Source organism: Streptomyces sp. NPDC055815 (genome assembly GCF_053616475.1).
The window spans coordinates 111,714-216,119 of the sequence record NZ_JBSHDU010000004.1; the positions used below are offsets into that span (position 1 = coordinate 111,714).

Annotated in this window: 93 protein-coding genes, 1 tRNA gene and 1 pseudogene; 62 read left to right on the forward strand and 33 right to left on the reverse strand. The window is 72.3% G+C overall.

The features are described 5' to 3' along the window. Window positions 1-123: 123 nt before the first annotated feature. Genes ACWGN5_RS04780 through rfbH form a run of 4 tightly spaced genes read left to right on the forward strand, consistent with a single transcriptional unit; the run spans window position 124 to window position 4,550 of the window. Entirely contained in the window at window positions 124-1,233 is a 1,110-nt protein-coding gene (locus tag ACWGN5_RS04780) for an acyltransferase family protein (RefSeq protein ID WP_453511474.1), read from the forward strand. Continuing rightward, window positions 1,230-2,213, forward strand: coding sequence for a dTDP-glucose 4,6-dehydratase (gene rfbB, locus ACWGN5_RS04785; RefSeq protein WP_453511303.1), 984 nt, complete (start codon window positions 1,230-1,232; stop codon window positions 2,211-2,213). The genes ACWGN5_RS04780 and rfbB overlap by 4 nt, the downstream gene beginning before the upstream one ends. After that, window positions 2,203-3,249, forward strand: a complete 1,047-nt coding sequence (locus tag ACWGN5_RS04790) for an NAD-dependent epimerase/dehydratase family protein (protein ID WP_453511305.1) — start codon at window positions 2,203-2,205, stop codon at window positions 3,247-3,249. Before rfbB ends, ACWGN5_RS04790 begins: the two co-directional genes overlap by 11 nt. Continuing rightward, window positions 3,246-4,550 (forward strand): lipopolysaccharide biosynthesis protein RfbH, encoded by a 1,305-nt coding sequence (rfbH, locus tag ACWGN5_RS04795; protein WP_453511306.1) that lies wholly within the window; start codon window positions 3,246-3,248, stop codon window positions 4,548-4,550. Before ACWGN5_RS04790 ends, rfbH begins: the two co-directional genes overlap by 4 nt. 45 nt (window positions 4,551-4,595) lie before the next feature. Here rfbH and ACWGN5_RS04800 read toward each other — a convergent pair whose 3' ends face one another. Beyond that, window positions 4,596-5,351: a response regulator transcription factor gene (locus ACWGN5_RS04800; protein WP_453511308.1), complete on the reverse strand. Its 756-nt coding sequence runs from the start codon at window positions 5,349-5,351 to the stop codon at window positions 4,596-4,598. A 273-nt stretch (window positions 5,352-5,624) separates the two neighbouring features. On the opposite strand from ACWGN5_RS04800, the gene ACWGN5_RS04805 reads away from it, so the two are divergent. The 3 genes from ACWGN5_RS04805 (at window position 5,625) to ACWGN5_RS04815 (ending at window position 9,791) form a co-directional block, all read left to right on the forward strand. Beyond that, window positions 5,625-8,270, forward strand: coding sequence for a BTAD domain-containing putative transcriptional regulator (locus ACWGN5_RS04805; protein ID WP_453511309.1), 2,646 nt, complete (start codon window positions 5,625-5,627; stop codon window positions 8,268-8,270). A gap of 118 nt (window positions 8,271-8,388) precedes the next feature. Beyond that, the gene (locus ACWGN5_RS04810; RefSeq protein WP_453511310.1) at window positions 8,389-9,141 is read left to right on the forward strand and encodes a DUF4232 domain-containing protein; all 753 of its coding nucleotides are present in this window, start codon (window positions 8,389-8,391) and stop codon (window positions 9,139-9,141) included. Between the two features lie 167 nt (window positions 9,142-9,308). Continuing rightward, window positions 9,309-9,791, forward strand: coding sequence for a cupin domain-containing protein (locus tag ACWGN5_RS04815; protein ID WP_453511311.1), 483 nt, complete (start codon window positions 9,309-9,311; stop codon window positions 9,789-9,791). A 10-nt stretch (window positions 9,792-9,801) separates the two neighbouring features. On the opposite strand, the gene ACWGN5_RS04820 is transcribed toward ACWGN5_RS04815, so the two are convergent. Next, on the reverse strand, window positions 9,802-10,953 hold the full coding sequence (locus tag ACWGN5_RS04820) for a threonine synthase (RefSeq protein ID WP_453511312.1): 1,152 nt from the start codon (window positions 10,951-10,953) through the stop codon (window positions 9,802-9,804). A gap of 195 nt (window positions 10,954-11,148) precedes the next feature. Here ACWGN5_RS04820 and ACWGN5_RS04825 point away from each other — a divergent pair, with 195 nt between their 5' ends. Together ACWGN5_RS04825 and ACWGN5_RS04830 are read left to right on the forward strand one after the other, a co-directional pair. Continuing rightward, complete coding sequence (locus tag ACWGN5_RS04825) at window positions 11,149-12,717, forward strand: S8 family serine peptidase (RefSeq protein WP_453511313.1); 1,569 nt, start codon at window positions 11,149-11,151, stop codon at window positions 12,715-12,717. Window positions 12,718-12,977: 260 nt separating this feature from the next. Then, complete coding sequence (locus ACWGN5_RS04830) at window positions 12,978-14,054, forward strand: DUF4190 domain-containing protein (protein WP_453511314.1); 1,077 nt, start codon at window positions 12,978-12,980, stop codon at window positions 14,052-14,054. Between the two features lie 170 nt (window positions 14,055-14,224). On the opposite strand, the gene ACWGN5_RS04835 is transcribed toward ACWGN5_RS04830, so the two are convergent. Then, window positions 14,225-15,556, reverse strand: coding sequence for a glycoside hydrolase family 18 protein (locus ACWGN5_RS04835; protein WP_453511316.1), 1,332 nt, complete (start codon window positions 15,554-15,556; stop codon window positions 14,225-14,227). A 212-nt stretch (window positions 15,557-15,768) separates the two neighbouring features. Between ACWGN5_RS04835 and ACWGN5_RS04840 the strand changes: the two genes are divergently transcribed. The 6 genes from ACWGN5_RS04840 (at window position 15,769) to ACWGN5_RS04865 (ending at window position 22,619) form a co-directional block, all read left to right on the forward strand. Further along, window positions 15,769-16,521 (forward strand): GntR family transcriptional regulator, encoded by a 753-nt coding sequence (locus tag ACWGN5_RS04840; protein WP_453511318.1) that lies wholly within the window; start codon window positions 15,769-15,771, stop codon window positions 16,519-16,521. Window positions 16,522-16,698: 177 nt separating this feature from the next. Further along, complete coding sequence (locus tag ACWGN5_RS04845; RefSeq protein WP_453511319.1) at window positions 16,699-18,477, forward strand: purine-cytosine permease family protein; 1,779 nt, start codon at window positions 16,699-16,701, stop codon at window positions 18,475-18,477. Window positions 18,478-18,632: 155 nt separating this feature from the next. Then, window positions 18,633-18,812 (forward strand): SPOR domain-containing protein, encoded by a 180-nt coding sequence (locus ACWGN5_RS04850; protein ID WP_093874257.1) that lies wholly within the window; start codon window positions 18,633-18,635, stop codon window positions 18,810-18,812. Between the two features lie 40 nt (window positions 18,813-18,852). Continuing rightward, entirely contained in the window at window positions 18,853-19,338 is a 486-nt protein-coding gene (locus ACWGN5_RS04855; RefSeq protein WP_453511321.1) for a (deoxy)nucleoside triphosphate pyrophosphohydrolase, read from the forward strand. Between the two features lie 143 nt (window positions 19,339-19,481). Continuing rightward, the gene (locus ACWGN5_RS04860) at window positions 19,482-19,904 is read left to right on the forward strand and encodes an ATP-binding protein (RefSeq protein WP_453511323.1); all 423 of its coding nucleotides are present in this window, start codon (window positions 19,482-19,484) and stop codon (window positions 19,902-19,904) included. Between the two features lie 144 nt (window positions 19,905-20,048). Then, complete coding sequence (locus ACWGN5_RS04865) at window positions 20,049-22,619, forward strand: SpoIIE family protein phosphatase (RefSeq protein WP_453511324.1); 2,571 nt, start codon at window positions 20,049-20,051, stop codon at window positions 22,617-22,619. A gap of 23 nt (window positions 22,620-22,642) precedes the next feature. Here the strand turns inward: ACWGN5_RS04865 and ACWGN5_RS04870 are convergent, their stop codons facing one another. Next, a complete protein-coding gene (locus tag ACWGN5_RS04870; protein WP_453511326.1) occupies window positions 22,643-23,353 on the reverse strand; it encodes a PspA/IM30 family protein in 711 nt (236 codons plus the stop codon). 29 nt (window positions 23,354-23,382) lie between these two features. Then, entirely contained in the window at window positions 23,383-25,494 is a 2,112-nt protein-coding gene (locus tag ACWGN5_RS04875; protein WP_453511328.1) for a TPM domain-containing protein, read from the reverse strand. 161 nt (window positions 25,495-25,655) lie between these two features. Between ACWGN5_RS04875 and ACWGN5_RS04880 the strand changes: the two genes are divergently transcribed. Both ACWGN5_RS04880 and ACWGN5_RS04885 read left to right on the forward strand, forming a co-directional pair. Beyond that, a complete protein-coding gene (locus ACWGN5_RS04880; protein ID WP_453511329.1) occupies window positions 25,656-26,681 on the forward strand; it encodes a hypothetical protein in 1,026 nt (341 codons plus the stop codon). Between the two features lie 59 nt (window positions 26,682-26,740). Further along, window positions 26,741-27,517, forward strand: a complete 777-nt coding sequence (locus ACWGN5_RS04885; protein ID WP_453511331.1) for a transglutaminase domain-containing protein — start codon at window positions 26,741-26,743, stop codon at window positions 27,515-27,517. Between the two features lie 90 nt (window positions 27,518-27,607). Here ACWGN5_RS04885 and ACWGN5_RS04890 read toward each other — a convergent pair whose 3' ends face one another. Genes ACWGN5_RS04890 through ACWGN5_RS04905 form a run of 4 tightly spaced genes read right to left on the reverse strand, consistent with a single transcriptional unit; the run spans window position 27,608 to window position 31,348 of the window. After that, the gene (locus ACWGN5_RS04890) at window positions 27,608-28,378 is read right to left on the reverse strand and encodes a succinate dehydrogenase/fumarate reductase iron-sulfur subunit (protein ID WP_453511333.1); all 771 of its coding nucleotides are present in this window, start codon (window positions 28,376-28,378) and stop codon (window positions 27,608-27,610) included. Next, window positions 28,375-30,264, reverse strand: coding sequence for a fumarate reductase/succinate dehydrogenase flavoprotein subunit (locus tag ACWGN5_RS04895; RefSeq protein WP_453511476.1), 1,890 nt, complete (start codon window positions 30,262-30,264; stop codon window positions 28,375-28,377). Before ACWGN5_RS04895 ends, ACWGN5_RS04890 begins: the two co-directional genes overlap by 4 nt. A 10-nt stretch (window positions 30,265-30,274) precedes the next feature. Next, entirely contained in the window at window positions 30,275-31,096 is an 822-nt protein-coding gene (locus tag ACWGN5_RS04900) for a hypothetical protein (protein WP_453511334.1), read from the reverse strand. A gap of 24 nt (window positions 31,097-31,120) precedes the next feature. Next, complete coding sequence (locus tag ACWGN5_RS04905; protein ID WP_453511336.1) at window positions 31,121-31,348, reverse strand: hypothetical protein; 228 nt, start codon at window positions 31,346-31,348, stop codon at window positions 31,121-31,123. Window positions 31,349-31,548: 200 nt separating this feature from the next. Here ACWGN5_RS04905 and ACWGN5_RS04910 point away from each other — a divergent pair, with 200 nt between their 5' ends. From ACWGN5_RS04910 to ACWGN5_RS04975, 14 genes are all read left to right on the forward strand, one after another. Then, the gene (locus tag ACWGN5_RS04910; protein ID WP_453511337.1) at window positions 31,549-33,948 is read left to right on the forward strand and encodes an ABC transporter family substrate-binding protein; all 2,400 of its coding nucleotides are present in this window, start codon (window positions 31,549-31,551) and stop codon (window positions 33,946-33,948) included. Window positions 33,949-34,210: 262 nt separating this feature from the next. Then, complete coding sequence (gene typA, locus ACWGN5_RS04915; RefSeq protein ID WP_392150734.1) at window positions 34,211-36,112, forward strand: translational GTPase TypA; 1,902 nt, start codon at window positions 34,211-34,213, stop codon at window positions 36,110-36,112. Window positions 36,113-36,591: 479 nt separating this feature from the next. After that, window positions 36,592-38,235, forward strand: a complete 1,644-nt coding sequence (locus ACWGN5_RS04920) for a peptide ABC transporter substrate-binding protein (RefSeq protein WP_453511339.1) — start codon at window positions 36,592-36,594, stop codon at window positions 38,233-38,235. Window positions 38,236-38,405: 170 nt separating this feature from the next. Beyond that, window positions 38,406-39,338, forward strand: coding sequence for an ABC transporter permease (locus ACWGN5_RS04925; RefSeq protein ID WP_453511478.1), 933 nt, complete (start codon window positions 38,406-38,408; stop codon window positions 39,336-39,338). Then, complete coding sequence (locus ACWGN5_RS04930; protein WP_453511340.1) at window positions 39,331-40,284, forward strand: ABC transporter permease; 954 nt, start codon at window positions 39,331-39,333, stop codon at window positions 40,282-40,284. The genes ACWGN5_RS04925 and ACWGN5_RS04930 overlap by 8 nt, the downstream gene beginning before the upstream one ends. A gap of 14 nt (window positions 40,285-40,298) precedes the next feature. Continuing rightward, window positions 40,299-41,354, forward strand: coding sequence for an ABC transporter ATP-binding protein (locus ACWGN5_RS04935; RefSeq protein WP_453511341.1), 1,056 nt, complete (start codon window positions 40,299-40,301; stop codon window positions 41,352-41,354). Further along, window positions 41,347-42,432, forward strand: coding sequence for an ABC transporter ATP-binding protein (locus ACWGN5_RS04940; RefSeq protein ID WP_453511342.1), 1,086 nt, complete (start codon window positions 41,347-41,349; stop codon window positions 42,430-42,432). The genes ACWGN5_RS04935 and ACWGN5_RS04940 overlap by 8 nt, the downstream gene beginning before the upstream one ends. Before the next feature lie 277 nt (window positions 42,433-42,709). Next, the gene (locus tag ACWGN5_RS04945; protein ID WP_453511343.1) at window positions 42,710-43,783 is read left to right on the forward strand and encodes a peptidoglycan recognition protein family protein; all 1,074 of its coding nucleotides are present in this window, start codon (window positions 42,710-42,712) and stop codon (window positions 43,781-43,783) included. A 252-nt stretch (window positions 43,784-44,035) separates the two neighbouring features. Next, window positions 44,036-45,667, forward strand: coding sequence for a peptide ABC transporter substrate-binding protein (locus tag ACWGN5_RS04950; protein ID WP_453511344.1), 1,632 nt, complete (start codon window positions 44,036-44,038; stop codon window positions 45,665-45,667). A 92-nt stretch (window positions 45,668-45,759) separates the two neighbouring features. Then, a complete protein-coding gene (locus ACWGN5_RS04955; protein ID WP_369146326.1) occupies window positions 45,760-46,683 on the forward strand; it encodes an ABC transporter permease in 924 nt (307 codons plus the stop codon). Then, window positions 46,676-47,674: an ABC transporter permease gene (locus ACWGN5_RS04960; RefSeq protein ID WP_453511347.1), complete on the forward strand. Its 999-nt coding sequence runs from the start codon at window positions 46,676-46,678 to the stop codon at window positions 47,672-47,674. The genes ACWGN5_RS04955 and ACWGN5_RS04960 overlap by 8 nt, the downstream gene beginning before the upstream one ends. A gap of 6 nt (window positions 47,675-47,680) precedes the next feature. Further along, window positions 47,681-48,664, forward strand: coding sequence for an ABC transporter ATP-binding protein (locus ACWGN5_RS04965; RefSeq protein ID WP_453511349.1), 984 nt, complete (start codon window positions 47,681-47,683; stop codon window positions 48,662-48,664). Continuing rightward, window positions 48,657-49,712: an ABC transporter ATP-binding protein gene (locus ACWGN5_RS04970; RefSeq protein ID WP_453511351.1), complete on the forward strand. Its 1,056-nt coding sequence runs from the start codon at window positions 48,657-48,659 to the stop codon at window positions 49,710-49,712. The genes ACWGN5_RS04965 and ACWGN5_RS04970 overlap by 8 nt, the downstream gene beginning before the upstream one ends. Window positions 49,713-49,889: 177 nt before the next feature. Beyond that, the gene (locus ACWGN5_RS04975; RefSeq protein WP_453511352.1) at window positions 49,890-50,828 is read left to right on the forward strand and encodes a hypothetical protein; all 939 of its coding nucleotides are present in this window, start codon (window positions 49,890-49,892) and stop codon (window positions 50,826-50,828) included. A gap of 1 nt (window position 50,829) precedes the next feature. Here ACWGN5_RS04975 and ACWGN5_RS04980 read toward each other — a convergent pair whose 3' ends face one another. Further along, the gene (locus ACWGN5_RS04980; protein ID WP_453511354.1) at window positions 50,830-52,989 is read right to left on the reverse strand and encodes a prolyl oligopeptidase family serine peptidase; all 2,160 of its coding nucleotides are present in this window, start codon (window positions 52,987-52,989) and stop codon (window positions 50,830-50,832) included. 177 nt (window positions 52,990-53,166) lie between these two features. Between ACWGN5_RS04980 and ACWGN5_RS04985 the strand changes: the two genes are divergently transcribed. The 4 genes from ACWGN5_RS04985 to ACWGN5_RS05000 all read left to right on the forward strand — a co-directional run bounded on the left by ACWGN5_RS04985 (window position 53,167) and on the right by ACWGN5_RS05000 (window position 57,000). Continuing rightward, entirely contained in the window at window positions 53,167-53,361 is a 195-nt protein-coding gene (locus ACWGN5_RS04985; RefSeq protein WP_015035959.1) for a hypothetical protein, read from the forward strand. A gap of 26 nt (window positions 53,362-53,387) precedes the next feature. Next, window positions 53,388-54,278 (forward strand): N-acetyl-1-D-myo-inositol-2-amino-2-deoxy-alpha-D-glucopyranoside deacetylase, encoded by an 891-nt coding sequence (gene mshB / locus ACWGN5_RS04990; protein WP_453511356.1) that lies wholly within the window; start codon window positions 53,388-53,390, stop codon window positions 54,276-54,278. After that, window positions 54,275-54,640, forward strand: a complete 366-nt coding sequence (locus ACWGN5_RS04995) for a DUF6113 family protein (RefSeq protein WP_453511358.1) — start codon at window positions 54,275-54,277, stop codon at window positions 54,638-54,640. Before mshB ends, ACWGN5_RS04995 begins: the two co-directional genes overlap by 4 nt. Before the next feature lie 176 nt (window positions 54,641-54,816). After that, on the forward strand, window positions 54,817-57,000 hold the full coding sequence (locus ACWGN5_RS05000; protein WP_453511359.1) for a hypothetical protein: 2,184 nt from the start codon (window positions 54,817-54,819) through the stop codon (window positions 56,998-57,000). Window positions 57,001-57,065: 65 nt separating this feature from the next. On the opposite strand, the gene ACWGN5_RS05005 is transcribed toward ACWGN5_RS05000, so the two are convergent. Continuing rightward, window positions 57,066-57,428, reverse strand: coding sequence for a DUF1304 domain-containing protein (locus ACWGN5_RS05005; RefSeq protein ID WP_453511361.1), 363 nt, complete (start codon window positions 57,426-57,428; stop codon window positions 57,066-57,068). 96 nt (window positions 57,429-57,524) lie between these two features. Between ACWGN5_RS05005 and ACWGN5_RS05010 the strand changes: the two genes are divergently transcribed. Then, complete coding sequence (locus ACWGN5_RS05010; RefSeq protein WP_453511362.1) at window positions 57,525-58,391, forward strand: hypothetical protein; 867 nt, start codon at window positions 57,525-57,527, stop codon at window positions 58,389-58,391. A gap of 28 nt (window positions 58,392-58,419) precedes the next feature. Further along, window positions 58,420-58,494 (forward strand) — tRNA-Leu (locus tag ACWGN5_RS05015). A gap of 51 nt (window positions 58,495-58,545) precedes the next feature. Here the strand turns inward: ACWGN5_RS05015 and ACWGN5_RS05020 are convergent. Both ACWGN5_RS05020 and ACWGN5_RS05025 read right to left on the reverse strand, forming a co-directional pair. Then, window positions 58,546-59,403, reverse strand: coding sequence for a transglutaminase family protein (locus ACWGN5_RS05020; RefSeq protein WP_453511364.1), 858 nt, complete (start codon window positions 59,401-59,403; stop codon window positions 58,546-58,548). Then, entirely contained in the window at window positions 59,388-60,398 is a 1,011-nt protein-coding gene (locus tag ACWGN5_RS05025; RefSeq protein WP_453511366.1) for a GNAT family N-acetyltransferase, read from the reverse strand. Before ACWGN5_RS05025 ends, ACWGN5_RS05020 begins: the two co-directional genes overlap by 16 nt. Before the next feature lie 112 nt (window positions 60,399-60,510). Here ACWGN5_RS05025 and fdxA point away from each other — a divergent pair, with 112 nt between their 5' ends. Continuing rightward, complete coding sequence (gene fdxA / locus ACWGN5_RS05030) at window positions 60,511-60,831, forward strand: ferredoxin (RefSeq protein ID WP_015035968.1); 321 nt, start codon at window positions 60,511-60,513, stop codon at window positions 60,829-60,831. An 83-nt stretch (window positions 60,832-60,914) separates the two neighbouring features. Next, complete coding sequence (gene dapC, locus ACWGN5_RS05035; protein WP_453511368.1) at window positions 60,915-62,012, forward strand: succinyldiaminopimelate transaminase; 1,098 nt, start codon at window positions 60,915-60,917, stop codon at window positions 62,010-62,012. 107 nt (window positions 62,013-62,119) lie between these two features. Here dapC and ACWGN5_RS05040 read toward each other — a convergent pair whose 3' ends face one another. Next, on the reverse strand, window positions 62,120-62,581 hold the full coding sequence (locus ACWGN5_RS05040; protein WP_453511370.1) for an ATP-binding protein: 462 nt from the start codon (window positions 62,579-62,581) through the stop codon (window positions 62,120-62,122). A gap of 373 nt (window positions 62,582-62,954) precedes the next feature. Further along, window positions 62,955-63,893 carry a hypothetical protein gene (locus tag ACWGN5_RS05045; RefSeq protein WP_453511372.1) on the reverse strand — a complete coding sequence of 313 codons (939 nt, stop codon included), beginning with the start codon at window positions 63,891-63,893 and terminating at the stop codon, window positions 62,955-62,957. 29 nt (window positions 63,894-63,922) lie between these two features. Here ACWGN5_RS05045 and dapE point away from each other — a divergent pair, with 29 nt between their 5' ends. Together dapE and ACWGN5_RS05055 are read left to right on the forward strand one after the other, a co-directional pair. Further along, window positions 63,923-65,026 carry a succinyl-diaminopimelate desuccinylase gene (dapE, locus tag ACWGN5_RS05050; protein ID WP_453511374.1) on the forward strand — a complete coding sequence of 368 codons (1,104 nt, stop codon included), beginning with the start codon at window positions 63,923-63,925 and terminating at the stop codon, window positions 65,024-65,026. 75 nt (window positions 65,027-65,101) lie between these two features. Next, window positions 65,102-65,851: an LOG family protein gene (locus ACWGN5_RS05055; protein WP_453511375.1), complete on the forward strand. Its 750-nt coding sequence runs from the start codon at window positions 65,102-65,104 to the stop codon at window positions 65,849-65,851. Between the two features lie 24 nt (window positions 65,852-65,875). On the opposite strand, the gene folP is transcribed toward ACWGN5_RS05055, so the two are convergent. Then, entirely contained in the window at window positions 65,876-66,736 is an 861-nt protein-coding gene (gene folP / locus ACWGN5_RS05060) for a dihydropteroate synthase (RefSeq protein WP_453511377.1), read from the reverse strand. A gap of 102 nt (window positions 66,737-66,838) precedes the next feature. Between folP and ACWGN5_RS05065 the strand changes: the two genes are divergently transcribed. Together ACWGN5_RS05065 and ACWGN5_RS05070 are read left to right on the forward strand one after the other, a co-directional pair. Continuing rightward, on the forward strand, window positions 66,839-67,171 hold the full coding sequence (locus ACWGN5_RS05065) for a hypothetical protein (RefSeq protein ID WP_453511379.1): 333 nt from the start codon (window positions 66,839-66,841) through the stop codon (window positions 67,169-67,171). Further along, on the forward strand, window positions 67,168-67,749 hold the full coding sequence (locus ACWGN5_RS05070; protein ID WP_453511381.1) for a DNA-3-methyladenine glycosylase I: 582 nt from the start codon (window positions 67,168-67,170) through the stop codon (window positions 67,747-67,749). Before ACWGN5_RS05065 ends, ACWGN5_RS05070 begins: the two co-directional genes overlap by 4 nt. A gap of 19 nt (window positions 67,750-67,768) precedes the next feature. Here ACWGN5_RS05070 and ACWGN5_RS05075 read toward each other — a convergent pair whose 3' ends face one another. The 3 genes from ACWGN5_RS05075 to chcB form a co-directional block, all read right to left on the reverse strand. Further along, complete coding sequence (locus ACWGN5_RS05075) at window positions 67,769-68,989, reverse strand: FG-GAP-like repeat-containing protein (protein ID WP_453511383.1); 1,221 nt, start codon at window positions 68,987-68,989, stop codon at window positions 67,769-67,771. Window positions 68,990-69,015: 26 nt separating this feature from the next. Next, the gene (locus ACWGN5_RS05080) at window positions 69,016-70,254 is read right to left on the reverse strand and encodes an FG-GAP-like repeat-containing protein (protein ID WP_453511385.1); all 1,239 of its coding nucleotides are present in this window, start codon (window positions 70,252-70,254) and stop codon (window positions 69,016-69,018) included. An 84-nt stretch (window positions 70,255-70,338) separates the two neighbouring features. Then, the gene (gene chcB / locus ACWGN5_RS05085; protein ID WP_369146350.1) at window positions 70,339-71,142 is read right to left on the reverse strand and encodes a 2-cyclohexenylcarbonyl CoA isomerase; all 804 of its coding nucleotides are present in this window, start codon (window positions 71,140-71,142) and stop codon (window positions 70,339-70,341) included. A 313-nt stretch (window positions 71,143-71,455) separates the two neighbouring features. Between chcB and ACWGN5_RS05090 the strand changes: the two genes are divergently transcribed. Beyond that, the gene (locus ACWGN5_RS05090; protein WP_009997451.1) at window positions 71,456-71,623 is read left to right on the forward strand and encodes a DUF3117 domain-containing protein; all 168 of its coding nucleotides are present in this window, start codon (window positions 71,456-71,458) and stop codon (window positions 71,621-71,623) included. A 128-nt stretch (window positions 71,624-71,751) separates the two neighbouring features. Here ACWGN5_RS05090 and ACWGN5_RS05095 read toward each other — a convergent pair whose 3' ends face one another. Continuing rightward, window positions 71,752-72,417 carry an O-methyltransferase gene (locus ACWGN5_RS05095; RefSeq protein ID WP_352016704.1) on the reverse strand — a complete coding sequence of 222 codons (666 nt, stop codon included), beginning with the start codon at window positions 72,415-72,417 and terminating at the stop codon, window positions 71,752-71,754. 141 nt (window positions 72,418-72,558) lie between these two features. Here ACWGN5_RS05095 and sigE point away from each other — a divergent pair, with 141 nt between their 5' ends. From sigE to ACWGN5_RS05120, 5 genes are all read left to right on the forward strand, one after another. Next, window positions 72,559-73,317, forward strand: coding sequence for an RNA polymerase sigma factor SigE (gene sigE / locus ACWGN5_RS05100; RefSeq protein WP_078908486.1), 759 nt, complete (start codon window positions 72,559-72,561; stop codon window positions 73,315-73,317). Next, window positions 73,314-74,246: an anti-sigma factor family protein gene (locus ACWGN5_RS05105; RefSeq protein ID WP_453511388.1), complete on the forward strand. Its 933-nt coding sequence runs from the start codon at window positions 73,314-73,316 to the stop codon at window positions 74,244-74,246. The genes sigE and ACWGN5_RS05105 overlap by 4 nt, the downstream gene beginning before the upstream one ends. Window positions 74,247-74,322: 76 nt before the next feature. After that, window positions 74,323-76,062 carry a S1C family serine protease gene (locus ACWGN5_RS05110; protein WP_453511390.1) on the forward strand — a complete coding sequence of 580 codons (1,740 nt, stop codon included), beginning with the start codon at window positions 74,323-74,325 and terminating at the stop codon, window positions 76,060-76,062. Window positions 76,063-76,153: 91 nt separating this feature from the next. Then, window positions 76,154-76,594 (forward strand): sec-independent translocase, encoded by a 441-nt coding sequence (locus ACWGN5_RS05115; RefSeq protein WP_453511392.1) that lies wholly within the window; start codon window positions 76,154-76,156, stop codon window positions 76,592-76,594. A 74-nt stretch (window positions 76,595-76,668) separates the two neighbouring features. Beyond that, window positions 76,669-77,271, forward strand: coding sequence for a hypothetical protein (locus tag ACWGN5_RS05120; protein ID WP_453511394.1), 603 nt, complete (start codon window positions 76,669-76,671; stop codon window positions 77,269-77,271). Between the two features lie 119 nt (window positions 77,272-77,390). Here the strand turns inward: ACWGN5_RS05120 and ACWGN5_RS05125 are convergent, their stop codons facing one another. Genes ACWGN5_RS05125 through ACWGN5_RS05135 form a run of 3 tightly spaced genes read right to left on the reverse strand, consistent with a single transcriptional unit; the run spans window position 77,391 to window position 80,387 of the window. Beyond that, complete coding sequence (locus ACWGN5_RS05125) at window positions 77,391-78,524, reverse strand: Mrp/NBP35 family ATP-binding protein (protein ID WP_369146358.1); 1,134 nt, start codon at window positions 78,522-78,524, stop codon at window positions 77,391-77,393. Between the two features lie 44 nt (window positions 78,525-78,568). Continuing rightward, window positions 78,569-79,126: a DUF1003 domain-containing protein gene (locus ACWGN5_RS05130; RefSeq protein WP_453511396.1), complete on the reverse strand. Its 558-nt coding sequence runs from the start codon at window positions 79,124-79,126 to the stop codon at window positions 78,569-78,571. After that, the gene (locus ACWGN5_RS05135; protein ID WP_453511398.1) at window positions 79,116-80,387 is read right to left on the reverse strand and encodes a magnesium transporter MgtE N-terminal domain-containing protein; all 1,272 of its coding nucleotides are present in this window, start codon (window positions 80,385-80,387) and stop codon (window positions 79,116-79,118) included. The genes ACWGN5_RS05130 and ACWGN5_RS05135 overlap by 11 nt, the downstream gene beginning before the upstream one ends. A 304-nt stretch (window positions 80,388-80,691) precedes the next feature. Between ACWGN5_RS05135 and ACWGN5_RS05140 the strand changes: the two genes are divergently transcribed. Continuing rightward, window positions 80,692-81,450, forward strand: a complete 759-nt coding sequence (locus ACWGN5_RS05140; RefSeq protein ID WP_453511399.1) for a hypothetical protein — start codon at window positions 80,692-80,694, stop codon at window positions 81,448-81,450. Window positions 81,451-81,606: 156 nt separating this feature from the next. Here ACWGN5_RS05140 and ACWGN5_RS05145 read toward each other — a convergent pair whose 3' ends face one another. Beyond that, the gene (locus tag ACWGN5_RS05145; RefSeq protein WP_453511401.1) at window positions 81,607-82,113 is read right to left on the reverse strand and encodes a hypothetical protein; all 507 of its coding nucleotides are present in this window, start codon (window positions 82,111-82,113) and stop codon (window positions 81,607-81,609) included. 14 nt (window positions 82,114-82,127) lie between these two features. Beyond that, window positions 82,128-83,255, reverse strand: coding sequence for a magnesium and cobalt transport protein CorA (locus ACWGN5_RS05150; RefSeq protein WP_453511403.1), 1,128 nt, complete (start codon window positions 83,253-83,255; stop codon window positions 82,128-82,130). A gap of 420 nt (window positions 83,256-83,675) precedes the next feature. On the opposite strand from ACWGN5_RS05150, the gene ACWGN5_RS05155 reads away from it, so the two are divergent. Further along, window positions 83,676-84,260: a suppressor of fused domain protein gene (locus tag ACWGN5_RS05155; RefSeq protein WP_453511405.1), complete on the forward strand. Its 585-nt coding sequence runs from the start codon at window positions 83,676-83,678 to the stop codon at window positions 84,258-84,260. Between the two features lie 12 nt (window positions 84,261-84,272). Here ACWGN5_RS05155 and ACWGN5_RS05160 read toward each other — a convergent pair. Further along, window positions 84,273-84,846, reverse strand: a pseudogene (locus ACWGN5_RS05160) (MFS transporter); the annotation flags it as partial. Window positions 84,847-84,941: 95 nt separating this feature from the next. On the opposite strand from ACWGN5_RS05160, the gene ACWGN5_RS05165 reads away from it, so the two are divergent. The 3 genes from ACWGN5_RS05165 (at window position 84,942) to ACWGN5_RS05175 (ending at window position 87,555) form a co-directional block, all read left to right on the forward strand. Then, entirely contained in the window at window positions 84,942-85,580 is a 639-nt protein-coding gene (locus ACWGN5_RS05165) for a DUF6758 family protein (RefSeq protein WP_453511406.1), read from the forward strand. A gap of 96 nt (window positions 85,581-85,676) precedes the next feature. Further along, window positions 85,677-86,540 carry a PHP domain-containing protein gene (locus ACWGN5_RS05170; protein WP_453511408.1) on the forward strand — a complete coding sequence of 288 codons (864 nt, stop codon included), beginning with the start codon at window positions 85,677-85,679 and terminating at the stop codon, window positions 86,538-86,540. A 409-nt stretch (window positions 86,541-86,949) separates the two neighbouring features. After that, entirely contained in the window at window positions 86,950-87,555 is a 606-nt protein-coding gene (locus tag ACWGN5_RS05175) for a MarC family protein (protein WP_351192827.1), read from the forward strand. 88 nt (window positions 87,556-87,643) lie between these two features. Here ACWGN5_RS05175 and ACWGN5_RS05180 read toward each other — a convergent pair whose 3' ends face one another. Continuing rightward, window positions 87,644-87,796, reverse strand: coding sequence for a hypothetical protein (locus tag ACWGN5_RS05180; RefSeq protein WP_099054331.1), 153 nt, complete (start codon window positions 87,794-87,796; stop codon window positions 87,644-87,646). 175 nt (window positions 87,797-87,971) lie between these two features. On the opposite strand from ACWGN5_RS05180, the gene ACWGN5_RS05185 reads away from it, so the two are divergent. Then, entirely contained in the window at window positions 87,972-88,910 is a 939-nt protein-coding gene (locus tag ACWGN5_RS05185) for an NYN domain-containing protein (protein ID WP_453511410.1), read from the forward strand. Here the strand turns inward: ACWGN5_RS05185 and ACWGN5_RS05190 are convergent. Both ACWGN5_RS05190 and ACWGN5_RS05195 read right to left on the reverse strand, forming a co-directional pair. Further along, a complete protein-coding gene (locus ACWGN5_RS05190) occupies window positions 88,894-89,775 on the reverse strand; it encodes an alpha/beta fold hydrolase (protein WP_453511412.1) in 882 nt (293 codons plus the stop codon). The two genes, ACWGN5_RS05185 and ACWGN5_RS05190, sit on opposite strands and share 17 nt — an antisense overlap. 123 nt (window positions 89,776-89,898) lie before the next feature. Beyond that, window positions 89,899-92,484: a DEAD/DEAH box helicase gene (locus ACWGN5_RS05195; RefSeq protein ID WP_453511414.1), complete on the reverse strand. Its 2,586-nt coding sequence runs from the start codon at window positions 92,482-92,484 to the stop codon at window positions 89,899-89,901. Between the two features lie 486 nt (window positions 92,485-92,970). Here ACWGN5_RS05195 and ACWGN5_RS05200 point away from each other — a divergent pair, with 486 nt between their 5' ends. Continuing rightward, the gene (locus ACWGN5_RS05200; RefSeq protein WP_453511416.1) at window positions 92,971-93,693 is read left to right on the forward strand and encodes a ferritin-like fold-containing protein; all 723 of its coding nucleotides are present in this window, start codon (window positions 92,971-92,973) and stop codon (window positions 93,691-93,693) included. 23 nt (window positions 93,694-93,716) lie between these two features. Here ACWGN5_RS05200 and ACWGN5_RS05205 read toward each other — a convergent pair whose 3' ends face one another. The 4 genes from ACWGN5_RS05205 to ACWGN5_RS05220 all read right to left on the reverse strand — a co-directional run bounded on the left by ACWGN5_RS05205 (window position 93,717) and on the right by ACWGN5_RS05220 (window position 95,751). Beyond that, window positions 93,717-93,986 carry a hypothetical protein gene (locus ACWGN5_RS05205; RefSeq protein ID WP_453511417.1) on the reverse strand — a complete coding sequence of 90 codons (270 nt, stop codon included), beginning with the start codon at window positions 93,984-93,986 and terminating at the stop codon, window positions 93,717-93,719. Between the two features lie 369 nt (window positions 93,987-94,355). Next, window positions 94,356-94,583 (reverse strand): DUF3107 domain-containing protein, encoded by a 228-nt coding sequence (locus ACWGN5_RS05210; RefSeq protein ID WP_041131116.1) that lies wholly within the window; start codon window positions 94,581-94,583, stop codon window positions 94,356-94,358. A gap of 127 nt (window positions 94,584-94,710) precedes the next feature. Further along, window positions 94,711-95,370, reverse strand: coding sequence for a TetR/AcrR family transcriptional regulator (locus ACWGN5_RS05215; protein ID WP_041131117.1), 660 nt, complete (start codon window positions 95,368-95,370; stop codon window positions 94,711-94,713). A 165-nt stretch (window positions 95,371-95,535) separates the two neighbouring features. Next, window positions 95,536-95,751, reverse strand: coding sequence for a hypothetical protein (locus tag ACWGN5_RS05220; protein ID WP_351192590.1), 216 nt, complete (start codon window positions 95,749-95,751; stop codon window positions 95,536-95,538). Between the two features lie 140 nt (window positions 95,752-95,891). Between ACWGN5_RS05220 and ACWGN5_RS05225 the strand changes: the two genes are divergently transcribed. The 6 genes from ACWGN5_RS05225 (at window position 95,892) to ACWGN5_RS05250 (ending at window position 104,236) form a co-directional block, all read left to right on the forward strand. After that, window positions 95,892-96,857: an alpha/beta fold hydrolase gene (locus tag ACWGN5_RS05225; RefSeq protein ID WP_453511419.1), complete on the forward strand. Its 966-nt coding sequence runs from the start codon at window positions 95,892-95,894 to the stop codon at window positions 96,855-96,857. An 8-nt stretch (window positions 96,858-96,865) separates the two neighbouring features. Next, on the forward strand, window positions 96,866-98,563 hold the full coding sequence (locus tag ACWGN5_RS05230) for a DUF3152 domain-containing protein (protein ID WP_453511421.1): 1,698 nt from the start codon (window positions 96,866-96,868) through the stop codon (window positions 98,561-98,563). Window positions 98,564-98,914: 351 nt separating this feature from the next. Then, on the forward strand, window positions 98,915-100,642 hold the full coding sequence (locus ACWGN5_RS05235) for an ABC transporter substrate-binding protein (RefSeq protein ID WP_453511423.1): 1,728 nt from the start codon (window positions 98,915-98,917) through the stop codon (window positions 100,640-100,642). Further along, on the forward strand, window positions 100,639-101,616 hold the full coding sequence (locus tag ACWGN5_RS05240) for an ABC transporter permease (RefSeq protein WP_453511424.1): 978 nt from the start codon (window positions 100,639-100,641) through the stop codon (window positions 101,614-101,616). Before ACWGN5_RS05235 ends, ACWGN5_RS05240 begins: the two co-directional genes overlap by 4 nt. After that, window positions 101,613-102,602: an ABC transporter permease gene (locus ACWGN5_RS05245; RefSeq protein WP_453511426.1), complete on the forward strand. Its 990-nt coding sequence runs from the start codon at window positions 101,613-101,615 to the stop codon at window positions 102,600-102,602. The genes ACWGN5_RS05240 and ACWGN5_RS05245 overlap by 4 nt, the downstream gene beginning before the upstream one ends. Continuing rightward, the gene (locus tag ACWGN5_RS05250) at window positions 102,599-104,236 is read left to right on the forward strand and encodes an ABC transporter ATP-binding protein (RefSeq protein ID WP_453511428.1); all 1,638 of its coding nucleotides are present in this window, start codon (window positions 102,599-102,601) and stop codon (window positions 104,234-104,236) included. Before ACWGN5_RS05245 ends, ACWGN5_RS05250 begins: the two co-directional genes overlap by 4 nt. Window positions 104,237-104,406 lie beyond the last annotated feature (170 nt).

Below are 104,406 nucleotides of genomic sequence, written 5' to 3' on the forward strand. Positions count from 1 at the left end.
CGCGCCTTTTTCCGCTGTTTTGTTTAATCTACATTCACACCGCAAACAAGCGACCCCGGGGGGGGGGGGGGGGCCCCCGGGGGGGGGGCGCCGCCCGCCGCCGGCCGTGCCCGGCTCGACTCGCTGACCGGACTGCGCTTCTTCGCGGCCCTCGCGGTCTTCGTCACCCACTCCTCCTTCCTCCTCATCGGCTCGGCGAGCCTGATCTTCCCCACCTTCGCCGACCCGGAGACCGGCGCCGCCTTCCAGGCCTGGGTCGGGCAGGCCGGCAGCCTCGGAGTGGCGTTCTTCTTCGTCCTCAGCGGCTTCGTCCTCACCTGGTCCGCCCGTCCCGGCGACCGCGCGGGCAGCTTCTACCGCCGCCGCTTCGTCAAGATCCTTCCGCTGTACTACGTGGCCGGGGCCGCGGCGACGCTCCTCCTGTGGGACCTCGGCGTCCGCTGGCAGGACCTGCTCGCCTACGCGACCTTCCTCCAGGTGTGGGCGCCGAACCCCGAGGTGAACTTCAGCGTCCTCACGCCCGGCTGGTCCCTCGCCGTCGAGGCCGTGTTCTACCTGGTCTTCCCACTCGTCATCGGCAGGTTCCGCCGCCTGGGCCGCGGCGCCGCCTGGACGGGCCTCGCCCTCAGCGTCGCCCTCGCCTTCCTCGTACCGGTCCTCGCCTACGTCCTGCCCGCCGGCGCCGGCGAGCTCGTGGGCGCCCCGAACCAGGCCGGATTCCAGACGTGGTTCGCGTACGTGCTGCCGCTCGGCCGCCTCTGCGACTTCTTCGCCGGCATGTTCGCCGCGCTCCTGGTGACCTCCGGCCACTTCCCCCGCACGAGCCTGCCGTGGGTCCTCGTCTCCTTCGTGCCCTGCTACGTCTGGGCGGCCGAGAGCCCGTGGCTGTTCGGCCAGCGGGCACCCCTGCTGGTCTCCTGCGTCCTGCTCATCGTCGCCGCCGCGCAGCGGGACGTCGCCGGGCGCCCCTCGTTCCTGTCGTCGAGCACCATGGTCCTGCTCGGCAACGTGTCGTTCGCGTTCTACCTCGTCCACCACCTGGTGCTCTACGCCCTCAACACCAAGGTGCTGCACGGCCCCTTCGGCTCGGTGCCGATGGTCGCCGCCTACATGGCGTCGGCCCTCGTCGTCTCCCTCGGCGTGGCATGGCTGCTCCACCGGTACGTGGAGATGCCCCTCGTCCGACGTTTCAGCACACCCCAGAGGCACACCCGCACGGAGGTCGCGGCATGAGGATCCTGGTCACCGGAGCGGCCGGATTCATCGGCTCCCACTTCGTCCGCCGGCTGCTCGCCGACGCGTACAGCGGCTGGGAGGGCGCCCACGTCACCGCCCTGGACAAGCTGACGTACGCCGGCAACCGGGACAACCTGCCCGCCGCGCACGAGCGCCTGGAGTTCGTCCGCGGCGACATCTGCGACCGCGAGCTGATGCGGGCCCTCGTGCCGGGCCACGACGCCGTGGTCCACTTCGCGGCCGAGTCCCACGTCGACCGCTCCCTGGACGGCGCCGGCGAGTTCTTCCGTACGAACGTCCTCGGCACCCAGACCCTCCTCGACGCGGTACGGGACAGCGGCGTGGAGCGGGTCGTGCACGTCTCCACGGACGAGGTGTACGGCTCCATCGACGAGGGCTCCTGGACCGAGGAGTGGCCGCTCGCGCCCAACTCCCCTTACGCCGCCTCGAAGGCCTCGTCCGACCTGGTCGCGCGCGCGTACTGGCGCACCCACGGCGTCGACGTGTCCGTCACGCGCTGCTCCAACAACTACGGACCCCACCAGCACCCCGAGAAGCTCATCCCGCTGTTCGTCACGAACCTCCTGGAGGGCCGGCAGGTCCCGCTGTACGGCGACGGGCGCAACGTCCGCGAGTGGCTGCACGTGGACGACCACTGCCGGGGCATCCACCTGGTGCTCGACCGGGGGAGGGCGGGCGAGATCTACAACATCGGCGGCGGCAACGAGTACACGAACCTCGCCCTCACCGAGAAGCTGCTCGAACTCACCGGCGCGGGCGCGGAGATGATCCGCCGGGTCCCGGACCGCAAGGGCCACGACCTGCGCTACTCGCTCGACGAGTCCAAGATCCGCGAACAGCTCGGCTACGTCCCGCTGACCGGTTTCGAGGAGGGCCTGGCCGCGACGGTCGCCTGGTACCGGGACAACCCGGACTGGTGGAAGGCCGTCAAGGAGGGTCCCGACCGTGCGCACTGACGCCCGTCCCGCGGCCGTGCGTTCCGACGCCCGGCCCGTCGCCGGGCTGTCCGTCGTCGTCCTCGGCGGCACCGGGTTCCTCGGCCGGCACCTCGCCGAGGGCTTCGCCGCGCGCGGCGCACGGGTCCACGCCGTCTCCCGTACGGGCGGGCCCGCCGCCCTGCGCCTCGATCTGCTCGCGGCGGCGCCGGACGAGATCGCCCGGCTCCTCGCCTCGACCGGCGCCGACGTGGTCGTCAACGCGGCCGGCCGGGCCTGGCGGGCCGACGAGCGGCAGATGGCCGAGGGCAACGCCGAACTGGTCGAGCGGCTCGTCACGGCGCTCGCCGGACACCCCGGCCCGCCGGTCCGGCTCGTCCAGCTCGGCAGCGTCCACGAGTACGGGGCCGGTGCGGCGGGCGCCGCGACAGGCGAGGACCACGAGCCGGCCCCGGTCACCCCGTACGGACGCACCAAGCTCCAGGGCACACGGGCCGTGCTGCGCGCCGCGTCCGGGCGCGGTGTCGACGGCGTGGTGCTCCGGCTCGCGAACGTGCTCGGCGCCGGGGTGCCGGAGGGCAGCCTCTTCGGCCGGGTCGCGGCCGAGCTCGGCGAGGCGGCGCGCGCCGTCGCACGCGGCGACGAGCCCGCCGAGCTGCGCCTCCCGCCGCTGCGCGCGGCCCGCGACCTGGTGGACGCCGGCGACACGGTCGCCGCGGTCCTCGCCGCGGCCACGGCACCGGCCGCCGCGGTCTCCGGCCGCGTCCTCAACATCGGCCGCGGCGAGGCGGTTCCGATGCGGGAGCTGATCCACCGCATGGTGGCGCTCAGCGGGGTCGACGTGCCGGTCGTCGAGGACGCCGAAGGGCCGGCCTCGCGCACCGATGTCGCCTCGCAGTGCCTGGACGTCGGCCGTGCGGAGCGGCTCCTCGGCTGGCGTCCGCGCCGGCCCCTCGACGACTCACTGCGCGATCTCCTCGCGCCCGTACTTCAGCAGGGACGTCCGCCGCTCGGCGTCACTCCCCACGCATCCGACATGGAAGAGGAATCACCGTGAGCGACCGCAAGGAACTCGTGCTGGAAGAGGTCCGCAAGTACCACCAGGAGGTGTCCCCGGTCCGGGAGTTCGTCCCCGGCACCACGGAGATCTGGCCGTCCGGCGCGGTGCTGGACGAGTCGGACCGGGCGGCCCTGGTGGAGGCCGCGCTGGAGATGCGCATCGCGGCCGGGCGCAGCTCCCGCAGGTTCGAGTCGGCCTTCGCCCGGCGCCTGAAGCGCCGCAAGGCCCATCTGACCAACTCCGGCTCGTCGGCGAACCTGCTGGCGGTGTCGGCGCTCACCTCGCACGTCCTGGAGGACCGGCGGCTGAAGCCGGGCGACGAGGTGATCACCGTCGCGGCGGGTTTCCCGACCACGGTCAACCCGATCCTGCAGAACGGTCTCGTCCCCGTCTTCGTGGACGTCGACCTCACCACCTGCAACGCGACGGCCGACCGGGTGGCGGCCGCGATCGGCCCGAAGACCCGGGCGATCATCATCGCGCACGCCCTCGGCAACCCGTTCCCCGTCACGGAGATCGCCCAGCTCGCCGAGGAGCACGACCTGTTCCTCATCGAGGACAACTGCGACGCGGTCGGCTCGCTCTACGACGGGAAGCTCACCGGCACCTTCGGCGACATGACCACCGTCAGCTTCTATCCGGCGCACCACCTCACCATGGGCGAGGGCGGCTGCGTCCTGACCTCGAACCTGGGCCTGGCCCGGATCGTGGAGTCGCTGCGGGACTGGGGCCGGGACTGCTGGTGCGAGCCCGGCGAGAACGACAAGTGCCTCAAGCGCTTCCAGTACCAGATGGGCACCCTGCCGGCCGGGTACGACCACAAGTACATCTTCTCGCACGTCGGTTACAACCTGAAGGCGACCGACATCCAGGCGGCCCTGGGGCTGACCCAGCTGGCCAAGCTGGACGACTTCATCGACGCCCGGAAGCGGAACTGGCGGCGGCTGCGGGACGGCCTGGACGGCGTGCCGGGGCTGCTGCTGCCGGAGGCGACGCCCCGCTCCGACCCGAGCTGGTTCGGCTTCGTGCTCACGGTGGACCCGGAGGCGGCCTACAGCAGGGCCGAGCTCGTGGCCTTCCTGGAGGACCGGAAGATCGGCACGCGCCGGCTCTTCGCGGGGAATCTGACCCGGCACCCGGCCTACATCGACCAGCCGCACCGGATCGTGGGCGAGCTCACGAACAGCGACATCATCACCGAGCACACCTTCTGGATCGGGGTGTACCCGGGGCTGACCGACGAGATGCTGGACTACGTCGTCGCCTCGATCAAGGAGTTCGTGGCCGCGCGCGGCTGATGACGCGTTCCCGGGGCGTCGGCAGGGCGGCGCCCCGACGGGAAATCAGGAGCTTCCGAAACGGAAACCGACACCGCGTACGGTGGTGATCCACCGGCTGGAGCCGAGTTTGCCGCGCAGACTGCTCACATGCGTGTCTATGGTCCGGCCGGGTTTCGCCCGGGGATCGCTCCACACCTGGGCCATGATCTGCCGCCGGGAGAAAACACTGCCCGGCCGCGAGGCGAGCAGATAGAGGAGATCGAATTCCTTCCGGGTCACCTCTATGTACCGTCCGTCGAGGCGGACTTCCCGGGAGCGGTGGTCGATGTGCAGCGAGCCGACCGCGATGACGTCGTCCGGGGCGGAGGACTGGAGCCGCACCCGGCGCAGCACGGCCTCCATTCGGGCCGTCAATTCGGTCAGGCTGCACGGTTTCACGATGAAATCGTCCGCTCCGGCGCGCAGGCTGAGGACCCGGTCGAGTTCCGTGTCGCGCGAGGTGACGACGATCAGGGCGACGTCGCAGAGGGCGCGGATGCTCCGGCAGAGTTCCATGCCGTCCAGGTCCGGAAGGTCGAGGTCGACGAGGAGGACGTCCGCGCCGCGGTAGGCCTGGAGCGCCTCGGCTCCGGTCCGGGCGTGCTCCGCCTCGTAACCGTGCCGGCGCAGTCCCTGGATGAGCAGATCGGCGTCGTGGGACGCGCTCTCCACGGAGAGTACGCGGGTGGCTTTGTGTTCGGCCTGTGCCTGCGGTCGAATGGGCTCGGTATTGACGGATAATTGATACGGAATGCCTGCCGTGACCGTTCCTTCACTCACGCAAAACAGTCTACACAGGTGAGTTGTGATGTACACGGGGTTCCGCTTCGCCATTCTGTAAAAGAGAGCGGCGGGTTGCGGTGACGTGAGGATTGCGCGGATATTTCGCGGCCGTCGATCTTTTCTGGACAACTTTCCGGTCGACGTGGTGTGACCGTGGTCTCGTCGCGGGCGCAGCGGCCGGTCGTCGCCCCGCCCCGGCGCGGACGGTCCCCTCGCCCACGTATCCTCGACTCCTCGGAAAATGGGGGAGAGGATCGCGGAGGTATACAGGTGGAGTTCCGGCTGCTCGGCTCCGTCGCGCTGGTGACGGAGGACGGGGACGTAGCCCTGGGGCCCGCCAAGCGGTCCAGTCTGCTCGCCATGCTCCTGCTGCGCCCCAACAGCGCCGTGAACGTCGGCCAGTTGATCGACGCCCTGTGGGAGGAGGAGCCGCCCACCCACGCCAAGACCGTCCTCCAGGGCCATGTCTCGCGGCTGCGCGCCCTGCTCGCCGAGCACGGCGCCGAGGCGTACGGCGTCGAACTCGCCACCCAGGGAACGGCGTACGTCCTGCGGATGCCGGAATCGCTCGTGGACGCCCACCGCTTCGAGGAGCTCGTCGGGCTCGCCGGGGTGCAGCGCCGGCCCGCCGACGCCGTACGGATGCTGCGCGAGGCGCTGTCGTACTGGCAGGGGCCCGCGCTCACCGGAACCGTGCACAGCAGGCCCCTCGAAGCCGCCGCCGGAGGCCTGGAGGAGCTGCGGCTCGCCTCGGTGGAGGCCCTCGCGGAGGCGTACGGGCAGCTCGGCGAGCACGGCAGGGCCGCCGCCGTCCTGCGTACCGAGGCCGTCGCCCACCCGCTGCGCGAGTCCCTCGCCGCCGCGCTGATGCTCGCGCTCGCCCGCTCCGGCCGCCAGTCGGACGCCATCGACTGGTACCACCGGACCCGGCGGCTGCTCGCCGAGGAACTGGGCGTCGACCCCGGCGAGACCCTCAGCGAGGCGTACGCGACGCTGCTCCGCTCAGCCGAGCCCGTCTCCCCGGCCCGCCCCGCCCCCGAGGTCAGGGCCCCGGCGCCCGAGGGCCTGCCGCGGGCCCCGCGCGGCTTCACCGGGCGCGGCGCCGAACTCGCCGCCCTCGACGCCGCCGTCCGCGCCGGGGAAGGCCCGGTCTGCCTGGTCACCGGGCCCGCCGGGGTGGGCAAGACCGCCTTCGCCGTCCACTGGGCCTACGAGCGGCGCGCCGACTTCCCCGACGGACGGCTCTTCGCCGACCTGCGCGGCTTCAGCGACACCCAGGAGCCCGAGACCGCCGCCGTCCTGCGGGAGTTCCTGCTCGCCCTCGGGGTCCCGCCGCAGCGGATCCCGGAGACCGTCGACGCGCGCGGTGCCCTGTTCCGCTCGCTCACCAGCGGGCGCCGGCTGCTCGTCGTCCTCGACAACGCCCGCTCCTCCGAGCAGGTCAGGCCGCTGCTGCCCGGCGGCGCCCCGTGCACGACGCTCGTCACCAGCCGCGACCGGCTCGGCGGCCTCATCGCCTCCGACGCCGCCCGCCCCGTGCCCCTCGGACACCTTCAGCCCGCCGCCTCGGCGGCCCTGCTCTCCACCGTCCTCGGCGCGGACCGGGTCGCCGCCGAACCGGCCGCCGCCACCCGGCTCGCCCGGCTCTGCGACGGCCTGCCGCTCGCCCTCCGGGTGACTGCCGCCCGCCTCGCCGAGCGGCCGCACTGGACGCTCGACGCGATGGTCGGCGAACTCGCCGACGAACAGAGCCGGCTCGCGCTGCTCGACGTGGAGGACCGGGGCGTCTCCGCCGCACTCCGCCTCACCGTGCAGCAGCTGCCGGAGTCCGCCGCCCGGACGTTCCGCGCGCTCGGCCTGCACACCGGCTCCGACCTCGACCGGTTCGCGGCGGCCGCGCTCGCCGGGACGACACCCGGGCAGGCCTCCGCCGACCTGGACCGGCTCGCCGCCGCCCACCTGCTCACCGAGGCCGTCCCCGGCCGCTGGACGCCGCACGACCTGGTGCGCCTCTACGCCCGCCATCTCGCCCCGCAGGCCGACCCCGAGGGCCTGCCCCGGCTCATCGACCTCTACCTCTACACGGGCCTCGCGGCCGACGCCGCCGCCGAGCCCGGCTCACAGCCCTGCTACACGCTGCCCGCCGACGCCCGGCGGCCCGCCGCCACCCGGGAGTTCGAGGACCGTACGGCGGCGCTCGACTGGTACGCCGCCGAGCGCCCCGCCCTGGAGGGCGCGGTCGCCGCCGCGGCCGCCCTCGGGATGCACGACCGGGCCTGGCGGCTCGCGCTCGTGCCGTGGCCGCTGATGCTCATGCGGATCGGGGACGGCTGGACCCCGCTCCTGGAGGCCGGGCTCGCCTCGGCCGAGGCGATCGGCGACCTCGACGCCCAGTCGCGCACCTGTGCCCTGCTCGGCTGGATCCTGCACGAGGAGGGCCGCGACGCCGAGGCGCTGGTCCATCTGGAGAGGGCGCCCGGCCTGGCCGCCCGGGCCGGCGACCCGATCAGCGAGGCGATCGCGTACATCAACTACGCCGCCGTGCTCGACGCGACCGGGGAGCACGAGCGGGCCGGGCTGCTGATGCTGCACGCCGTCGACCTCGCCGACCGCACCGGCCACCCCTCCACCCAGGTGCTGACCCTCCAGCACCTGGCGGGCCACTGCGTGAAGGCGGAGGACTTCGAGGCGGCACTCGCGCACACCCTTCGCGCCGGGGAACTGGTCGCGCCCGACGCGGTCGTCATCCGGGCCTCGCTGCAGATCACCCTGGGCGAGGCGCTGGCCGGTATCGGCCGGCTCGACGAGGCCGCCGACCAGCTGGAACGGGCGATCGTCGCGGCCGACGCGGCCGGTTTCACGGAGGGTTCGGCGCGGGCGGCGGCGCACCTCTCGCGCCTGTCAGCGGATCGTTAGCGGTACGCAAGCGGGACGGCAGCGGGGGCCGGGAAGCTGGTTCACGGCACCGAGCGAGGTGCCCCGGCGCGGGTGGACCGCACGCGTCGGACGAACGCGTCAACGGGGGAGTACCACCATGCGCAACCACCGCAAGAACACCGTCCTGGCCGCCGCCGCCATCGCCGCCCTCTCGCTGGGCCTCACCGCCTGCGGCGGCGGGGACGGCGCCACGGGCGCCAAGGACGCGGGCAGCGCGAGCTCCGCCCCGGTCAGCGTCGGTGCGGGTGACAGCGGCGCGGCCACCGCCACCGCCGGCGGTGCCACGGCGGACCAGGCCGCGACGAAGAGCGGCTCGGGCTCCACGGGCGGCTCGTCCGCCTCCACGGGCGGCTCCGAGGCCGGCTCGACGAGCGGCTCCACCACCGGCTCCGCGTCCGGCGGCAAGAGCTCCGCGAAGGCCCCCGCCTGTGCCTACGGCGACATCAAGGTCACGGCGGCGAAGGCGGACGAGGTCCCGACCGAGCACATCACCCTCACCGCCACCAACACCTCCGGCCGCTCGTGCACCCTGCTGGAGTACCCGCTCATCGCCTTCGGCCCGATCCAGACCGCCAAGGACGTCCCGGCCGTCGCGAAGAGCAAGCCGGCCACGCCGATCGTCCTGGAGGCCGGCCGGCCCGCCTACGCGAACGTGCGGATCGCGCTCGGCGGCGTCCACGAGGACAACAAGGTCGTGAACGAGTTCAACGTGAACCTCTTCGCCGCCGAGGGCCCGGCCGAGGGCAGCATCGTCGTCAAGGCCCCCGCCGGCGGCCTCGCGGTCGACGAGGCCGCCGCGAAGACGGGCTACTGGACGTACGAGCTCCGCAACGGCGCCGACGAGTTCTGATCCGTACGCCCGTGAGCGCCCCCGGTGCGGCGTCAGGGACGGGACCGGCCGTCCGTGACGCCGCACCGGGCGCGGCCGGCCGGGGAACACCCCCGCGCGACCACGCGTTCCCGTACCACCTGAGCGGCCGTCAGGGCGGTCGCCGGGGGGAACGAAACGGAGCTGCCATGTCCTACCCCGAGCCCCGCTACCACGGCGAGAAGGGCGAGATCAGCGCCACCTACCGGCCCGCCGGAACGCCCGCCGAGCTCACCGCGCCCAACGGGACCCGCACGCACTATCTGGCCACCACCGCCTCCACGGGCGGTGAGTTCGGTCTCTACCGCGTCGACATGACCCCCAAGGCCGGCGGGCCCGCCACCCACTTCCACCGGACGATCTCGGAGACCTTCTTCGTGCTCGACGGGACCGTCCGGCTCTACGACGGGGAGCGCTGGGTGGACGCGGTCAAGGGCGACTGCCTGTACGTCCCGACGGGCGGGCTGCACGCCTTCCGCAACGACTCCGACGAGGACGCCTCGATGCTCATGCTCTTCGCGCCGGGGGCGCCCCGCGAGGAGTACTTCGAGAAGATGACGGAGTTCGCGTCCATGACGGACGAGGAGCGGGCCGAGTTCTTCCTGAAGCACGACACGTTCTGGACGGACTGAGGCGCGCGCTTCACGGCACCAGGCCGGTCTTCGCGCCCGCCCCGCACAGCGGCACCACCGTGAGCCCCGGGCGGGGCGGGGCCGCGCTCACCGCCGCCCAGCAGGCCACGCCGGTCGCCTCCACGAACAGGCCCCGGCGGGCCAGGTCCCGCTGGGCGGCGCGGATCTGGTCCTCCGTCACCGTCAGGAACGTACCGCCCGACGCGCGCACCGCCCGCAGGATCTGCCGGGCGCGGGGCGGGGCGGGGATCGCGATGCCCTCGGCGAGGGTGGGGCGCGCCGCGGCCGGCCCGGTGAGGTCCTCCGCGCCCGCGTGGAAGGCGGCGGCCAGCGGGGACACGGCCTCCGCCTGGACGGCGACGAGCGCGGGCCGGCGCTCGACGAGCCCGTGGCCGTACAGCTCCTCGACGGCGAGGGCGGCACCGAGGAGCAGGGTGCCGTTGCCGACGGGGACGACGATCGTTTCCGGGAGGCGTCCGCCGAGCTCCTCCCACAGCTCGTACACGTAGGTCTTGGTGCCGTGCAGGAAGTACGGGTTGTACACGTGGGAGGCGTAGAAGACGCCCCGCTCGTCCGCCGCCTCGCGCGCAGCCCGGGCCGTCGCCTCGCGGTCGCCGGGCACCTCGACGACCCGGGCCCCGTGCGCCCGGATCTGCTCCAGCTTCTTCGGGGACGTGCCGCCGGGGACGTACACGACGCAGTCGAGCCCGGCCCGTGCGCTGTAGGCGGCGATCGCGGTGCCCGCGTTGCCGCTGCTGTCGGCGAGGACCGTGCGGGGCTCCAGGCGGCGGGCGTGCGCGGCGAGGAGTGCGGCGCCGCGGTCCTTGAAGGACAGGGTCGGCATGAGGAAGTCGAGCTTGGCCGAAACCGCGCCGGTGCCCGCGCCGGTGGCCGGGTCGGCGCCCAGGTCGCCGGTGAGGCGGACGAGCGGTGTGCGGCCCTCGCCGAGGCTCACCTCGGGCCCGTACGGGAGCGGAGGGAGCGCCTCCTCGTAACGCCACAAGGAATTCACGCGTGACGCGAGTGACGGGAGGGAGACCGGCCCACTCGTGAACGCGAGGTCCCAGGGGCCTCGGCACTTCGGACAACACCAGGTGAGGGCGGAGACGGGGGACTGGATCCGGCAGCGGGGGCACTCGTAGGCGGTCATGAGGGCCAGCATGTCAGCGGTGTGACACGGGTGTTGCGGAGTTGTGCGGGCTCTTGTGGGATTCCTATGGATCAGTCAATCTTTCGCTCGGCAGCCGGACGTTCGAGACGGCACGGGCCTCCCGTGTCGCATTGACATGTCCATGCCTAAGTTCCTGGCACCGTCACGTCGAGCTCCTGCCTTACCCCCACGAGGAGGACCCCCCACATGTCAGTGATGCGCGCACCGCGCCGCCGGGCCACCGCCGCGGCCATCGCCGTCGCCGCCCTCGCCCTCGGCTCCCTCACCGCCCTCCCGGCGGCCGCCGCGACGACCGCCCCCGAGGGCGTCATCGAGAACGCCGGCGCGGAGGGCACCGTCCCGGGCAGCTACATCGTCACCCTCGACGAGTCCGCCCAGGCGGAGACCGCCAAGGGCCGGGCCGTCGCCGCCAAGTTCGGCGCCACGATCAAGCGGACGTACACCTCGGCGATCAACGGCTACTCCGTCGAGCTCTCCGAGGCCCAGGCGAAGAAGCTCGCGGCCGACCCGGCCGTGAAGTCCGTCGTCCAGAACCGCGTCTTCCACATCGACGGCACCCAGCCCTCCCCGCCGTCCTGGGGCCTGGACCGGATCGACCAGAAGGCCCTTCCGCTGAACCAGAGCTACACCTACCCGGACTCCGCGGGCCAGGGCGTCACGGCGTACATCATCGACACCGGCGTCCGTAAGACCCACACCGACTTCGGCGGCCGCGCCGTCGACGGCTACGACGCCATCGACAACGACAACACCGCCCAGGACGGCCACGGCCACGGCACCCACGTCGCCGGTACCGTCGCGGGCACGTCGTACGGCGTCGCCAAGAAGGCGAAGATCGTCGGCGTCCGCGTCCTCGACAACTCCGGCTCCGGCACGACCGAGCAGGTCGTCGCGGGCATCGACTGGGTCACGCGGAACGCCGTCAAGCCGGCCGTCGCCAACATGAGCCTCGGCGGCGGCGTCGACTCCGTCCTCGACAACGCCGTCCGCAACTCGATCGCCTCCGGCGTCACCTACGCCGTCGCCGCCGGCAACGAGACCGACAACGCCGCCAACCACTCACCCGCGCGCGTGGCCGAGGCCATCACCGTCGGCGCCACCACGTCGAGCGACGCCAAGGCGAGCTACTCCAACTACGGCAGCGGCCTCGACCTCTTCGCCCCGGGCTCCTCCATCACCTCGTCCTGGGGCACCGGCGACACCGCCACCAACACCATCTCCGGTACGTCGATGGCGACCCCGCACGTCGCCGGCGCCGCCGCGCTCTACCTGGCGGACAACCCGACGGCGACCCCGGCGCAGGTCTCCACGGCCCTCGTGAACGCCGCCACCCCGAACGTCGTCACCAGCCCCGGCACCGGCTCCCCGAACCGGCTGCTGTACGTCGGCGGCGGCACCACCACCCCGCCCGGCCCGAAGTTCGAGAACACCGCGGACTTCGCGATCAACGACAACGCGACCGTCGAGTCCCCGGTCACCGTCAGCGGCGTCTCGGGCAACGCCCCCTCGGCCCTCCAGGTGCCGGTGAACATCGTCCACACCTACATCGGTGACCTCCAGGTCCAGCTGATCGCCCCCGACGGCTCGGCGTACACGCTCAAGGCCTTCGGCACCGGCGGCAGCGCGGACAACATCAACACCACGTACACCGTGAACGCCTCCTCGGAGGTCGCGAACGGCACGTGGAAGCTGCGGGTCACGGACAACGCGAACCTCGACACCGGGAAGATCGACTCCTGGGCGCTGCAGTTCTGATCGATGCCTGATGTGGATCCACGCCTGATCCAAGGGGGGGGGGCGGTCGCCTGCGGGCGGCCGCCCCTTCCGTACGATGCGCGACCGAGCGTTTGTTCGCATCGCCGCCGCAACAGGAGCACGCACCCGTGGAGCCGAGCCAGCCGAGCCAGCCGACCCCGCCGCCCGCAGGAGGCCCGCAGCCCGGGGGTGCCCCGCAGCCCGGGGGCGGCCCCCAGACCGGGGGATGGCCCGCCCCGGGCCCGTACACCTCCCCGGGGATGCCGTACACCCCGTACGGGCAGCCCGGCATGCCCGGCGCCACCCCCTACGGGCAGCCGCCGCGCCGCTCCACCAACGGCCTGGCCGTCGCCTCCCTCGTCTCCGGCATCGTGTGCTGCCTGCCGCCCCTCGGTCTGATCCTCGGCCTCGTCGCCCTGCCGCAGATCAAGAAGAAGGACCAGACGGGCAAGGGGCTCGCGATCGCCGGCATCGTGCTCTCCGCCCTCAGCTCCCTGCTGCTCGTCGTCGGCCTCACGACCGGCGGCTTCGGCTCGGCCTTGGACGAATTCAAGAAGGGCATGGACGAGGCCGCCGCCGCCAGGTCCACGTTCTCGCTGCGGACCGGGCAGTGCTTCACCGGCGACGGCAAGCTGGAGGACTACACGACGGACGTCAAGGTCGTCGACTGCGACCGCCCGCACGACGGCGAGGTCACCGGCGAGTTCAAGGTGACCGGCTTCGACAAGTGGCCCGGCGACGACGCGCTGGACGACCTCGCGGGGGCGCGCTGCGAGACGATCAACGGGGCGTACGCGATGGACACCTGGGCGGTCCCGATGGACGTCTGGACCTACTACTACCAGCCGACCAAGGAGAGCTGGCGGGCCGGCGACCGTGCGGTGACCTGCGTGTTCGCCAGCGAGAAGAACAGGAAGTTCACGGGCTCGGTGCGCTCCGACAAGACCACGCTGAACCTCGACCAGAGCTTCTTCCTGACGGTCGTGAACCCGATCGAGACGGCCGTCTACGAGGAGCCGGAGGAGGACCAGGACGAGGACCTCGCCTCGAACAAGGAATGGGCCACGGAGGTTCTGGTGGCGATCGACGCGGCCCGTTCGGGCCTGGGGCAGCACACCTGGCCGGGCGACTCCGCCGCCCCGGTCGCGGTGCTCCGCAAGCAGCTCGACACGGCCTCGCAGCGGTGGAAGAAGCTGGCCGGCGCCCCCGACGCGGACGCCTACCGGGAGGCGTACGACGCCGCCTGGGAGGCCCTTCCCGAGAACCTCGGCGCGGAGGCGCGGACCGCGCTCGGCCTGACGGGCGCACCCCCGGCGGGCGAGGGCACCCAGGCCTGAACCGGCCGCGGGGCGTGCGAACGGGGCCGGGTCTCCCTCCGGGGGAGGCCCGGCCCCGTCGTGTGCGGACCGGAGACGGCGTCCGGGGACGGCGGCCCGTGACCGACCGCCGTTCCGGACCACCGTGAGCGGCGGGGTACCGGTCCGCGGCTCATGGGGGGCGAGGAGGGTCAGCGCCGGGTCAGGCCCCGGTCGATGGCGGTGATCAGCTCGCCGTCCGCGGTGTCCCCGTCGAGGGACCAGACCATCGCGCCGCCGAGCCCGCGCTGCCGGACGTAGGAGGCCTTGGTGCGCAGGACGGTGGGGTCGTCGTACGTCCACAGGGTGGTGCCGTCGAAGAGCCAGGCGTGGCCGTTCTTCGCGCCCCGGTGGAGCGTGTACGTCCCCGAATCGGCCAGCTTCTTCAGGTGCTTGTAGTCCTCGGAGCCCGCCGTCCAGGTCGCGGGGGCGGGGCCCGCCGCCGGCTGACCGAGGCCGTCTCCGCCGCCGGTCACGCCGGTCCAGCCCTGGCCGTAGAAGGGCATGCCGACCACGAGCTTGTGGGCGGGGGCGCCGCGCCGCAGCCAGGCGCGGACGGTCTGGTCGACGCTGAAGTCGTCCTTCGCGAAGAGCGCGGACTGCTGGGCGGTGGTCTGCTCGCCGGAGACGTGGAAGTCGTAGCCCTGGAGGTTCACGAAGTCGAAGTCCCGCATGATCGCGGGGACGTCGAAGCCCGCGTCGATCTTGGCGGGGGCGGTGGGCACGAACGCGCTGAGGTCGTAGTGCTTCCGCTGCGGCAGCGAGCGCCCGTAGGCGTCGAGCTGGGTGCGGAACTCCCGTACGAGCTGGGTGAAGTGGGGCTTGTCCTCGGGGCGGACCGCGTTCCCGGGGGCGCCCTCCGAGCCGGGCCACTCCCAGTCCAGGTCGACGCCGTCGAAGAGACCGGCGGCGGCCCCGGCGCCGCCGCGGGCGCCGTCGGCGGGGAGGTTGCCCTTGATGTACGTGTCGATGCAGGAGGCGACGAGGGCCTTGCGTCCGGCCTCGGTGCGGACCGCGTCGGAGAAGTGCGCGGAGCCGCTCCAGCCGCCCAGCGAGATCATGACCTTGAGGCCGGGGTTCTGCGCCTTCAGTTCGCGCAGCTCGTTGAAGTTCCCGGCGAGGCGCTGGTCGGCGGTGTCGCCGACGCCGTCCACGGAGTTCGCGGCGTCGACGGGGCGGACGTAGTCGGCCCAGGGGTCGGAGCCGGGGGCGTTGCCCATGAGGCACCTGCCGTCCGGACCGACCACGCCGAAGGCGTAGTTGATGTGGCTGAGCTTGGCGGCGGTGCCGCTCGTCTGCAGATCCTTGACCTGGAAGTTCCGGCCGTAGACGCCCCATTGGGTGAAGTAGCCGATCCGCTTGAGCGTCCGGGTGTGCGGGGGCTGCGGGTGGGCGTCGGCGGCGGGGGCCAGGGTGGCGAGGAGACCGAGGGCGGCCGCGGCGGCGGTGCCGAGGGTCAGCTTGGTCAGGGCTCTGGGGCGCATGGGCTCGTTCCTGTGCGAGGCGGGATGGAGCGTGCGGGCAGGAACTTATTGGTCTGGACCAATAGAGCGCAAGAGGTGCGGGGGAAGCGTTCGGGGGTGACCGCGGGTAGCCGAGATCGTCATCACTTCGAGTGAAACTCTGGCCCATGCTTGCGGATCGCGACCGACGGTTGTCAGGCTGTAGCTGTCAGTCAACCTGAGGGGAGTGTCCAGTGACGTTCGGTGAGCAGCCCGCCTATCTGCGCGTGGCGAGCGATCTGCGGGAGAAGATCGCCAACGGCTCGCTTCCGCCGCATACCCGCCTCCCCTCGCAGGCACGCATCCGCGAGGAGTACGGGGTGTCGGACACCGTCGCGCTGGAGGCCCGCAAGGTGCTCATGGCCGAGGGGCTCGTGGAGGGGCGCTCGGGCTCCGGGACCTATGTGCGCGAGCGTCCGGTCCCGCGGCCGATCGCCCGCTCCGGCTACCGTCCCGCGTCCGGCGCCAGCCCCTTCCGTCAGGAGCAGGCCGCCGAAGGGGCCCGCGGCACCTGGGAGTCGCGCAGCGAGCAGGAGCCGGCGAGCGTCGAGGTGGCCGAGCGGCTCGGCATCGAGCCGGGGGAGCGGGTGATGCGCACGCGGTACGTGTACCGGGACGGGGGCGAGCCCATGATGGTCTCCACCTCCTGGGAGCCGCTCGCCGTCACCGGCCGGACGCCGGTCATGCTGCCCGAGGAGGGCCCGCTGGGCGGCTGTGGCGTCGTCGAGCGCATGGCGGCCATCGACGTGGTCGTGGACAACGTGGTGGAGGAGGTCGGGGCCCGGCCCGGCCTCGCCGAGGAACTCCTGGCCCTCGGCGGGGTGCCGGGACACGTGGTCATGGTCGTGGAGCGCACGTACTACGCCTCGGGCCGCGCCGTGGAGACGGCCGACGTCGTCGTCCCGGCCGACCGCTACCGCATCGCCTACCACCTGCCGGTGAGGTGACACCGGGTCGGGCCGCCGACCGTTCAGCGGGGCCGGGTGTCCGGGAGGTGTGACCCGGAGTTAACGGGGCGTCAACTCGCGTAACCGCCCGGCAACCGCGTTCCGTCGGCCCTCGACACGCGCGGCTCCTACCTTCCTCGTCCGTACCCGCGACCCGGTCGGACGACAGGAACCCTCATGACGGACACGCTCACCCCACCCACCCCGGAGCCGGCTGGGGGCCCCTCCCAGGCCGCTCAGGCGCCGGCGGAGGCCACCCCGCCGCCCGCGGAGGCCGTCCCGCCCGCGGGGCCCCGCCGCAGCTACGCCAGGCTGGCCGCGGACGAGAGCCGCGAGGACTACTCCCTGCGGTACGCCCCGCACTCCTTCCGCCGCTGGTCGCCCGGGACCGTCGCCGGCACCGCGCTCGGCGGCATCGCCTACCTCGCCGACTTCGCGATCGGCGCCTCGATCGTCTTCACCTACGGCTTCGGCAGCGGACTCGCCTCGATCCTCACCGCCGCCGCGCTCATCTTCCTCACCGGCATCCCCATCGCCCGGGCCTGCGCGAAGTACGGCCTGGACATGGACCTCATCACCCGCGGCGCGGGCTTCGGCTACTTCGGCTCCACGCTCACCTCGCTCATCTACGCCTCCTTCACCTTCATCTTCTTCGCCCTCGAAGGCTCGATCATGGCCCAGGCCATGCACCAGGCCGTGGGCCTGCCGGTGGAGATCGGCTACCTCGTCACGACCCTGATCGTCATCCCGATCGTCTTCCGCGGCATGGGCGCCCTCGCCAAGGTGCAGGCCTGGACCCAGCCGATCTGGCTCGTCGGCCTGGTGCTGCCCTTCGCCGTACTGGCCTTCGAAGCCCCCGACGCCTGGGGCGCCTTCGCCTCCTTCGGCGGTACGGAGGGCGCCGGCGCCGGCTTCTCGTGGATCGGCTTCGGCCTCGGCACCGGCGTCGCGCTCTCCCTGATCGCCCAGATCGGCGAACAGGCCGACTACCTGCGCTTCATGCCCGCGAAGACCGAGGCGAACAAGCGCCGGTGGAACCTCGCCGTGCTCGCCGCCGGCCCCGGCTGGGTGATCATCGGCGCGGCCAAGCAGCTCGGCGGCGCCTTCCTCGCCTTCGTCGCCCTGGAGGCCGTCGGCAAGACCCACGCCCTGGAGCCGATCGCCCCTCAGATCGAGGCACTCAGGCCCTGGCTCGGCACCTTCGCGCTGCCCGCCGCCGCGCTCTTCGTGATCGTCTCCCAGATCAAGATCAACGTCACCAACGCCTACAGCGGCTCGCTGTCCTGGTCGAACTTCTTCTCCCGCGTCACCCACCGGCACCCCGGGCGCGTCTGGTACATCTTCCTCAACCTCGCCATCGCGCTGACGCTGATGGAGATGAACATGTTCGCCGCCCTGAACAAGCTGCTCGGGTTCTACTCCAACGTCGGCATCGCCTGGATCGCCGCCGTCGCCGCCGACCTCGTCATCAACAAGCGGGCCGGCTGGAGCCCCCCGTACATCGAGTTCAAGCGCGCCTACCTGTACGCCGTGAACCCGGCCGGCTTCGGCGCCATGGTCATCGCCTCCGTCGTCTCGATCCTCGCCTTCTTCGGTCTCTTCGGCACCTACGCCGAGGCCTTCTCCACCTTCATCGCCGCCGGCCTCGCCGTCCTCCTCTGCCCCCTCATCGCCTGGGCCACCAAGGGCCGCTACTACCTGGCCCGCCCCAACACCGTGAACGGCCCCGGCGCCGAGGTCGCCGACGAGCGCGCGACCCACACCTGCGCGGAGTGCGAGACGGCCTACGAACTGCCCGACATCGCCGACTGCCCGGTGCGCTCCGGCCCCGTCTGCTCCCTCTGCTGCTCGCTCGACGCCACCTGCGGGGACGTCTGCCGCAAGGACCCCGAGGCCGCGGGCGGGCCCGTCCTCATGCCGGTGCCCACCGTCCCCGCGGCGGCGCCCGGGGTGTGACCTTCAGCCTCCCTCCGACGGTTCCCGGCCGATCCGTGCCTCTTTGTGAAAACCCGTATCCGCTGTGTGAAGGTCAGGCGTAAGCTCCGGCATATGCGGATTGCGGTTTCCCGGAGATCCTTAGCGGCGCCCGGACCGGCGGAGGGAGAAGCCTGATGACCGACAGCGGCCCCGTCCTTCCCTGGCTCGTCATACGGCAGGACGACAACGGCAACCGCTACCGGGTGGGGCGGTACGCGACCAAGGACGAAGCCCAGAAGATCGCGGACAGTCTCGACGACCGCGGCCACAAGCAGCTCTACTGGGTCGAGCGCATCGGCAGCCCCGCCCTCTGACCCCGGCGGGCACCGGCCGGGCCGGGCTACGCTCGCGCCCATGACGGAACGCACCACCGACCCCGCCACGCCCCACGAGACCCACCGCGACGCCGGCCCCGGCCAGGGAGCCGGCGTCGTGGTCGTCGTCGCGGGCGCCCTGTACGACCGGGGGCGGCTGCTCGCCGCGCGCCGCAGCGCCCCCGTCGAGCTCGCCGGCCGCTGGGAGCTGCCCGGCGGCAAGCTCGAACCGGGCGAGAGCCCGGAGGAGGCCCTGGTCCGAGAGCTCCGGGAGGAGCTCGGCGTCGAGGTCGAGCCCGGCGAGCGCATCCCCGGCGAGTGGCCGCTGAAGCCCGGATACGTCCTGCGGGTGTGGACCGCCCGGCTGCTCTCCGGCGAGCCGCGCCCCCTGGAGGACCACGACGAGCTCCGCTGGCTCTCCCGGCACGAGCTGGACTCGGTCGACTGGCTCGACCAGGACCGCCCCGCCGTCGCCGAGGCCGCGCTGAGACTGCCGGCGGCGCCCGTCGACGGAGCGCGCGACTGAGTCCCTACGCCGTTCGTGCCACCGTGCGCCCGCTGACGCCCCCGGCGGGATATCCCGTCCCAAATAGCGGGTATGTCCAGAATGACCCCTTGGGAGGGGGCATGGACCTTCCTGCTGACGCACGGCTGGGGAAGTGATCGGGTGTGATCGACACCGACGGCGACCGCGCGGAGTGGAACTTCCCGGCGGAAGCGAACGCCGTGCGCACGGCTCGCCACGCGGTGCGCGAGACCCTGCGTGCCTGGGAGCTCGACAAGGCCCTCGGTGATGTGACCGTCCTGCTGGTCAGCGAGCTGGTGACCAACTCCCTGCGCTACGCCTCCGGCCCCATCGGGGTCCGCCTCGTCCGTCCCCGCACCGGCGCCGCCGACCCGGCGCACCCGCCGGCGCTCCTGGTGGAGGTTTCGGATCCGCTTCCGGATCCCCCCACGGAGCGGGCCCCGGGACCCGAGGACGAAGGGGGTCGCGGCCTCGGTCTGGTGGCCTGTTCCGCACGCCGCTGGGGAACCCGTAGAGGAAGGACCGGCAAAACCGTATGGTTCGAGCTGGCTCTCCCTGGTGAGTAAACAGGGTGGGACAACGATCACCGGTACTCGGCGAGGGACGAACGAGACCACCCTGTGATCGGGAACGTCGTGCCGTCGGGGCCTGCCGTATTGAATACTGCGGGCATGGCCGGTCCGGTGCGGTGAGCTGGAGGGGACGGTCGCGTGAGCGAGATACCTGAGACGGCGAGCGGCGGCGTCGTGTGGCAGAGCAGCCCGCCCGGCTCCATCTATGACTACATCCGGGTGGCGTCCTTCTCGATCGGGCCCGACGGCCTCGTCGAGCAGTGGAGCCGACGGGCCGTGGACCTGTTCGGGGTGACCGCCGAGGAGGCCAGGGGCAAGGACCCCGTCGAGGCCTTCATGCCCGCCGACCTGCGCGAGCGCGGCCACCGGAGGGTCAAGGAGATCCTCGACGGCAAGGAGTGGACGGGCCTCGTCCCGTTCCGCATGCCCGGCGAGGACCGGCCCCGGGGCATCGCCGAGATGTACGTCATGCCGAGCGAGACCCAGACCGGGGAGAGGGCCGCGCTCTGCATCGTCGTCGATGTGCGCGCCCTCCGCCGCATCGAGACCGACCTCGCCGCTTCCCAGGCGATATTCGGCCAATCCCCCTTCGGCTTCCTCCTCTTCGGCACCGACCTCACCGTGAAGCGGGCCAACCGGCGCTTCGCCACCGTCTTCGGCGGCCAGGCCGAGGACCACCGCGGCCGGACCGTCCACGACTACCTCAACCCCGCCGAGGCCGACCGGATGACCACCGCCCTCCAGCGGGTCCTGGAGACCGGCGAGTCCGTCACCGACTTCCAGATCGTCGGCGCCGCCCCCGGCGCCCGGGACCGCCGCCACTGGTCCATCAACCTCTACCGCGTCCACAGCGGCTCCGGCCGGCCGATCGGCGTCGCCGGGCTCGGCATCGACGTCACCCGCCGCCACAACGCCGCCAGGGAAGCCGCCAGCGCCCGGCGCAACCTCGCCCTCCTCAACGAGGCCGGTGCCCGCATCGGCAACTCCCTCGACCTGGAGGCCACCGCGCGCGAGCTCCTCGACGTCGCCGTCCCCGGCTTCTGCGACCTCGCCTCCGTCGACCTCTACCAGGGCCTCCTCACCGGCGACGAGGCACCGCCCGGCCGCTGGGGGAACTCCCACGACGTCGGCTACGGAGCGGGCAGCGCCGAACTCCGCAGGGTCGCCTTCGCCAGCGCCGTCTCCGACACCCCCCTCAGAACCGACGAGGGCCACGGCCCGGGCAGCGGCTGTTGCGGACCCGTCCCCATCGAGGTCGGCGCCGTCCACCGCTACCCCTTCAACTCGCCCTGCGCCGGAGCCCTGCGCACCGGACGCGTCCGCACGGTCCCCGGCTCCGACGGAGACCTCGTCCAGTCCACCCTGGTCGTCCCGATGACCGCCCACGACACCGTCGTCGGCCTCGTCCAGTTCTCCCGCACCAAGGGCAGCGAGCCCTTCGGGGAGCGCGACCGGGCCCTCGCCGTCGAACTCGCCGCCCGCGCCGCCGTCTGCATCGACAACGCGCGCCTCTACCGCCGCGAGCACGAGCGGGCCCTCATCCTCCAGCGCAGCCTGCTCCCGCCCGGCGACCCCGAGGCCGCCGGACTCGACATCGCCTGCCGCTACCTCCCCGGCACTGCCGCCACCGAGGTCGGCGGCGACTGGTTCGACGTCATCGAACTCCCCGGCCACCGCACCGCCCTCGTCATCGGCGACGTCATGGGCCGCGGCCTGCGCGCCGCCGTCGCCATGGGCGAACTCCGCACCGCCGTCCGCACCCTCGCCCAGCTCGACCTGGAGCCGGCCGAGGTCCTCTCCCACCTCGACGAGATCGCCCGCGGCCTGGGCGCCCCCATCGGCGCACAGCAGTCCCGCACCCACAAGAACCGGGGCCCCGAACTCTCCGAGGTCTACCTCGCCACCTGCGTCTACGCCGTCTACGACCCGGTCACCCGCCGCTGCACCTTCGCCAACGCCGGGCACCTCCCGCCGGTGCTCGTCGAACCCGGCGAGGAGGCCATGCTCCTCGACGTACCCCCCGGGATGCCGCTCGGCGTCGGCGGGGAACCCTTCGAGGAGGTCGAGGTCGAAGTGCCCGAGGGCGCCCTCCTCGCCCTCTACACCGACGGGCTCGTCGAATCCCGCGACCACCCCCTCGACGAGGGCCTCCAGGCCTTCCGGCGCGCCCTCACCGACCCTGCCCGCCCCCTGGAGGACGTCTGCGACCGGGTCCTCACCACCCTGAACACCGGCCACGGAGAGGACGACATCGCCCTCCTCATGGCCAGGATCCAGGGCCTGCCCAGCGAGGCGGTCGGCGACTGGCGGCTCCCCAGGGAACCCCGCTCGGTCGGCCGGGCCCGCGAACTCGCCCGCACCCAGCTCGCGGCCTGGGACCTCGAACCGCTCGTCGACACCGTCGAACTCCTCGTCAGCGAACTCGTCACCAACGCCCTGCGCTACGGCGAGGGGGAGATCCGGCTCCGCCTGCTCCGCGACCGCACCCTCGTCTGCGAGGTCTGGGACGCCGGCCTGGTCCAGCCGCGCCGCCGCAGGGCCCGGGACACCGACGAGGGCGGCCGCGGCCTCCAGCTCGTCGGACTGCTCTCCTCCTCCTGGGGCTCCCGCCGCACCCCGCGCGGCAAGACCGTCTGGTTCGAACTGGCCCTTCCGGACGGCGAGGGGGCGGCGGAGCCCACGGTGGAGCAGCTCCTCAGCATGTTCTGACAGGCACCTCAGGAGCCGCCGGATCAGGCCTTGAGCGCGGCCAGCCGGGCCTCGATCTCGGCGCTGTCGCCGAGCGCGTCCAGCTGCTCGAACTGGGCGTCCAGCGAGGAGGCGGCGAGCTCCTGCCTGCCCAGGGCCTTCGCCTCCTCGCGGCGCACCTTGTCCTCGAAGCGGCTCAGCTCGCCGGCCGGATCGAGCACGTCGACGCTCCGCAAGGCGTCCATCATCCGGTTCTGCGCCTGGGCCGACGTGGCGCGGGCCACCAGCTCGTCGCGCTTGGCCCGCAGCTCGCCGAGCTTGGCCTTCATCTGGTCGAGGCCGGTCCTGAGCTTCTGCACGACCTCGGTCTGGGCGGCGATCGTCGGCTCGGCGGTCTTCGCCTCCTTCTCCGACTGCAGCTGGCGCCCCAGCGCCACCTTCGCCAGGTTGTCGAAGCGGTCCGCTTCCGCCGTCCGCCCGCCGGCCCGCAGCTCGTCGCCCTTCCTGCTCGCGGCGAGCGCCTTGCCGCCCCACTCCTCCGCCGCGTCCACGTCCTCCTGATGGTCCTGCTCCATCAGGCGGAGGTTGCCGATGGTCGCCGCCACCGCCTCCTCCGCCTCCGCGATGTTGTTCGTGTAGTCGCGGATCAGCTGGTCCAGCATCTTCTGCGGATCCTCCGCCTGGTCGAGGAGGGCGTTGATGTTCGCCTTCGCCAGCTGGGTGACCCGGCCGAGGATCGTCTGCTTGCTGCTCATGGCTGTACTCCCTGGAGATCGCGTGGAACTCAGAAACGGCCCCCGCCGCCCAGCCGGCCGCGCGTGCCGGTGCCGCCGAAGCTGCCGGGCCCGCCGCCGAAACCACCGCCCCCGAGACCCCCGCCACCCGAACCTCCACCGAACCCCCCATGTCCGCCTCCCCGTCCACCACCGAACAGTCCGCCGAGGATGATGCCGCCGAGCACCGCACCGCCGAGCCCGCCGCCACCGCTTCCTCCCACCCCTGTTACACCGCCCAGGCCGTTCGGGTTCCCATAGGTGCGGACGTCCTGCTCGGCGAGGTCCTGGGCGCGCCGCGCCAGCTCGTCCGCCCGCTGCGCCTCCACCAGCGCCGTCTGCGGGTCGTCCGCCGCCGCCAGCGTCCGCGCCTTCTCCCAGCGGCGCCGGGCCTCGGCCAGGCGCGTACGGGCCTCGCTGCCCACCGCGCCCCGGTGCGTGGTGATGTAGTCGGAGGCCGCCCCGATCGTCGAACGGGCCGTCAGCATCACCTGGTCGAGGAGCGCGAGGGCGCGCCGCGCACCCGACTCGCGCTCCCGCGCGCCCTCCAGCGTCTCGTCGAGCGCCGCGTCGGCCTCCTCGACCCGGCGCAGGCCGTCGATCGGGTCGTACCGGCCGGCGTCCACCCGACGCCGCACCTCGGCGGCCACCGACTCGGCACGGGCGATCCGCCCCTGGAGATCGGCCGTCGACACCCCTTCCGCGGTCCCCTTCAACAGCCCGCGGGCCTCCGCCACGTCCGCGTCCGACTCCGCGAGCGCGGCCGTCAGCCTCCCCTCGGCCTCGGCCAGCTCCCGCGCCCGCCGGTCCACCGCCTCGACCAGCCGCGCCGCCTGGTCGACCGCGCCCTCCGCGGCCCGGATGTGCACGGCGGCCCCGCCGTTGTCACCGGAGTCGATCTGCTGCCGCGCCTGGTTGACGTGGGTCGTCGCGAAGACGAGCCGGTCCTTCGCCTGCTCGACGTCGCCGGCGACCGGCGCGACCGCCGACTCGGCGTACCGCTCGCGCATAGCGGTCAGCGCCGCCTCGGCCGTCCCGATCCGCCCGGTCTGCTCCCGGAAGGCCGCCTCCACCCCGGTCAGCGCCTCCGGGGCCGTGCGCTCCAGGGCCCGGAGCCGGTCGAAGTCCTCCGTCTCGGCGTCGAGACGCGCGTTCGCCTCGGCGCAGCGGCGGAGGATCTCCTCCAGCATGCTCCGGCGGGTGGAGTCGTCCTCGGGAAAGGAGTCGTCGAGCTTCTGCCGCAGCCGGAACGAGGCCGTCAGCTGCTCCTCGGCGAAGTCGACCGCCTCGGTGAAGGGGCGCGCCGCCTCCTCGCCGAACTGGGCGGACGCGAAGCCGAGTTCCTCCTGGCTGGTGCGGACGGCGTCGTCGGTGGCGACCAGCGTCCGGCGGGCCTCCCCGTCGAGCTCGGCCAGGGACGGCGGCGCGGTCTCCTTCGGCGGGCCCCACCCCTGCCCGCCCCGCGGCGTGGTGCGGGTCTCGGCGCGGCGCCGCCGTGTGGTGTACGCGTAGGCCGCCACGGCCCCCGCGCCGCCGACGAGCACCAGGGGCAGGACGAGGTCGGTGGCGGAGCTGCCGTCGTCGGCCGGGGCGCCGGGATCGGCGGGGCCGGGGGTGATCGCCGGGGCGGGGACGGGCTGCCCGGCGAGGACGGCGGCGTAGCCGTTCGCCGCGCCGACGGCGGCGCCGGCCCAGTCGTTCTGCCGGAGGGCGGGTTCGATCGCGGTCCTGGCGACGTCGTCGAGCTGGGCCTGCGTGAAGCGGGAGCCGGGGTCGGCGGAGTAGCCGTACTGCCGGTCGTGGGTCGCGACGGCGAGCAGGAGGTCGTCGACCCCGAGGTGGTTGCGTTCCGCGGTGGCGTCGGCCCAGTCCTGGCCCGGGCGCCCGGAGAAGTCCCGTACGTAGACGACGAAGAGCTGGACGCGCCGGTCCTCGTAGAGCCGGTCGAGGGCCTGGACCACGGTGGCGCGGCGGTCGCCGAGGGCACCCACCCGGTCGGTGATCTGCCCGTCCCGGGACAGGACGACGGGGTCGTCGGCGTGGGCACCGTGTACGGCGGGCACGAGGAGCCACCACGCCGCCACCAGCACCGCGTGAAGGGCTCGGGTGGCTATTCGCGTCACAAAGGGGAGATTATGTCCGCGTATGTCCACTCGCGACCGGACCCAGGGCGCCGAAAAGGTCCAGGCATGGTCACCGGAAACCGTTTCCCTCGCCCGAGCGTCACTGTCAGTAGCCGCCGCTACGGTGGTTCCAGTGACGCGACGGCTCTTGGGGGGCTCGGGTGGACGGACGGCTGAGGCGTGTGTGGCGGCGGGGGCGCTGGTGGGTCCTCGGTCTCGTCCTCCTGCTCGTGGTGCCCCCGCTCTTCGGAGCCCTGGCCCTGCGCGTCAGCTTCATGGGCGACCTCAGGGACGACGCGAGGACCCGCGGCAAGGACGCCTTCTGGATCGGGCACGCCTGGGTCGACGGACGGAAGAAGGACGCCGACCTCGCGGCCCTCGCCGCGCGCCTCAAGGACAGCGGGATACGCGACCTGTACGTGCACGCCGGGCCCCTGGAGCACGACGGCACCCTGCCGGCCGCCAGGTACCCCCGCGCCAAGTGGCTGATCGACGGCGTGCACCGCACGATGCCCGGGATACGGGTCCAGGCCTGGCTCGGGGACGTCCTGGCCAGCGAGGGGCCCGTGGGGCTCCGCCTGGAGGACGCCGGGTCACGCCGGGCCGTCGTCGGTTCCGCCCGGCAGATCCTGGACGCCGGCTTCGACGGCGTCCACTTCGACCTGGAGCCGCTGCACTCCGACGACCGGGACTACCTCACCCTCCTCGACGGCCTCGGGGAGCTGACCAGGGCCCGCAAGGTCCCGCTCTCGGTCGCCGCCCACCAGATCGACCCGCTGCCGGGCGCCCACTCGGTCCTGGGCGCGGTCAGCTCCAACGGCAGCGAGAAGTGGTGGTCGCAGGAGTTCTTCGGGGAGGTCGCCCGGCGCGTCGACCAGATAGCCGTCATGTCGTACGACACCTGGATGCCGCTGGAGGGCCTCTACGGCGGGTACGTCGCCCAGCAGACGGCCCTCGCCCTCGAAGTGACGCCCGAGACCACGGACCTGCTGATGGGCCTCCCCTTTTTCCACGAGGACGACCTCGGCCACCACGAGGACGCGGAGACGGTCGCCGCCGCCGTCAAGGGCGCGCGCCTCGGCCTCGGCCGCACCGATCCCGGCCGCGAGCGCTTCGGCCTCGCGCTGTACGTCGACTTCGCGGCCGAGGAGGGGGACTGGGCGGCCTACCGCGCGGGCTGGCTCTGACGTGGTGCAGGATGACCCCGGACGGCCGGAGCAGCGCCGTCACCGAGGGGGAGTACGCCATGACCAGCCGTCTGCTGATGCCCGTCCGCACGCGTGACCCCGAAGCGCCCGCGGGGGAGGTCCCCGGGTCCACCATGGCCACCGCGATCCTGGACCTGGAGCACCCGCTCGTGACCGCGCTGACGGCCCGGGTGCGGCGCGAGGCCCAGGAGCGGGGAGCGGTCACCGACCGCGCCCGGCTCCAGGTGGCGCACGGCATCCTCGTCACCGCCGTGCGGCCCGTGTACTCCGTGGAGGACCGGCGCCGGGTGTCGCGCACGCTGCGCCTCGGCCGCGGCTCGTGCAGCCAGCGGATGGCGGTCCTGGAGGCGGTGGCCCGGTCCCTCGGCGTGCCGACCCGGGTGCGCGGCCTGCTCGTCGACGGCACCTTCTGGTACCCGAGGTTCCCGAAGCTCCGCGCGTTCGTCCCGGAGGAGGTCCTGCTGGCCTGGCCGGAGTTCCTGCTGGACGACGTCTGGGTCCCGATCGCGGAGCTGTTCACGGGCCTGGAGCCCGCCGACGGGCACGGCGGCGGATTCTCCAACTCCGGTGCGGAGACCCTCTTCGAGGCCGTCGCCCGGACCACCGTCGACTGGGACGCGCCCGCGGCGTGCGCCGGCTCGGCCCCCTGCGACCTGTCCGCCCACCTCCGGACGGACCTGGGCCGCTTCTCCTCGCGCGACGAGCTGTTCGACCTCCACGGGCAGACCCTGTGCCGCACCGCCCGCACCCTGGCCGAGCCGGTCCTCGGCCGCTGGAGCGCGGGCGCGGCGGCGGACGCGGGCACGGCAGCCTGAGGACGGGCGGACGCGGGCACGGCGGCCTGAGGACGGGCGCGGCGGCCTGAGGACGGGCGGGCGCGGCGGCCTGAAGCCGGGCCCCGGCCCTCAGGTCTTCCGCCGCCTGATCGTGTTCCCGAGCCAGACCAGCGGGTCGTACTTCCGGTCCACGACCCGCTCCTTCAGCGGGATCAGGGCGTTGTCGGTGATCCGGATGGACTCCGGGCAGACCTCCGTGCAGCACTTGGTGATGTTGCAGTAGCCGAGGCCGTGCTCCTCCTGCGCGGTCCGCCGCCGGTCGAGCCCGGCCTCCTCGGCCGCGTCCAGGGGGTGCATGTCGAGCTCCGCGACCCGCATCAGGAAGCGGGGCCCGGCGAAGGCCTCCTTGTTCTCCTCGTGGTCGCGCACCACATGGCAGGTGTCCTGGCACAGGAAGCACTCGATGCACTTCCTGAACTCCTGCGAGCGGTCCACGTCCTCCTGCTTCATCCGGTACTCGCCGGGCGCGAGCCCGGCGGGCGGGATGAACGCCGGGATCTCCCGGGCCTTCGTGTAGTTGAAGGAGACGTCCGTGACCAGGTCGCGGACGACGGGGAAGGCCCGCATGGGCGTCACCGTGACGACCTCGTCCCGCGCGAAGACCGACATCCGGGTCATGCACATCAGCCGGGGCCGGCCGTTGATCTCGGCCGAGCACGACCCGCACTTGCCCGCCTTGCAGTTCCAGCGCACGGCCAGGTCGGGGGTCTGGGTGGCCTGGAGCCGGTGGACGATGTCGAGGACGACCTCGCCGTCGTGCACCTCGACGGTGTAGTCGGTCAGCTCCCCGCCGCCGGCGTCGCCCCGCCAGATCCGGAAGTGGGCCTGATACGTGCTCATGCGTCCAGCTCCTCCTCCGCCAGGTACTTCGCCAGCTCCTCCTTCTCGAAGAGGGCCAGCAGATCCGGCCTGATCGGCTCGGTCCGCACCCGCTCCAGCGCGATCCCGCCCCCTCCGGAGGCCCGGCACAGCAGGTTCACCGGGCGCCACGACCGCTCCATCGCCGGCCGGTCCTCGCGGGTGTGCCCGCCCCGGGACTCGGTGCGCTCCAGGGCGGCGCGGGCCACGCACTCGCTGACCAGGAGCATGTTCCGCAGGTCGAGCGCGAGGTGCCAGCCGGGGTTGAACTGCCGGTGCCCCTCGACCCCGATCCGCCCGGCCCGCTCCCGCAGCGCGGCGATCCGCTCCAGGGCCTCGGCCATCTCGCCCTCCCGCCGGATGATCCCGACGAGGTCGTTCATCGTCTGCTGGAGCTCCTGGTGGAGGGTGTACGGGTTCTCCGCGGGCCCGGTGCCGTCAGCGGGATCGAACGGGGCCAGCGCCTCCGTCCTGGCCGCCGCCACCGCCTCCTCGCCGACCTCGGCGGGCGTGGCCCCCGCCGCGTACTCCGCCGCGTGCAGCCCGGCCCGGCGCCCGAAGACCAGCAGGTCGGAGAGGGAGTTCCCGCCGAGCCGGTTGGAGCCGTGCATGCCGCCCGCGACCTCGCCGGCCGCGAAGAGACCGGGCACCCCGACCGTGGCGGCCGTCTCCGAGTCGACGGCGACCCCGCCCATCACGTAGTGGCAGGTCGGCCCGACCTCCATCGCCTCGGCCGTGATGTCGACGTCCGCCAGCTCCTTGAACTGGTGGTACATCGACGGCAGCCGGCGCCGGATCGTCTCCGCCGGCATCCGGGTCGACACGTCGAGGAACACCCCGCCGTGCGGGGAGCCGCGCCCCGCCTTCACCTCGGCGTTGATGGCCCGCGCCACCTCGTCGCGCGGCAGCAGCTCGGGCGGGCGCCGGTTGTGCTCGGGGTCCTCGTACCAGCGGTCGCCCTCCTCCTCCGACTCGGCGTACTTCTCCTTGAAGACGTCGGGGACGTAGTCGAACATGAACCGCTTGCCCTCGGAGTTCCGCAGCACCCCGCCGTCGCCGCGGACGGACTCGGTGACGAGGATCCCCTTCACCGAAGGCGGCCAGACCATGCCGGTCGGGTGGAACTGCACGAACTCCATGTTCACCAGCGGCGCCCCGGCCAGCAGGGCGAGGGCGTGGCCGTCGCCCGTGTACTCCCAGGAGTTCGAGGTCACCTTGAACGACTTGCCGATGCCGCCGGTCGCCAGGACGACCGCGGGCGCCTCCAGGACGAGGAAGCGCCCGCTCTCCCGCTCGTAACAGAAGACCCCGGCGACGTTCCCCGACCCGTCCTTGAGGATCCGGGTGACGGTGAACTCCTGGAAGACCTTCAGGCGCGCCTCGTGGTCGCCGGTCTCCCGGTGGTCCTCCTGCTGGAGTCCGACCACCTTCTGCTGGAGGGTCCGCAGCAGTTCGAGCCCGGTGCGGTCGCCGACGTGCGCGAGCCGCGGGTACTCGTGGCCGCCGAAGTTGCGCTGGGAGATCCGGCCGTCCGCCGTGCGGTCGAAGAGCGCGCCCCAGGTCTCCAGCTCCCAGACCCGCTCGGGCGCCTCCTGGGCGTGCAGCTCGGCCATCCGCCACTGGTTGAGGAACTTCCCGCCGCGCATGGTGTCCCGGAAGTGCGTCTTCCAGTCGTCGTGCTCGTTGGCGTTCGCCATGGAGGCGGCGATTCCGCCCTCGGCCATCACCGTGTGCGCCTTGCCGAAGAGGGACTTGCAGATGACGGCGGTGCGCGCGCCGGCCCGGCGCGCCTCGATCGCGGCCCGCAGCCCGGCGCCGCCCGCGCCGACCACGACCACGTCCCACCGCTGCCGTTCCACGGAGCTCACAGGACTCATGTCAGAAGAACCTCGGGTCGTCGAAGGCGCCGGTGGCGAGCAGATACACGTACAGGTCGCAGACGGCGACGCTGATCAGCGACGCCCAGGCGAGTTGCATGTGACGCCGGTTCAGGCGCCCCACCCAGGTCCACAGCCGGTAGCGGACGGGATGCTTCGAGAAGTGCCGGAGGCGGCCGCCGACGATGTGCCGGCAGGAGTGGCAGGACAGGGTGTACGCCCAGATGAGGACGATGTTGACGAGGAAGACCAGCGTCCCGAGCCCGGCATGGCCCCAGGCGTAGTCGGCGTCCCGGAAGGTCAGCGCGGTGTCGTACGTGAGGATCCCGGCGACCGGCACCGCCGCGTAGAAGAAGTACCGGTGGACGTTCTGGAGGATCAGCGGGAAGCGGGTCTCGCCGGTGTAGGTGCGATGGGGTTCGGCCACCGCGCAGGCCGGGGGAGACGCCCAGAATCCCCGGTAGTACGCCTTGCGGTAGTAGTAGCAGGTCAGCCGGAAGCCCAGCGGGAAGACCAGGATCAGCAGGGCGGGGGAGAGCCCCCACCAGCTGCCGAAGAGCTCCCAGTTCGGCCCGCCCCGCATGGGGACGCAGTTCTCCGCGAGGCAGGGCGAGTAGAAGGGGGAGACGTAGGGGGCGGCGTAGTAGTCGGCGTTCGCGAAGGCCCGCCACGTCGAGTACGCGACGAAGGCGAGCAGTCCCGCCGCGGTGGCGGCGGGGGAGAGCCACCAGCGGTCGGTCCTCAGATGGCGGGCGGCGAGGGAGGCGCGCCCCGGAGAGCGCACCCCCGTCGCCGGCCCGGTGGGTTCCGTACCTGTGGCCAACAGGGCCTCCTCGGCTCTACGGCTCTACGGCGCGTGGCGGTCGCGTGCTCCCAGGCCCTCGTCGTCGACGTCGGTCCACTTCCCGGCGTCGTACGGGGCGTCGGGGATGGTCACCATGCTCTCCGCACGGCCGGAGGTCGGCGGGGGAGACGCGCTCCGCTCCGCCCCGACGCGGCGTTCCAGCTCGTCGACGGTGTGTTCCAGGTCCTGCAAGCGGCGCTTGACGGCCGCCAGATCGTCCTGAACGGACATGGTTGCCCTCACCTTCGTGAGTGTCGCGCGTCACATCCCGCTTGGGAAGTCGTGTGCACGAGCGGTTGGGCCGCACGAGTGGGGTTTGCCGGTCGCGCCGCCGTGTCGCCGTGGCCGCATCCGGTCCGTGCTTTTCAGTGTATGAGCAATAGGTCTGATCATCTCCAAATGGAATAAATCTGGACGAAGGGGTACAAGTCATGTCCCAGATCGGCGCCCCTCGCGGGAGGACATGCTCCAGGAGCCCCCGCTCCCGCACGCTCCGCTCCGTCGCCACCCTCACCAGCGCGGTCCTCGCCGTCACCGTCCTCGCCGGCTGCAGCTCCGGCGACGAGGCCGACGAGACCCCGGCGGCGGCCCAGGACAACGCGCCCGCGCCCCGCGACCGGGTCGCCGACGGGGGCACCCTCCGCTGGGCCGTCGACGCGCTGCCCACCACGCTCAACGCCTTCCAGGCCGACGCCGACGGCACCACCGCGCGCATCGCCGGAGCCGTGCTCCCCTCCCTCTACACCCTCGACGAGCGGGGCCGCCCCAGGCTGAACCCCGACTACCTGGAGTCCGCGCAGGTCGTCGAGACCGAGCCCAAGCAGGTCGTCCTCTACAAGCTCAACCAGCAGGCGGTCTGGAGCGACGGGCGCGAGATCGGGGCGGCCGACTTCGTGGCCCAGTGGCGCGCGCTGAGCGGCCGCGACACCGCGTACTGGACCGCCCGCAACTCCGGCTACGAGCGGATCGAGAAGATCGAGCGGGGCAAGGACGACCTGGAGGTCCGGGTCACCTTCGCCAAGCCCTACGCCGACTGGCAGTCCCTCTTCACGCCCCTCTACCCCAAGCAGGTGATGGGCTCCCCGAACTCCTTCAACGACGGGGCGCGCACCACCCTCAAGGCCACTGCAGGACCGTTCCTGCTCAAGGCGGTCGACCGGAAGGGCGGCGGCGTCACCCTCGCCCGCAACCCCCGCTGGTGGGGCCAGCAGGCCAAGCTCGACAGCGTCGTCCTCAAGGCCGTCCCGCGGGCCGACCGGGCCGAGGCCCTCGCCGCCGGCAACCTCGACCTGGCCGAGATCGACCGGCCGGTCGCCGACCGGATCGCGCTCGCCCAGCGCGACGCCCGCGCCGGACGGAACGGCGCCCAGGCCGCCCTCGCCCACGGCCCCGGCTCCGCGATCACCCCGGCCAAGGCCCTGAAGTCCTGGGCCCTCGCCCACGGCTCCGACGACGAGAAGGCGGCCGAGGTCAAGGCCGCCCGCAAGGAGAACCAGGAGGCGATCGCCCGGTACGCGAGCGCCCAGGACGCCCTCGCGAAGTACGTGGTCCGCAAGTCCCTGGAGCCCGCCTACACCCAGCTCTCGCTGAACGGCGAGTCCGGCCCGCTGGCCGACGAGCGGGTACGGCGCGCGGTGGCCCGCGCCATCGACCGCCAGGAGCTCGCCGAATCCGTCCTCAAGCCGCTCGGCCTCCCCGCGAAGCCCCCCGGCAGCCACCTCGCCCTCGCCGGCCAGGCGGCGTACGCGGACAGCAGCGACGCGCTCGGCGGCCAGGACACCAAGGAGGCGCAGGCGCTCCTCGCCGACGCGGGCTGGGTCCCCGGCGGCGCGCTCCACAAGCCCGCCGGCACCAAGGCGGGCAGCGAGGCGGAGGAGAAGGAGGCCGAGAAGAAGGCGGCGGAGAAGAAGGCCGCCGAGAAGGCCGGGAAGGGCGAGGGCTCCACCGACGCCAAGAAGCGGGCGGGCGACACCGCCTCCGACGAGGGCCTCTACATCGTCGGCGACGACAAGCCCGGCGACCGCCGCGCGGCCCCCGCCCCCGCCATCGGGGCGAACGGCCCCGAGGGCGGCACCGACGTCCTCGCCCCGGGCTCCGCCGCCGCCCGCCAGAGCGCCGCGCTCCTCGCCCGCGCCGAGGCCCTCGACACCGGCTCCGGCGCCGCCCGCGCCGCCCAGTCGGCCACCAAGCCGGACCAGGGCGTCGCCGGGGCCTACGCCCCGCGCGGCACCGCCGCGCCCGTGACCGCCCCCGAGGCCGCCAAGGCCCTCGGCAAGGACGGCAAGGCGCTCAGCCTCCGCTTCGTCCTGCCGTCCGGGCCCGGCTCCGAGTCGCTGCGGGCGGTCGGGGACCGGATCGTCCGGATGCTCGACGCGGTCGGGATCCGCACCGAGGTCACCAAGGTCTCCGACGACAGCTTCTTCAAGGACCACGTGGCCTCCGGCGACTACGACCTGGCCCTCTACTCCTGGCCGGCCTCCGCCTTCCCGGCGACCGACGCCCGGCCGATCTTCGCCAAGCCCGAGCCCGCCTCGGACGGCTCGCTCCTGGTCGAGCAGAACTACTCCCGGGTCGGCACGGACCGCATCGACCAGCTCTTCGACCAGGCGGCGGGGACGCTCGACGAGGAGGAGGCCCGCGAACTGGTGCGGCAGGCCGACGCCCGGATCTGGGCCGCCGCCGGCTCCATCCCCCTCTACCAGCGCCCGCAGCTCGTCGCCGCCCGGGCCGATCTCCTGAACGCCGGCGCCTGGGGTCTCGCCGCTCCCCGGTACCAGGACATCGGGTTCAAGAAGCCCGAAACGACCAAGGGTACCCAGCGAAACCACTGAAACCCCAGGTCACAACCTCAGAAGCAGCTCAAGTTCCTTGCCCGCCGGAGACCCCGGCGGGCAGGATCGCGTCGGCCCCTTGACCCGGCCCGCATGACGTTCCCCACACCCTGAAAACTCCCAGTAGACCCTCTCGGATCCAGCCGGGGAAGCCCCTTGCACGGCAGCCCCGTACCATAGGACATAGCCGTGGCGCGTCCGCCCGGCGGGCGTACGAGGAACTGACGCCGCATCCCACGATCCGAGAGAAGCGCAAGCACCCATGCCCACGCGCCACGACATCCGTAACGTCGCCATCGTCGCCCACGTCGACCATGGCAAGACGACCATCGTCGACGCCATGCTCAAGCAGGCCGGTGCCTTCGCCGCCCACCAGCAGCTCGACGACCGCATGATGGACTCGAACGACCTGGAGCGTGAGAAGGGCATCACGATCCTCGCCAAGAACACGGCGGTGAAGTATCACCCCAAGGACGGCGGGGCCCCGATCACGATCAACATCATCGACACCCCCGGCCACGCCGACTTCGGTGGCGAGGTCGAGCGCGGTCTGTCGATGGTCGACGCCGTCGTCCTCCTGGTGGACGCCTCCGAGGGTCCGCTCCCGCAGACCCGCTTCGTGCTGCGCAAGGCGCTCCAGCAGCGCAAGCCCGTCATCCTCTGCATCAACAAGACGGACCGCCCGGACTCCCGGATCGACGAGGTCGTCAACGAGACCTACGACCTCTTCCTCGACCTGGACGCCGACGAGGACCAGATCGAGTTCCCGATCGTCTACGCCTGCGGCCGCGACGGCATCGCCTCGCTGACCAAGCCGGAGGACGGCACGGTCCCGCAGGACTCCGAGAACCTCGAGCCGTTCTTCTCCACCATCCTGGAGCACGTCCCGGCCCCGGCGTACGACGAGGAGGCCCCCCTCCAGGCCCACGTCACCAACCTGGACGCCGACAACTTCCTCGGCCGCATCGCGCTGCTCCGCGTCGAGCAGGGCGAGCTGCGCAAGGGCCAGACGGTCGCGTGGATCAAGCGGGACGGCACGATCTCCAACGTCCGCATCACCGAGCTGATGATGACCGAGGCGCTCACCCGCAAGCCGGCCGAGGTCGCCGGCCCCGGTGACATCTGCGCCGTCGCCGGTATCCCGGACATCATGATCGGCGAGACCCTGGCCGACCCGGAGAACCCGATCGCGCTGCCGCTGATCACGGTCGACCAGCCGGCCATCTCCATGACCATCGGCACCAACACCTCGCCGCTCGTCGGCCGCGGTGGCACCGGCAAGGGCGCGGACGCCAAGGCCGCGGTCAAGGACCGCAAGGTCACCGCCCGCCAGGTGAAGGACCGCCTGGACCGCGAGCTCATCGGCAACGTCTCGCTCCGCGTCCTCGACACCGAGCGCCCGGACGCCTGGGAGGTCCAGGGCCGTGGTGAGCTCGCGCTCGCCATCCTGGTCGAGCAGATGCGCCGCGAGGGCTTCGAGCTCACCATCGGCAAGCCGCAGGTCGTCACCAAGGAGGTCGACGGCAAGATCCACGAGCCCGTCGAGCGCCTGACGGTCGACGTCCCCGAGGAGCACATGGGCGCGGTCACGCAGCTCATGGGTGTCCGCAAGGGCCGCATGGACAACATGTCGAACCACGGCTCCGGCTGGGTCCGCATGGAGTTCGTCGTTCCGTCCCGTGGCCTCATCGGCTTCCGTACGGAGTTCCTCACCAACACCCGCGGTACGGGTATCGCCCACTCGATCCACGAGGGCCACGAGCCGTGGTTCGGCCAGCTGACGACCCGTAACAACGGCTCGCTGGTCGCCGACCGCGCCGGTGCGGTCACCGCCTTCGCGATGACCAACCTCCAGGAGCGCGGCGTCCTGTTCACCGACCCCGGCACCGAGGTGTACGAGGGCATGATCGTCGGCGAGAACTCCCGCTCCGACGACATGGACGTGAACATCACCAAGGAGAAGAAGCTCACCAACATGCGCTCCTCCTCCGCCGACTCCTTCGAGGCGATCGTCCCGCCGCGGAAGCTCTCCCTGGAGCAGTCCCTGGAGTTCTGCCGCGACGACGAGTGCGTCGAGGTCACCCCGGAGGCCGTGCGCATCCGCAAGGTCGTCCTGGACCAGAAGGAGCGCGGTCGTTCCGCTTCCCGCGCCAAGAACGGCTGAGTAAGGTCGCATACGGCCGAGCACGGCGGGGTAGATCATGATCCTGTGATCTTCGCCGCTCTCGGCTGACGAGACGTCAGCAACGGAGCCCGGGCCCCCACAGACGCTGTGGGGGCCCGGGCTTTTCGTCAAGTCCCGTCAACTCCATTTCGGGGCCGAGGTGTCCGCATATCGGCGATCGCTCTCCGGTACGTGTGTTAACAGTCCGTTTCGGGCGTGTCTGTCTGTGCTCAGTTTGTCCGGATTTCGGTCTTCCCGGCCCCGGTGATGTTGCCAAAACGAGACCGCTTAAGTGTGGTTTACAGCCCGGACGTACTTAATAGTTGGCTCCATTGAGCTCGGGTCAATGGGTCACGCACTGTGGGGAGTGCCGACTCACGAGCACACTCGGGGCACTTGAGTCCAAAGCCGTCAGGGGTGTCGGCGAAACTCGGAGTGCCTCTCTTGTAGTGACAAAGTGGACTCATGAGGAGGAACCCATGCGCGGTGCCAAGAGCGCCAAGTGGGTAACGGGCGCGATCATCGTCGCCCTTGCTGCGACCGCCTGTGGCGGGGGTAAGAGCGGCGACAGCGGCAGCGACGCCAAGGCTGTTGACCCGAACGGAATCTTCTCCATCGAGCTGGGTGAGCCGGAGAAGCCCCTGCTCACCGGTGACACGATGGAGTCCAACGGCTCCGCCGTCATGGCCGGCCTGTTCTCGACCCTGGTCGACTACAAGGCCGACGGCTCCCTGGAGATGATCAACGCCGAGTCGGTCACCACGACGGACTCGAAGACGTGGACCGTCAAGCTCAAGCCGGGCTGGACCTTCCACGACGGCACCCCGGTCACCTCCAAGTCCTACGTGGACGCGTGGAACTGGAACGCCAGCCTGAAGAACGCCCAGGGCCTCGCGTCCTGGTTCGCGGACATCAAGGGCTACGACAAGGTCCACCCGGACGCCGAGGGCGCCAAGCAGACCGCCGACAAGCTCGAGGGTCTGAAGGTCGTCGACGAGAACACCTTCACGATCGAGCTCTCGAAGGCCGTCCCGTACTTCGGTCACAAGCTCGCGTACATCGTGTTCGCGCCGCTGCCGGACTCCTTCTACAAGCTCGACTCGAAGGTCCGCGGTAACGCCCCGGTCGGCAACGGTCCCTACAAGTTCAAGTCCTGGGACCACAAGAAGAAGATCGAGATCACCCGCTTCGACGGCTACAAGGGCCCGAACAAGGCGAAGAACGGCGGTGTGGTCTTCAAGAACTACACCACCCTCGAGGCCGCGTACGAGGACCTGAAGTCCGGCAACGTCGACGTCCTGCGTCAGATCGCGCCGAAGGACCTCCCGGTCTACCGCCAGGACCTCGGCGACCGTGCCGTGGACCAGCCGTACTCCGCGATCCAGACCATCGCCGTCGCCTTCTACTCCGACCAGTGGAAGAAGCCGAAGCAGGTCGACCCGCGCGTCATCCAGGGTCTGTCCATGGCGATCGACCGCGCCACCATCACCAAGACGGTGCTGAACGGCACGCGTGAGCCCGCGACCGGCTGGGTCGCCAAGGGTGTCCTCGGCTTCCAGGCCGACGGCGGCGCCGGCGTCACCACGTACGACCCGGCCAAGGCCAAGGAGCTCATCAAGGCCGGTGGCGGTGTCCCCGGCGGCAAGATCTCCATCCAGTACAACGCCGACGGTGGCCACAAGGAGTGGGTGGACGCTGTCTGCAACTCCATCCAGCAGGCCACCGACGTCCAGTGTGTCGGCGACGGCAAGCCGGACTTCCAGGCCGACCTGACCGCTCGTAAGACCAAGCAGGTCAAGTCGCTCTACCGTTCCGGCTGGGTGCTCGACTACCCGGTGAACGCCAACTTCATCTCGGACCTGTTCCGTACGGGTGCGGGCGGCAACCAGGGCGACTTCTCCAACAAGGAGCTGGACGCCAAGATCGCGAAGGCCGACTCGGCCGCCACCCTTGACGAGTCCGTCAAGGCCTACCAGGCGATCGAGAAGGACCTCAAGAACTACATGCCGTCCATCCCGCTCTGGTACTACAAGGTCAACGCGGGCTTCTCCGAGAAGGTCTCGGGTGTCGCCTACGGTCAGGACGGCGACCCGATCCTGACCGGCGTCGAGGTCAAGAAGTAATCACCCGAGCGTAGTCCGCACACCGTCACGGGACTGACGGAACGTCAGTCCCGTGACGGTGCCTTACGCAGCGGCTGGGGGGCCCTTCCACGACATAGGTATGCCCGGATCCGGGCATGCCGTCGGGGGAGGGCCCGTCGGTTGCGCTGACACATCTCAACGGAGGCATGATGGGGCGTTATGTCGCACGACGACTGCTCCAGATGATCCCGGTTTTCCTCGGGACAACCCTGCTGATCTTCCTCATGGTGCACAGCCTGCCCGGCGATCCCGTGCTTGCCATGTTCGGCGACAAGGGCGCCGACCCGGCGACGCTCGCCGCGAAGCGCCATGAGCTGGGTCTCGACAGGTCCTTGCCGGTGCAGTACTTCACGTACATGCGGGACATGGTCCTGCACCTGGACTTCGGCACCCAGATCCGTAACGGACTGCCGGTCACCGAAGTGCTGGGTGACGCGTTCCCCATCACTCTCCAGCTGGCCGCGCTCGCGTTCGCCATCGAGCTGGTCTTCGGTATCGGTCTGGGCATCATCGGTGGTCTGCGCGCCGGCCGCCTGGCCGACAACCTGATCCTGATCTTCACCCTGCTGATCATCTCGATCCCGGTCTTCGTCCTCGGCTACATCATCAAGATGGTGTTCGCCTTCAACCTGGAGTGGATCGCGCCGAACGTCAGCACCGAGCCGGTGCTGAGCGAGATGATCGCCCCGGCCATCGTGCTCGGCGGTCTCTCCCTCGCGTACGTGGCCCGACTGACCCGTACCTCCATGGCGGAGAACCTGCGCGCCGACTACATGCGCACGGCCGTCGCCAAGGGCCTGCCGCGCCGCCGCGTCATCGGCGTGCACCTGATGCGCAACTCGATGATCCCCGTGGTCACCTTCCTCGGCACCGACATCGGCGCCCTCATGGGCGGCGCGGTCGTCACCGAGGCGATCTTCAACATCCACGGAGTCGGCGGCGTCATCGCCGAGTCGATCTCCCGGCGCGAAGGTTCGACCCTGGTGGGCCTCGTCACCATCCTGGTGATCGTCTACCTCGTCACCAGCCTGCTCATCGACCTGCTGTACGCGGTCCTGGACCCGAGGATCCGGTATGCCTGACGTGACCAAGACCGCAGCCGCCGTCGAGGATGCCGTCGCGCCCCCCTCCGTGGACGCGTCCGCACCGGTGGCCAAGGCCGAGAAGGCCCGCAGCCTCTGGGGCGACGCCTGGGCCGACCTGCGCCGCAACCCGTACTTCATCATCTCCTCGGTCCTGATCGCGCTGCTGCTGCTGATCTCGGCGTGGCCGACCCTCTTCACCAACGCGTCCCCGACCGCCGGTGACCTGGTCCACCACTTCCTCAGCAAGCCCGAGCTCGGCAAGGTCGGCTCTCCCGAGTGGCTGGGCTACGACCAGCAGGGCCGCTCCGTGTACGCCCGCCTGATCCACGGCACCCGCGCCTCGATCATCGTCGGCATCGCCGTCACCGCGATCGTCACGATCGTCGGCGGCATCATGGGCATGATCTCCGGCTACTTCGGCGGCTGGGTCGACGCGCTGCTCTCCCGGCTCACCGACGTGTTCTTCGGCATCCCCTTCCTGCTCGGCGCCATGGTCGTCCTGCAGGCGTTCGTCGAGCGGACCGTCTGGGTCGTCGTCTTCGCCCTCGCGTTCCTCGGCTGGACCCAGATCACCCGCGTCATGCGCGGTGCCGTGATCACGGTCAAGCAGGCCGACTACGTCCACGCGGCGAAGGCCCTCGGCGCCGGCACCACCAGGATCCTTTTCAAGCACATCCTGCCGAACGCCATGGCCCCCGTGATCGTCGTCGCGACCATCGCGCTCGGCGGTTACATCTCGGCCGAGGCCACCCTGTCCTTCCTCGGACTCGGCCTCGCCGCCCCGACCGTCTCCTGGGGTGTCGACATCTCCGCCGGCGTCGCTCAGATCCGCATCGCTCCGCACGTGCTGCTGTGGCCCTCGATCATGCTGAGCCTCACCGTTCTGGCGTTCATCATGCTCGGCGAAGCCGTCCGCAACGCCCTCGACCCCAAGCTGCGCTGAGGAGGGCGTAACAGATGAGCATCATCGACAAGACCGCGGCCGTCCCCGCGCCGCGCGGCGGCGACCACACCGGCCCGCTCCTCGAAGTCAAGGACCTGCACGTCGAGTTCCACACCCGTGACGGTGTGGCCAAGGCGGTCAACGGCGTCAACTACTCGGTGAACGCCGGCGAGACCCTCGCCGTCCTCGGCGAGTCCGGCTCCGGCAAGTCCGTCACCGCCCAGGCCATCATGGGCATCCTCGACATGCCGCCCGGCAAGATCCCGCAGGGCGAGATCCTGTTCCGCGGCGAGGACATGCTGAAGATGTCCGAGGAGGACCGCCGGAAGATCCGCGGCCGCAAGATCGCCATGATCTTCCAGGACGCGCTGTCCTCCCTCAACCCGGTCCTCACCGTCGGCTACCAGCTCGGCGAGATGTTCCGGGTGCACCACGGCATGTCCAAGAAGGACGCCACGGTCAAGGCCGTCGAGCTGATGGACAAGGTCAAGATCCCCGCCGCCAAGGCGCGGGTCACCGACTACCCCCACCAGTTCTCCGGCGGTATGCGCCAGCGCATCATGATCGCCATGGCGCTCGCCCTGGAGCCGGACCTGATCATCGCCGACGAGCCCACCACGGCTCTCGACGTGACCGTCCAGGCCCAGGTCATGGACCTCCTCGCGGAGCTCCAGCAGGAATACAACATGGGCCTGATCCTGATCACCCACGACCTCGGCGTCGTCGCCGACGTCGCGGACAAGATCGCCGTGATGTACGCCGGCCGGATCGTCGAGCAGGCGCCGGTGCACGAGCTGTACAAGCGCCCGGCCCACCCGTACACCCGCGGTCTGCTCGACTCGATCCCGCGCCTGGACCAGAAGGGCCAGGAGCTCTACGCGATCAAGGGCCTGCCGCCCAACCTGCTCAAGGTGCCCACCGGCTGCGCCTTCAACCCGCGCTGCCCCAAGGCCGACGACATCTGCCGTACGGAGATCCCGGCCCTGGTGCCGGTCACCGAGCAGAACGGCGCGGATCTCCCGGGCCGTAAGAGCGCCTGCCACTTCTGGAAGGAGACGATCCATGGCTGACCTCAGCAAGAACGACGAGGCCGTGGCCGCCGCCGTCGAGGCCCCCGCGGGCCGCGGCGAGCCGATCCTCCAGGTGCGCAACCTGAAGAAGCACTTCCCGCTGACGCAGGGCATCCTCTTCAAGAAGCAGGTCGGCGCGGTCAAGGCCGTGGACGGGGTCTCCTTCGACCTCTACCAGGGCGAGACCCTCGGCATCGTGGGCGAGTCCGGCTGTGGCAAGTCCACGGTCGCCAAGCTCCTGATGAACCTGGAGCGGGCCACCGCCGGCGAGGTCTTCTACAAGGGCCAGGACATCACCAAGCTGTCCGGGCGCGCGCTGAAGGCCGTCCGCCGCAACATCCAGATGGTGTTCCAGGACCCGTACACCTCGCTGAACCCGCGCATGACGGTCGGCGACATCATCGGCGAGACCTTCGACATCCACCCCGAGGTGGCCCCGAAGGGCGACCGGCGCCGCAAGGTGCAGGACCTCCTCGACGTCGTCGGTCTGAACCCGGAGTACATCAACCGGTACCCGCACCAGTTCTCCGGCGGTCAGCGCCAGCGCATCGGCATCGCCCGCGGCCTCGCGCTCAACCCGGAGATCATCATCTGCGACGAGCCGGTCTCGGCCCTGGACGTCTCCGTCCAGGCGCAGGTCATCAACCTGATGGAGAAGCTGCAGGACGAGTTCAACCTCTCCTACATCTTCATCGCGCACGACCTGTCGATCGTCCGGCACATCTCGGACCGCGTCGGCGTCATGTACCTCGGCAAGATGGCCGAGATCGGTACGGACGAGCAGATCTACGAGCACCCGACGCACCCGTACACCCAGGCGCTGCTCTCCGCGGTGCCGGTGCCGGACCCGGAGGCCCGCGCGCACCGCGAGCGGATCATCCTCACCGGTGACGTCCCCTCGCCGGCCAACCCGCCGTCGGGCTGCAGCTTCCGCACCCGCTGCTGGAAGGCGCAGGAGAAGTGCTCGCAGGAGGTGCCGGTCCTCGCGATCCCGCAGCGCTTCCAGGGCGCGGACACCCCGGCCGCCCACTTCTCGGCGTGCCACTTCGCCGAGGAGAAGCAGGTCCTCTCCGTCTGATCCGATCCGTCTGATCCGGATCCTCTGATCCGGTTCTTCTGATCCGATCCTTCTGATTCGGCCGGAGCCACGAGAGGCCCCCGGACACCCGCAAGGGTGCCGGGGGCCTTTCGCGTGCCCGCGGGACGTCCCGAGGGACCGTCCCGGTCCGCGGGGACGGCCGGGACCGTGCGCGGGACTGGCAGCGTGTGTCGCGGGGCGGCCCAACTGCCGTGCACCGCCCACCACACCGGCTCGTACCGAGGTGCTGAGCCGCCGAGTCGAGGAGTCCGCCGTCATGACCCCGGTCGACCAACCGATGCCCACCCGCCGCTCCCTGCTCGCCGGAGGCCTGGCGCTCGGCGCCTCGGCCGTGCTGCCCCTGGGGGCGGCCGGTCCGGCGCACGCCGCGGACGGGCCGGCCGTCGCGGACACCGCCGCGTGGGGCGCCCGTCCGGCGAGCAGCCCCGTGCGGGTGCTGCCGACCCCGCCGCAGAAGATCATCGTGCACCACACGGACTCGCCGAACACGACGGACTACTCGCAGGCCCAGGCGTTCCAGATCGCCCGCTCGATGCAGAACTGGGCGATGGACGACCGCCATTGGATCGACACGGCCCAGCACTTCACCGTCTCGCGCGGGGCGTACGTCATGGAGGGCCGGCACAGCAGCCTCGCCGCGCTCCGGGGCGGCACCCAGACCGTGGAGTCGGCGCACTGCGTCGGGCAGAACACCGTCGGCATCGGCATCGAGAACGAGGGCACGTACACCGCGGTCGACCCGCGCGGCGAGCAGTACGCGGCGCTCGTCGAGCTGTGCGCGTACATCTGCCGTCAGTACGGGCTGCGCGCCTACCAGATCTACGGGCACCGGGACTTCAACGCCACCCTGTGCCCCGGCGACCGGCTGTACGCGCTGCTCCCGCAGCTGCGGCGGGACGTCGCCGCCCGCATCGGCGGGGACCCCACGGCCCCCGTGTGGCCGGTGCTGCACAACGGCGACGCGGGCGACCGGGTCCGCGCGCTCCAGCACCTGCTCGTGCGGCGGGGCGCCACGATCACCGTGGACGGCGCCTTCGGCCCGGCCACCGAACAGGCCGTACGGGACTTCCAGACGCTCGTGACCGCTACCTCCGACGGCTACGCGGGCAACCAGACCTGGCATCAGCTGGTCGTGCCTGTACGGCAGGGCAACACGGGGGACGCCGTGAAGGCCGTCCAGCTGCTGCTCACCGCCAAGGGCCTCCCGACCGACGTCGACGGCGCCTTCGGCCCCGGCACCCTGGCCTCGGTCACCGCCTTCCAGAACGCGGCCGGGCTGCCCGCCGACGGCCTCGCGGACGCCCGTACCCTCGGCCGCCTCCTCGCCTGAGCGCGCCCCTCCGCCGACCCGGAGCCGACCCGGAGCCGATCCGGAGCCGATCCGGAGCAGAGCCGGAGCCGATCCGGAAGCAGACCCGGAGCCGACCCCGAGCCGATCCGGAGCAGACCCGGAGCCGACCCGGACCCGATTCGGAGCCGATCCGGAGCCCACCCCCCGGACAGCGGTCGCCAAGATGCGGCCCTGTCCGGGTTGCGGTGATATGGGGGCCTAAGTCTCGGCAAGACTATCGGGAGGCACTCCATGCGCGGAGCCACGCACGCCAAGTGGGCCGCACTGGCCACCGCCGTCGCCCTCGCGGCGACGGCCTGTGGTGGCGGCGACGACAGCGGCGGCGGTGGCGGAGGGGCCGACGGCATCGTGAGTTCCTCGTGGGGCGACCCGCAGAACCCGCTGGAGCCCGCCAACACCAACGAGGTCCAGGGCGGCAAGGTCCTGTCCATGATCTTCCGCGGGCTCATGCAGTACGACCCGAAGACCGGCGAGGCCAAGAACATGCTCGCCGAGAAGATCGACACCACGGACTCGCAGAACTTCACCGTCACGGTCAAGGACGGCTGGACCTTCTCCAACGGCGAGAAGGTCACCGCGAAGTCCTTCGTCGACGCCTGGAACTACGGCGCCAACCTGAAGAACAACCAGAAGAACTCCTCCTTCTTCGGCCAGATCGAGGGCTACGACCAGGTCCACCCCGAGAAGGGCGAGCCGACGGCCGAGACCATGTCCGGCCTCAAGGTGACCGGCCCCCAGACCTTCACCGTCAAGCTCACCCAGAAGTTCTCCACCTGGCCCATCACCCTCGGCTACGCGGCCTTCTCCCCGCTGCCCCAGGCCTTCTACAGCGACCACGCCGGCTGGCTCTCGAAGCCCATCGGCAACGGCCCGTACACCGTCGACTCGTACTCCAAGGGCTCCCAGATGGCCCTCAAGAAGTGGGACGCCTACCCCGGCCCCGACAAGGCCCAGAACGGCGGCATCACCCTCAAGGTCTACACGGACAACAACACCGCCTACACGGACCTGACGGCCGGCAACCTCGACCTCGTCGACGACGTGCCCGCCTCCCAGCTCAAGAACGTCGAGGCCGACCTCGGCGGCCGGTACATCAACGTCCCCGCCGGCATCATCCAGACCCTCTCCTTCCCGTTCTACGACCCCGCGTGGAACAAGCCGGGCCAGGAGAAGCTCCGGCAGGGCCTCTCCATGGCGATCAACCGCCAGCAGATCACCGAGACGATCTTCCAGAAGACCCGTACCCCCGCCGTCGACTGGACCTCCCCGGTGCTCGGCGAGGAGGGCGGCTTCAAGGACGTCTGCGGTGAGTTCTGCAAGTACAACGCCGAAGAGGCGAAGAAGCTGGTCGCCGAGGGCGGCGGCATTCCCGGCGGCACGATGAAGATCTCGTACAACGCCGACACCGGCTCCCACAAGGAGTGGGTGGACGCCGTCTGCAACTCCATCAACAACGCCCTCGGCAACAACAAGGCCTGCGTCGGCAACCCGATCGGCACCTTCGCCGACTTCCGCAGCCAGGCCAGCACCCAGAAGCTGCCCGGCCCCTTCCGCGCCGGCTGGCAGATGGACTACCCGCTCATCCAGAACTTCCTCCAGCCGCTGTACTACACCAACGCCTCCTCCAACGACGGCAAGTACTCCGACCCGGAGTTCGACAAGCTGGTCAACGAGGCCAACGCCGAGGCCGACATCGCGAAGGCCGTCGGACTCTTCCAGCAGGCCGAGGGAGTCCTCCGGGACGACATGGGGGCCATCCCGCTCTGGTACCAGAACGGCAGCGCCGGCTACTCGGACAGGGTCGAGAACGTGACCCTGAACCCCTTCAGCGTCCCGGTCTACAACGAGATCAAGGTCAAGTGACGCCGTAGCAGTCCGGCGGCGTACGGCCCGGGCCGCGGATCCCCGCGCCGGGCCGTACGCCGTCCCGCAACCCACCCTTCCTGGAGGCCTCCGTGGGTCGATACGTGATCCGGCGGCTGCTGCAGATGATCCCGGTCTTCTTCGGCGCCACGCTGCTGATCTTCCTGATGGTGAACGTGATGGGCGACCCCATCGCCGGCCTCTGCGGCGACCGCGCCTGCGACCCGGCGACCACCGCCCAGCTGGAGAAGGAGTACGGCCTCGACAAGCCGGTCTGGCAGCAATACCTGACCTACATGGGCAATGTCTTCACCGGGGACTTCGGCACCGCCTTCAACGGCCAGCCCGTCACCGAGCTGATGGCCAGCGCCTTCCCGGTCACCATCCGGCTCACCATCGTCGCGATCCTCTTCGAGATCATCATCGGCATCACCCTCGGCGTCGTCACCGGCCTCAAGCGCGGCCACCCCGTCGACACCGGCGTCCTGCTGCTGACCCTGGTCGTCCTCTCCATCCCCACCTTCGTCACCGGCCTGCTGCTCCAGCTGCTCCTGGGTGTCGAATGGGGCTGGATCAAGCCGGCCGTCTCGCCCGAGGCGCCCTTCAACGAACTGATCGTCCCCGGCCTCGTCCTCGCGTCCGTCTCGCTCGCGTACGTCACCCGGCTCACCCGGACCTCCATCGCCGAGAACAAGCGTGCCGACTACGTCCGCACCGCCGTCGCCAAGGGTCTGCCCCGCCGCCGGGTCGTCACCCGGCACCTGCTGCGCAACAGCCTCATCCCCGTGGTGACCTTCATCGGCGCCGACATCGGCGCCCTCATGGGCGGCGCCATCGTCACCGAACGGATCTTCAACATCCACGGCGTCGGCTACCAGCTCTACCAGGGCATCGTCCGCCAGAACACCCAGACCGTCGTCGGCTTCGTGACGATCCTCGTCCTGGTGTTCCTGCTGGCCAACCTGCTGGTCGACCTCCTGTACGCCGTCCTTGACCCGAGGATTCGCTATGCCTGAGCCCTTTGAGCCCCTTGAGTCGTACGGAGAAGAAGGGCGCGCCATCGCATCGACCGGCGCCGGCGGCGCATCGGACCTCGGCACCCAGGAGGCCGAGACCCTCGAGAAGACACCGGGCGGCCCGGAAGGAACCGGCGCCGACAAGAAGCCCCGCTCCCTCTGGTCCGACGCCTGGCACGACCTGCGCCGCAACCCGATCTTCATCATCTCCGCGCTCGTCATCACCTTCCTGGTGATCATCTCCATCTGGCCCCAGCTGATCGCCTCCGGAGACCCGCTCGACTGCGACCTGTCCAAGGCCCAGGAGGGCTCCCAGCCCGGCCACCCCTTCGGCTTCAACGGCCAGGGCTGCGACGTCTACACCCGCACCGTCTACGGCGCCCGGACATCCGTGACCGTCGGTGTCCTCGCCACCCTCGGCGTCGCGATCCTCGGCAGCATCCTCGGCGGCCTCGCCGGCTTCTTCGGCGGCACCTGGGACGGCATCCTCTCCCGGATCACCGACGTCTTCTTCGCCATCCCCGTCGTCCTCGGCGGCCTCGTGCTCCTCTCCGTGGTGACCAGCTCCACCGTCTGGCCCGTCATCGGCTTCATGGTGCTCCTCGGCTGGCCGCAGATCTCCCGCATCGCCCGCGGCTCCGTCATCACCGCCAAACAGAACGACTACGTCCAGGCCGCCCGCGCGCTCGGCGCCTCCAACTCCCGGATGCTGCTCCGGCACATCACGCCGAACGCCGTCGCCCCGGTCATCGTCGTCGCCACCATCGCCCTCGGCACGTACATCGCGCTCGAAGCGACCCTGTCGTACCTCGGCGTCGGACTGAAGCCCCCGACCGTCTCCTGGGGCATCGACATCTCCTCGGCGTCGCAGTACATCCGCAACGCGCCCCACATGCTGCTCTGGCCGGCCGGCGCGCTCGCCATCACCGTGCTCGCGTTCATCATGCTCGGCGACGCGGTGCGCGACGCCCTCGACCCCAAGCTGAGGTAGGGACCCATGCTGCTCGAAGTGCGCGACCTGCACGTGGAGTTCCACACCCGGGACGGGGTGGCCAAGGCGGTCAACGGCGTCAACTACTCCGTCGACGCGGGGGAGACCCTCGCCGTCCTCGGCGAGTCCGGCTCCGGCAAGTCCGTCACCGCCCAGGCCATCATGGGCATCCTCGACATCCCGCCGGGGAAGATCAGCAACGGCGAGATCCTCTTCCAGGGCCAGGACCTCCTCAAGCTGAAGGAGGAGGAACGGCGCAAGGTCCGCGGCGCCAAGATGGCGATGATCTTCCAGGACGCGCTGTCCTCCCTCAACCCCGTCATCAGCGTCGGAGACCAGCTCGGCGAGATGTTCCAGGTCCACCGGGGCATGTCGCGCAAGGACTCCAAGGCCAAGGCCGTCGAGCTCATGGACCGGGTCCGCATCCCCGCCGCCAAGGAACGCGTCGGCCAGTACCCCCACCAGTTCTCCGGCGGCATGCGCCAGCGCATCATGATCGCGATGGCGCTCGCCCTCGAACCCGAACTGATCATCGCCGACGAGCCCACCACCGCCCTCGACGTCACCGTCCAGGCCCAGGTCATGGACCTCCTCGCCGAGCTCCAGCGCGAGCTCAACATGGGCCTCATCCTCATCACCCACGACCTCGGCGTCGTCGCCGACGTCGCCGACAAGATCGCCGTCATGTACGCGGGGAAGATCGTCGAACAGGCGCCCGTGCACGAGATCTACAAGGCCCCCGCCCACCCCTACACCCGGGGCCTGCTCGACTCGATCCCGCGCCTGGACCAGAAGGGCCAGGAGCTCTACGCGATCAAGGGCCTGCCGCCCAACCTCCTCGCCATCCCCTCCGGCTGCTCCTTCAACCCGCGCTGCCCGCTCGCCCGGGACCGCTGCCGGACCGATGTGCCCCCGCTGTACGACGTGACCGAGTCCCCGGTGCCGCGCGCCAGCGCCTGCCACTTCTGGAAGGAGTGCCTCCATGGCTGAGGCGATTCTCGAAGTCCGGGACCTCCACAAGCACTACCCGCTGACCCAGGGCATCCTCTTCAAGAAGCAGGTCGGCGCGGTCAAGGCCGTCGACGGGGTCGACTTCGACCTCGCCGCCGGAGAGACCCTCGGCATCGTCGGCGAATCCGGCTGCGGCAAGTCGACGGTCGCGAAGATGCTGGTCAACCTGGAACGGCCGACCTCCGGCACCATCCGCTACAAGGGCGAGGACATCACCAAGATGTCCCCGCGCGCCCTCAAGGCCGTCCGCCGCAACATCCAGATGGTCTTCCAGGACCCGTACACCTCGCTGAACCCGCGCATGACCGTCGGCGACATCATCGGCGAGCCGTACGAGATCCACCCCGAGGTCGCGCCCAAGGGCGACCGGCGCCGCAAGGTGCAGGACCTCCTGGACGTCGTCGGCCTCAACCCCGAGTACATCAACCGCTATCCGCACCAGTTCTCCGGCGGCCAGCGCCAGCGCATCGGCATCGCCCGCGGCCTCGCCCTCCAGCCCGAGATCATCGTCGCGGACGAGCCGGTCTCCGCGCTCGACGTCTCCGTCCAGGCGCAGGTCGTCAACCTCCTGGAGAACCTCCAGTCCGAGTTCTCCCTGTCGTACGTCTTCATCGCCCACGACCTCTCGATCGTGCGGCACATCTCCGACCGGGTCGGCGTCATGTACCTCGGCCGGATCGTCGAGATCGGCACCGACGCCCAGATCTACGACCACCCCACCCACCCCTACACGCAGGCGCTCCTCTCCGCCGTGCCCGTCCCCGACCCGGAGGCGCGCGAGCACCGCGAGCGGATCCTCCTCGCCGGCGACGTGCCGTCCCCGGCCAACATCCCCTCCGGCTGCCGCTTCCGCACGCGCTGCTGGAAGGCCCAGGAACGCTGCACCCTCGAAGTCCCGCTCCTCGCCGTCCCGGCTGTCTTCCGCCTCACGGACAGTCCCGCGAAGCACGACTCGGCCTGCCACTTCGCGGAGGAGAAGCAGGTGGTGCCCCCGGAGGAGCCGACGGAGGAGCCTCCGGCGCCGTAACGCGCGGGCAACCGGGCGGAATTGGATCCGATATACGGACATTGGATATTGGAGCTTGTACGGCCGTGCGGGTGCCGTGAGCCGGCCGGGGCGCGCCATGTCGCCCCGGCCGGCTGCCATACGGCGTTCATGCGGAACCGCTTGTTTCGGTCGGTCGCGACCGTGAGTATCGGGGCCGTGACTGTGACACGACCGGCACGTCTCACCGGCGCCGCGCTCTGCGCCGCGCTCGCCCTCATCGCCGCCGTGTGGATCCTCAAGGACCTCGCCGCGCTCGGGTCGCCCGCCGACCTCGCCTGGTACTGGGCCGGGGACCACCACTTCCTGATCCGGGGGCGGTCCACGACCTCCCTGATCGACCCCGTCCTCCTCGCCGCCTACGCCGCCTGCGCCGTCGCCGCGCTCCGCTCACGGCACGCGGCCTCCGCCCTCGCCGCCGCCGGTGCGGTCACCCTCGCCCTGCGCCTCCCCGGGCTCTGGGCGGCCGGGAGCGGCGTCCTCGTCACCGCCCTCCTCGAACTGGCCCTGGGCACCGGGCTCGTCCTCACCGCCGCCCTCGGCCGCAGCCCGGCGGACGCCCCGTACGAGCAGCAGCCCACCCGCCCCCGTACCGGCCCCGCCGTCGCCGCCGGGATCCTCCTCGCGCTCGCCGCGCTCTTCACCACCCTGTGGGAGCTGTACTGGGCCGGTGAACTGCCCGTGGAGATCACCGTCGACCGGTTCACCGGCGGCCGCTCCGTCGTCAAGCCCGCCCTCGCGCCGCCGCCCGGCTGGCTGTCGGCGATCGCCCTCGGCCTGTACGGCACGGCCGCCGTCTCCTGCCTCGTCCGGGCCCGCCACAGCCGGGCCTTCGGGCTCCTCGCCGCCGTCCTCCTGACCGCCGGCGGCCTCGGCGGGGTCGCCCGCGCCGTCCGGTACGAGACCCTCACCCGCCTCACCGACCTCACCACCCCCGGCGCGGCGGACGTCCTCACCTCCGTCTACGAGCTGCTCGCCGGCCTCGCGGTGCTCGTCCTCCTGGCCGGGCGCGGCGCCCCCGCCGCCGCCCCCGGCCCGTACCCGGCGGCCGGGGCGCGGCCCCCGGCCCCGCCCCACCCGACGCCCCCCGGCTGGTGACTCAGCGCCCGAGACCGAGCGACCTCTTCAGGAAGTCCACCTGGAGCAGCAGCAGGTTCTCCGCGACCTGCTCCTGCGGCGTCATGTGCGTCACGCCGGACAGCGGCAGCACCTCGTGCGGCCGGCCCGCCGCGAGCAGCGCCGAGGAGAGCCGCAGCGCGTGCCCCACCACCACGTTGTCGTCCGCGAGGCCGTGCACGACCATCATCGGCCGGGCCGGCTCCTCCGGCGCGGACAGCCCGTCGTCGGTCAGCAGCGACTGCGCCGCGTACACCTCGGGGTCGTCCTGCGGGGTGCCGAGGTACCGCTCGGTGTAGTGCGTGTCGTACAGCCGCCAGTCCGTCACCGGCGCCCCGACCACCGCCGCGCGGAAGACGTCCGGCCGCTGGAGCACCGCACGGGCCGCCAGATAGCCGCCGTACGACCAGCCGCGGATCGCGACCCGCTCCAGGTCGAGCGGGAAGCTCCCGGCCAGCGCACGCAGCGCCTCCACCTGGTCGTCGAGGGTCGGCGAGAGGTCGCGCAGGATCGACTTCTCCCAGGCGGGGGAGCGGCCCGGCATGCCCCGCCCGTCCGCCACGACCACCGCGAAGCCCTGGTCGGCGAACCACTGCGAGGTCAGATGCGGGTTGTGCGCGGCGAGCACCCGCTGCCCGTGCGGACCGCCGTACGGATCCATCAGGACCGGCAGCGGCCCGTCCCCCTCCTCGTACCCCGAGGGCAGCAGCACCGCGCACGGGATCCGCCGCGCCCCCGCCTCCGTGAGCCGCACGCGCGCGGAGATCACCGGCTGCTGGGCGTACGAGGCCACCACCGCGGCCCGCTCGCCGTCCCGCAGCACCCGCGCCACGCTCCCCGGCTCCTCCGGCCGCGCCGACACCAGGACCGTCACCGCGCCCGAGCGCACGGCGCCGTGCACCCCGGTGCCCTCGGAAAGGCGCTCCGCGCCCCGCCCGGTCACCCGGTACACATGGATCTCGCCGGTCTCCGGCTCCGCCGCCGCCGCACCCGCCGAGGCCGACACCAGGACGTCGTCCGCCCCGACGTCGAGCACCGCCCGGACGTGCAGCTCCGGACCCGTCCACGCCTCCTCCCCGACGGCGAGGACCCGCGCCCCGCCCTCGTCCGTGACCCGGACGAGCTCGCCGCCGGGCCCCCACGCCGGCACCCCGTGGTGCAGCTCCAGCCACGCCGGGTCCGCCTCCGCCCGTACGGTCGCGGTCTTCCCCGACTCCACGTCCACCGCCAGGAACAGCTGCTCCCGCTGGTCCCGCGTCTGCACGAGCAGCAGCGGCGCCCCGGCCGCCGACCAGTGCACCCGCGCCAGGTACGGATACCGCTCCCGGTCCCACACCACCTCCGTACGGGCCCCGTCGAGGCCCGTCACGTACAGCCGCACCTCGGCGTTGTCCGTGCCCGCCGCCGGGTACCCCACCCGCTGCGGCTCCCGCTCCGGGTGCGCCGGGTCCGCGATCCACCAGCGCCGCACAGCGCGGTCGTCCGCGCGCGCCACGAGCAGCCGGTCCGAGGCGGGCGACCACCAGTAGCCGCGCTCCCGGCTCATCTCCTCCGAGGCGATGAATTCGGCCAATCCGTAGGAGACGTGCTCGTCCTCCGGAACGGCCAGCGCACGGTCGCCCGAACCGTCCGCGCCGACCACCCGCAGGGCGCCCTCCGCCACGTACGCCACGAACCGCCCGTCCGGCGAGGGACGCGGATCGATCACCGGTCCCGGCACCGGAAGCTCCCGTGCCGTGCCCGCCCGCAGCTCCGCCGTGAACAGCCGTCCCGACAGCGCGAACGCCGCCAACTCCACGGCCCCGTCCACCGCGTACGCCACGATCCCCGCCGAGCCCTCCCGGCTCCGCTCCCGGCGCGCCCGCTCCTGCGGGGACAACTCCTCCTCCGCGCCCGCGAGCAGCGCCGCCGGGTCCGCGGCCACCCGCTCCCCGGGCTCGCCGTCCCGGGGCAGGTCGAGCACCCAGAGCCGGTGCGAACGGTCCGTCCCGGAACCGGATCTGACGAACACCACGCGCTCCCCGTCCGGGGAGACCGAGAAACCACGCGGGACCCCCAGGGTGAACCGCTGGGTCCGGGCGTGCTGACGGGGGAAGGAGAGCCCGGCCGAGGGTGTGGCCGGCTGCTGCGAAGACAAGGTCATGCGGCTGAAACTAGCGCCGTGCGCCCCCCTCGTGCCTCCGTCCGCCGATCGATGCGGCCGCACGGATAGTTATGATCCGTAGCGCTAGGTGGGTATGCATCGGACTGACATGCCCTCTGGCACATGCTGATCGACCGAACCGCTCGAATATCCGACCGAAGGTGGAGGTGAACCGCCGTGGCACTCTCGATCTCCGTGGTGGTGCTGCTGGCGATCGTCGTCTTCCTGCTGATCCGGAAATCCGGGCTGAAGGCTGGACATGCGGCGGTCTGCGCGCTCCTGGGCTTCTACCTGGCGAGCTCCTCCATCGCCCCGTCCATCAGCACCCTCACCACGAACGTGGCGGGCATGATCGGCGGCCTCAAGTTCTGACCGGCCCGACCTCGTAGGGTGGGGGCATGTCCGATCTCCCCGCCCGCCGTCTGCTGCTCGTGCACGCGCACCCGGACGACGAGTCGATCAACAACGGCGCCACCATGGCCAGGTACGCGGCCGAGGGCGCCCTCGTCACCCTGGTCACCTGCACGCTCGGCGAGGAGGGCGAGGTCATCCCGCCCGACCTCGCCCACCTGGCCCCCGACCGGGAGGACCGGCTCGGCCCGCACCGCGTCGGCGAACTCGCCGCCGCGATGACCGAGCTGGGCGTCACCGACCACCGCTTCCTCGGCGGCCCCGGTCGCTTCCGCGACTCCGGAATGATGGGCGCCGAACAGAACAAGGCGGCCGACGCCTTCTGGAACACCGACGTCGACACCGCGGCGCCGCACCTCGTCGAGGTGATCCGCGAGACCCGCCCGCAGGTCCTGATCACCTACGACCCCGACGGCGGCTACGGCCACCCCGACCACATCCAGGCCCACCGGGTCGCCACCCGCGCCGCCGAACTCGCCGCCGACGCGGACTACCGCCCCGACCTCGGACCGGCCCACACGATCGCCAAGATCTACTGGAACCGCGTCCCGCGCCCCGTCGCCGAGGCCGGTTTCGCCCGGCTCCGCGCCGAGGGCTCCGCCTTCCCGGCGATCGCCGAGATCGACGACGTACCGGGCGTCGTCGACGAGGACCGGATCACCGCCGAGATCGCCGCCGACCCCGCGTACACGGCCCGCAAGAGCGCCGCGATGGCCGCCCACGCCACCCAAGTCGCCGTCGACGGCCCCTTCTTCGCCCTCTCCAACGACCTCGGCCAGCCGATCTTCACCACCGAGTACTACGAACTCGTCCAGGGCGTCTCCGGCGCCCCGGAAGGCGAGCGCGAGACGGACCTCTTCGCCGGGGTGACGACGTGAGCGACACCCCGGTCTCCCCGGGCGTCCGATACGTCGCGTACGTCCTCCTGCTGGTCCTCGGCGCCCTCGTCGGCATCGCCGGATCCCTCGTCCAAGCCGCCTGGTTCCCCGGCGGCTTGCTCCTCGCGCTCCTGGCCACCGCCGCCCTCTTCTACGGAGGGCTCCGCGCCACCGGCACCCAGGTCGGCGTCGCCTCCGCCGGCGGCGGCTGGCTCGTCGCCGTCATCCTGCTCAGCCTCGGACGCCCGGAGAGCGACGGGGTGTTCGGCGGGGGCGGGGGCGAGCTGTTCTTCCTCTTCGGAGGCATGGCCCTCGCTGTGATGTGCGCCACTCTGCCCCGGCTGTCGCGACCGGCCCCGTGAACAGGACGACTTGAGACCGGGGACGCCCTGACTTCGGCCGGATTGCCCGTCGTCCGTCACCCAGGGGTCGGGTATGAGTCGGCGGCGTTCAGTATGGTGGTGCGCGCCGCCGAACCGCCCGGGTCAACACGAGCATCAGCAAGAGCGGGCGGTGGAGCCAACCGGGAGATCCTGCTTTGAGTCGTGAAACTGGTCGAGAGACTGACAGTTCGTCCTCCGGCGCCCAGGGGCGCGGTGGAGCCGCCTACCCCTCGGGTACCCCGCCGTACGGATCCCGCCAGTATCCGTCGCTCCACCCCACGCAGGACGCGCCGGAGGACAGCCCCGCCGCGTCCGCGCCGCCGGAGGAGCCCAAGACCGAGACGACGCTGACGACCCGGATCCGGATCAACATCCCGGGTTCGCGTCCGATTCCGCCGGTCGTGGTCCGCAAGACGGTCAACGAGACGTCCGCCCCGGCCCCCGAGCCGGAGCCCGCTCCCGCCGTGGAGCCGGAGCCCGAGCCCGTGGCCGCGCCGGAGCCGCCGCGGGCGGCCGAGGAGGCCCCGCAGGCGCCTCAGGCTCCGAAGGCGAAGGAGACGAGCGACTGGTTCGCCCCGCGCAAGGCGGCGGCCCCGGCGCCCGCCCCCGCTCCGGCGCCCGCCCCCGCACCCGCCGCCAAGCCGGCCCCGGCGCCCACCGGACCGGACGCGCAGGGCACGGGCTTCGCGGGCTCGGCGACCTCGGGCGTCCCGACGGTCGGCACCACCCCGTCGAGCCGCCCGGTCACCGCGACCGCGCAGACCCCGCCGGGCAACCCGCTGTACGAGAGCGGGACGCCGGCCGGCGGCACGCCGATGTACGACGGGACGCCGGCCGGCGGCACGCCGAGGTACGACGGCACCCCGGCGGGCGGCACGCCCCTGTACGACGGGACGCCCGCCGCCGGCACCCCCCTCTACGACGGCACCCCGGCGGCCGGTACGCCCGCGTACCGCGGTCCGGGCGGCCCGGGTGCCCAGGGCGGCCAGGGCGGCCGCCCGGCGGCCCCCACCGGCCCCACCACGGGCCCGGTCACCGGCACGGCCACCTTCGGCGGCGCCAAGACCGCCCCCCGGCCGCCCTTCGGCGGCGGCCCGGGCGCGGCGGGCTCCCCGTTCGCAGCCGCCGGCGGCGCGCCCCGCATGTCCGACGACACGGCGGTCCTGACGCCCCAGCAGCCGGCCCCGGCGCCGGCGTCCGGCCCGGGCGCGGCGGCGGCCGACCACGGCGCGCACATCTCCGGGGACACGCTGACCAGCGGCATCCCCGTGGTCCCGCCGGCGGCGGCCCGCCCTGACCTGACCCCGCGGATCGAGGACCACGCGACCCCGGCGCCCGCGCCCGCGCCGGCGCCGCGCCAGGCACCGGCGGCGAACCGGGCCCCGGCGAAGAAGGGCCGCTCCAAGCTGGTCCTGGTCGCGGCCGGAGTCATCGGCCTCGCGGGCGTCGCGTACGGCGCCGGACTGCTCCTCAACCACTCCGACGTCCCGAAGGGCACCACGGTGCTGGGCGTGGACATCGGCGGCGGCACGAAGGAGGAGGCCGTCAACAAGCTGGACGCGGCGCTCGGCAAGCGGGCCACCGCCCCGCTCCAGCTCAGCGTCGGCGGCAAGAAGGTCCAGCTGGCCCCGGACAAGGCGGGCCTGGCGCTCGACAGCCAGGAGACCGTCCGCGCGGCGGCCGGCAGCGACTACAACCCGGTCTCGGTGATCGGCTCCCTCTTCGGCGGCGAGCGGGTCGCCAAGCCGGTCTTCCCGGTCGACGAGGAGAAGCTCGCGGTCGCGCTGACCGACCTGGCGGGCACGTCCGCGTCGGCGACGGAGGGCACGATCCTCTTCGCCCCGAACAAGGTGACCCCGGTCGAGGGCAAGCCCGGTCAGGGCCTGGACGTCCAGCGCTCGATGATCTCGGTACGGGACGCCTTCCGGGCCCAGGTCGAGACGGGCCAGAACAAGCTGGTCGAGCTGCCGGTCACCACTCGCAGGCCGACGATCACGAAGGCCGAGCTGGACCGGGCGATGAAGGAGTTCGCGACGCCCGCGATGTCCGGCCGGATCAAGATCCTGGCGGGCGGCAAGCAGATCGAATTCGGCCCGGCGCGGTCGCTGCCGCAGATCCTCTCGATGAAGGCGGTCGACGGCCGGCTGATCGAGGTCTACGACAAGAAGGCGATCGAGCGGCTCCTCGACGGCGTCTTCGACGGCGTCATGATCACCAAGGGCGACGGCGCCAAGCACCAGGTCTCGGCCGACGACGTGGCCTACGTGATGCGCGACGCCCTGAGGGGCAAGACCCCCGCGGAACGCACGAAGACGATCGACCTGAGCGGCCAGGGCTGAGCACCCCCGCCCCGCACGCGTGAGCCCCCGTCCCACCCCGGGACGGGGGCTCACGCGCTTGCGGGTCAGTGGGCCACGAGAACGGCGGAGAGGGCGAGCGCGCCGGGCAGGGCCTGGGCGAAGAGGATGCGGCGGTTGGCGGTGGCGGCGCCGTAGATCCCGGCGATGACGACACAGGACAGGAAGAAGACCTTGGCGCCGAAGCCGGTGGGGTCGTCGGCGATGAGACCCCAGACGAGACCGGCGGCGATGAATCCGTTGTAGAGCCCCTGGTTGGCGGCCATGGGGGCGGTGGCACGGGCCATCTCGGCATCGAAGCCGGAGAAGCGCCGGCCGGTCGCCTTCTCCCACAGGAACATCTCCATCACCAGGATGTAGGCGTGCAGGAGGGCGATGAGGGCGACGAGGATGTCGGCGGTGAGCGGCATGGGGAGCATTCTGCCTCCGTGCGCGCCGCCGAGCGCACCGGGCTCCACGCGGACCCGCCCGGCACGTTCACCGGGCGTTCCGCTTCAATCGGGCCCATGACTCACGCGCTCGGTCACGTCACCGCGCCCTCCGGCGTGCTGGTCCTCGCGACGGCCGGGGCCGTCGACTCCTGGGCCGGCACCGACCGTCCGCTCTCCGAGCGGGGCCTCGCCGCCGCCCGGGCCGGCGGCGGGCACCGGCACCTTCCCGAGGACGGGGAGCCCGAGGACTGGTTCTGCGAGGCGGTCGCCGTTCCCGCCGCGAGCGACCGGCCCCTTCCCGTACGCGCCGAGGCGGCACCCTCTCCGTTCGACGGCGAGCCGACGGTCTCCGCCCTGGAGGTCGACCTGGGGCTCCCGTGGCCCGTGGAGTACGGCACCGGCCCCGTACACCTCGGCGACCTGCCCGTGGACCGGTGCGGGACGGTCCTCGGTGACGCGCGGGCCCTGGACGGGTTCGTCGGCCTGGAGGGGGACTCCGTGGACGGGCTCGCGGACGTCACGTACTGGGGGCGCCATCAGGACGAGGCCCACGCCGAGTTCGGCGGCGAGCCCGCCCCGTACGGAGGCCCGTACGCGCATCTCGACCTCCCCGTCGCCGACGCCGAGGAGCTCGGCGAGCGGATCACCGCCTGGGTGGAACAAGGACCCGGCAAGGGGCTCATGGTCGCCGTCGAGGAGCACTCCCACCACCACCTGCTCCAGCGCGCGGCCCAGGACCGCCCCCTCCTCGCCGGGGTCCTCGACATCGCCGGCTGCCGGGTCCTCGGCCTCGACTGGGACCCGGGCGACCACTCCGTCCGCCACAACGGCGAACGCTCCTGGAACAAGGTCTACCCGGCCACCCTCGCACCCCACCAGGGCAGCACGGTCCTGCGCTGGACCATCCCGCCGCACACGGCGGAAAAGGAGTCGTCGTGCTGAGCCGGCTCGCGTAGTGTCCCGCGCAAGGGCGGGGCCGTAGCACAGAGGTAGTGCGCCGCGACAGCATCTCGGAGGACGCCGGTTCGAATCCGGCCGCCCCGCCCCCTTTCTCCCCTTCCGGCCCGCACGCCCTCCGGCCCGCGCGGCCACCGCCCTAGTTGAGCAGCGCCCGGGCCGCCTGGGCGCGGCGGCGGATCGTCGTCGCCGACTCCGGATCCACCGCGTCCATGACCTGGGCGTACGCCTCCATCTCCAGCGCGCCCGTGAGGAACTCCCCGCGCTGGACCAGCAGCTCGGCGCGCTCGTAGCGGAGTCTCGCCGGGTGCGAGGGGAGCAGCAGGGCCAGCTCCACGGCACACAGGGCCACGTCGGAGCGTTCGGGGCGGGGGGCCGCCCAGGCGCGGATGTTGTTCAGGATCCGCAGGACGATCGCGCCCGGCTCGGCCGGCCGGAGCATCGAGCGGTCGAGCGCCTCGCCCGTCGCGCTCGCCACCAGGAGCTCGGCGTCCGTGCCCGTCATGGCCCGGCCGCCCGCGAACGGGTCGGCGAGGTTCAGGTCGGCGGGATCGCCGAAGCCGACGACGAAGTGGCCGGGCAGCCCGAGCCCGTACACCGGCGCGCCGGCCCGGCGCGCGACCTCCATCCAGACCACGGAGAGCAGGATGGGCAGGCCACGGCGGCGCCGCAGCACTTCGTGCAGGAGCGAGGACTCCAGGCGCTGGTAGTCGGCGGGTACGCCCTCGAAGCCCTCGTGGCGGCCGAGGAGCGCGGCGAGCTCCACCGCCCAGTCGCCGGTGATCCGGGTCGCGTACGGGACGAGCCCGGCGAGCCGGTCGAGCTCGATCTCGGCCTCGTCGATCTCGCGCCGGGTGACGGTGGGGTCGGCGACGGCCCCGATGAGCAGGCAGAGCCGGGCCAGGTCGGGCCGCTCGGCCCTGGCCTCCTCGGCGAACTCCCGCCGCCAGTCGGACGCCTCTACCGGTGGTTCGTCCTCGCTCACGCCTCCGCCCATCGGTAGTGGTGGTAGTGGTGGTGGGGCGCGAAGCCCATGCCGTCGTACAGCGCCCGCGCGCCGTCGTTGTCCGACTCCACCTGGAGCCAGGCCGCCGACGCGCCCTCGTCGAGCGCCTGCCGGGCGAGCGCCGTCATGACGGACGTCGCCAGGCCCCGGCGCCGCTGTCCGGGGTCGACCTCGACCGCCATGAAGCCGGCCCAGCGGCCGTCGACCACACAGCGTCCGATCGCCGTCGGCACCTCACCCGTGCCCGCGACGGACGCGAACCACACACTCGGACCGGAGGCGAGGACGGACCGCACGGCCGGGCCCGCCTCCTCGTCGCCGGAGAAGCGCTGGTAGCGGCGCAGCCACGGTGCGTCGACCGTCCGGGAGAGGCGTACGGCGGAGACGTCGGCGTCCAGGTCGCCGATCGGGGCGAGTGCCCCGATCCGCACCTCGGCGGAGACCTCGCGCCGCCAGCCGTGCCGGTCGAGGGCGGCGCACAGCAGCTCCTGGGTGCCCTCGGCGCCGGTGGCGGTCTGGATGTACGGGGGAAGCTTCCGGGCCGCGTACCACGCGCGTACGTGCGTCAGGGCCTCGGCGACGGGCATCCCGGGATCGCCGAGCGGCAGGACGGAGTTGGCGCGCCGGGTGAATCCGTCGGCCGCCCGTAGCGTCCACTCGCCGAGGGCCTCGCTCTCGAGCGGCTGCCACGCGCGCGCGGTGGCCCGGGCGAGCTCCGGGAAGGTGGCCGAGGGGCCCCGCCGACGGGCCGGGGCGGCCGGCACGACCTTGCCCGCGACCAGCGCGGATTCCGCGATCCGGACGCTCTCGCCGCTCTTTCGTGTGATCAGCAGCACACCGGTGTCCCATGATGTGAGAACCCCGACCGCGTCGGTGAACTTCTCACCCGGTTCCGCCGAGTCCGTCACGTACCGAACGGAGACACGTTTTCCCACGTCAGCGCTGGTAATTCGCACTTCAAGGCGCCCTCCGCCGGTGATTTCCACAGCTTCTCCGCCCCTCCTGTTCGGATCGCCCTCAAGAACGGAGATACTAGGTGCGGGCATCGACGACGCCGCGCTCCCGCGCAGACCAGCCCTATCGAGGAGGAACGACAGCGTGACCTACGTCATCGCGCAGCCTTGTGTCGACGTCAAGGACAAGGCGTGCATCGAGGAGTGCCCCGTCGACTGCATCTACGAGGGCAAGCGGTCCTTGTACATCCACCCGGACGAATGCGTCGACTGCGGGGCCTGTGAGCCGGTCTGCCCGGTCGAGGCGATCTTCTACGAGGACGACACCCCGGAGGAGTGGAAGGACTACTACAAGGCGAACGTCGAGTTCTTCGACGAGCTCGGTTCGCCCGGTGGTGCCTCCAAGCTCGGCGAGATCGAGCGCGACCACCCCTTCATCGCCGCCCTGCCGCCGCAGAACGGCTGATTCATTCGCCCTCGGTCCCGTACGGCCTCGCCGCTGTACGGGGCCGAAGCGTTTTCCGTACGCACGAGGAAGTGAGCCAACCCGTGAGCGCAGTCTCTTCGCGCCTTCCCGTCTTCCCCTGGGACAAGCTGGAGCCGTACAAGAAGACGGCCGTGGCGCACCCGGACGGAATCGTGGACCTGTCCGTCGGGACGCCCGTGGACCCGGTCCCCGCGCTGATCCAGGAGGCCCTGGTCGCGGCCGCGGACTCGCCGGGCTATCCCACGGTGTGGGGGACGAAGGAGCTGCGGGACGCGCTCACCGGCTGGTGCGGGCGGCGCCTGGGCGCGGTGGACTTCGCCCACGAGAACGTGCTGCCGGTGGTCGGCTCCAAGGAGCTGGTGGCCTGGCTGCCCACGCAGCTGGGGCTCGGCGCCGGTGACGCGGTGGCCTACCCGCGGCTCGCGTACCCGACGTACGAGGTGGGGGCGCGGCTCTGCGGCGCGACGCCCGTCGTCTACGACGACCCGGTGGCGGACCTCGACCCGGCCGCGGTCAAGCTGCTGTGGCTCAACTCCCCGTCCAACCCGACCGGCAAGGTCCTCGCGAAGGACGAGCTGACCCGGATCGTGGCCTGGGCGCGCGAGCACGGCATCCTCGTCTTCTCCGACGAGTGCTACCTGGAGCTGGGCTGGGAGGCCGACCCGGTCTCGGTCCTGCACCCGGACGTCTGCGGCGGTTCGTACGAGGGGATCGTCGCGGTCCACTCGCTGTCCAAGCGCTCCAACCTGGCCGGCTACCGGGCGGCGTTCATCGCGGGCGACGCGGCCGTCCTGGGCGAGCTGCTCCAGATCCGCAAGCACGGCGGCATGATGACGGCGGCGCCGGTGCAGGCGGCGACGGTCGCGGCGCTGGGCGACGACGCGCACGTGGCCGAGCAGCGGGAGCGGTACGCGGCCCGCCGGGCGGCGCTGCGGGCGGCCCTGGAGGCGCACGGCTTCCGGATCGAGCACAGCGAGGCGAGCCTGTACCTGTGGGCGACCCGGGACGAGCCGTGCTGGGAGACGGTGGCGTACCTGGCGGAGAAGGGCGTCCTGGTGGCGCCCGGCGACTTCTACGGCGAGGCGGGGGAGCGGTTCGTGCGAGTGGCGTTCACGGCGACGGACGAGCGGGTCGAGGCCGCGGTCAAGCGCCTGGGCTGAGGGGCGAGCGGGCCGGGGGCCGCGTTCGCGTGCCCGGGCTGACGCGCGTACGCCGGAGGGCCCGGGGAGCAGGTGCTCCCCGGGCCCTCCGTGTGTCGCGGTGCGGGTCAGCCGCCGAGGGGCAGGCCGCCCAGGGTCTGGCCGGTCGGCAGGCCGCCCAGGCCGCCGCCCAGGGCGCCGCCGGTGGGGCCCTCGGCGCTCTCGGCGGCGGCGCCGGCGGTCTGGCCGACGACCTCGCCCGTGCTGCCGGCCGTCTTGCCGACGACCTCCTGCGCGGCGGGGGCGGCGGTCTTGCCGGCGGTGCCGACGGTCTTGCCGGCGGCCGGGACGGCCGTGCCGACGGCCTTGCTGCCGGTCTCGCCGACCACGCCGCCGGCGGTCTGCGAGGCGCTGTCGAGGGCGCTGCCCGCGCCGGCGGCGTCCAGGGCGGTCACGCCGTTGAGGGCCCCGGTCGGCGCGATGCCCTGGTCCAGGGCGCTCGCGGAGCCGGCCGCACCGACCACGGGGGCTGCTCCGGCCGCGACGATGAGGGCGGCACGGGCGATCCGGCGGGTCAGGGAGAGGGACATGGTGCTCCTTCGGCGGAGAGGACGATTACGCGGTGACAACCGGCCCTGGGGCGGGGGAGGTTGCGGCGGCCGAAGGTAAAGAGTTGGTAATGCGTCGTATTGTCGGGTGGGGAGGAAAACGGACGAACGTGTCATTGCGCGAAGCCCTGCCGAACCGTCACTTCCCTTGTGCCGCAAGGGATGCGAGGGGGAGGGGTGACGCCTGGGAAAGACGACGCCACGACCGCGCGAATTTCCTCCGCGCCGCGCCCGCTGCTTGCCACGCCCGAGTGAACCCCCGCACGCCTGCGCGACCGCACGACGAGCCGTACGCGCGCGTTCAGCCGCCCCGGCCGCAGGGTGAGTCACCCGTGGACGGTTCCGTGGCCCCGGACTACGGCGCCAGGCGTACCCGGACCGACGCGCCGCCGCCCGCCGCCGCGCCCGAGGTCTTCGACCAGCCGCCGCCCGCCTCGCCCGCGCGCCAGACCCGGTCGCCGAACGACACCTCCGTGATCCGCAGCTCGTCCGCCCGCGCCACCGACCACTGCGCCAGCTCCCAGCCGCGCTGCTCGTCCGCACCGGTCCCCGGCGCGCCCGCCGCCGCCCGGACCGGCACCACGAGCACCGGCGGCTCCGCAGCCGAACGGCCCGCGCTCGGACCGCCCGTCACCGCCTCGGGCGCCGCCTTCTCGCCGAAGGCCCGCACCAGCTCCCGGCGCACCTGCTCCGGATCGCCCGGCCGGCCCTTCACCTCGCTCGTCGTACAGGTCAGCGCCGCCGGCGACCGGCCCGTCAGCGCCGCCGACAGCAGCGCCGCGTCCGGCTCGTGCTTCGCGTACGCCTGCGGGAAACCGCTCCGCTGCACCTTCTGCGCCGCCACCGTCAGCGGCAGCCGCGAGTACCCCGGGACCTTCTCCAGACCCTCGTAGAACTTCCCCGACGAGTACACCGGGTCCATGATCTGCGCCGCCGTCCCCCAGCCCTGCGAGGGCCGCTGCTGGAAGAGGCCCAGTGAGTCCCGGTCGCCGTGCTCGATGTTCCGCAGCGCCGACTCCTGCAGCGCGGTCGCGAGCGCGATCGTCACCGCCCGCTCCGGCAGCCCCCGCGTGGTGCCCACCGCCGAGATCGTCGCCGCGTTGGACGCCTGCTCCGGGGTGAACTCGTAGCGGTTGTCCCCACTGCCCACACTGCACCGGGGCGCACCCGTGCTCCCCGTCAGCTGGTGGACGGCCACGTACGAGGCGAGGCCGAGGAGCACGGCGAAAGCGGCCGCGGAACGGGCGCGGCGGCCGCGACGGCGGGGGCGGGTGGGCTCGGACACGGGGCCCACCGTACTGGAGGCCGCGTTAGGGTCGGCACATGGCAGACATCACCCCGCTCGACGGCCCCCTCGACCTCTCCCTCGACGGGGCCGCGCTCACCGCCGCCCTCGTCGACTTCCCGTCCGTCAGCGGGACCGAGCGGCCGCTCGCCGACGCGATCGAGGCGGCCCTGCGCGCCCTGCCGCACCTCACCGTCGACCGCTTCGGCAACAACGTCGTCGCCCGCACGAACCTCGGCCGCGGCGAGCGGGTCGTCCTCGCCGGCCACATCGACACCGTGCCGATCGCCGACAACGTGCCCTCGCGCCTCGACGAGGACGGCATCCTCTGGGGCTGCGGCACCTCCGACATGAAGTCCGGGGTCGCCGTCCAGCTGCGGATCGCCGCCACCGTCCCCGAGCCCAACCGCGACCTCACCTTCGTCTTCTACGACAACGAGGAGGTCGCCGCCCACCTCAACGGCCTCGGCAAGATCGCCGACGCCCACCCGGACTGGCTCGCGGGCGACTTCGCCGTCCTCCTGGAGCCCTCCGACGGCCAGGTCGAGGGCGGCTGCCAGGGCACCCTGCGCGTCATCCTGCACACCGCCGGCGAGCGCGCCCACTCCGCGCGCGCGTGGATGGGCTCCAACGCCATCCACACCGCCGCCCCGATCCTCGACCGCCTCGCCGCCTACGAGCCGCGCAAGCCGGTCATCGACGGACTCCAGTACCACGAGGGCCTCAACGCGGTGAAGATCGAGGGCGGCGTCGCCACCAACGTCATCCCCGACGCCTGCGCCGTCACCGTCAACTACCGCTACGCCCCCGACCGCTCCCCGGCCGAGGCGCTGGCGTACGTCCGCGCGTTCTTCGAGGGCGTCGACATCGCCGAGTTCGTCGTCGACGACGAGAGCCCCGGCGCCCTGCCCGGCCTCTCCCACCCCGCGGCCGAGGCCTTCATGAAGGCCGTCGGCGGCAGCGCCCAGCCCAAGTTCGGCTGGACCGACGTCGCCCGCTTCAGCGCCCTCGGCGTGCCCGCGGTGAACTACGGCCCCGGCGACCCGCTGTACGCGCACAAGCGTGACGAGCACGTCCACGTCGACCGCATCCACCACTGCGAGGCGCGGCTCCGCGACTGGCTGACCGCCCGTCTCCCGTAATTTCGGATTTCGTCACCTCTGTGGACCTACCCTGACCCCACCAGAAGATCGTCGGTTCGACGGAGGGAGCAGGCCATGGGTATCCCCGAAGGGGAGATCAAGCCGGAGGAGCAGCGGCTGGGACCGGTGCTCAGGCGCAGGGACCAGGTCCAGCCGGGCACCACGGACCAGAGGCTGCTCGACACCGAGGGCGACTCGGAGTGGGTGCACACGGACCCCTGGCGGGTCATGCGCATCCAGTCCGAGTTCGTCGAGGGCTTCGGCGCCCTCGCCGAACTGCCGAGCGCGATCAGCGTCTTCGGCTCGGCCCGCACGAAGCCGGACTCGCCGGAGTACGAGGCGGGCGTACGGATCGGCCGGGCGCTCGTCGAGGCCGGATTCGCGGTCATCACGGGCGGCGGCCCGGGCGCCATGGAGGCGGCCAACAAGGGGGCCAGGGAGGCCAAGGGCGTCTCGGTGGGCCTCGGCATCGAGCTCCCCTTCGAGCAGGGGCTCAACCCGCACGTCGACATCGGCGTGAACTTCCGCTACTTCTTCGTCCGCAAGACGATGTTCGTGAAGTACGCGCAGGGCTTCGTCGTCCTGCCCGGCGGCCTCGGCACCCTCGACGAGCTCTTCGAGGCCCTGACCCTGGTCCAGACCCGCAAGGTCACCCGCTTCCCGATCGTCCTCTTCGGCACGGAGTACTGGAAGGGCCTGGTCGACTGGCTCCGCGACTCGGTCGTCGCGGGCGGCAAGGCGAGCGAACGCGACCTGCTCCTCTTCCACGTCACGGACGACGTGGAAGAGGCGGTCGCGCTCGTCACCAAGGAGGTCGGCCGCTAGACGCGCGTCAGCACGGTGGCCCGGCTACGCCAGCCCGCGCCGGGCCACCGCCGGCTCCCGGTGACCGGCGATGGACGCCACCATGTCCAGGACCTGACGCGTCTCGGCGACCTCGTGCACCCGGTACACCTGTGCACCCAGCCACGCGGAGACGGCCGTCGTGGCCAGCGTCCCGAGGACCCGCTCCTTGACCGGCCGGTCGAGCGTCTCGCCCACGAAGTCCTTGTTGGACAGGGACACGAGCACCGGCCAGCCCGTGGACGCCATCTCCCCGAGCCGCCGCGTCGCCTCCAGGCTGTGCCGTGTGTTCTTCCCGAAGTCGTGACCGGGATCGATCATGATCCCGTCCCGCCGCACGCCCAGCGCGACCGCGCGCTCCGCGAGCCCCACCGTGACCCGCAGGATGTCGGCCATCACGTCCTCGTACTCCACCCGGTGCGGCCGCGTCCGCGGCTCCGCGCCGCCCGCGTGGGTGCAGACCAGCCCCGCGCCGTACTTCGCGGCGACCTCCGCGAGCCGCGGGTCGACCCCGCCCCACGCGTCGTTCAGGACGTCGGCCCCGGCCTCGCAGACCGCCTCGCCGACGTCCGCCCGCCAGGTGTCGACGCTGATCACCACGTCGGGATGGCGCCTGCGGACCTCGGCGACGAATCCGACCGTGCGCCGCGCCTCCTCCTCGGCCGTCACCTCCTCGCCGGGGCCCGCCTTCACCCCGCCGATGTCGATGATCGCCGCCCCCTCCGCCACGGCCTGCTCGACCCGGGCGAGCGCGGGCTCGTCCCGGAACGTCGCGCCCTGGTCGTAGAAGGAGTCCGGGGTCCGGTTCACGATCGCCATGATCACCGGCTCGTGCGGCCCGAATTCACGCCGTCCCAAGCGCAGCATCCCTTTTGTCCTCCCTCGCGTCCGTTCGCCTGCGACCCTAACCGTCGGTGGCGCATGGCACGATCGGCACGGGACGTTTTCCACTCCGGGGAGAGGCGCGCAGTGTTCTGGTTTCTGCTCATCACGATGGTCGTGGTCGTGGCCGCGGTGACCCTCGCCGTGGTCGGCGGCGGCGACAGCGAGGTGCTGCCCGAAGTGGCGCCCGAGCAGCTCGTCGACCCGCTTCCGGCCGCGCGCCCGGTGGACCGCGCCGACGTCGAGGCGCTCCGCCTTCCCGTCGCCGCCCGCGGCTACCGCATGGCCGACGTGGACGACGTCCTCGTCCGCCTGGGCGCCGAGCTCGCCGAGCGCGACGCGCGGATCGCCGAGTTGGAGGCGGCGCTCGCGGGCGCCGGACGCGCCGGTGACACGGGCACGGAGGGCGGCGGGCAGTGACGGGCGAGGCGATCCCGGGGCCCGACGGGCGGCTGCGCTGCCCCTGGGGCCTGTCGACCGAGGACTACGTCACGTACCACGACGAGGAGTGGGGCCGCCCGGTCCACGGCGACGACGCGCTGTTCGAGCGGCTCTGCCTGGAGGCCTTCCAGTCGGGCCTGTCGTGGATCACGATCCTGCGCCGCCGGGAGGGCTTCCGGAAGGCGTTCTCCGGCTTCCGGATCGCCGACGTGGCCCGCTTCACGGACGCCGACCGCGAGCGGCTCCTCGCCGACGAGGGCATCATCCGCAACCGCGCCAAGGTCGACGCGACCCTGGCGAACGCGAAGCTGCTCGCCGACTGGTCCCCGGGCGAGCTCGACAGTCTGATCTGGTCCCACGCCCCGGACCCGGCGACCCGCCCGGTCCCGCGCACTCTGGCCGAGGTCCCGGCGGTCACCGACGAGTCGACGGCGCTCTCCAAGGCCCTCAAGAAGCGCGGGCTCCGCTTCATCGGCCCGACCACGGCCTACGCCCTGATGCAGGCCTGCGGCCTGGTCGACGACCATCTGGCGGGATGCGTGGCCCGGGGCGAATGACCCCGGGCCACGGCACCCGTCAGAAGGAGTGGACGTTGTCCGCGGGGTCGTACATGGTGACGTACTCCGGGGCGCCGATGCCGCCGCGCCCGTTGCCCGGGTAGACGTGCAGGTCCCAGAAGTTGATCGTCCGCATGAGATCGGACTTGCCGTCTCCGGTCACGTCGCCGACGGCGATGACCGGCTCGTTCAGCGGCCAGGCGTACGGCAGCTTGACGCGGCTGCCGAACGCGCCGCGGCCGTTGCCCGGGTAGAGCCAGAGCCCGCGCCCGCCGTCGCGCGCGACGAGGTCGGACTTGCCGTCTCCCGTCATGTCGCCGGGGGCGGCGAGCGTGTTCATCACGTTCCAGCCGGCGCCGGACTTCTTCCGGGCGCCGAACCAGCCGTGGCCGTTGCCCGGGTACGTCCAGAGGACTCCGGCGGTGTCCCGCGCGACCAGGTCGCGCCGGCCGTCGCCGGTGAGGTCGCCGACCGCCTCGATCTCCTTCATGGTGTTCCAGCCGGCGCCGACCTTCAGGCGCGGCTTGAACCAGCCGTAGCCGTTGCCCGGGTAGAACCAGAGCACACCGGACTTGTCGCGGGCGTAGACGTCCTCGTTGTTGTCGCCGTTGTAGTCACCGTGCCGGACGAGCGTGGTCATGCCGTTCCAGCCGCTGCCGACCAGCAGGCCCTTGGTGTTCAGGTTGGCGTCCAGTACGCCGTTGAGGAACCACAGCCGGCCGTCGTCGGCCCGCTCCAGGAGGTCGGGGCGGGAGTCGTTGTTCAGATCGCCGAAGCGCGCGGCGGCCGGCAGGCCGCTCGGACGCTTCTCCGTCGCCCAGTAGATCCACGGAACGCCCTGGGTCGCCTCGTAGCTGGTGGTGGCCACGCGGATGGAGCTGATCTTGTTGTCGAGCTGGCCCATGACGGAGCCGTCGAAGCTGATGGCGCCGTTGTGCGGGTCCGAGTGCAGCGAGTCGGCGCCGGTGAAGCCGGGGTCGCTCCAGAGGACGGCGTACAGGTTGGAGTTGTTGACCATGGACGACGTCTTGTCGTTCCAGGTCCCCAGGGTGGACTGACTGGACGTGATGATCTTCATCTCGCCCTGGTACTCGCGGTACTGGAAGAGGCACAGGCGGCCCGCGGGGCAGCGCTCCGAGCCCGCCGCCGCGGGCGGGGCGGCGGTCATCAGCGTCGCAAGGGAGGCCGCCGTGGTCACGGCGGCGGCCAGGGCGCGGCGGCCCCGGACGGTGCGGATCATGAGTCGGAATCCGTTCACGAAGAGGGTCAGAAGACGAAGTGCGTGCCGCGGACCCGGCCGAGCTCGCGGGGCGCCTGGAGGTGCCCGTCGGCGGTGCCGGGGTAGACGCGGAGCTGGTAGTGGCCCTCCCAGGACTCGGTGCCCCGGGCGTGCGCGACCAGGTCGGGGCGGCCGTCGCCGGTGACGTCGCCGAGGCCGGCGAGTTCCTTGTGGCCGTTCCAGCCGCCGCTGCCGATGAGGGTGCGGGTGGAGAAGCCGCCGCGGCCGTTGCCCGGGTAGAGCCAGAGCTTGCCCGCCGTGTCGCGGGCGACCAGGTCGGCCTTCTTGTCGGAGTTCATGTCGCCGGCGCCGACCAGCTCGTTCATGGCCTTCCAGCCAGTGCCGGCCTTCTTGCGGGCGCCGAACCAGCCGTGGCCGTTGCCGGGGTACGTCCACAGGACGCCGTCGCTGTCGGAGGCGAGCAGGTCGGCCCTGCCGTCGCCGGTCAGGTCGCCGGTGGCCGCCAGGTTCCGCATGGTGTTCCAGCCCGAGCCGACCTTCAGGCGGGGCTTGAACCAGCCCTTGCCGTTGCCCGGGTAGAACCAGAGGACTCCGGACCTGTCGCGGGTGAAGACGTCCTCGTTGAGGTCGCCGTCGTAGTCCCCGTGCCGGACCAGCGTGGACATCGCCCCCCAGCCGCTGCCGATGAGCAGCGGCGAGCCGGTGCTGCTGAAGCCGTGGCCCGTCCACAGCTGGCCGATCACGTTGCGGCCGAGGACGTCGGTGTACCCGTCCCGGTCGATGTCGCCGAAGGCCCCGGTCGCGGGCAGCGTCGCCGGCCGGTGCTTCACGTCGTACAGCATCGGGTAGCGGCTCTCGGAGCCGCAGAAGTCGTCCGCCTCGGGACCGAGGTCGATGGAGCTGACCGTCCTGTCGAGCCCGGGATAGGCGCTCTCGTCGAAGGACTCCGAGGTGTAGAAGTGCATGGAGCCCTCGGGGTCGAGGCCGGGCTTCGGGTAGAAGCAGACCGCGTCGCTCGCGGAGGTGTTCACGATGAACGACCGGATGCGGTTGTCCCAGGCCCCGAGCGAGGCCATCGGCCCGGCGAGGACCAGCATGTCCCCCTGGTACAGCGGCTGGCTGAAGACGCAGATCCGGCCGGTGGGACACCGCGCCCAGCCGTCGGTGGCCTGCGCCGGCGAGGACAGGGCGGTGGCGGACAGGCCGAGGGCCACACCCGCCGTGAGCGCGCCGCGAAGAAGGCGCGCGGAAGGAGAAGGACGCACGGAACCCCCCAGGTATGTGCGTACGAATGGTGAGCGGATCCTATAGACCCGCCCACCGCCCGTACGAACGGGTTCCGCCCGAGGTCAGCGGCCCAGGTACGCCGGCTTCTCCTTGGCGATGAACGCGCGGACCGCGATCGTGTGGTCCTCCGAGGCGCCCGCCAGGGTCTGGAGCTCCTCCTCCTTGCCGAGTGCCTCGGTGAGGGAGTGGTCGGCGCCGTAGGCGAGGGACTCCTTCAGGGCCGCGTACGCCACCGTCGGGCCCGCCGCGAGGGTGCGGGCCACCTTCTCCGCCTCGGCGGCCAGGTCCGCGGCCGGGACCAGCCGGTTCACGATGCCGAGCTCGTACGCCTCCTGGGCGCCGATCGAGCGCGGGAAGAGCAGCAGGTCGGAGGCCCGGCTCGCGCCGATCAGCCGGGGCAGCGTCCAAGACACGCCCGAGTCGGCGGTGAGCGCGACCCCCGCGAAGGAGGTGTTGAAGGACGCGGTGTCCGCGACCACCCGGTAGTCCGCGGCGAGCGCGAAGCCGAAGCCGGCCCCGGCGGCGACGCCGTTCACGCCCGCGACGACCGGCTTGCGCATGCCGGTGAGCGCGCGCACGATCGGGTTGTAGTGGTCACGGACCGTGTTCATCGTCTCGCTCGTGCCGGACTCCCGGTCCGACATGAGCAGCCCGACGTGCTCCTTCAGGTCCTGGCCCACGCAGAACGCCCGGTCGCCGGCCGCCGTGAGCAGCACCGCCCGTACGGCCGGATCGGCCGCGGCCGTCTCCGCGGCGTCCCGGAGGGCGACTTTCGCCGCCACGTTCATCGCGTTCATGGCCTCGGGCCGGTTGAGCGTGATGGTGGCGAGCCCGTCGCTCACCTCGTACAGCACCGTGTCGGCCATCGGGTTCCCTTCGCCTCATTGCGTGGTTGACCAGCCCAGCATGGCGGAGATCACCCGTGCCGCCCATGTGAGCTGCGTCAAAGATTTGGAGGGGGTCCGTCCGACGTCGAGCGGCGAAGTATCGCAGGCCGATCCCCGAAATGTGGGGTTTTGCGGGAGCGCGTTGCGCAAGCGATGCCGATCGATGTTGGTCATCGGGTCCTGCCATGCGGGATAATGACCTGGAAGCAATGTGTTCGAAGCCGGTGACGCGTGCTCCACATCAAGGAGCTGCCCGGCTGACAATGAGCTGGTTTCAGGAAGGGGAACAAGCATGGCGGCCATGAAGCCGCGGACGGGTGACGGCCCGCTCGAGGTGACCAAGGAGGGGCGGGGCATCGTCATGCGCGTTCCGCTCGAAGGCGGCGGTCGGCTTGTCGTCGAGCTGACCCCGGACGAGGCCGAGGCACTGGGCGACGCCCTCAAGAAGGTCGTCGGCTGACCCTCTTCTCCACGTTTTCCCCCGCTGCCCCGGTACGGTCCGCCGTCCCGGGGCAGCGGTGTCTCCAAGGCCGGCGCATCCCGGCGAGCGGTGTCTCCGGGCCGGTGCCCCCGGGGTCGGGCGGGCGGTCAGCCCCGTCGTACGGCGCAGAGCAGGCCGTCGCCCACCGGCAGCAGCGAGGGGATGAGCTCCTGGCTCTCCCGCACCGCGCGCAGCAGCTCCCGGATCCGCTGGACCTCCGCCGGCTGGGCCCCCGAATCGACCGTGCGGCCGTCCGCGAAGACCCCCTCGAAGCAGACCAGACCCCCCGGTCGCAGCAGGCGCAACGATTCAGCGAGGTAGTCCAGGTACTCAAGCCGGTCGCCGTCGCAGAACACGAGGTCGTACCCGCCGTCCGCGAGCCGGGGCAGCACGTCCAGGGCACGGCCGGGGATGAAACGCGCCCGGTTGCCCGCGAAGCCCGCCGCCCGGAACGCCGTCTTGGCCAGCTGCTGCCGCTCCGGCTGGAGGTCCACCGTCGTCAGGACGCCGTCCGGCCGCATCCCGAGCAGCAGATAGATGCCCGACACGCCCGTGCCGGTGCCGATCTCCGCCACCGCCTTGGCGTCCGCCGTCGCGGCGAGCAGGCGCAGCGCCCCACCGGTGCCCGGCGACACCGAGGGCAGCCCTGCCTCCCGGGCCCGCTCACGGGCCCAGCGCAGAGCTTCGTCCTCGGCGACGAAGGCGTCGGCGAACGACCAGCTCGTCTGCCGGTTGGCGGTAATGGCCCTCTCCTGTCCCCGTAGTTGACGCAACGGTGACTGTATCCGCTGTCAGTGGGAACCCGCAGATGGGACCGGGCGTTCACCAGGGGAAGGACGCGACCGAGGCAGCCGGGCGAGCCGGCCCCAAATTCGCGTAAAGATTCTTATCCGGAGCTAACGGGCGAGGTGGCTATGGTAGGGGCTCCACTGGACACCACCAGAGCCGACAGGGGAGGTGCGGCTGCGCCTGTGGATCGGGGAGGAGTGCTTCGGCGTCTTCTCAGGTCGGCGGGTGAGCCGAAATCCGTGACCGACACCGCTGACCGTTTCCGCACCACCGACTCCGCTCCCACCACCGCGACCTTCGCATCGGATGCGGAATCGCAGGCGTGGACCCCTCCCACCTGGGAGGAGATCGTCAGCACGCACAGTGGCCGGGTCTACCGCCTCGCCTACCGCCTGACGGGCAACCAGCACGACGCCGAGGACCTGACCCAGGAGGTCTTCGTCCGCGTCTTCCGCTCGCTGTCGACGTACACCCCGGGCACCTTCGAGGGCTGGCTGCACCGCATCACCACCAACCTGTTCCTCGACATGGTCCGCCGCAAGCAGCGCATCCGTTTCGACGCGCTCGCCGACGACGCGGCCGAGCGGCTTCCCAGCCGCGAGCCCTCGCCGCAGCAGGCGTTCAACGACACGCACTTCGACGCCGACGTGCAGCAGGCCCTGGACACCCTCGCGCCCGAGTTCCGCGCGGCCGTCGTCCTCTGCGACATCGAGGGCCTCTCGTACGAGGAGATCGCCGCGACCCTCGGCGTGAAGCTCGGCACCGTCCGCAGCCGCATCCACCGCGGCCGCTCCCACCTGCGCAAGGCGCTCAAGCACCGCTCGCCCGAGGCCCGGGCGGAGCGTGCCCTCGCCTCCGTCGGATGGGAGGCAGGGACAGCGTGAGCGGCACACGTCCCACGTCACCGACCCCCGCGGAGCACCACCTCGGGGACCGGCTGGCCGCGCTCGTCGACGGCGAACTCGGCCACGACGCCCGCGAGCGGGTCCTCGCCCACCTCGCGACCTGCGCCCGCTGCAAGGCCGAGGCCGACGCCCAGCGCACGCTGAAGAGCGTCTTCGCCTCGGCGGCTCCGCCACCGCCCTCCGAGGGCCTCCTCGCCCGGCTCCAGGGCCTCCCCGGGGGACCCGGCGAGCCGGGAGGACCCGGCGGACCGCGCGGGCCCCTCGAAGAGCTCTTCGGCGCGGGCGGCGTGAAGTCCGACGGCTTCGCCACCGCCGCCGTCGTCACCCCGCACCCCGGCACCCCCGGGGCCGGTTTCCGCATCCACGAGGTCGGCCACCGCCGCTCCGGACCGGCCGGGCGGGGCCGGCGCTTCGCCTTCGCGGCGGCCGGCGCCGTCTCGTTCGCGGCGATCGCCCTCGGCGGCACCCTGCCCCTCGAAGCCTCGGTGAGCGCGAGCGCGCGCGGCCCCCAGGGCAGCGGCAGCGCCGTCACCCCGCTGCGGGCCACCGCGACCGGGGGCGGCACGGGCACGGCGATCGGCCGGGGCACCCGCTCCGGCGAGCGTCCGGGCGCCCAGTCCGTCGACGGGGCCGAGCCGCTCGCCGGGGTCACCCCGGCCGCGGTCCCGCAGGGGCCGGTCGTGGCCACGGGCCAGGGCACGGTTCCGTCGGGCGCGGTCCCGCCGGACGCGGTGCGCTCGGCCGCCGCGCCGCTGGTGGCCGTACGGCTCCGGAACCAGGCCCCGCAGTCGCTGCTCGCCCTCTCGCCGTTCATACGACCGACGACTCCGGCCCTCCAGCTGGCCTTCGCCCCCGGGCCCAGCCCGATGGCCAGCCCGACGACCGAGCCGCTCGGCTCCCCCCGCTGACCCGCGACCTGGTTGAATCCAGGGGGCAGGGCGCCCGACCCAGGGGCGCGGACGGGTCAGCGGTTGCGGGGAGAGCATGAACAACGGGAAGCCGAACTGGTGGAGCCGGCCTTCGACCACACCGGAGGCGGCGCGGATACCCACGCCGCCGCCGGCGGACGAAGCCGACGGCGACTTCCCCCTGCCCGCACCCCAGCCGAACCCGGACCAGGGCCAGGAACAGGCGGGCCCGACGCGGGCGAGTGAGCCCGTGTCCGCGCCCGCACCGGCGGCCGCCGCGCCGACGGGAGAGCCCGCGCCGGTGGCGACGCCCGCGCCTACGGGCGAGCCCGAGCAGGCCGCCGCACCCCCCGTGGAGCCTCCGGTAGCGGCGCCCGCACCCGCCGTGGAGCCTCCGGTGGCCGCGCCCGCGCCGGTCGTCGAGCTGACGAAGTCCGCTCCCGCCGCTGAGCCCCTGGCCCCCGAACCCGAGCCCCTCCCCGTACCCCCGGCGGAGCCGGCTCGGCAGCCCCTCCACGTGCCCGACGAGTACCGGACGCCGCCCTACGGTGAGCCCGGGCCGTGGGCGCCCGCGCCGCCCGTGCAGCGGCCGCCCGCCGCCGTACCGCCGCAGGCGCATCACCAGCCGCAGCCCCAGACGACTCCCTGGGTGCAGTACGACCCCTGGGCGGCCGCCGGGGCCTGCGTCCCGCCGCAGCCCGCGAAGAAGTCCCGCAAGGGCCTCGCGGTCGCCGGCGCGCTCGTCTTCGCCCTCGTCACCGGCGTCATCGGCGGCGGCATCGGCGCGTACGTCGAGCGGAACGGCGGGATCACCACCGTCGAGCTCCCGCAGGCCGAGGCCGGGGACACCGACCGCGCTCCCGACAGCGTCGCGGGGATCGCCGCCAGCGCCCTGCCCGGCGTCGTCACCCTGCACGTCAAGGGCAACGGATCCTCCGGCACCGGCACCGGGTTCGTCCTCGACACCAAGGGCCACATCCTCACCAACAACCACGTCGTCGACGGCGCCGCTTCCTCCGGGGACATCTCGGTGACCTTCTCCAGCGGTGAGACGGCCCGCGCCAGGCTCATCGGCAAGGACACCGGCTACGACCTGGCCGTCGTCCAGGTCACCGGCGTCTCCGGCCTCAAGCCGCTGCCGCTTGGCAACTCCGACAACGTCCGCGTCGGCGACCCCGTCGTCGCCATCGGTGCCCCCTTCGACCTCTCCAACACCGTCACCTCCGGCATCATCAGCGCCAAGGAGCGCCCGATCACCGCCGGCGGCGAGAAGGGCGACGGCAGCGACATCAGCTACGTCGACGCGCTCCAGACCGACGCCCCCATCAACCCCGGCAACTCCGGCGGCCCGCTGCTCGACTCCAAGGCCCGGGTCATCGGCATCAACAGCGCCATCCGCGCCGCCGGCGACGGCGAGAGCGGCAGCGGCGGCCAGGCCGGCTCCATCGGCCTCGGCTTCGCGATACCGATCAACCAGGGCAAGCGCGTCGCCGAGGAGCTCATCAACACCGGCAAGGCCACCCACCCCGTCATCGGTGTGAGCCTCGACATGCAGTTCCAGGGCGACGGCGCCCGCGTCGGCGAGAAGGGCAAGGACGGCTCCGCGTCCGTCACCGCCGGCGGCCCGGCCGCCAAGGCGGGACTCCGGCCCGGGGACGTCATCACCAAGGTCGACGGCCAGCGCGTGCACAACGGCGAGGAGCTCATCGTGAAGATCCGCGCCCACCGCCCCGGCGACAAGCTGGAGCTCACCCTGACCCGTAACGGCAAAGAGCTGACAAAGACGTTGACGCTCGGGTCCTCCCAGGGCACCTGAGCGCCATGTGGCGGACGCCCCGAGGTACCCGTCGGACAGTTTCGGCGGGTACCGTGGACCGGGCCCTGGACCGGCGTGAAGGAGCTACTAGGTGTTCAGCGACATAGGCGCACTCGAGCTGGTGACGCTCGTGGTCCTCGCCGTGCTCGTCTTCGGGCCGGACAAGCTCCCGAAGGTGATCCAGGACGTCTCGCGCTTCATCCGGAAGGTCCGCGAGTTCTCCGACAGCGCGAAGCAGGACATCCGCAGTGAGCTGGGCCCGGAGTTCAAGGACTTCGAGTTCGAGGACCTCAACCCCAAGACGTTCCTCCGCAAGCAGCTGGAGGGCAACGAGGACCTCAAGGAGCTCAAGGAGCTGCGCGGCACGTTCGACCTCAAGAAGGAGATGAACGAGGTCGCCGACGCCGTCCACGGCCGGGAGACCCCGTCCGCGCCCGCTCCGGCGGCGGTCAACGGCTCTCCGGACCTGCTGAAGAAGCAGGACAAGCCGGACACCGGTGAGCGTCCTCCGTACGACTCCGACGCCACCTGACGACGGCCTGTCACCGACTCGCTCCTCAGCGGTGGCTATCCTCCCTCTGTTGACGCAACGAGGAGGCGGCCGGAATGAAGACGACGAGTCGGGTGGAAGCCGATGGCTTTCTGCGCGCACCCTTCGCCTGGTACGGGCTCGACGAGGCGTTCACCGGCCCGCGCCGGCTGATGCAGATCGGTACGGCCGCGGACGGTACCGTCCAGCACGGCTCGATGGGCCACGGTGACGAGCCGTCGATAAAGTCCGAGGCCGGCGGCGCGGAGAAGGAGCGCTTCGCCGTCGTCGTGACGGTCGCGGCGAACCCCGTGCGGCGCACCGGGGACGGTACGGGTGTCCTCGACGCCACCACGGTCTCCTCGGCCGCCTGGCTGGCCGGCTCCGGGCTCCTCGCCCACACCTGGCCCGCCTCGCTCGACCACGCGCTGCGGGACCACTGGCTGGACCAGCAGACGGAGACGGCCTTCGAGCTCGCCGACGACCTGGACGGCCCCGCGTGGTCGCCCCTGTCGCTGCCGGTGGACGGGGTGCCGGTGCCGTTCCACTACCGGGAGACCGAGTTCGGCTGGGTCCTCGCGGGCTCCGCGGGGGACGTGCACATCGGGGCGTACGGGCGGGGGATGAGCGCGTACGGCTTGGGGTTCTCGCGCGTGAAGGACCTCGGCGCGTACGCCTGACGGCATGACGAAGGGGCACCCCGGATCGGGGTGCCCCTTCACGCTGCGCGGGCCGTGCCGGCCGGTGAGCGGGTTGTGCCCACCCGTTCCGCCCCTGCGGAACGCCTGCCCACAACCCGCTAGAACTTGTTGCGCGGCGTGATGCCCAGGCTCATGCCCGAGAGGCCGCGCTGGCGGCCGCCGAGCTTGCCGGCGATGGCGCGGAGGGCCGCGCCCGCCGGGGAGTCGGGGTCGGACAGGACGACCGGCTTGCCGTCGTCGCCGCCCTCGCGCAGGCGCACGTCGATCGGGATCGAGCCGAGGACCGGGACCGTCGCGCCCGTGGTCTGCGTCAGGCCGTCCGCGACCTTCTGGCCGCCGCCCGTGCCGAACACGTCGACCATCTCGTCGCAGTGCGGGCACGGCAGGCCCGCCATGTTCTCGACGACGCCGACGATCTTCTGGTGGGTCTGGACGGCGATCGAGCCGGCCCGCTCGGCGACCTCGGCCGCCGCCTGCTGCGGGGTGGTGACGACCAGGATCTCCGCGTTCGGGACGAGCTGCGCGACCGAGATCGCGATGTCGCCGGTGCCCGGGGGCAGGTCGAGCAGGAGGACGTCCAGGTCACCCCAGTACACGTCCGCGAGGAACTGCTGGAGCGCGCGGTGCAGCATCGGTCCGCGCCACACCACGGGCGCGTTGCCCGGGGTGAACATGCCGATGGAGATGACCTTCACGCCGTTCGCGGACGGCGGCATGATCATGTTCTCGACCTGGGTCGGACGGCCGTCCGCGCCCAGCATCCGCGGCACGCTGTGGCCGTAGATGTCGGCGTCGACGACACCGACCTTCAGCCCGTCGGCGGCCATCGCCGCGGCCAGGTTCACGGTCACGGAGGACTTGCCGACGCCGCCCTTGCCGGACGCCACCGCGTACACCCGGGTCAGCGAGCCCGGCTTCGCGAAGGGGACCTCGCGCTCCGCGCTCGTGCCGCGCAGCGCCGCCGCCAGCTCCTTGCGCTGCTCGTCGCTCATCACGTCCAGCGAGACGTCGACGGAGGTGACGCCCTCGACCCGGGAGACGGCCTCGGTCACGCGCTGCGTGATGGTGTCGCGCATCGGGCAGCCGGAGACCGTCAGGTAGACCGTGACGGCGACCTTCCCGTCCGGTTCGATCTCCACCGACTTGACCATGCCGAGCTCAGTGATCGGCTTGTTGATCTCAGGGTCGTTCACCGTCGCCAGTGCTTCGAGCACCGCGTCTTCCGTAGCCATACCGACGATGGTACGGCGCCGACCACGGGCCCATGAAAGGGCTGTCAACGGTCGGGTACGTCACTTCCGCGCTCGTCGCCCGACGGGAATAGATCCCGGCGCTCCTCCAGCTCCTTGATCAGGTCCTGGAGCTCCGAGCGGATCCAGTCGCGGGTGGCGACCTCGCCGAGGCCCATCCGCAGCGCCGCGATCTCCCGGGTCAGGTACTCGGTGTCCGCGATCGACCGCTCGTTCTGCTTCCGGTCCTGTTCGAGGTTGACCCGGTCCCGGTCGTCCTGCCGGTTCTGCGCGAGCAGGATCAGCGGCGCCGCGTACGAGGCCTGCAGGGACAGCGCGAGCGTCAGGAAGATGAAGGGGTACTCGTCGAACTTCAGCGACCCCGGCGCGAAGATGTTCCACAGCACCCAGACGACGATCGTCAGGGTCATCCAGACCAGGAAGCGGCCCGTCCCCAGGAAGCGGGCGATCCGCTCCGAGAGCCGCCCGAAGGCCTCGGGGTCGTACTCCGGAAGCAGCCGGGACCGACGCTCGCGCGGCAGGTCGAGCCGGATGCGGGGCACGGAGCGCTCGCGCTCCCGGTCCTGCGTGCGCTCAGCGGCCATGCCCGGCCCCCTCCTCGTGGAACTCGGTCTCCCGCCAGTCGTCCGGCAGCAGGTGGTCGAGCACGTCGTCGACGGTGACCGCGCCGAGCAGCGAGCCGCTCTCGTCGACCACGGGCGCGGCGACCATGTTGTACGCGGCGAGATAGCTGGTCACGGCCGGCAGCGGGGTGTCCGGGCCGAGCGGCGGCAGATCGCTGTCCACGAGCGAGCTGACCAGCGTGAACGGCGGATCGCGAAGGAGCCGCTGGAAGTGCACCATGCCCAGGTACTTCCCGGTCGGCGTCTCGTCCGGCGGCCGGCACACGTACACCTGCGCGGCCAGCGCCGGCGACAGGTCCTGCTGGCGGACCCGGGCCAGGGCGTCCGCGACGGTGGCGTCCGGGCGCAGCACGATCGGCTCGGTCGTCATCAGACCGCCCGCCGTGCGCTCCTCGTACGCCAGGAGCCGGCGCACATCGGCCGCGTCGTCCGGCTGCATCAGGGTGAGCAGCCGCTCCTGGTCCTCCTCGGGCAGCTCGGACAGCAGGTCGGCCGCGTCGTCCGGGTCCATCGCCTCCAGGACGTCGGCGGCCCGCTCCTCCTTCAGCTTGCCGAGGATCTCGACCTGGTCGTCCTCGGGCAGCTCCTCGAGGACGTCGGCGAGCCGGTCGTCGTCGAGGGCGGCGGCGACCTCGGCGCGCCGCTTGGGGGAGAGGTGGTGCAGGGCGTTGGCGAGGTCGGCGGGGCGCAGCTTCTCGAAGGTGGCGAGCAGGCTCTCGGCGCCCTGGCCGTGCTCCTCCAGGGAGAAGCCGGTGACGGCCGACCACTCGACGGTCAGCGTCTCGCCCTTGCGGCTCAGGACCCCGCCCTTGCCCTTGCGGACGAAGACCCGGTCGATCTCCCAGTCGCGGCGGGCGGGCAGCTGCTGGATCGAGACGTCGAGGACGGTGACCTCCTCGCCCGACTCCACCAGGGTGACGCGCCGGTCGAGGAGCTCGCCGAGGACGAGCCGCTCGGTGGGCCGCCGCTCGAAGCGCCGCATGTTGACCACGCCGGTGGTGATGACCTGGCCGGAGGCGAGGCCGGTGATCCGGGTCATGGGGACGAAGACCCGGCGCCGGCTGAGCACCTCCACGACCATGCCGAGCAGCCGGGGCGGCCGGCGGCCGACGCGGAGCATGGCGACGAGGTCGCTGACGCGGCCGACCTGGTCGCCGACGGGGTCGAAGACCGGGACTCCGGCGAGATGGGAGACGAAGATCCGGGGGGCGCCTGCCGCCATGCCACGCGCCTCCTCGGTGCCGCACGATTCGAGTCGTCGATGCGTCTCGGCGTAGAGCTTTGCCGGTGATTGCAGAGCTTTGCCTGGTTCAGGCTAGCCCGTGCCGTTCCGCCCCGCCCCGGCAGAGACTCCGTACGGCTGCCTGCGGGGCCCGTCACCTGGCCCGGGTACGCTGCCGGTCTGCCGTTCCCCCCATCGGCCCCGGCACCGGACCCGTCTCCTCCGCCCGGCCGGAACGCGGCCGCCCGCGGCAACCCGTACGGGCCGTGCCCGTCGCCCCCCACGACAACGAGAGGTAGCGCAGATGACCGTTCGTACCCCGTCATCGCGTATCCGCAGGGCCGTCACGCCCCTGGCGCTCTGCGCCGGACTGACGGTGGGACTCACGGCCTGCGCCGCCGATCCTGACGAGGGGACGAACGGGGTGGGGAGACTCTCCGCACCCGAGATCGAGCAGAAGGCGCAGTCGGCGGCGGACTCGGCGAAGGCCGTACGGCTCTCCGGCACCCTGGTCAGCAAGGGCGGCACCTTCAAGCTGGACATGCGCCTCAGGCAGAACGGCGCGACCGGCTCGGTGACGACGAAGAACAGCACCTTCGAGCTGCTGCGGGTCGGCGACGCGCTCTATCTGAAGGCCGACGCGGGCTTCTGGGCCCACGACGAGAAGGAAGGCGACACGCCGTCCGAGGCGGACTCCGAGGCCGCCGACACGCTCGACGACAAGTACGTGAAGGTCCCGCAGGGCGACCCCTCGTACAAGCAGCTGCGCGGCTTCACCGACATGGGGCCGCTCCTCGACGGCCTCATCGGCCTGCACGGCGAGGTCGTCAAGGGCGACCGGGACCAGATCGGCGGGGTCCGCACGGTCAAGGTCAAGGGCGGCGCCGACGGCGAGGGCGGCACGCTCGACGTGTCCCTGGACGGCCTGCCGTACCCGGTGCAGTTCGCGCGCGGCGGGGGAGCGGGGGTCGTGGTGCTCTCCGAGTGGAACAAGGACTTCCCGCTCGCGGAGCCGTCGAAGGAGGAGACCCTCGACTACGGCAAGCAGCTGCCCCGCACGTAGGGCCTGACGCTCCCGGCGGAGCAGCTGCCCCGGAGCCAGGGCGGGCCGCTCACGACGGAGCAGCTGCCCCGGAGCCAGGGCGGGCCGCTCACGACGGAGCAGCTGCCCGAGGGCCGGCGCCTGGCGCTCCCGGCGGAGCAGCTGCCCCGCACCTGGCTAGCGCTTCTTCTTGCGGAACAGCAGCTTCGGGAGGCCCGCCGGGATCGGCCGGCGGGTGTTCGCCGAGGTCGGCAGCGGTACGGCGGCCAGGGAGCCGTCCGGGAGCTCGGTGGTCGAGGCGCGGGGGTCGAGCCGTACGATCCGGCACTCGCGCGCCCAGCGCCCCGGCATGGCCTCGCCGTCGGGGGCGTTGAGCCGCTTGCCCTTCAGCTCGGCGACCGCCGCCTCCCACTCCTCCGTACCGGGGGAGAGTTCGCGGACATCGGCGGTCCAGGCGACGAGCCGGCCGCCCTTGTCCTTGCTGCGGACGGTCACCTCGGCCGTACCGCCGTCGACCAGGCCCGGCAGCGGCTGCTCGCCGGGGCCGTCGCCGACGACGTGCGCGGCGCCGTCGTGCCAGACGTGCCAGAGCGCGCGGGCGGGTCCGGTGCCGCGCACCCACACGAGGCCGGACTTCTTGGTGGCCTCCTCGACGAGGGCGGGCCCGAGCAGCTCTTCTGTCATGGCCCGAAGCCTATCTACAGCCAGCCGTTGCGCTTGAGGGTGCGGTGGATGGTGAAGCAGACCGCGATGATGCCGGTGAGGACCATCGGGTAGCCGTACTTCCAGTGCAGTTCCGGCATGTGGTCGAAGTTCATGCCGTACACGCCGCAGACCGCCGTGGGGACGGCGACGATCGCCGCCCACGAGGTGATCTTGCGCATGTCCTCGTTCTGCGCGACGGTCGCCTGCGCCAGGTTGGCCTGGAGGATCGAGTTGAGGAGCTCGTCGAAGCCGACGACCTGCTCCTGGACGCGGGCGAGGTGGTCGGCGACGTCCCGGAAGTACTTCTGGATGTCGGGGTCGACGAGCCGCATCGGCCGCTCGGAGAGCAGCTGCATCGGGCGGAGCAGCGGCGTGACGGCCCGCTTGAACTCCAGTACCTCGCGCTTGAGCTGGTAGATCCGGCCGGTGTCCGTGCCGCGCGTGGAGCCCTTCGCGGCCGGCGAGAAGACGTCGATCTCCAGCTGGTCGATGTCCAGCTCGACGGCGTCGGCGACCGCGATGTACCCGTCGACGACGTGGTCGGCGATGGCGTGCAGGACGGCCGAGGGGCCCTTGGCGAGGAGCTCCGGCTCGCCCTGGAGGCGGTGGCGGAGGTTGCGCAGGGAGCCCTGGCCGCCGTGCCGGACGGTGATGACGAAGTCGGGGCCGGTGAAGACCATGACCTCGCCGGTCTCGACGACCTCGCTGGTCGCGGTGAGTTCGGCGTGCTCGACGTAGTGGATCGTCTTGAAGACGGTGAAGAGGGTGTCGTCGTACCGCTCCAGCTTGGGCCGCTGGTGGGCGTGGACGGCGTCCTCGACGGCCAGCGGGTGCAGCCCGAACTCGGCGGCGATACCGGCGAATTCGGCCTCGGTCGGCTCGTGGAGGCCGATCCAGGCGAAGCCGCCGCTCTCCCGCACCTGGCGCATCGCGCCGCGCGGGGTGAGGCAGGCGCGGTCGTCGATCCGGCGCCCGTCGCGGTAGACGGCGCAGTCGACCACGGCGCTGGAGGCCGAGTGGTCGCGGGTGGGGTCGTACGAGGTGTACGTGGTGGGGGTCTTGCGCAGGGTGTGCCGGAAGCTCGGGCGGACGGCGGCGGTGAGGTCACGGATCATCGACATGGGCGTGCTCCTTCACGGATCGGCCGTCGGCGCGGAGCGTGGCACAGCCCGGAATGGGGACGGAGAGGTACGTCGTCCACAAAGCGGGCGGCACCGAAGGAGCGCGGAGACGGCGGTCGCTACAGACAGGGGAAGGCGAAAATTGCTCTTCCGTCGTGCGAGATGCCGGAGGGGCGGGTCCGTGCCGGACCCGGACGTCACCGGGAGGAACGCACCGGGCTGGGGTGCGGAGCGGCGGAAGAGCGGCTGGTACTGCCCGATCGACTTCGGTCCATCGCAGTCCCACCTCCTCCGGCCGGTCCCCTGTCGGGGATGACGTGTGACGAGCAGTCGGGAATCCCGACCAGTGGCCAACACTATCAGCCGACAGAGGGTCAATCCCTTCCTTTGCCCGTTCCATACGCGATCTATGCTCCCCACATGGGAGAAGTTCTTGCACTCGTCGAGGCCCGGCTGCGGACGGCGCTCGGCGAACCGGACGCGCGGGCCGCGGTGACCTTCCTCGGCACGGACCGGATCGAGGTGCTGCGCTTCGTCGACGGCGACCTCGTGCGGTACGCGACCCTCGGGATGTCCGCGCAGCCGATGGCCGATCCGACCTCGGCGCTCGCCGACCCGGTGAAGGGCCCGCGCGCGGAGCTCGTCCTGACGGTACGGGGCGGGCTCGCCGACACCGACAAGGTGCTGCGCCCGCTGGCCGTCCTCGCGGCCACCCCGCAGGTCGAGGGCGTGGTCGTGGCCCCGGGCGCCTCGCTCGACGTCGGCGACCCGCTCTGGCCCGGCGCCCCCTTCAGCTCGGTGCTGGTCGCCGAGTCGGGCGGCCTGGTGGAGGACCTGGAGCTGGACGACCCGATGGACCCGGTCCGCTTCCTGCCGCTCCTCCCGATGACCTCGAACGAGGCCGCGTGGAAGCGGGTGCACGGGGCCCAGGCCCTGGAGGAACGCTGGCTGACCCAGGGGACGGACCTGCGCGATCCGCTGCGCAGGTCCGTGAGTCTGGACTGAGGCCTTCGGCTCTCAGCTCGCGAAGACGCCGACGCCGTCCTCGGTGGCGTGCTTCGGGGCGAGTTCCCGGACCTCGTGCGTGAGGGCGGTGCGACGGACGCGGACGATCACGGCGCCGATGACAGCGGCCGCGCCGGCCACCACGAAGGGCATGTGGACGTCGCTCCACTCCTCGATCTTGGGGGTCGAGCAGCGAGGTCTTCCGGGCCGGCTTCGGCTGCTCCTTGAGGAAGACCGTGATGCAGAGGAAGCCGATCGCCATCAGGGCGGCCGTGCCGAAGAAGGGGGAGCGCCGGCTGGCGTTGCCGAGGGCGGCGCCGAGCAGCGGCCCGCAGGCCATGCCGAGGCCGAGCGCCGACTCGTACAGCAGGATCGCGGCCGCGCTGCCGCCGGCCGCGGCGCCGACGATGACGGCGAGCGAGGTCGAGACGAAGAGCGCGTTGCCCAGGCCCCAGCCGGCCCGGAAGCCGACCAGCCGGCCGACCGTGTCGGAGGTGCCGGCGAGGGCGGCGAAGACGACGACGAGCGCGAGGCCGGCGAGCAGGGTCCTGCGGCCGCCGATGCGGCTGGAGACGAAGCCGGTCACCCCTCCCGGGCCCTGGGTGAACCGGCCCGGCCGGACGGGTGATCGTGTGCGGTCGTCCTTGACGCGGAGCGGAAGAGCTAGGACCGTTGAGCCCTATGAGGGGCGAACCCAGTTGTCCGAAGTGCGGTGGCAGGGTCAGGGTGCCCGGTCTCTTCGCCGACTCCTGGCAGTGTGATGTGCACGGCTCGGTGCACCCGCTCCAGCCCGTGATCCCACCCAGCGTCGAAGGCCTCGGGGTGGTGGTGCACCGCTCCCACGTCCCCGTGTGGATGCCGTGGCCCCTGCCCGTCGGCTGGCTCTTCACCGGCGTCGCGTACGCGGGGGACGACCGCAGCGGCGGACGCGCCACGGCCGTCGCCTGTTCGGGCCCCGGCCCGCTCGGCGGGATCGGCGAGCTGCTCCTGATCGCCGAGGAGCTCGGCGTCGGACTCGGTGCGCGGTACGCCGGCATCGACGGCCTCGACCCCGGCTCCGGCATGGCCATCGACAAGCCGCCCCAGGCGAAGGTGCTCGCCGCCGGCCGGCCCACCCCGCTCTGGCACGTCACCGGCGCCCCGCAGGACCGCGCGGTCTTCGCGGGCGAGGCGCGCGGACTGTGGCTGTGGGCGATCGTCTGGCCCGAGCAGTCCGGCCTCCTCATGTACGACGAACTGGTCCTGACGGACCTGCGCGACGCGGGCGCCGAGGTCGACCTGCTGCCCTGCGGCGCGCTCACCCCGAGGCTGCTCGGCTAGGGCCTGTCTTCCGGTGACGTTCCGTACGGACGTGTTCGATTCGCCCGTTATGCTGGAGCGTCCCTCCGTCCCTGCCGAGCCCTGGAGTACCGCGTCGTGCGCATCGATCTGCACACCCACTCCACGGCCTCCGACGGTACGGACTCCCCGGCCGAGCTCGTCAGGAACGCGGCCGCCGCCGGGCTCGACGTCGTCGCGCTCACGGACCACGACACCACCCGCGGCCACGCCGAGGCGATCGCCGCGCTGCCCGAGGGGCTGACCCTCGTCACCGGGGCCGAGCTCTCCTGCCGGATGGACGGCATCGGGCTCCACATGCTCGCGTACCTCTTCGACCCCGCGGAGCCGGCGCTCCTCGCCGAGCGCGAACTCGTCCGCGACGACCGGGTGCCGCGCGCCCGCGGCATGGTCGGCAAGCTCCAGGAGCTCGGCGTCCCCGTCACCTGGGAGCAGGTCGCCCGGATCGCCGGCGACGGCTCCGTCGGCCGCCCGCACGTCGCCGAGGCGCTCGTCGAGCTCGGAGTCGTACCGGACGTGTCGGGGGCGTTCACGCCCGAGTGGCTCGCCGACGGCGGCCGGGCGTACGTCGAGAAGCACGAGCTGGACCCGGTCGACGCGATCCGCCTCGTCAAGGCGGCCGGCGGCGTCACCGTCTTCGCGCACCCGCTCGCCGTCAAGCGCGGGCAGGTGCTGCCGGAGGCCTCGATAGCCCGGCTCGCCGAGGCCGGACTCGACGGCATCGAGGTCGACCACATGGACCACGACGAGGCGACCCGCGCCCGGCTGCGCGGACTCGGGAAGGAGCTCGGTCTGCTGACCACGGGCTCCAGCGACTACCACGGCAGCCGCAAGACCTGTCGCCTCGGCGAGTACACCACCGACCCCGAGATCTACGGCGAGATCACCCGCCGCGCGTCGGGCGCCTTCCCGGTGCCGGGCGCCGGCGGACCCGCCGCCTGAGGCCCTTCGGGCGGACCGGGGCAGCCGCACGGCCCCGACCCCGGCTCCCAGGAACCGGCCCGTCCGGGGACGCGTGACCCGCGGCGGTCCGCCCGGGATCCGCTTCCCGGCGCGCCGGCCGGCCGGGTCCGCTCCTCGGAGCGGGCCGCCGGGCCCGTCCGCCGGGTCCGCGCCCCGGCCGGGGTGACCGGGATCCGCTTCCCGGTGGTCCACCCCGTCCCCGCCCGGTTCCGCCGGCGCGGGCGGGCGTCCGCTCCGACCCTCCCGGGCCTCCCTCTTCCTGGTCCGCCCCCGTACGGCTCCGCGCCGTGCGCGGGGTGGAGCTTCTCCCGCCCTGTCGCCGGAATCCCGTATTCCGCCCCGTAGGGGTACACCCCACCGTTCCACCACTCCCGCAAGGCACCCCACCGTGTTCGACGTCGCCGTCTTCGGCTCGCTGTTCCTCACCCTCTTCGTGATCATGGATCCCCCCGGGATCACCCCGATCTTCCTCGCCCTCACCTCCGGCCGTCCCGCCAAGGTGCAGCGCCGGATGGCCTGGCAGGCCGTCGCCGTCGCCTTCGGCGTCATCACCGTCTTCGGCCTGCTCGGCCAGCAGATCCTGGACTACCTGCACGTCTCCGTCCCCGCGCTGATGATCGCGGGCGGTCTCCTGCTGCTGCTCATCGCGCTCGACCTGCTCACCGGCAAGACCGACGAGCCCAAGCAGACCAAGGACGTCAACGTCGCCCTCGTGCCGCTCGGCATGCCCCTGCTCGCCGGGCCCGGCGCGATCGTCTCCGTCATCCTCGCCGTGCAGAACGCGGACAGCGTCGCCTCGCAGGTCTCCGTCTGGACCGCCATCGCCGCCATGCACGTCGTGCTCTGGCTGACCATGCGGTACTCGCTGCTGATCATCCGCGTCATCAAGGACGGCGGCGTCGTCCTGGTGACCCGGCTCGCCGGCATGATGCTCTCCGCCATCGCCGTGCAGCAGATCATCAACGGCATCACCCAGGTGATCCAGAACGCCTGAGGCCCCCCGGACACCACTGCGCCCCCGTACGGATTCCGCTCTTGCGAAGTCCGTGCGGGGGCGCGGTGCGTGGTGTGGACCGGGCCTGTTACGAGGCCGAGGTCTCGGCGGGGCGGATCCAGATGCGCTGGCCGATCGCGGCGGCCTGCTGCACGATCCGATTGACGGAGGCGGCGTCCACGACGGTGGAGTCGACAGGCGTGCCGTCGATGTCGTCGAGTCGCAGGATTTCGAAGCGCATGGGCTTCTCCCTTCGTCTGAGTTGATCCTCCTGGGCGGAGAACTGCGTTACGTACGGGTCCAACGCCATGCATCCTGCAAACATTCCCTACGCTAAGGAAAATTTTCGGATGGCTAACGACCTGCGGTGATGGGGTGTGGCGACACCGCCCCGAGCGGCGGACAATGAGCCCCGTATGAACGACGCACAGACCACCGCCCAGGTGACCGAGACCACGACCGAAGCCCGCCTGGATGCCTTGGACGCCCGCCTGGAGCGCACCAATGAGCTCCTGCGGCGGATGCTGGCCGAGGTCGCCAAGACCCCGTCCACCCACGCCATCTTCGTCGACGCAGGTTACGTCCATGCTGCGGCCGGGTTGCTGGTGGCGGGCACCGAGGACCGGCGCTCCTTCGACCTCGACGCCGAGGGCCTGATCGAGGCCTTCATCGACACGGCCCGCACGATCTTCGCGGACAGCCGGCTCCTCCGCGTCTACTGGTACGACGGGGCCCGCCGCCGGATCCACACCCCCGAGCAGCAGGCCATCGCCGAACTCCCCGACGTCAAGGTCCGCCTCGGCAACCTCAACGCCAACAACCAGCAGAAGGGCGTCGACTCCCTCATCCGCAGCGACCTGGAGTCCCTCGCCCGCCACCGCGCCATCAGTGACGCCGCCCTCGTCGGCGGCGACGAGGACCTCGTCTCGGCCGTCGAGGCCGCCCAGGGCTACGGCGCCCGCGTCCACCTCTGGGGCATCGAGGCCGCCGAGGGACGCAATCAGGCCGAGGCGCTGCTCTGGGAGGTCGACAGCCAGCGCACCTTCGAGCTCGACTTCTGCCGGCCGTACGTCACGCGCCGCCCCGTCACCACGTACGAGAACGAGGGCGAGCCGCCGCCCTCCCGCGAGGAGGTGCGCTTCGTCGGCGCCCAGATCGCCGCGACCTGGCTCGCCGGGCAGGGCCGGGACCGGCTCGCCGAGCTCCTGCCGGGCGCGCCCTATCTGCCGGGGCCGGTCGACCAGGACCTGCTCGTCGAGGCGGAACGCCTCCTCAGCCGCTCCCTGCGCGGCCACGCCGCACTGCGACGGGCGCTGCGCGACGGCTTCTGGCAGCACCTCAAGGCGCAGTACTGACCTTCGCGTCCGTCCGCTCCCAGAAGCCCGTGAGGCCCTCCGTCAGCTCCCGGGGGTGCGAGACGTTGGGGGAGTGGCCGGCGCCCGCCACGACCGTACGGTGCGCGCCGGTGCGGGCCGCGGCCACCGCGAGGTCCTCCGGCGACCAGACCATCTCGTCCGTCCCGTACGCGAAGTGCAGCGGCACGGACAGGGCGGCGAGACCCTCCGTACCGTCCTGACGGTCCAGCAGGAGCCGCCCGGCGCCCGCGAGTTGGGCGATCCGGGTACGCATCCAGCGGCGCCGCAGGAAGCCCGCGAGCTCCGGCGTGTCGCCCGTCGCCGGCTCCTCGCCCCGGCTGTCCAGCCAGCACATGGCCTGCCACACCCGCTCCTTCGGCAGCACCGCGAGCGCGGCGCGCAGCACCCGCACCCGGATCCGCTGCGGCCGGGCGACGCGGCCCGGGCCCGAGGAGAGCAGGGTGAGCGAGCGGAAGGCGCCCGGCGCGAGGGCGGCCGCCGCGCGGGCCACCAGACCCCCGAAGGAGTGCCCGACGAGGTGGACGGGGCCGTCCCCGAGGGCCGCGGCCTGCGCCACCGCGTCCAGCGCGAGCGCCTTGCGGCGGTAGGCCGCGCGGCCCCGGGGGCCCGGTGTGTCGTTCTGTCCGCGCCCGTCCACGGCCACGGCCCGGTACCCGGCCTCGCTCAGCGGCCCGAGCAGCTCGATGAAGTCCTCCTTGCTGCCGGTGTACCCCGGCAGCAGCAGGACCGTGCCCCGCCGCACCCCCGCGGCCTCGGCGTCGAGCACGGCGAACGGACCCCGCACGGTCTCGAGCCGACGGGCACGGGCGCGGGGCGGCAGGACGAGGGAACGGGGCTTGCTCATAGGTGGACTGTAACGGCGCGGCCGGGGGCTCGCGCACCAGGCCGTGGGCCTGCGCGGTGGGCGCGCACGGCCGAGCGGCCGACCCCCTGGAGGGGCCGGCCGCTCGGATGGTGCGGGGCGGGGTCAGCCTTCCGGCTGGGCCGCCGCCTTCTTCGTGGTGCGGCGCCGCGGGGCGGCCTTCTTCGGGGCCTCCTCGGCAGCCGGAGCCGCGGCCTCGACCTCGGCGGCCGCGGCCTTCTTGGTCGTACGGCGGCGGGCCGGAGCCTTCGGCTCGGTCTTCGGCGCGGAGGCCTCGGGGGCCTCGGCGGCGACCGCCTTCTTCGTCGTGCGGCGACGGGGAGCCTTGGGGGCCTCCTCGACCGCCTCGGCGACGACCGCCTCGGCGACGGCCTTCTCGGCCACGGCCTTCTTCGTCGTACGGCGGCGCGGGGCGGCCTTCTTCGGGGCCTCCTCGACGACCGGAGCGGCGACCGGAGCGGCGGCCGGCTCGGCGACCGGAGCGGCGGCCGGAGCGGCCACGATGATGACCTCGCCGGCGGACTCCGCGGCCACCGGCGAACCGGCGGGACGGCGGGCAGCGCGGCGACGGCGCGGCGCGGGCTCCTCCGCGACCGGCTCGGCGACCGGCTCGACGACCGGGGCCTCGGCCACCGGCGCCTCGGCGGTCACCGGCGAACCGGCGGGCCGACGGGCGGTGCGGCGACGGCGCGGCGCGGGGACCTCGGCGACGACCGGAGCCTCGACGACCGGCGCCTCGACGACGACCGGCTCGGCCACCGGGGCGGCGACGGGCTCGGCGACGACCGGCGCGGCGACCGCAGCGGCGACGGCGACCGGCGCGGCCACCGGCTCCGCCACGGCCTTCTTCGCGGCCCGGCGGCGCGGGGCCTTCTTCGGCTCCTCGGTCACGACCGGAGCGGCCTCGACGACCGGCTCCTCGACGGTCCGCGTCGCCATCAGGGCGACCGCGGCGCTCTCGGGCGTCTGGAACGTCACGGTCTCCTCGACCGGACGCGCCACCCGGGGACGGCGGCGGCGCGGGGCCGGAGCCGGCTCCGGGGCCGGGGCGGCGGCCACGGGCTCCGGACGGGCGGCGGCACGGGTGCGGCGACGGGGAGCCTTCGGCTCCTCGGCGACGACCGCGGCCGGGGCCTCGACGACCGGGGCCGGGGCGACCGGCGCCTCGACGACGGGGGCCTCGACGACGGGCGCCTTGACGGCGACCGGGGCCTTGACGGCGACCGGGGCCTCGACGGCGGCCGGGGCCGCCGCGGGGGCCTGCGGCGCCACCGGTGCGGAGCCCGGCGCGCCGACGCGGGTGCGGCGGCGACGGCGCGGGGTGCGCGGGGTGGGCTCGTCCGACGGGGCCTCGGTGACCGCGGCCGGGGCCGTCGTCGCCGGGGCGTCGTCGAGCTCGCTGCCGCCGCGGGTGCGGCGACGCTGGCGCGGGGTCCGCGTGCGGGGCGGGCGCTCCTCGGTCTTCTCGGCGGCCTTCGGGGCACGGCCACGGCGGCCGCCGGGCTCGCCCAGGTCCTCCAGCTCCTCCGCGCCCAGACCCGCGCGGGTCCGCTCGGAGCGGGGCAGGATGCCCTTGGTGCCCGCCGGGATGTCCAGCTCCTCGTAGAGGTGCGGGGACGAGGAGTACGTCTCGACCGGCTCGTGGAAGTCGAGGCCGAGCGCCTTGTTGATGAGCTGCCAGCGCGGGATGTCGTCCCAGTCGACCAGCGTCACCGCCGTACCCTTCGCGCCCGCGCGGCCGGTGCGGCCGACGCGGTGGAGGAAGGTCTTCTCGTCCTCCGGCGACTGGTAGTTGATGACGTGGGTGACGCCCTCGACGTCGATGCCGCGCGCGGCGACGTCGGTGCAGACGAGCACGTCCACCTTGCCGTTGCGGAAGGCGCGCAGCGCCTGCTCGCGGGCGCCCTGGCCCAGGTCGCCGTGGACGGCGCCCGAGGCGAAGCCGCGCCGCTCCAGCTGCTCGGCGATGTCGGCCGCCGTGCGCTTCGTACGGCAGAAGATCATCGCGAGCCCGCGGCCTTCGGCCTGCAGGATGCGGGAGACCATCTCCGGCTTGTCCATGTTGTGCGCACGGTAGACGTGCTGCTTGATGTTGGCGACGGTCGCGCCCTCACCGTCGGGCGAGGTGGCCCGGATGTGGGTGGGCTGCGACATGTAGCGGCGGGCGAGACCGATGACGGCGCCCGGCATGGTGGCCGAGAACAGCATGGTCTGGCGCTTCGCCGGAAGCATGTTCATGATCTTCTCGACGTCGGGCAGGAAGCCCAGGTCGAGCATCTCGTCGGCCTCGTCGAGGACGAGGACCTTCACGTGCGACAGGTCGAGCTTGCGCTGGCCGGCCAGGTCGAGGAGACGGCCGGGGGTGCCGACGACGACGTCGACGCCCTTCTGGAGCGCCTCGACCTGCGGCTCGTACGCCCGGCCGCCGTAGATGGCGAGCACACGGACGTTGCGCACCTTGCCGGCGGTCAGCAGGTCGTTGGTGACCTGCTGGCACAGCTCGCGGGTGGGGACGACGACGAGCGCCTGCGGGGCGTCGGTCAGCTGCTCGGGCTTGGCCCGGCCGGCCTCGACGTCCGTCGGGACGGTGACGCGCTCCAGGATGGGGAGGCCGAAACCGAGGGTCTTGCCCGTGCCGGTCTTGGCCTGGCCGATGACGTCGGTGCCGGTGAGGGCGACCGGAAGGGTCATCTCCTGGATGGGGAAGGGGTTGACGATGCCGACGGCCTCCAGGGCCTCGGCCGTCTCGGGAAGGATTCCGAGTTCTCGGAAAGTCGTAGTCAGGGTGCTGCCTCTTCTGTGAGACGCGGCGCGAGGCGAACGAAGGGGGTCTCACCGTGCCGGGATCTTCCGGGGGGATCAGGGGAGATCACCGCCGGGTGGCACGGGACCACTGCCGTCGCTCGAGCGTCGAACCGCTGAGGGTGACCCTTCCGCGGGTCCGCCGGAAGGGCTGTCGGGCCGGAGCCGATCGGGCCACCGACCGGGCATCCTCATTCATGAGTCGGCCCACCGAATACGTCCGAACGTGCGAAAGCATGTCCGCATACTCAGCAGGCGCCTTATCACTGTACCCCGGATTCGCGCATGTGTGTTGGGAGAAATGGTGATGAGGGCACGGTCACACTGACTGACCAGGGCCTTCCCGGGCCGCGCGAGCGAGCTATTGTGCGCTCCATGGAGACGCCTGACAACGCCACACCCACCGGGATCGCCGCCAAGGACTGGGCGGAGGCTTCCGCCGAGCCGCAGTACCGGGCCGCCGTGATCGACCTCCTCGGCGCCCTCGCGTACGGAGAGCTCGCGGCCTTCGAGCGGCTCGCCGAGGACGCCAAGCTGGCGCCGAGCCTCGCGGACAAGGCGGAGCTGGCGAAGATGGCCTCGGCCGAGTTCCACCACTTCGAGCGGCTGCGGGACCGCCTCGCGGCCGTCGACGCCGAGCCGACCTCGGCCATGGAGCCCTTCGCGAAGGCGCTCGACGACTTCCACCGCCTGACCGCGCCGTCGGACTGGCTGGAGGGCCTGGTCAAGGCGTACGTGGGCGACTCGATCGCCAGTGACTTCTACCGGGAGGTCGCGGCCCGCCTCGACTCCGACACGCGCGGACTCGTCCTCGCGGTCCTCGACGACACCGGCCACGGCAACTTCGCGGTGGAGAAGGTCCGCGCGGCGATCGAGGCCGACCCGCGCGTCGGCGGCCGGCTCGCGCTCTGGGCGCGCCGCCTGATGGGCGAGGCGCTCTCGCAGGCCCAGCGCGTGGTCGCCGAGCGCGACGCGCTCTCGACGATGCTGGTCGGCGGCGTGGCGGACGGCTTCGACCTCGCGGAGGTCGGCAAGATGTTCTCCCGGATCACCGAGGCGCACACCAAGCGCATGGCCGCGCTGGGCCTCGCGGCCTGAGCCGCCTCGAACGGCTGCGCCGGTCAGACAGCCGCTGATCGGCGCAGCCGGCGCGAGGCCGGGCGGATCAACAGCGACAGCAGCACCGCCGCGACGGCCACGGCGCCGATCAGGGTGGCGAGGAAGTGGCCGGGGCCGAGCGCCCCGTGCGTCACGAGCGCGCCGAAGACACCGCCGAGCGTCCCGGTGACGAGGACGATCGCCCGGACGGGGAGGCGGTCGGGCAGCCGGAGCACGGCGGCCCAGGCCAGGGCGAAACCGAGCAGCGCGGAACCGAGGGCTTCCAGGAACACGGAGGATCACCTCGCGAGGGGTGCGGGGCGGGTGGTGCGGTCAGAGGCGTCCTACCCCCGGCGTCCGGAACGCAATCCTCCCGTACCTCCTGACGTGGCCGAACGGGTTTCTCCCGTACGCCTTGAGGCGGCCGAGCGGGATCCGTCCGTTGCCCCCTTGAGGCGGCCGAGCGGGATCCGTCCGTTGCCCCCTTGAGGCGGGCGGACGGAATCCGCCCGTGTCCCCAGAGGCGGCCGGACGCAATCCGCCCGTGTCCCCAGAGGCGGCCGGACGGAATCCTCCTGTCCCCGCTCAGGCGGCCGAGCGGGAAGACGAAAGGCCCGGTGGACCGAAGTGGTCCACCGGGCCTTTCCCGTCCGATCCCGGGCTCAGAGCGCGCCGAAACCCACGCGGCGCACGGCGGGCTCGCCGAGCTCCACGTACGCGATCTTCTCGGCCGGAACGAGGACCTTGCGGCCCTTCTCGTCCGAGAGGCTGAGCAGCTGCGCCTTGCCGGCCAGCGCGTCGGCCACCAGGCGCTCGACCTCCTCGGCGGACTGCCCGCTCTCCAGAACGATCTCCCGGGGTGCGTGCTGCACGCCGATCTTGACCTCCACGGCTATGTCCCTCCGAACGGTCGCCTTCGCGCGGACACCCGCGCCGTACGCTGCACACATTAGCCCGGTGAGGGGACCCGCACGGGTCAGCCGCAGCACGCCAGGAGCGAACAGCGTCCGGGAATGTTCAGTGACCCTCGGCGCTGAGCTGCCCGTCGACCGGGTGCAGCGGGAAGCCCGCGATGCCACGCCAGGCGAGGGAGGTCAGCAGCCCGACCGCCTTGTCGCGGGGGATCCCGGAGCCGCTCGACAGCCAGTAGCGGGCGACGACCTGGGAGACACCGCCGAGACCGACGGCGAGCAGCATCGACTCGTCCTTCGACAGACCGGTGTCCTCGGCGATCACATCGGAGATGGCCTCGGCGCACTGCAGGCTGACCCGGTCCACGCGCTCGCGTACCGCGGGCTCGTTCGTCAGATCGGACTCGAAGACGAGACGGAACGCGCCGCCCTCGTCCTCCACGTACGCGAAGTACGCGTCCATCGTCGCCGCGACCCGGAGCTTGTTGTCCGTCGTGGAGGCGAGCGCCGTGCGCACGGCGAGGAGAAGGGACTCGCAGTGCTGGTCGAGCAGGGCGAGGTACAGCTCCAGCTTCCCGGGGAAGTGCTGGTAAAGCACCGGCTTGCTGACACCGGCCCGCTCGGCGATGTCGTCCATGGCGGCGGAGTGGTACCCCTGGGCGACGAAGACCTCCTGGGCCGCGCCGAGCAGCTGGTTCCGTCGGGCACGTCGCGGCAGGCGCGTGCCCCGAGGGCGTGCTGCCTCTGTCTGCTCGATGGCGCTCACGCGGCCTCCCAAAAATCGATCCATGCGCGCTGTCGCGCCGCGCCGCCATCGTACTTTTGGGTAACCCGGCTGTGCGCGGTGCGAACGCAGAATTTCACGGACCGGACGCCCGGGTCGACAGCCGATTCAAGATTAAACCGAACAAATCAGCGGGGAGTCGTCCGCTCAGCGGTAGTCGTCCTCGTCCAGCGCGACCACACGCGCCTGTTCGGACGCGTCGGCCTCGTTCGCCGAGTCGCGCTCGAGATGGGTGGGCTGCTCGTCCTCGCGCTGCTGGAGTTCGGTGTGCTGCTCGGCAGCGTCGGCCTCCGGGATTTCCTGGTCCAGCACGTCGACCTCTTCCTCGGTGAATGTGTCCGGCTCGCTCGGATCGGCAGTCATGCGGTTCCTTCCGGGGGTGCGGGTCGCGGTGCTCCCGATGGCCCTCTCTTCGAGCCTAGGAGCGAACGCGCCCCGCCGCATACGCACCTGTGACCCCACCCACACACGTCGGCGCGTGATCGTCTCGTAATATTGCGGCCATGTCCTCGACCGAGCTGCCGGAAACCCGGACCGCCGCCGCACCGACCGCGTCGCGGACCCGCGCCGTACGGGTCGCCGACGGCGAGGAGCTGCGCTCCGTCGCGCTGCCCGGACTCACCCTCACCGTGCGCGCCCGGCCGGGGAACCGGACCGGACTGCCGCCCGCGCTGTACGTCCACGGCCTCGGCGGCTCCTCGCAGAACTGGTCCGCCCTGATGCCGCTGCTCGCGGACCACGTCGACGGCGAGGCGGTCGACCTGCCCGGCTTCGGCGACTCCCCGCCGCCCGACGACGGCAACTACTCGGTCACCGGGCACGCGCGCGCCGTCATCCGGCTCCTCGACGCCGGCGGACGCGGACCGGTGCACCTGATCGGCAACTCGATGGGCGGCGCGGTCGCCACCCGGATCGCCGCCGTCCGCCCCGACCTGGTCCGCACCCTCACGCTGGTCTCGCCGGCCCTGCCCGAGCTGCGGGTCCAGCGCAGCGCCTGGCCGACCGCGCTGCTCGCGGCGCCCGGCATCGCGACGCTGTTCGCGAAGCTGACGAAGGACTGGACGGCCGAGCAGCGCGTCAAGGGCGTCCTCTCCCTCTGTTACGGAGACCCCGGCCAGGTCACCGAGGAGGGCCTCCGGCACGCCGTCGAGGAGATGGAGCGGCGCCTGGAGCTCCCCTACTTCTGGGACGCCATGGCCCGCTCCTCGCGCGGCATCGTCGACGCGTACACCCTCGGCGGGCAGCACGGACTGTGGCGGCAGGCCGAGCGGGTCCTCGCCCCGACGCTGCTCGTCTACGGCGGGCGCGACCGGCTCGTCTCGTACCGGATGGCCCGGAGGGCGGCCGCCGCCTTCCGCGGCTCGCGGCTGCTGACCCTCCCCGAGGCGGGGCACGTGGCGATGATGGAGTACCCGGAGACGGTCGCCCAGGCCGTCCGGGAACTGATCGCCGATGACGGCGGGAGCTGATCCGGGGCGTGGGACGACATAGCCGCAAGGGCTCGGCGCCCTCCGCACCCTCGGTGCCCGAGGCCGGCCGGCAGCCGGCCGCCGAACCGGCCCCCTCGGGCCCGCCGCCCGGCACGGGCCGCCGCCGCAGGCCCGCCACCGGCCCCGACCAGGGCGGACCGGGCCCCCAGGGGTACGGGACGCCGGCCCACGGCACCCCGCTGTACGGGACACCGGCGCACGGGTCTCCCCAGTACGGGGGCCCCGCCCAGGGGACCCCGGCCCACGGGACCCCGCAGTACGGGACGCCGGCCCACGGAACGCCGCAGTACGGGACTCCCGCGCGCGGGACCGGGCCGTACGGGGCCCCCGCGGCCCCGCAGTACAGGGCTCCCGCGCGCGGGACCGCCCCGTACGGGGGCACCGCTCAGGGAACCCCGGCGCACGGCACTCCGCAGTACGGGACGCCCACCAAGGGAGCGCCCGCCCCCGTCACCCCGGCGCACGGGACCCCGCAGTACCGGACCCCGGCCCCCGGCACCCCCGCGCACGGCACCCCCCAGTACCGGACCCCGGCCCCCGGCACCACGGCCCCCGGCACCACGGCCCCTGGCACCCCCGCGCACGGCACCCCCCAGTACCGGACTCCCGCCCCCGGCACCCCGGCGCACGGCACCCCCATGCACGCCACGCTCGGTACCCCCGCGCACGGCGTCCCCGTTCTCGGGGGTTCCGTTCGGGGTGGGCATCCGCAGCACGACGAGGAGGGCGGGCCGCGGCCCGTGCCGGTCGGGCGCCGGCACGGGGCGACGCGGACCGTCGCGCCCGAACAGGGGGAGTCCCAGGCGCCGTTCATCCCCGGCCCCCGTCATGAGGGCGAGGCGGAGGAGCCCCAGGCCGCCCCCGGGCGGAGCGGGATCGGGCGTACCCTCACCGGCGTCGCGGCCGCGGCCGTCGCCACCGTGCTCGCGGTCGTCGTCGCCGGGCAGGTCGCCGACCGGGACGAGGCCCCGCCCGCCGCCCGCGCCGCGGGGGAGCCGGCCGAGCGGCCCTCGGACGACACCTCCGCGTCCCGCTCCGACGACCGGGCCGTCCCGTCGAAGCCGGCGCCCGCCGTCGTCCCGCCGACGTACGAGCAGCTGATGACCCGCCAGTTCCCGATCGACCCGAAGCTGAAGGGCTCCGGGGAGTTCGAGGCCGTGCCGGGTCTCGCGAAGGCGCCCGGCAAGGGGCGGCTGATCCGTTACCGGGTCGACGTCGAGAAGGGGATCGGTCTCGATCCGAAGCTGTTCGCCGACGCCGTGCAGAAGACCCTCAACGACCGGCGCAGCTGGGCCGGCCGGGGCGAGATGACCTTCGAGCGCATCTCCGGCGGAGAACCGGAGTTCGTGATCACCCTCGCCAGCCCGGGCACCACCGGCGAGTGGTGCAAGAAGTCGGGGCTCGACACCACCGTCGACAACGTCTCCTGCGATTCGGCCTCCACCGACCGCGTGATGATCAACGCGTTCCGCTGGGCGCAGGGCTCGCTGACCTTCGGCCCGAAGGCGATGTACGCCTATCGTCAGATGCTCATCAATCACGAGGTCGGACACCGGCTCGGGCACGGTCACGTGAGCTGCCGTACGCCGGGCGCGCTGGCTCCCGTGATGCAGCAGCAGACGAAGTCCCTGGACATCGACGGGATCAAGTGCCTCCCCAACCCCTGGGTGTACCCCACGAGTTGACGGTACGTCACGGTCGTCGGCGTCCGCATGCCGGGACGGGTGTCTCGCTGCGGCGTGGACGCGCATTGACATCGCTCACGCGTTCGTCCATATTTCTCGGCATGTCGCCCCGTCACGCCACTTCCGACAGCGCCGCCCTTGAGCTGGCGCTCTTCGGCGTGTCCGGACACACGGTCGCCGACATTTTCTGTAGCTGACGCAGCCCGAGCGCTCGTCGGCTTTTCTCTTTTCTCGCCGCGCCCGGGTTCTTCCTTCCCGCAGGCGCGCCGCCCCCCTCTTTCGGGCTGATTCCCCGTGCCTGCGGAATTCCGTCTCCTTTTCCCGCAGTTCACCCCGAGAGGTTTCCTTCCCATGCGTTCATCGTCCGTCATTTCGCGCCGTGTGGCAGCGGCCGCCGTCAGTGTCGTCCTGGCCTCGGGCGCCGCCGCCTGCGGTCCCGAGGACGCCGGCGCCAAGGGCGGAGCCTCCGGGAAGGCCGGCGGAGCCCCGCAGAAGGGCGGCACGCTCACCGTCCTCAACAGCGAGGCCCAGAGCGACTTCGACCCGGCCCGCCTCTACACCTCCGGCGGCGGCCTCGTCCCCTCCCTCGTCTTCCGTACGCTCACCACCCGCAACCGCGAGGCGGGCGCCGCCGGCACCCAGGTCGTCCCCGACCTCGCCACCGACATCGGCCGCCCCAACAAGGACGCCACCGAGTGGACGTACACGCTGAAGGAGGGCCTGAAGTTCGAGGACGGCACGCCCATCACCAGCGCCGACGTCAAGTACGGCATCGAGCGCTCCTTCGCGGCCGAGCTCTCCGGCGGCGCCCCCTACCTGCGCGACTGGCTCATCGGCGGCGACACGTACCAGGGGCCGTACAAGGACAAGAAGGGCCTCGCGTCGATCGTCACCCCCGACGCGCGGACGATCGTCTTCAAGCTGAAGAAGCCCGAGGGCGAGTTCCCGTTCCTCGCCACCCAGACCCAGTTCGCCCCCGTCCCGAAGGCCAAGGACACCGGCGCCCGGTACGAGGAGCACCCGGTCTCCTCCGGCCCGTACAAGGTCGTCAAGAACGAGAACGACGGCGAGCACCTCGTCCTGGAGCGCAACGAGCACTGGGACCAGAAGACCGACGACGAGCGCAAGGCCTACCCCGACAAGGTCGACGTCAAGTCCGGGCTCGACGAGGCCGTCATCAACCAGCGGCTCGCCACCTCCGCGGGCGCCGACGCCGCGGCCATCACCACCGACACCAACCTCGGCCCCGCCGAACTCGCCCAGATCGGCTCCGACAAGGCGCTCGCCGCCCGGGTCGGCACCGGCCACTTCGGCTTCACCAACTACATCGCCTTCAACCCGAAGATCAAGCCCTTCGACAACCCGAAGGTCCGCCAGGCGATCGCGTACGCCGTCAACCGCACCAGCGTCGTCAACGCCGCCGGCGGCTCCGCCCTCGCCGAGGCCGCCACCACCTTCCTGCCCGAGCAGAAGGCCTTCGGCTTCACCCCGTACGACCACTTCCCGGCCGGGAGGACGGGCGACCCGGAGAAGGCGAAGCAGCTGCTCAAGGAGGCCGGCTACCCGAACGGCCTCACCGTCACGCTGCTGCACTCCACCGCCCAGAACCGCAGCACCAGCCCCGAGATCGCCACCGCCGTCCAGGAGGCCCTCGGCAAGGCCGGCATCACCGTCAAGCTCGACGGACAGGAGCGCAACGCCTTCAACGAGAAGCGCTGGAGCGTCAAGGACGCCCCCGGCTTCTTCCTCTCCCGCTGGGGCGCCGACTGGCCGGCCGGCGGCCCGTTCCTCGCGCCGATCTTCGACGGACGCCAGATCGTCACCAACGGCTCCAACTACAACCACGCCCAGCTGAACGACCCCGCGGTCAACAAGGAGATCGACGAGATCAACAAGCTGACCGACCTGAAGGCCGCCGCCACCCGCTGGGGCGCCCTCGACAAGAAGATCGGCGAGCAGGCCCTCGACGTGCCGCTCTTCCACCCGGTCTTCAAGCGGCTCGTCGGCAAGGACGTCAAGAACGTCGTCATCAGCGACTGGGTCGGAGTCCTCGACATCTCGCTGGTCGCGGTCAAGTGACCGCACTGACCGACGCTCCGGCGCCCGTGGCGGGCCTTCCCGCCACGGGCGCCGCCCGGCAGGTGTGGCGACGGCTGCGCACCCGCCCGGCCGCGCTCGTCTCCGCCGCCGTCCTCCTCCTGCTCGTCCTCCTCGCCCTCGCCGCGCCGCTCCTCGCGGCCCTGGAGGGCCAGGACCCGCACACGTACCACGACGACCTCGTCGACTCGGCCCGCGGCGGCGTCCCGTACGGCTCCTTCGGCGGGGCGAGCGCCGACCACTGGCTCGGCGTCGAACCCGGCACCGGCCGCGACCTGTTCGTCCGCCTCCTGTACGGCGCCCGGATCTCGCTCCTCGTCGCCGTCGGCGCCACCGCGCTCCAGGTCCTCATCGGCGTCCTCGTCGGCCTCGCCGCCGGACTCGGCAGCCGCAGGCTCGACGGCCTCCTCAGCCGCGTCACCGAGATGCTCGTCGCGCTCCCGATGCTGGTCCTCGCCATCGCGCTGACCGCCGTCGTCCCCCGCGGCTTCCCCCGGCCGCTGCTGCTGATCCTCGTCATCGGGCTGCTCGGCTGGTCCGGCACCTCCCGGCTGGTGCGCGCCCAGACGCTCACCCTGCGCAGCCTCGACTTCGTCGCCGCCTCCCGCCTCGCCGGCTCCTCCCGGTGGCGGACCGCCCGCCGGGAACTGCTGCCCTCGCTCGCCGCCCCCGTCATCACCTACGCGGCGATCGCCTTCCCCGCCAACATCGTCGTCGAGGCCTCCCTCTCCTTCCTCGGCGTGGGCGTCACCCCGCCCACCCCGTCCTGGGGGCAGATGCTGTCGAACGCCCAGACCTGGTTCCGCGCCGACCCGGCGTACGTCCTGCTGCCCGCCGGACTGCTCTTCGTCACCGTGCTCGCCTTCACCGTCCTCGGCGACGCCGTCCGCACGGCCCTCGACCCCCGCGAGGCGAGCCGGCTGCGCGTGGGCACCCGTAAGGAGACCTCCCGATGACCCGCTTCGTCCTCAAGCGGCTCGCGGGTGCCGTGCTCGTCCTGCTGGCGCTCTCGGTCCTCGTGTACGCCCTCTTCTACCTGGCGCCCGGCGACCCCGCCCGACTGGCCTGCGGCGAACGCTGCACCCCCCAGCAGGTGGCCCAGGTGCGCGAGCAGCTCGGCCTGAACGAGAGCGTGGTGAGCCAGTACCTGCACTTCCTCCAGGGCGTGCTCACCGGCCGCGACTACTCCACGGGCACCGCCGTCGCGCACTGCGACGCGCCCTGCCTCGGACTCTCGTACCGGAACGACCAGCAGGTCACCGAGCTGATCCTGGAACGGCTCCCCGCCACCGCCTCCCTCGTCCTCGGCGCCCTGGTCGTCTGGCTGGTCGTCGGCGTCGGCACCGGACTCCTCTCGGCGCTCCGCCGGGGCGGCATCACCGAACGCCTCCTGACCGTGCTCACCCTCGCCGGGACCGGCACGCCGGTCTTCATCCTCGGGCTGCTGCTCCTCATGGCCGTCTGCGCCTATCTGCAGTGGCTGCCCTTCCCCTCGTACGTGCCGCTCGGCGAGGACCCCGAGCAGTGGGCCTGGAACATGCTGCTGCCCTGGTTCACCCTCGGCTTCTTCGAGTCCGCCAAGTACGCCCGGCTCACCCGGAGTTCGACCCTGGAGACGCTCGCCGAGGACCACATCCGCACCTTCCGCGCGTACGGGGTGGGGGAGCGGTCCGTCGTCACCCGCCACGCCCTGCGCGGCGCCGTGGCCCCGGTCGTCGCGATCAGCGCCGTCGACGTCGGCACGATGTTCGGCGGGGCCGTGCTCACCGAATCCCTCTTCGGCATCCCCGGGCTCGGCAAGACCCTCCTCGACGGGGTCCGCACGATCGACCTGCCCGTGGTGGTGGGCGTCGTCATGGTGATGGGCACGGCCGTCGTCCTCGCCAACGTCCTCGCGGACCTGCTGTACGCGGCCGCCGACCGAAGGGTGGTCCTGACGTGACCGCGTCCCCGCTGGTGGAAGTCAGCGATCTGACCGTCGAGTTCGAGCGGGAGGCCGGGGCCGTACGGGCCGTCGACGGGCTCTCCTTCACCCTCGGCGAGGGCCGGGCGCTCGCCCTCGTCGGCGAGTCCGGCAGCGGCAAGTCCACCGTCGCCGGCGCCCTCCTCGGCCTCCACCGGGGCACCGGCGCGCGGGTCGGCGGCACCGTGCGGGTCGGCGGCATCGACGTCGGCGCCGCGGCCCCCGCCGAACTGCGGCGGCTGCGCGGCGGTGTCGCCGCCATGGTCTTCCAGGACCCGCTGTCCGCCCTGGACCCCTACTACGCCGTCGGCGACCAGATCGCCGAGGTATATCGGATCCATCATCCTGGATCCAGGAAAGCCGCCCGGGCCCGCGCCGTCGAGGTCCTCGACCGGGTCGGCATCCCCGACGCGGCCCGCCGCTCCCGCTCCCGCCCGCACGAGTTCAGCGGCGGCATGCGGCAGCGCGCCCTCCTCGCCATGGCCCTCGCCTGCGAGCCGCGACTCCTCGTCGCCGACGAACCCACCACCGCCCTCGACGTCACCGTCCAGGCCCAGATCCTCGACCTGCTGCACGAACTGCGGCGCGAGACCGGCACCGCGCTGCTCCTCGTCACCCACGACGTCGGCGTCGCCGCCGAGAGCGTCGACGAGGTGCTCGTCATGCGCGGCGGACGCGAGGTCGAGCGCGGCCCCGTCGCCGAGGTGCTCGGCGCGCCCTCGGAGCCGTACACCCGCGCCCTGCTCTCCGCCGTGCCCCGGCTCGACGGACCGGAACGGACCCCCGCCGGGAAGGGCGAGGTCCTGCTCGAAGCGATCGACCTGCGGCGGGAGTTCGGGCGCCGCGGAGCCGCCGTGACCGCCGTCGACGGGGTCTCCCTCACCGTCCGCGCCGGCGAGACCCTCGGCGTGGTCGGGGAGTCCGGCAGCGGCAAGACCACCCTCGGTCGGATGCTCGTCCGGCTCCTCGACCCGAGCGGCGGCGAACTCCGTTACGGGGGTACGGAGATCGGCGCCCTGTCGGAGCGGGAGCTGCGCCCGTACCGCCGCGAGCTCCAGATGGTCTTCCAGGACCCGGTCGCCTCCCTCAACCCGCGCCGCTCCGTCGGCGAGTCGATCGCCGACCCGCTGCGCGTGGCCGGGGAGCGGGACGAGACCCGGATCCGCGGCCGGGTGCGCGAACTGCTCGACCGGGTGGGGCTCGACCCCGACCGGTACGAGGCCTATCCGCACGAGTTCAGCGGCGGCCAGCGCCAGCGCGTCGGCATAGCCCGCGCGCTCGCAGCCGAACCCCGCCTGATCGTCTGCGACGAACCCGTCTCCGCGCTCGACGTCACCACCCAGGCCCAGGTGACCGCGCTGCTCGCCGAGCTCCAGGCCGAACTCGGCCTCGGGCTCGTCTTCATCGCCCACGACCTCGCGGTCGTCCGGCAGGTCAGCGACCGGGTCGCCGTCATGCGCGCGGGCCGGATCGTCGAACAGGGCACCGTCGCCGAGGTGTACGGCACGCCCCAGGATCCGTACACCCGGCAGCTGCTCGCCGCCGTCCCCTCGCTCGACCCGGTCCTCGCGGCGGAGCGCCGGGAACGCCGCCAGGAACTGGCCGCCGCCTGACGCTCCGTGACCGTTCCACCGCGTAGCGCGACAGAACGCGACCGGGGTGGGAAAGTTACGTGCATTCACCCCTTCCGGTGGTGGGGGGGGGCCCCCGCCCCCGCCCCCCCCCCCCGGGCCCCGGCAGTGATAAACCGGCGGGGGGCCCGCCCCCCGGGGGGCCGCCCCGC

Bases quoted from the DNA above. Each gene is read 5' to 3' on its own strand.
- ACWGN5_RS04810 (WP_453511310.1), top strand. From the start codon at position 8,389: ATGCGCAACCACCGCAAGAACACCGTCCTGGCCGCCGCCGCCATCGCC.
- ACWGN5_RS04825 (WP_453511313.1), top strand. From the start codon at position 11,149: ATGTCAGTGATGCGCGCACCGCGCCGCCGGGCCACCGCCGCGGCCATC.
- ACWGN5_RS04885 (WP_453511331.1), top strand. From the start codon at position 26,741: ATGACCAGCCGTCTGCTGATGCCCGTCCGCACGCGTGACCCCGAAGCG.
- ACWGN5_RS05185 (WP_453511410.1), top strand. From the start codon at position 87,972: ATGAACGACGCACAGACCACCGCCCAGGTGACCGAGACCACGACCGAA.
- ACWGN5_RS04970 (WP_453511351.1), top strand. From the start codon at position 48,657: ATGGCTGAGGCGATTCTCGAAGTCCGGGACCTCCACAAGCACTACCCG.
- ACWGN5_RS05190 (WP_453511412.1), bottom strand. From the start codon at position 89,775: ATGAGCAAGCCCCGTTCCCTCGTCCTGCCGCCCCGCGCCCGTGCCCGT.
- ACWGN5_RS05040 (WP_453511370.1), bottom strand. From the start codon at position 62,581: ATGTCCCTCTCCCTGACCCGCCGGATCGCCCGTGCCGCCCTCATCGTC.
- ACWGN5_RS05165 (WP_453511406.1), top strand. From the start codon at position 84,942: ATGAGGGGCGAACCCAGTTGTCCGAAGTGCGGTGGCAGGGTCAGGGTG.
- ACWGN5_RS05225 (WP_453511419.1), top strand. From the start codon at position 95,892: ATGTCCTCGACCGAGCTGCCGGAAACCCGGACCGCCGCCGCACCGACC.
- chcB (WP_369146350.1), bottom strand. From the start codon at position 71,142: ATGGCCGACACGGTGCTGTACGAGGTGAGCGACGGGCTCGCCACCATC.
- ACWGN5_RS05020 (WP_453511364.1), bottom strand. From the start codon at position 59,403: ATGGGCGGAGGCGTGAGCGAGGACGAACCACCGGTAGAGGCGTCCGAC.
- ACWGN5_RS04950 (WP_453511344.1), top strand. From the start codon at position 44,036: ATGCGCGGAGCCACGCACGCCAAGTGGGCCGCACTGGCCACCGCCGTC.
- ACWGN5_RS04855 (WP_453511321.1), top strand. From the start codon at position 18,853: ATGACGGAACGCACCACCGACCCCGCCACGCCCCACGAGACCCACCGC.
- ACWGN5_RS04830 (WP_453511314.1), top strand. From the start codon at position 12,978: ATGCCGTACACCCCGTACGGGCAGCCCGGCATGCCCGGCGCCACCCCC.
- ACWGN5_RS05055 (WP_453511375.1), top strand. From the start codon at position 65,102: ATGGGTATCCCCGAAGGGGAGATCAAGCCGGAGGAGCAGCGGCTGGGA.
- ACWGN5_RS05220 (WP_351192590.1), bottom strand. From the start codon at position 95,751: ATGACTGCCGATCCGAGCGAGCCGGACACATTCACCGAGGAAGAGGTC.
- ACWGN5_RS04820 (WP_453511312.1), bottom strand. From the start codon at position 10,953: ATGCTGGCCCTCATGACCGCCTACGAGTGCCCCCGCTGCCGGATCCAG.
- ACWGN5_RS05005 (WP_453511361.1), bottom strand. From the start codon at position 57,428: ATGCCGCTCACCGCCGACATCCTCGTCGCCCTCATCGCCCTCCTGCAC.
- ACWGN5_RS04960 (WP_453511347.1), top strand. From the start codon at position 46,676: ATGCCTGAGCCCTTTGAGCCCCTTGAGTCGTACGGAGAAGAAGGGCGC.
- sigE (WP_078908486.1), top strand. From the start codon at position 72,559: ATGGTAGGGGCTCCACTGGACACCACCAGAGCCGACAGGGGAGGTGCG.
- ACWGN5_RS04980 (WP_453511354.1), bottom strand. From the start codon at position 52,989: ATGACCTTGTCTTCGCAGCAGCCGGCCACACCCTCGGCCGGGCTCTCC.
- ACWGN5_RS04890 (WP_453511333.1), bottom strand. From the start codon at position 28,378: ATGAGCACGTATCAGGCCCACTTCCGGATCTGGCGGGGCGACGCCGGC.
- ACWGN5_RS04910 (WP_453511337.1), top strand. From the start codon at position 31,549: ATGTCCCAGATCGGCGCCCCTCGCGGGAGGACATGCTCCAGGAGCCCC.
- ACWGN5_RS05010 (WP_453511362.1), top strand. From the start codon at position 57,525: ATGACTCACGCGCTCGGTCACGTCACCGCGCCCTCCGGCGTGCTGGTC.
- dapE (WP_453511374.1), top strand. From the start codon at position 63,923: ATGGCAGACATCACCCCGCTCGACGGCCCCCTCGACCTCTCCCTCGAC.
- ACWGN5_RS05140 (WP_453511399.1), top strand. From the start codon at position 80,692: ATGACCGTTCGTACCCCGTCATCGCGTATCCGCAGGGCCGTCACGCCC.
- ACWGN5_RS04920 (WP_453511339.1), top strand. From the start codon at position 36,592: ATGCGCGGTGCCAAGAGCGCCAAGTGGGTAACGGGCGCGATCATCGTC.
- ACWGN5_RS04925 (WP_453511478.1), top strand. From the start codon at position 38,406: ATGGGGCGTTATGTCGCACGACGACTGCTCCAGATGATCCCGGTTTTC.
- ACWGN5_RS04945 (WP_453511343.1), top strand. From the start codon at position 42,710: ATGACCCCGGTCGACCAACCGATGCCCACCCGCCGCTCCCTGCTCGCC.
- ACWGN5_RS04940 (WP_453511342.1), top strand. From the start codon at position 41,347: ATGGCTGACCTCAGCAAGAACGACGAGGCCGTGGCCGCCGCCGTCGAG.
- ACWGN5_RS04965 (WP_453511349.1), top strand. From the start codon at position 47,681: ATGCTGCTCGAAGTGCGCGACCTGCACGTGGAGTTCCACACCCGGGAC.
- ACWGN5_RS05235 (WP_453511423.1), top strand. From the start codon at position 98,915: ATGCGTTCATCGTCCGTCATTTCGCGCCGTGTGGCAGCGGCCGCCGTC.
- ACWGN5_RS04930 (WP_453511340.1), top strand. From the start codon at position 39,331: ATGCCTGACGTGACCAAGACCGCAGCCGCCGTCGAGGATGCCGTCGCG.
- ACWGN5_RS04905 (WP_453511336.1), bottom strand. From the start codon at position 31,348: ATGTCCGTTCAGGACGATCTGGCGGCCGTCAAGCGCCGCTTGCAGGAC.
- ACWGN5_RS05245 (WP_453511426.1), top strand. From the start codon at position 101,613: ATGACCCGCTTCGTCCTCAAGCGGCTCGCGGGTGCCGTGCTCGTCCTG.
- ACWGN5_RS04845 (WP_453511319.1), top strand. From the start codon at position 16,699: ATGACGGACACGCTCACCCCACCCACCCCGGAGCCGGCTGGGGGCCCC.
- ACWGN5_RS05135 (WP_453511398.1), bottom strand. From the start codon at position 80,387: ATGGCGGCAGGCGCCCCCCGGATCTTCGTCTCCCATCTCGCCGGAGTC.
- ACWGN5_RS05200 (WP_453511416.1), top strand. From the start codon at position 92,971: ATGGAGACGCCTGACAACGCCACACCCACCGGGATCGCCGCCAAGGAC.
- ACWGN5_RS05120 (WP_453511394.1), top strand. From the start codon at position 76,669: ATGAAGACGACGAGTCGGGTGGAAGCCGATGGCTTTCTGCGCGCACCC.
- ACWGN5_RS05180 (WP_099054331.1), bottom strand. From the start codon at position 87,796: ATGCGCTTCGAAATCCTGCGACTCGACGACATCGACGGCACGCCTGTC.
- ACWGN5_RS05155 (WP_453511405.1), top strand. From the start codon at position 83,676: ATGGGAGAAGTTCTTGCACTCGTCGAGGCCCGGCTGCGGACGGCGCTC.
- ACWGN5_RS04870 (WP_453511326.1), bottom strand. From the start codon at position 23,353: ATGAGCAGCAAGCAGACGATCCTCGGCCGGGTCACCCAGCTGGCGAAG.
- mshB (WP_453511356.1), top strand. From the start codon at position 53,388: ATGTCCGATCTCCCCGCCCGCCGTCTGCTGCTCGTGCACGCGCACCCG.
- ACWGN5_RS05090 (WP_009997451.1), top strand. From the start codon at position 71,456: ATGGCGGCCATGAAGCCGCGGACGGGTGACGGCCCGCTCGAGGTGACC.
- ACWGN5_RS05145 (WP_453511401.1), bottom strand. From the start codon at position 82,113: ATGACAGAAGAGCTGCTCGGGCCCGCCCTCGTCGAGGAGGCCACCAAG.
- ACWGN5_RS04835 (WP_453511316.1), bottom strand. From the start codon at position 15,556: ATGCGCCCCAGAGCCCTGACCAAGCTGACCCTCGGCACCGCCGCCGCG.
- ACWGN5_RS05125 (WP_369146358.1), bottom strand. From the start codon at position 78,524: ATGGCTACGGAAGACGCGGTGCTCGAAGCACTGGCGACGGTGAACGAC.
- folP (WP_453511377.1), bottom strand. From the start codon at position 66,736: ATGCTGCGCTTGGGACGGCGTGAATTCGGGCCGCACGAGCCGGTGATC.
- ACWGN5_RS05110 (WP_453511390.1), top strand. From the start codon at position 74,323: ATGAACAACGGGAAGCCGAACTGGTGGAGCCGGCCTTCGACCACACCG.
- ACWGN5_RS05130 (WP_453511396.1), bottom strand. From the start codon at position 79,126: ATGGCCGCTGAGCGCACGCAGGACCGGGAGCGCGAGCGCTCCGTGCCC.
- rfbB (WP_453511303.1), top strand. From the start codon at position 1,230: ATGAGGATCCTGGTCACCGGAGCGGCCGGATTCATCGGCTCCCACTTC.
- ACWGN5_RS05195 (WP_453511414.1), bottom strand. From the start codon at position 92,484: ATGACCCTTCCGGTCGCCCTCACCGGCACCGACGTCATCGGCCAGGCC.
- typA (WP_392150734.1), top strand. From the start codon at position 34,211: ATGCCCACGCGCCACGACATCCGTAACGTCGCCATCGTCGCCCACGTC.
- ACWGN5_RS04935 (WP_453511341.1), top strand. From the start codon at position 40,299: ATGAGCATCATCGACAAGACCGCGGCCGTCCCCGCGCCGCGCGGCGGC.
- ACWGN5_RS04850 (WP_093874257.1), top strand. From the start codon at position 18,633: ATGACCGACAGCGGCCCCGTCCTTCCCTGGCTCGTCATACGGCAGGAC.
- ACWGN5_RS05075 (WP_453511383.1), bottom strand. From the start codon at position 68,989: ATGATCCGCACCGTCCGGGGCCGCCGCGCCCTGGCCGCCGCCGTGACC.
- ACWGN5_RS05150 (WP_453511403.1), bottom strand. From the start codon at position 83,255: ATGTCGATGATCCGTGACCTCACCGCCGCCGTCCGCCCGAGCTTCCGG.
- ACWGN5_RS04815 (WP_453511311.1), top strand. From the start codon at position 9,309: ATGTCCTACCCCGAGCCCCGCTACCACGGCGAGAAGGGCGAGATCAGC.